Origin of the sequence: Micromonospora endolithica, assembly GCF_003626595.1 — a bacterium.
GTDB classification, from domain to species: Bacteria; Actinomycetota; Actinomycetes; order Mycobacteriales; family Micromonosporaceae; genus Micromonospora; species Micromonospora endolithica.
The window spans coordinates 288,358-403,700 of sequence record NZ_RBAK01000006.1; the positions used below are offsets into that span (position 1 = coordinate 288,358).

Annotated in this window: 91 protein-coding genes, 1 pseudogene and 1 riboswitch (2 of these 93 only partly in view); of the genes and pseudogenes, 36 read left to right on the forward strand and 56 right to left on the reverse strand. The window is 72.8% G+C overall.

From position 1 onward, the window contains the following. Positions 1-3,266 carry the 3' portion of a hypothetical protein gene (locus D7223_RS17580; protein ID WP_120729477.1) on the forward strand. 367 nt of this gene lie to the left of the window's left edge, so only the last 3,266 of its 3,633 coding nucleotides appear in the window; its start codon lies beyond the left edge, outside the window; it ends in the stop codon at positions 3,264-3,266. 162 nt (positions 3,267-3,428) lie between these two features. On the opposite strand, the gene D7223_RS17585 is transcribed toward D7223_RS17580, so the two are convergent. After that, entirely contained in the window at positions 3,429-6,860 is a 3,432-nt protein-coding gene (locus D7223_RS17585) for a 3-keto-alpha-glucoside-1,2-lyase-like domain-containing protein (protein WP_120729478.1), read from the reverse strand. Positions 6,861-7,154: 294 nt separating this feature from the next. Between D7223_RS17585 and D7223_RS17590 the strand changes: the two genes are divergently transcribed. After that, positions 7,155-7,373, forward strand: coding sequence for a hypothetical protein (locus D7223_RS17590; protein ID WP_120729597.1), 219 nt, complete (start codon positions 7,155-7,157; stop codon positions 7,371-7,373). A gap of 69 nt (positions 7,374-7,442) precedes the next feature. On the opposite strand, the gene D7223_RS17595 is transcribed toward D7223_RS17590, so the two are convergent. Then, on the reverse strand, positions 7,443-8,327 hold the full coding sequence (locus tag D7223_RS17595; protein ID WP_120729479.1) for an ABC transporter substrate-binding protein: 885 nt from the start codon (positions 8,325-8,327) through the stop codon (positions 7,443-7,445). Positions 8,328-8,442: 115 nt separating this feature from the next. Between D7223_RS17595 and D7223_RS17600 the strand changes: the two genes are divergently transcribed. Further along, positions 8,443-8,949, forward strand: a complete 507-nt coding sequence (locus D7223_RS17600; protein ID WP_120729598.1) for a mycothiol transferase — start codon at positions 8,443-8,445, stop codon at positions 8,947-8,949. Positions 8,950-8,967: 18 nt separating this feature from the next. On the opposite strand, the gene D7223_RS17605 is transcribed toward D7223_RS17600, so the two are convergent. Both D7223_RS17605 and D7223_RS17610 read right to left on the reverse strand, forming a co-directional pair. Further along, positions 8,968-10,014 (reverse strand): NAD(P)-dependent alcohol dehydrogenase, encoded by a 1,047-nt coding sequence (locus D7223_RS17605; RefSeq protein WP_120729480.1) that lies wholly within the window; start codon positions 10,012-10,014, stop codon positions 8,968-8,970. An 83-nt stretch (positions 10,015-10,097) separates the two neighbouring features. Continuing rightward, a complete protein-coding gene (locus tag D7223_RS17610) occupies positions 10,098-11,072 on the reverse strand; it encodes a glycoside hydrolase family 88 protein (RefSeq protein ID WP_120729481.1) in 975 nt (324 codons plus the stop codon). Positions 11,073-11,164: 92 nt separating this feature from the next. Between D7223_RS17610 and D7223_RS17615 the strand changes: the two genes are divergently transcribed. Together D7223_RS17615 and D7223_RS17620 are read left to right on the forward strand one after the other, a co-directional pair. After that, positions 11,165-11,542: an SCP2 sterol-binding domain-containing protein gene (locus D7223_RS17615; protein WP_120729482.1), complete on the forward strand. Its 378-nt coding sequence runs from the start codon at positions 11,165-11,167 to the stop codon at positions 11,540-11,542. Further along, positions 11,539-13,605: an amylo-alpha-1,6-glucosidase gene (locus tag D7223_RS17620; RefSeq protein WP_120729483.1), complete on the forward strand. Its 2,067-nt coding sequence runs from the start codon at positions 11,539-11,541 to the stop codon at positions 13,603-13,605. The genes D7223_RS17615 and D7223_RS17620 overlap by 4 nt, the downstream gene beginning before the upstream one ends. 79 nt (positions 13,606-13,684) lie before the next feature. Here D7223_RS17620 and D7223_RS17625 read toward each other — a convergent pair. The 4 genes and pseudogenes from D7223_RS17625 to D7223_RS17640 all read right to left on the reverse strand — a co-directional run. Next, positions 13,685-14,230: pseudogene (locus D7223_RS17625) on the reverse strand (Pr6Pr family membrane protein); the annotation flags it as partial. Between the two features lie 57 nt (positions 14,231-14,287). After that, positions 14,288-14,746, reverse strand: a complete 459-nt coding sequence (locus D7223_RS17630) for a DUF427 domain-containing protein (protein WP_120729599.1) — start codon at positions 14,744-14,746, stop codon at positions 14,288-14,290. Between the two features lie 62 nt (positions 14,747-14,808). Continuing rightward, complete coding sequence (locus D7223_RS17635; protein ID WP_147252551.1) at positions 14,809-15,627, reverse strand: hypothetical protein; 819 nt, start codon at positions 15,625-15,627, stop codon at positions 14,809-14,811. 127 nt (positions 15,628-15,754) lie between these two features. Beyond that, positions 15,755-16,261 (reverse strand): DinB family protein, encoded by a 507-nt coding sequence (locus D7223_RS17640; protein WP_120729485.1) that lies wholly within the window; start codon positions 16,259-16,261, stop codon positions 15,755-15,757. Between the two features lie 109 nt (positions 16,262-16,370). On the opposite strand from D7223_RS17640, the gene D7223_RS17645 reads away from it, so the two are divergent. Continuing rightward, positions 16,371-17,285 carry a DUF72 domain-containing protein gene (locus D7223_RS17645; RefSeq protein WP_120729600.1) on the forward strand — a complete coding sequence of 305 codons (915 nt, stop codon included), beginning with the start codon at positions 16,371-16,373 and terminating at the stop codon, positions 17,283-17,285. Positions 17,286-17,361: 76 nt separating this feature from the next. Here the strand turns inward: D7223_RS17645 and D7223_RS17650 are convergent, their stop codons facing one another. The 4 genes from D7223_RS17650 to D7223_RS17665 all read right to left on the reverse strand — a co-directional run bounded on the left by D7223_RS17650 (position 17,362) and on the right by D7223_RS17665 (position 21,381). Then, the gene (locus D7223_RS17650; RefSeq protein ID WP_120729486.1) at positions 17,362-18,159 is read right to left on the reverse strand and encodes an SGNH/GDSL hydrolase family protein; all 798 of its coding nucleotides are present in this window, start codon (positions 18,157-18,159) and stop codon (positions 17,362-17,364) included. Between the two features lie 271 nt (positions 18,160-18,430). Beyond that, on the reverse strand, positions 18,431-19,066 hold the full coding sequence (locus tag D7223_RS17655; RefSeq protein WP_120729487.1) for a hypothetical protein: 636 nt from the start codon (positions 19,064-19,066) through the stop codon (positions 18,431-18,433). A 141-nt stretch (positions 19,067-19,207) separates the two neighbouring features. Further along, the gene (locus D7223_RS17660; RefSeq protein WP_120729601.1) at positions 19,208-20,050 is read right to left on the reverse strand and encodes an alpha/beta hydrolase family protein; all 843 of its coding nucleotides are present in this window, start codon (positions 20,048-20,050) and stop codon (positions 19,208-19,210) included. A gap of 101 nt (positions 20,051-20,151) precedes the next feature. Beyond that, positions 20,152-21,381 (reverse strand): glycosyltransferase, encoded by a 1,230-nt coding sequence (locus D7223_RS17665; RefSeq protein WP_120729488.1) that lies wholly within the window; start codon positions 21,379-21,381, stop codon positions 20,152-20,154. A gap of 285 nt (positions 21,382-21,666) precedes the next feature. Here D7223_RS17665 and D7223_RS17670 point away from each other — a divergent pair, with 285 nt between their 5' ends. Continuing rightward, positions 21,667-22,278 (forward strand): class I SAM-dependent methyltransferase, encoded by a 612-nt coding sequence (locus D7223_RS17670; RefSeq protein WP_238162097.1) that lies wholly within the window; start codon positions 21,667-21,669, stop codon positions 22,276-22,278. Positions 22,279-22,416: 138 nt separating this feature from the next. Here D7223_RS17670 and D7223_RS17675 read toward each other — a convergent pair whose 3' ends face one another. Both D7223_RS17675 and D7223_RS17680 read right to left on the reverse strand, forming a co-directional pair. Next, complete coding sequence (locus tag D7223_RS17675) at positions 22,417-23,676, reverse strand: SGNH/GDSL hydrolase family protein (protein WP_120729490.1); 1,260 nt, start codon at positions 23,674-23,676, stop codon at positions 22,417-22,419. A 180-nt stretch (positions 23,677-23,856) separates the two neighbouring features. After that, complete coding sequence (locus D7223_RS17680) at positions 23,857-24,477, reverse strand: TetR/AcrR family transcriptional regulator (protein ID WP_120729491.1); 621 nt, start codon at positions 24,475-24,477, stop codon at positions 23,857-23,859. A gap of 101 nt (positions 24,478-24,578) precedes the next feature. Between D7223_RS17680 and D7223_RS17685 the strand changes: the two genes are divergently transcribed. After that, positions 24,579-25,520 carry an ATP-binding cassette domain-containing protein gene (locus tag D7223_RS17685; protein ID WP_186832414.1) on the forward strand — a complete coding sequence of 314 codons (942 nt, stop codon included), beginning with the start codon at positions 24,579-24,581 and terminating at the stop codon, positions 25,518-25,520. After that, a complete protein-coding gene (locus D7223_RS17690) occupies positions 25,501-26,238 on the forward strand; it encodes an ABC transporter permease (protein WP_120729493.1) in 738 nt (245 codons plus the stop codon). Before D7223_RS17685 ends, D7223_RS17690 begins: the two co-directional genes overlap by 20 nt. 31 nt (positions 26,239-26,269) lie before the next feature. Here the strand turns inward: D7223_RS17690 and D7223_RS17695 are convergent, their stop codons facing one another. Further along, positions 26,270-26,923, reverse strand: a complete 654-nt coding sequence (locus D7223_RS17695) for a class I SAM-dependent methyltransferase (RefSeq protein WP_120729494.1) — start codon at positions 26,921-26,923, stop codon at positions 26,270-26,272. A gap of 138 nt (positions 26,924-27,061) precedes the next feature. Between D7223_RS17695 and D7223_RS17700 the strand changes: the two genes are divergently transcribed. The 3 genes from D7223_RS17700 to D7223_RS17710 all read left to right on the forward strand — a co-directional run bounded on the left by D7223_RS17700 (position 27,062) and on the right by D7223_RS17710 (position 32,467). Next, on the forward strand, positions 27,062-29,245 hold the full coding sequence (locus tag D7223_RS17700) for a DNA gyrase/topoisomerase IV subunit B (protein ID WP_238162098.1): 2,184 nt from the start codon (positions 27,062-27,064) through the stop codon (positions 29,243-29,245). Positions 29,246-29,277: 32 nt separating this feature from the next. Beyond that, complete coding sequence (locus tag D7223_RS17705) at positions 29,278-31,761, forward strand: DNA gyrase/topoisomerase IV subunit A (RefSeq protein WP_120729496.1); 2,484 nt, start codon at positions 29,278-29,280, stop codon at positions 31,759-31,761. Positions 31,762-31,948: 187 nt separating this feature from the next. After that, the gene (locus D7223_RS17710) at positions 31,949-32,467 is read left to right on the forward strand and encodes a TrmH family RNA methyltransferase (protein WP_120729497.1); all 519 of its coding nucleotides are present in this window, start codon (positions 31,949-31,951) and stop codon (positions 32,465-32,467) included. Positions 32,468-32,648: 181 nt separating this feature from the next. Here D7223_RS17710 and D7223_RS17715 read toward each other — a convergent pair whose 3' ends face one another. Both D7223_RS17715 and D7223_RS17720 read right to left on the reverse strand, forming a co-directional pair. Beyond that, the gene (locus D7223_RS17715) at positions 32,649-33,287 is read right to left on the reverse strand and encodes an alpha-ketoglutarate-dependent dioxygenase AlkB (RefSeq protein ID WP_120729602.1); all 639 of its coding nucleotides are present in this window, start codon (positions 33,285-33,287) and stop codon (positions 32,649-32,651) included. Between the two features lie 40 nt (positions 33,288-33,327). Then, positions 33,328-34,653 carry a polysaccharide pyruvyl transferase family protein gene (locus tag D7223_RS17720; protein ID WP_120729498.1) on the reverse strand — a complete coding sequence of 442 codons (1,326 nt, stop codon included), beginning with the start codon at positions 34,651-34,653 and terminating at the stop codon, positions 33,328-33,330. Positions 34,654-34,832: 179 nt separating this feature from the next. On the opposite strand from D7223_RS17720, the gene D7223_RS17725 reads away from it, so the two are divergent. From D7223_RS17725 to D7223_RS17735, 3 genes are all read left to right on the forward strand, one after another. Next, complete coding sequence (locus D7223_RS17725) at positions 34,833-36,032, forward strand: acyltransferase family protein (protein WP_120729499.1); 1,200 nt, start codon at positions 34,833-34,835, stop codon at positions 36,030-36,032. A gap of 391 nt (positions 36,033-36,423) precedes the next feature. After that, positions 36,424-36,565, forward strand: a riboswitch (cyclic di-AMP (ydaO/yuaA leader). Positions 36,566-36,773: 208 nt separating this feature from the next. After that, the gene (locus tag D7223_RS17730; RefSeq protein ID WP_120729603.1) at positions 36,774-37,607 is read left to right on the forward strand and encodes a C39 family peptidase; all 834 of its coding nucleotides are present in this window, start codon (positions 36,774-36,776) and stop codon (positions 37,605-37,607) included. Positions 37,608-37,702: 95 nt separating this feature from the next. Beyond that, a complete protein-coding gene (locus tag D7223_RS17735; protein ID WP_120729500.1) occupies positions 37,703-38,455 on the forward strand; it encodes an alpha/beta fold hydrolase in 753 nt (250 codons plus the stop codon). 7 nt (positions 38,456-38,462) lie between these two features. On the opposite strand, the gene D7223_RS17740 is transcribed toward D7223_RS17735, so the two are convergent. The 4 genes from D7223_RS17740 to D7223_RS17755 form a co-directional block, all read right to left on the reverse strand. After that, a complete protein-coding gene (locus tag D7223_RS17740) occupies positions 38,463-40,169 on the reverse strand; it encodes a CDP-glycerol glycerophosphotransferase family protein (protein ID WP_120729501.1) in 1,707 nt (568 codons plus the stop codon). Between the two features lie 22 nt (positions 40,170-40,191). Beyond that, complete coding sequence (locus tag D7223_RS17745) at positions 40,192-41,661, reverse strand: bifunctional cytidylyltransferase/SDR family oxidoreductase (RefSeq protein WP_120729502.1); 1,470 nt, start codon at positions 41,659-41,661, stop codon at positions 40,192-40,194. 148 nt (positions 41,662-41,809) lie between these two features. Then, positions 41,810-42,610, reverse strand: coding sequence for an ABC transporter ATP-binding protein (locus D7223_RS17750; RefSeq protein ID WP_120729503.1), 801 nt, complete (start codon positions 42,608-42,610; stop codon positions 41,810-41,812). Beyond that, positions 42,603-43,505 (reverse strand): ABC transporter permease, encoded by a 903-nt coding sequence (locus D7223_RS17755; protein ID WP_120729504.1) that lies wholly within the window; start codon positions 43,503-43,505, stop codon positions 42,603-42,605. Before D7223_RS17755 ends, D7223_RS17750 begins: the two co-directional genes overlap by 8 nt. A gap of 165 nt (positions 43,506-43,670) precedes the next feature. Between D7223_RS17755 and D7223_RS17760 the strand changes: the two genes are divergently transcribed. The 4 genes from D7223_RS17760 to galE all read left to right on the forward strand — a co-directional run bounded on the left by D7223_RS17760 (position 43,671) and on the right by galE (position 47,618). Then, positions 43,671-44,303: a TetR/AcrR family transcriptional regulator gene (locus tag D7223_RS17760; RefSeq protein WP_120729505.1), complete on the forward strand. Its 633-nt coding sequence runs from the start codon at positions 43,671-43,673 to the stop codon at positions 44,301-44,303. A 149-nt stretch (positions 44,304-44,452) separates the two neighbouring features. After that, positions 44,453-45,562: a DegT/DnrJ/EryC1/StrS family aminotransferase gene (locus tag D7223_RS17765; protein WP_120729506.1), complete on the forward strand. Its 1,110-nt coding sequence runs from the start codon at positions 44,453-44,455 to the stop codon at positions 45,560-45,562. Continuing rightward, positions 45,559-46,569, forward strand: coding sequence for a Gfo/Idh/MocA family protein (locus tag D7223_RS17770; protein ID WP_120729507.1), 1,011 nt, complete (start codon positions 45,559-45,561; stop codon positions 46,567-46,569). Before D7223_RS17765 ends, D7223_RS17770 begins: the two co-directional genes overlap by 4 nt. Positions 46,570-46,574: 5 nt before the next feature. After that, a complete protein-coding gene (gene galE, locus D7223_RS17775) occupies positions 46,575-47,618 on the forward strand; it encodes a UDP-glucose 4-epimerase GalE (RefSeq protein ID WP_120729508.1) in 1,044 nt (347 codons plus the stop codon). Positions 47,619-47,688: 70 nt separating this feature from the next. Here galE and D7223_RS17780 read toward each other — a convergent pair whose 3' ends face one another. The 3 genes from D7223_RS17780 to wecB are packed head-to-tail and all read right to left on the reverse strand — an operon-like array spanning position 47,689 to position 52,402. Beyond that, positions 47,689-49,824 (reverse strand): glycosyltransferase, encoded by a 2,136-nt coding sequence (locus D7223_RS17780; RefSeq protein WP_120729509.1) that lies wholly within the window; start codon positions 49,822-49,824, stop codon positions 47,689-47,691. Further along, entirely contained in the window at positions 49,821-51,278 is a 1,458-nt protein-coding gene (locus tag D7223_RS17785; protein WP_120729510.1) for a glycosyltransferase, read from the reverse strand. Before D7223_RS17785 ends, D7223_RS17780 begins: the two co-directional genes overlap by 4 nt. Before the next feature lie 41 nt (positions 51,279-51,319). Further along, positions 51,320-52,402 carry a non-hydrolyzing UDP-N-acetylglucosamine 2-epimerase gene (gene wecB, locus D7223_RS17790; protein ID WP_120729511.1) on the reverse strand — a complete coding sequence of 361 codons (1,083 nt, stop codon included), beginning with the start codon at positions 52,400-52,402 and terminating at the stop codon, positions 51,320-51,322. A gap of 238 nt (positions 52,403-52,640) precedes the next feature. Here wecB and D7223_RS17795 point away from each other — a divergent pair, with 238 nt between their 5' ends. Continuing rightward, a complete protein-coding gene (locus D7223_RS17795; RefSeq protein ID WP_158610905.1) occupies positions 52,641-54,497 on the forward strand; it encodes a DUF6311 domain-containing protein in 1,857 nt (618 codons plus the stop codon). Positions 54,498-54,531: 34 nt separating this feature from the next. On the opposite strand, the gene D7223_RS32830 is transcribed toward D7223_RS17795, so the two are convergent. Continuing rightward, entirely contained in the window at positions 54,532-55,731 is a 1,200-nt protein-coding gene (locus D7223_RS32830) for a hypothetical protein (protein WP_158610906.1), read from the reverse strand. A 311-nt stretch (positions 55,732-56,042) separates the two neighbouring features. Between D7223_RS32830 and D7223_RS17805 the strand changes: the two genes are divergently transcribed. From D7223_RS17805 to D7223_RS17815, 3 genes are all read left to right on the forward strand, one after another. Beyond that, positions 56,043-57,611, forward strand: a complete 1,569-nt coding sequence (locus D7223_RS17805) for a glycosyltransferase family 2 protein (RefSeq protein ID WP_120729513.1) — start codon at positions 56,043-56,045, stop codon at positions 57,609-57,611. A gap of 4 nt (positions 57,612-57,615) precedes the next feature. Further along, positions 57,616-58,899 (forward strand): nucleotide sugar dehydrogenase, encoded by a 1,284-nt coding sequence (locus D7223_RS17810; RefSeq protein ID WP_120729514.1) that lies wholly within the window; start codon positions 57,616-57,618, stop codon positions 58,897-58,899. Positions 58,900-59,104: 205 nt separating this feature from the next. Continuing rightward, a complete protein-coding gene (locus D7223_RS17815) occupies positions 59,105-60,853 on the forward strand; it encodes a CDP-glycerol glycerophosphotransferase family protein (protein WP_120729515.1) in 1,749 nt (582 codons plus the stop codon). 74 nt (positions 60,854-60,927) lie between these two features. Here the strand turns inward: D7223_RS17815 and D7223_RS17820 are convergent, their stop codons facing one another. From D7223_RS17820 to D7223_RS17830, 3 genes are all read right to left on the reverse strand, one after another. Beyond that, a complete protein-coding gene (locus D7223_RS17820; RefSeq protein WP_120729516.1) occupies positions 60,928-61,467 on the reverse strand; it encodes an acyltransferase in 540 nt (179 codons plus the stop codon). Between the two features lie 119 nt (positions 61,468-61,586). Continuing rightward, positions 61,587-62,837 (reverse strand): glycosyltransferase family 39 protein, encoded by a 1,251-nt coding sequence (locus D7223_RS17825; protein WP_120729517.1) that lies wholly within the window; start codon positions 62,835-62,837, stop codon positions 61,587-61,589. An 82-nt stretch (positions 62,838-62,919) separates the two neighbouring features. After that, positions 62,920-63,258 (reverse strand): DUF952 domain-containing protein, encoded by a 339-nt coding sequence (locus D7223_RS17830; protein ID WP_120729518.1) that lies wholly within the window; start codon positions 63,256-63,258, stop codon positions 62,920-62,922. An 89-nt stretch (positions 63,259-63,347) separates the two neighbouring features. Here D7223_RS17830 and D7223_RS17835 point away from each other — a divergent pair, with 89 nt between their 5' ends. Together D7223_RS17835 and D7223_RS17840 are read left to right on the forward strand one after the other, a co-directional pair. Next, the gene (locus tag D7223_RS17835; protein WP_120729519.1) at positions 63,348-64,004 is read left to right on the forward strand and encodes a response regulator transcription factor; all 657 of its coding nucleotides are present in this window, start codon (positions 63,348-63,350) and stop codon (positions 64,002-64,004) included. Between the two features lie 7 nt (positions 64,005-64,011). Next, complete coding sequence (locus D7223_RS17840) at positions 64,012-65,472, forward strand: sensor histidine kinase (RefSeq protein ID WP_120729520.1); 1,461 nt, start codon at positions 64,012-64,014, stop codon at positions 65,470-65,472. Between the two features lie 55 nt (positions 65,473-65,527). Here the strand turns inward: D7223_RS17840 and D7223_RS17845 are convergent, their stop codons facing one another. From D7223_RS17845 to D7223_RS17860, 4 genes are all read right to left on the reverse strand, one after another. Then, positions 65,528-66,490 (reverse strand): TAXI family TRAP transporter solute-binding subunit, encoded by a 963-nt coding sequence (locus D7223_RS17845; protein ID WP_420330320.1) that lies wholly within the window; start codon positions 66,488-66,490, stop codon positions 65,528-65,530. Positions 66,491-66,556: 66 nt separating this feature from the next. Further along, positions 66,557-67,231, reverse strand: coding sequence for a hypothetical protein (locus tag D7223_RS17850; RefSeq protein ID WP_120729522.1), 675 nt, complete (start codon positions 67,229-67,231; stop codon positions 66,557-66,559). 100 nt (positions 67,232-67,331) lie between these two features. Next, entirely contained in the window at positions 67,332-68,126 is a 795-nt protein-coding gene (yaaA, locus tag D7223_RS17855; RefSeq protein ID WP_120729523.1) for a peroxide stress protein YaaA, read from the reverse strand. A gap of 46 nt (positions 68,127-68,172) precedes the next feature. Then, positions 68,173-69,792, reverse strand: a complete 1,620-nt coding sequence (locus D7223_RS17860) for a hypothetical protein (RefSeq protein ID WP_120729524.1) — start codon at positions 69,790-69,792, stop codon at positions 68,173-68,175. Between the two features lie 158 nt (positions 69,793-69,950). On the opposite strand from D7223_RS17860, the gene D7223_RS17865 reads away from it, so the two are divergent. From D7223_RS17865 to D7223_RS17890, 6 genes are all read left to right on the forward strand, one after another. Continuing rightward, positions 69,951-70,991 (forward strand): App1 family protein, encoded by a 1,041-nt coding sequence (locus D7223_RS17865; protein WP_120729525.1) that lies wholly within the window; start codon positions 69,951-69,953, stop codon positions 70,989-70,991. Positions 70,992-71,172: 181 nt separating this feature from the next. Then, positions 71,173-73,197, forward strand: coding sequence for a family 10 glycosylhydrolase (locus D7223_RS17870; protein WP_186832237.1), 2,025 nt, complete (start codon positions 71,173-71,175; stop codon positions 73,195-73,197). A 59-nt stretch (positions 73,198-73,256) separates the two neighbouring features. Beyond that, positions 73,257-73,937: a TetR/AcrR family transcriptional regulator gene (locus D7223_RS17875; RefSeq protein WP_222622262.1), complete on the forward strand. Its 681-nt coding sequence runs from the start codon at positions 73,257-73,259 to the stop codon at positions 73,935-73,937. Positions 73,938-73,960: 23 nt separating this feature from the next. After that, the gene (locus D7223_RS17880; protein ID WP_120729527.1) at positions 73,961-74,851 is read left to right on the forward strand and encodes an alpha/beta fold hydrolase; all 891 of its coding nucleotides are present in this window, start codon (positions 73,961-73,963) and stop codon (positions 74,849-74,851) included. 97 nt (positions 74,852-74,948) lie between these two features. Then, complete coding sequence (locus D7223_RS17885) at positions 74,949-75,194, forward strand: FitA-like ribbon-helix-helix domain-containing protein (RefSeq protein ID WP_120729528.1); 246 nt, start codon at positions 74,949-74,951, stop codon at positions 75,192-75,194. Further along, positions 75,191-75,616: a type II toxin-antitoxin system VapC family toxin gene (locus tag D7223_RS17890; RefSeq protein ID WP_120729529.1), complete on the forward strand. Its 426-nt coding sequence runs from the start codon at positions 75,191-75,193 to the stop codon at positions 75,614-75,616. The genes D7223_RS17885 and D7223_RS17890 overlap by 4 nt, the downstream gene beginning before the upstream one ends. Positions 75,617-75,638: 22 nt before the next feature. On the opposite strand, the gene glgB is transcribed toward D7223_RS17890, so the two are convergent. The 3 genes from glgB to D7223_RS17910 all read right to left on the reverse strand — a co-directional run bounded on the left by glgB (position 75,639) and on the right by D7223_RS17910 (position 80,511). After that, complete coding sequence (glgB, locus tag D7223_RS17895; RefSeq protein WP_120729530.1) at positions 75,639-77,741, reverse strand: 1,4-alpha-glucan branching protein GlgB; 2,103 nt, start codon at positions 77,739-77,741, stop codon at positions 75,639-75,641. Continuing rightward, positions 77,729-79,822, reverse strand: a complete 2,094-nt coding sequence (locus D7223_RS17900) for an alpha-1,4-glucan--maltose-1-phosphate maltosyltransferase (RefSeq protein ID WP_120729531.1) — start codon at positions 79,820-79,822, stop codon at positions 77,729-77,731. The genes glgB and D7223_RS17900 overlap by 13 nt, the downstream gene beginning before the upstream one ends. Positions 79,823-80,310: 488 nt before the next feature. Continuing rightward, positions 80,311-80,511, reverse strand: coding sequence for a winged helix-turn-helix domain-containing protein (locus D7223_RS17910; protein ID WP_120729532.1), 201 nt, complete (start codon positions 80,509-80,511; stop codon positions 80,311-80,313). A gap of 14 nt (positions 80,512-80,525) precedes the next feature. On the opposite strand from D7223_RS17910, the gene D7223_RS17915 reads away from it, so the two are divergent. Beyond that, positions 80,526-80,738 carry a hypothetical protein gene (locus D7223_RS17915; protein WP_120729533.1) on the forward strand — a complete coding sequence of 71 codons (213 nt, stop codon included), beginning with the start codon at positions 80,526-80,528 and terminating at the stop codon, positions 80,736-80,738. A 45-nt stretch (positions 80,739-80,783) separates the two neighbouring features. Here D7223_RS17915 and glgA read toward each other — a convergent pair whose 3' ends face one another. Then, positions 80,784-81,983 (reverse strand): glycogen synthase, encoded by a 1,200-nt coding sequence (glgA, locus tag D7223_RS17920; RefSeq protein WP_120729534.1) that lies wholly within the window; start codon positions 81,981-81,983, stop codon positions 80,784-80,786. Positions 81,984-82,078: 95 nt separating this feature from the next. Here glgA and glgC point away from each other — a divergent pair, with 95 nt between their 5' ends. Together glgC and pgm are read left to right on the forward strand one after the other, a co-directional pair. Further along, entirely contained in the window at positions 82,079-83,311 is a 1,233-nt protein-coding gene (gene glgC, locus D7223_RS17925; protein ID WP_120729535.1) for a glucose-1-phosphate adenylyltransferase, read from the forward strand. Continuing rightward, on the forward strand, positions 83,308-84,954 hold the full coding sequence (gene pgm / locus D7223_RS17930; protein ID WP_120729536.1) for a phosphoglucomutase (alpha-D-glucose-1,6-bisphosphate-dependent): 1,647 nt from the start codon (positions 83,308-83,310) through the stop codon (positions 84,952-84,954). The genes glgC and pgm overlap by 4 nt, the downstream gene beginning before the upstream one ends. A 644-nt stretch (positions 84,955-85,598) precedes the next feature. Here the strand turns inward: pgm and D7223_RS17935 are convergent. The 11 genes from D7223_RS17935 to D7223_RS17985 all read right to left on the reverse strand — a co-directional run bounded on the left by D7223_RS17935 (position 85,599) and on the right by D7223_RS17985 (position 102,036). Beyond that, positions 85,599-86,522, reverse strand: a complete 924-nt coding sequence (locus D7223_RS17935; protein ID WP_120729537.1) for an NAD(+)/NADH kinase — start codon at positions 86,520-86,522, stop codon at positions 85,599-85,601. Between the two features lie 93 nt (positions 86,523-86,615). Then, positions 86,616-89,723, reverse strand: coding sequence for a M14 family metallopeptidase (locus tag D7223_RS17940; RefSeq protein WP_120729538.1), 3,108 nt, complete (start codon positions 89,721-89,723; stop codon positions 86,616-86,618). A gap of 58 nt (positions 89,724-89,781) precedes the next feature. Continuing rightward, positions 89,782-91,074, reverse strand: coding sequence for a glycosyltransferase family 4 protein (locus D7223_RS17945; RefSeq protein ID WP_120729539.1), 1,293 nt, complete (start codon positions 91,072-91,074; stop codon positions 89,782-89,784). Next, the gene (locus tag D7223_RS17950; RefSeq protein WP_120729540.1) at positions 91,067-91,981 is read right to left on the reverse strand and encodes a D-glucuronyl C5-epimerase family protein; all 915 of its coding nucleotides are present in this window, start codon (positions 91,979-91,981) and stop codon (positions 91,067-91,069) included. The genes D7223_RS17945 and D7223_RS17950 overlap by 8 nt, the downstream gene beginning before the upstream one ends. Beyond that, the gene (locus D7223_RS17955; RefSeq protein ID WP_120729541.1) at positions 91,978-93,177 is read right to left on the reverse strand and encodes a glycosyltransferase family 4 protein; all 1,200 of its coding nucleotides are present in this window, start codon (positions 93,175-93,177) and stop codon (positions 91,978-91,980) included. The genes D7223_RS17950 and D7223_RS17955 overlap by 4 nt, the downstream gene beginning before the upstream one ends. Then, positions 93,174-95,996 (reverse strand): O-antigen ligase family protein, encoded by a 2,823-nt coding sequence (locus D7223_RS17960; protein ID WP_120729542.1) that lies wholly within the window; start codon positions 95,994-95,996, stop codon positions 93,174-93,176. The genes D7223_RS17955 and D7223_RS17960 overlap by 4 nt, the downstream gene beginning before the upstream one ends. Continuing rightward, on the reverse strand, positions 95,993-96,634 hold the full coding sequence (locus tag D7223_RS17965; protein WP_120729543.1) for a NeuD/PglB/VioB family sugar acetyltransferase: 642 nt from the start codon (positions 96,632-96,634) through the stop codon (positions 95,993-95,995). Before D7223_RS17965 ends, D7223_RS17960 begins: the two co-directional genes overlap by 4 nt. 173 nt (positions 96,635-96,807) lie before the next feature. Beyond that, positions 96,808-97,491 (reverse strand): sugar transferase, encoded by a 684-nt coding sequence (locus D7223_RS17970; protein WP_272948711.1) that lies wholly within the window; start codon positions 97,489-97,491, stop codon positions 96,808-96,810. A 98-nt stretch (positions 97,492-97,589) separates the two neighbouring features. Continuing rightward, positions 97,590-99,458, reverse strand: coding sequence for a nucleoside-diphosphate sugar epimerase/dehydratase (locus tag D7223_RS17975; protein ID WP_120729544.1), 1,869 nt, complete (start codon positions 99,456-99,458; stop codon positions 97,590-97,592). Positions 99,459-99,575: 117 nt separating this feature from the next. Continuing rightward, positions 99,576-100,769 carry a glycosyltransferase family 4 protein gene (locus tag D7223_RS17980; protein WP_120729545.1) on the reverse strand — a complete coding sequence of 398 codons (1,194 nt, stop codon included), beginning with the start codon at positions 100,767-100,769 and terminating at the stop codon, positions 99,576-99,578. 58 nt (positions 100,770-100,827) lie between these two features. After that, positions 100,828-102,036 (reverse strand): DegT/DnrJ/EryC1/StrS family aminotransferase, encoded by a 1,209-nt coding sequence (locus tag D7223_RS17985; protein WP_238162099.1) that lies wholly within the window; start codon positions 102,034-102,036, stop codon positions 100,828-100,830. A gap of 277 nt (positions 102,037-102,313) precedes the next feature. On the opposite strand from D7223_RS17985, the gene D7223_RS17990 reads away from it, so the two are divergent. Beyond that, complete coding sequence (locus D7223_RS17990) at positions 102,314-102,640, forward strand: hypothetical protein (protein WP_120729547.1); 327 nt, start codon at positions 102,314-102,316, stop codon at positions 102,638-102,640. A 22-nt stretch (positions 102,641-102,662) separates the two neighbouring features. On the opposite strand, the gene D7223_RS17995 is transcribed toward D7223_RS17990, so the two are convergent. Both D7223_RS17995 and D7223_RS18000 read right to left on the reverse strand, forming a co-directional pair. Next, complete coding sequence (locus D7223_RS17995; RefSeq protein ID WP_120729548.1) at positions 102,663-103,091, reverse strand: hypothetical protein; 429 nt, start codon at positions 103,089-103,091, stop codon at positions 102,663-102,665. Positions 103,092-103,266: 175 nt separating this feature from the next. Then, entirely contained in the window at positions 103,267-105,702 is a 2,436-nt protein-coding gene (locus D7223_RS18000; protein ID WP_120729549.1) for a Tex family protein, read from the reverse strand. A gap of 63 nt (positions 105,703-105,765) precedes the next feature. Here D7223_RS18000 and D7223_RS18005 point away from each other — a divergent pair, with 63 nt between their 5' ends. Beyond that, positions 105,766-107,277: a deoxyguanosinetriphosphate triphosphohydrolase family protein gene (locus D7223_RS18005; protein WP_120729606.1), complete on the forward strand. Its 1,512-nt coding sequence runs from the start codon at positions 105,766-105,768 to the stop codon at positions 107,275-107,277. Positions 107,278-107,295: 18 nt separating this feature from the next. Here D7223_RS18005 and D7223_RS18010 read toward each other — a convergent pair whose 3' ends face one another. The 7 genes from D7223_RS18010 to D7223_RS18040 all read right to left on the reverse strand — a co-directional run. Beyond that, positions 107,296-108,441, reverse strand: coding sequence for an MBL fold metallo-hydrolase (locus D7223_RS18010; protein WP_120729550.1), 1,146 nt, complete (start codon positions 108,439-108,441; stop codon positions 107,296-107,298). A 99-nt stretch (positions 108,442-108,540) separates the two neighbouring features. Further along, positions 108,541-109,554 (reverse strand): serine hydrolase, encoded by a 1,014-nt coding sequence (locus D7223_RS18015; protein ID WP_120729551.1) that lies wholly within the window; start codon positions 109,552-109,554, stop codon positions 108,541-108,543. A gap of 85 nt (positions 109,555-109,639) precedes the next feature. Then, a complete protein-coding gene (locus D7223_RS18020) occupies positions 109,640-110,584 on the reverse strand; it encodes an SDR family NAD(P)-dependent oxidoreductase (RefSeq protein WP_120729552.1) in 945 nt (314 codons plus the stop codon). Then, positions 110,581-111,765, reverse strand: coding sequence for a zinc-dependent alcohol dehydrogenase (locus tag D7223_RS18025; protein ID WP_120729553.1), 1,185 nt, complete (start codon positions 111,763-111,765; stop codon positions 110,581-110,583). The genes D7223_RS18020 and D7223_RS18025 overlap by 4 nt, the downstream gene beginning before the upstream one ends. A gap of 378 nt (positions 111,766-112,143) precedes the next feature. Further along, positions 112,144-112,908, reverse strand: coding sequence for a succinate dehydrogenase/fumarate reductase iron-sulfur subunit (locus D7223_RS18030; RefSeq protein ID WP_120729554.1), 765 nt, complete (start codon positions 112,906-112,908; stop codon positions 112,144-112,146). Beyond that, entirely contained in the window at positions 112,905-114,842 is a 1,938-nt protein-coding gene (locus tag D7223_RS18035) for a fumarate reductase/succinate dehydrogenase flavoprotein subunit (RefSeq protein WP_120729555.1), read from the reverse strand. The genes D7223_RS18030 and D7223_RS18035 overlap by 4 nt, the downstream gene beginning before the upstream one ends. 2 nt (positions 114,843-114,844) lie before the next feature. Beyond that, a protein-coding gene (locus D7223_RS18040; protein WP_420330321.1) for a succinate dehydrogenase cytochrome b subunit crosses the window boundary here: on the reverse strand, positions 114,845-115,343 show its 3' portion. Its footprint extends 191 nt past the window's final position; only the last 499 of its 690 coding nucleotides appear in the window; the start codon falls outside the window, past its right edge; its stop codon occupies positions 114,845-114,847.

A 115,343-nucleotide genomic window follows, 5' to 3' on the forward strand; every position in this document is an offset into this window, starting at 1 on the left:
AGCTGCGCAAGTACCTGCCGGTCAGCTACCGCCGGTCGTTCCCGTTCGTCCGGCCGCGCACCTCCCTCGCGGTCACCGACGACAGCTACCACTGCATGATGAGCTGCCCGCCCGAGCCGGTGCCCCCGGCGCCACCGATGGTGATCGGCTGGGGTGAGGCGATCGCCTTCGCGCTGCGCCGGCCCCGGCTGGCCGAGGCGCTCGGGCTGGTCGTCGCGCTCGACGTGCCGGTGGACCCGGGGCGACTGGCGGACGGCGGCTGGCTCTGGGTCGACCTCGCCCCGCACGGCGACTACGCCGCGCAGGCCGCCGCCGACCCGGCCTTCCTGCGCTCCTTCGCCACCCGGGTGCCGCGGCTGCCGGTCGACGCCGACCCGCCGCTGTTCACCCCGGTGCTCTTCCCGGTCTCCGCCGACGCCACCGGAGCCGGGGCGCTGGGCAACTACGACAAGGTGTTCGCCGAGGCGCTGCGCTTCGACGACGGCTTCGCCAAGATCGTGCACGCCCGGCAGCCGGTCAGCGCCGACCTGCTGGACGAGACCGGCGACGGCGCGCCGGTCGCCCGCGACGAGGGCGTCCAACTCGGCTGGGACGACGAGGACATCCTGGAGGGCCAGAACCGGGCCCTGGGCGCCCCGCCGGACGGCGAGGACCCGGTCCTCGCCCCGCGGGGCATCCTCGGCTACCGCGTCGACGTCCGGGAGTCCGGCGCCGGTGGCTGGACCTCGCTGTCCCTGGTGGACGCGCCGCTGACCGTCGGGGTGGACCTCGGCGAGGCCCGCGAGGAACGGTGGAGCGAGGTCGTGCCCGCCGAGCACAGCGGTCAGCTCTGGCTGCCCGCCTGGTACCTGCGCTGGCGCGGCGGGTCACTGGTCGTGGACACCGTCGACGACCAGCGGCTGATGGACGTCCCGGTGGGACAGGCCGACACCGCCGTACCCGTCGGCGCCGACGCGGTCGAGCTGCGCTACGGCCGGTCGTACGAGTTCCGCGTCCGGCTCGCCGACGCCACCGGCGGCGGCCCCGCCGTCGACACCGAACCCGCCCGCGAGGGGGAGGCCCCGACCAGCACCCTGCTGCTGCGCCGGCACCGGCCCCCGGCGATGCTGCCGCTGGAGCAGGTCGTCCCGGCGGCGGACGGCAGCGTACCGGCGGTCACCGTGCGCCGCCCGCCGCTCGGCTACCCGGAGGCGGTCTTCGCCGCCGGCGCGCCCGCCCGCGCCGACCTGCTCGCCCAGATCGCCGCCAACGACGCGAACCCCGGCGCCGAGACCGCCCCGGCGGTTCCCGACCCGGACACCACGCTCGTGCACGTCCGGGTGCTGCTGCGCACACCGGTCTTCGACCCGGCCGGCGACGAGAGCGGCTTCGTCGAGTGGTACGCCACCACCCGGCCGTTCCCGGCCGATCCGGCCGCCCCGCTCGCCCTGGACCTGGACTGGATCGACGCGGCCGACCCCGCCGACGTCGACGTCACCGGCCAGCTCGGCGACGAGGGGGAGGTCACCGGCGCGCTGCCGGTGCTCACCGCCCGCGACGTACGCCTGGAACTGCGCGCCCTCGGCGCGGACGACCCGACGTACTTCGCCGGCGACGCGGCCCGGCGCGGCCCGGCGCGGATCGTCGACCTGCACGCGGTGGCGACCGCCGCGGCCGAGACCGACCCGCTGCGCCCGCTGCCGGCGGCCGACGAGCTGCGGTCGGTGTTCCTGCGCCCCGACCCGGCCGGTACGCCGGTGGTGGCGCACGCCCTCGCCGCCCAGAACGCGCCGACCCCGGCCCTGCTCGGCCGGCTCGCCGGCGCGCTGGACCTGGTGGCCGACGGTCCGATGCTGCTCGGACCACCCGGGCAACGGTTCTCCTTCGGCTGCGCCGGCCTCACCCACCACCTCGCGCCGGACCTGTCCAGCGTGGAGTTCGCCGACCCGGCCGAGCTGGCCGGGCAGTGGATCAACGCGGTGCGGGTGGTGCTGGACCGGGACTGGACCTGGCGCGGCGCCGGCTCACCCACCCTGTCGGTGCGCCGCACGGTCACCATGCCGGACGCTCCCGGCGCGCCGGACGTCACCGTGTCGGTCGGCACGGTCGAGCTGATGGACAGCGTCAACGTGCAGGCCACCCGGGGGCAGGTCGACCGGTCGGCGACCCGGCTGGTGTTCCTCGACGCGCTGCCGGTGCCGCTCGGCCCGGACGGCTTCCCGTACGAGCTGGCGGTCCGCTACGACCTCACCCTCACCCTGGAGGGCGGCGGCACGGTCGAGCGGGCCGTGCAGACCCGGCTGCCGGTGGTCACCCCGCCCGCCCAGCTGCCGAAGGTGGTCGCGGCGGGTGTCGCGCTCACGCCGTACGCCACCGACGCCGAGTACGCGGCCACCGCGCCCCGGATCCGGCGGCTGTGGCTGGAGTTCGCCGAGCCGCCGGCCGACCCGCGGGACGTCTACTTCGTCCGGCCGCTGACCGTCACGCCGGACCCGATGCTGCTGCCCGGCACCGAGCCGGTGGCCGACCCGGCGACCGTGCCGGGCGTGCCGCTGGACCCGGAGCCGATCCGCGTGATCACCCCCGGCCAGGTGCAGGACCTCGCCGGGCTGGCCGCCATGCAGCGCCTGGAACCGGCGGCCGACAGCGACCGGCACTTCCTGGTGCCGCTGCCACCGAACACCGACCCGAACTCGCCGGAACTGTTCTCCTTCTACACCTACGAGATCCGCGTCGGGCACGACCGGGGCCCGGACGCCGACCCGCTCTGGTGCACCGCCCAGGGCCGGTTCGGCGAGGCGCTGACGCTGGAGGGGGTCGCCCACCCCGCCCCCGAGCTGCCCTGCTCGGTGCTCGCCGAGCCGGACGGCGCGGTCCGGATCCGCTCGGCGTACGCGGTGCCGTACGCCGGGCTGCGCCGGGTCCTGCCGAACCCACCGAACACCGGCCTGTGGGCGGTGCTCTACGCGCGGGTGGTGCAGGCCGACGGCAGTACCCGCCGCAACGTCCAGCTCGACCTGCGGCGGCTGCGCCCGCTGCGGCGACGGCACGACGACGGCACCCCGCTCGCCGTCGAGGGCGAGATCCGCTGGACCGGCGACGACGTACGCGCGGCCCTCGCCGCCGCCGGCCTGCCGGCCAGGGCCCCGATCAGCGCCCTGGCCGTGGAGGTGCTCCCGGAGCCGAACGGCGGCTTCACCGACCCCCTCGGCGGCGACCTGGGCCAGGTCCGCATCCTGCGCACCAGCCCGCTGTCCCCGGTAGACCGCAACTGCTGCGGCACCTGAGATGAAAGGAAGGGCCCCCGCTTAACGCCTGGTGTATAGGAAGGGCCCCCTCCTAACACGACGGCGCGGGGCGCGCGGCGCGGGGCGGGTGCGGCGTGGGGCGGGCGCGACGCGGGCCGCCCGCCCCCGGGGAGGGGACGGGCGGCCCGGGTGGCGGGGCGGTCAGGAGAGGGGTTCGATCCAGATGTTGCGGTAGCGGACGTTGGCGCCGGGGTCGCCGTGGTCCTGGAGGCGGATCGGGCCGCCCGAGGCGGACTCCGCGGCGCCGCCGCCGGTCGGTCCGCTGATCTCCACGTCGTTGTGGACGAGGGTGCCGTTCCACCGCACGGTCACCCGCGCGTTGGCGGTCTTGTTGCCGGAGCCGTCGAAGCGGGCGGCCCGGAACGTGATGTCGTACGTCTGCCAGGTCTCCGGCGCGGTCGCCGCGTTGCTGGACGCCGCCGTACGGCTGTAGATCGACCCGGCCTCGGTGTTGTCCAGGGACGTGTCCCCGTACGAGTCGAGGACCTGGAGTTCGTACCGGTCCTGGAGGTAGACGCCGCTGTTGCCGCGCTGCTGTCCGGTGACCGTGGACGGGTAGGTCGGCTGCCACCACTCGACGTGCAGGTTGAAGTCGCCGAAGCTCTGCTTGGTCCGGATGTCGCCGCCGAGGACCTCCGCCGACCCGTTCGCCAGCGGCCAGGTGGCGGCACCGCCCCCGGTGGTCTGCCACGCGTTCAGGTCGTCGCCGTCGAAGAGCTGGATCCGGTTGGTTCCGCTCCCGCCGTTGACCACCCAGTGCTGGTGGGCGGCTCCGGCGTACGTCCAGATCTGGATCTGGGTGCGGTCGGCGGTGGCGCCCCCGGCGGCCTCCAGCACCTTGCCGGACTGGGGGTTGAGGATCGAACCGTTGGCCTGCGGACGCCACACCTGCGATCCGGTGCCGTTGCAGGTCCACAGTTGGACCTTGGTGCCGTTGGCGGTGCCGGCGTTGTCCACGTCCAGGCACTTGCCGAGTGCCTGGAACGTCTCGCCGACCCGGGTCCACTTCTGGGCGTTGGTGCCGTTGCACCCGTAGAGCTGGATCTTGGTGCCGTCGGCGGTGCCCGAGTTGTCGACGTCCAGGCACTTGCCGCCCACACCGGTGATGGTGCCCGAGCCGCCTCCGGACGAGCCGTAGACCTCGAACTCGTAGATCCGGGCCGCCGGGTCGGTGGTGCTGGTCGGCGCGGTGATGTTCAGCCGGACGTAGCGCGCCGTCACCGTGCTGACGTCGTGCGTGGTGGTGCTGGCGGTGTTGCCGGTGACCGTCGCCCGGGTGGTCCAGGTCGACCCGTCCGGGCTGGTGGCGATGGTGAAGTCCCTGGTGTTCCAGGCGGTGTTCTCACCACCGGCCCCGGCGTGCTTCACCACGAACTTGTTGACGCTCTGGCTGGACCCCAGGTCGACCTGGAGGTACCTGTTGGTGCCCTTCGAGCACCACTTGTCGGTGTTGCCGCCGGAGACGCTGCCGTTGACCGCCTTGGCCGGGCCCTCTTCGGTGGCGCAGGAGCTGTCCGCGGTGGCGGTCTTGTTCAGCGCCAGGTTGGTCCCGGTGGTCGGCGGCGGGGTGCTGCCCGGGATGGCGTTGAGGGTGTACCACGCCTCGGTGCTCCACAGTGACGCACCGGTGGACGAGGTGAACGGTCGCGGCGACCGGACGTGGACCACGTGGCCCGCCTTGCGGCCGGGCACGGTCAGGCTGACCTTCTTCCGGTCCGCCGACAGGGTGGCGGCGCTGACGGTCAGCGTCTCCTGGTCGATCTTCGGCCCGCCGTAGCCGGACGTCGGCTGGTAGCGCCACTGCTTGATCTTGTAACGGGCGGCCAGGTCCGCGGCGGTCTCGGTGGACACCGGCTGGGTGTACTCCAGCTCGAAGCCGGTGGCGGTGGCGCGCATGGCGAGGATGTCGAAGGTGCTGGTGCCGTTCGGGGTGAGCTTCTGCAACCCGTACGCCAGCTTGCCGCTCTGGCCCCAGTTGCCCCCGGCGCCGAGCCCGCCGACGTAGACCGCGCCGTCCGGGCCGACGTGCACCTCGGAGATGCCGGCCTCCAGGCCCTGGGTCATCCGGAACAGCGCGCCCTGGTACTCGCCGTTGACCTTCTCCAGGAACGCCCGTTGCAGGCCGCCGTAGGTGACGTCACCGATGAGCAGCTGCCCCGCGTAGGTGCCGCTGGGCACCGTCACCAGCCCGCTGGGGGAGTTGGCGATCTCGTTCTGCGGCATCCACAGCACCGGCGGGGTGACCGGCTTGTTGTCGAAGGGGCCGTCCGGGTTCATGTAGTGGTTGAAGAACCGGTCCTGCTTGATGTGCACCAGCTTCGACGAGGGCAGCCAGCCGCCCTGGTTGTCGGTGACGAAGACGCCGTTCTCCGGTCCCCAGCCGATGCCGTGCGGGGTGCGCAGGCCACCGGCCACGTAGGACACCGCGCCGGTGTCCTTGTGCACGCGGATCGAGGTGCCCCGGTTCGGCGCGGGCTGCGGGTCGGTGGTGTTGCCGCCGTAGTTGATGGAGACCGAGAGGTTCAGCAGGAAGTACGGCGCCTGGTAGAGCAGGCCGAAGGCGAACTCGTGGAAGTTGCCCCCGTACGGCCAGGTGGCCACGGTCTGGTACTGGTCGGCCACCTCGTCGCCGTTGGTGTCCACGAGTCGGGTCAGCCTCTGCTTCTCCGACACGTAGACGACCCCGTCGACGACCTTGAGGCCCATCGGCTCCTTGAGGTTGTCGCCGATCTTCTTGGTGGTCACGCTGCCCGGCCCGGTCGCGCCGGCGGTGTTGCTCAGGATGTGCACCTCGCCGTCCTGGGAGGTGCCGGACTGGTCGCTGCCGCCCCAGGTGGAGATCACCATCCGCCCGTCGGCGAGCCAGTCCATCCCGGTGACCTTCGGCTGGAAGCCGCTGGGCCGCAGGTTGGTCAGCGTGTAGCTGGGATGTACGGAGGTCAGCGGCAGCCCGTCGCCGGGGGAGTCGAGGACGCCCTCGCACTCCTTCTTGCCCGGCGCGGTCACCCGGACCACGCCCGCGTCGGTGCTCAGGGCCGAGTTGGGCACCAGGACGAAGGACGAGGAGCCGGGGGTCTTCCACTCCAGCGTGATCTGCTGCCCGCCGGTGCGCTCGAAGTGGTCGATCCGGAACGGGTGCGCCCCGGCGGTGAGGTTGACCGTGCCCTCCTTGGGCGGGTCGGCGCCGTGCAGGCCGTCGTGGTTGACGACCACCGTGTTGTCGACGGTGAGCTTCGAGCCGTCGTCGCTGGTGAGCCGGAAGGTGTACGAGCCGGCTGCGGTGACGTTGATGTTGCCGAGCACCTGCGTCACGAAGTAGTCGTTGAAGCCGAAGTCCGCGGCGGTGGAGAAGTTGATCGTGGACATCAGCTTGTCGACGTTCGGGGTCTGCCCCGGCTTGAGGGTGCAGATCTCGTCCAGCGGCACCTGCACGTCGTAGACCCGCAGGGTGACGCCCGGCTCCTGGGCGGGCGCCGCGGTGGCCGGAGCGGCCCAGAGGCCGGTGGCGGTGAGGGCGAGTGCGAGCGCACCCAGGACAGGACTGCGGAATCGGCGCAGCAGCCGTGTGCCCATCGTTCCTCCTCGGGAGGGGTAGGAGTGATCGACGGCCGACCGCGCGCGGGAGCTGCGGTGAGGTGGCGGTCGCCGTCGACCGGGCTCCGGGGCGGGCGATCGACGCCGACGATGCGACCCACCTGGAACACCGGGGTGATGGTCCGAGACATTAAACGTCTTCGATCAGAGAGTCCATGGCTTTTGCATGATCGTGTCAAACTTTCGCTCAATCAGGCGAAAGTCCGGTCGGATGGGCGAGGACGGCTCAAGTGCCAGTTCCGTTTGGCCCGGCCGGTGCTATACGGTCGGCAGGTGATCGTCGAAAAACACTGGTGGAACGGGGACCCGACTGCCCGCGGGCGCCGCGACGTGTACATCCGCCGGGCCGGGGAGCGCTGGGAGGTCCTGGCGCAGATCGGTGGCGCGCAGGGCCGCTCGAAGTTGCAGGAATGTCCCAGCCGCAGCTCAGCGGTCATCCTTGCCAGCGCCTGGCGCGGCAGCGGTTCGTCCTGGCGCGAGATTCCCAGCTGAGCCGGCGCTGAGTCACGGCTGAGTAACGACTCGGTCGCCGTCGAGTGACGGCTCAGTCAGGGGTTCGGCTCAGGCGACCCGGGCCGCCGTGCCCGGCGCCGGTGCCGACACCGCCGGGGGGTGCAGCACCCTGGCGATGGCCTCGACCCCGTCGACCAGTCGTGGCCCGGCCCGGACGATCAGCCTGTCGGCGTCCAACGCCCACACCGGTGTGCCGGGGAACTCGGCCGCCACCGCCCGCGCCTGCCCGACCGCACCGTCGAGGCGGAAGCCACACGGCGTCACCAGCACGACGTCCGGTGCGGCGGCGCGCAGCTCGGCGTACGTGGTGGGCACCGACCGGGCACCCGGCCGGGCCGCCACCGGCTGTCCGCCGGCGGCCGTGACCAGGTCCGGGATCCAGTGCCCGGCGCTGAACGGCGGATCCACCCACTCCACCACCGCGACCCGGGGACGCGGCCGGCCGGCCACCGCCGTGGCCACCGCCGCGAGCCGCGCCCGCAGCGCGTCCACCAGGGCCTCGGCCCGATCCGGTACGCGGGCCCGCGCGCCCACCGTCAGGATCGTGTCCAGGACCTCGGGCAGGGTGTACGGGTCCAGCGACAGCACGTCGGCGCGGGCGCCCAGGTGGTCGAGGGCCTCGGCGACCCGACCGGCGGGCAGCGCGCAGACCCGGCACAGGTCCTGCGTGATGATCAGGTCCGGGTCGAGGCCGGCCAGCGCGTCGGCGTGCAGGGTGTAGAGGTCCTCCCCGGCGGCGACCCGGGCGCGGACGTACCCGTCGATCTCGGCGGGGCTCATCCCCCGGGTGTCCCGCCCGCCGACCACCACGGTCAGGTCGGCCCGGTCAGCGGCCGGCACCTCGCACTCGAAGGTCACCCCGACCAGTTCCGGGCCCAGCCCCAGGGCGTAGACGATCTCGGTCGCGGACGGCAGCAGGGACACCAGGCGCATGCGCCCATCCTGCCCGCACCGCCGGACCGGCCGCCGTCCCGGGTTCCCGCGAGGTTTCCCGGCCGGCTCCGGCGGTACCTGTCAGGAGACTGTCCCGCCTCTGGAGGTGACCCCGGTGAACGTGAGTGACGTGCTGACCGAGACGTACGGCCGGCTGCCCGACCTGGTCCGCGCGGCCGTCGACGGGCTCTCCCCGGAGCAGTTGTGCCGACCGCCGGCACCGGGCGCCAACCCTGTGGCGTGGCTGGTGTGGCACCTCACCCGGGTCCAGGACCACCACGTCGCCGACCTGCTCGGCACCGACCAGATCTGGGAGTCCGGCGACTGGGCCGGCCGTTTCGGGCTGCGCCCCGACCCGGACGACACCGGCTACGGGCACACCCCGGAGCAGGTCGCGGCGGTCCGACCGGAGAACGCGGCGGCGCTGGTCGACTACCACGAGGCGGTCGGCGCGCGTACCCGGGAATTCCTCGCCGGCCTGACCCCGGCGGACCTGGACCGGATCGTGGACGAGGACTGGGACCCGCCGGTGACCCTCGGCGTCCGGCTGGTCAGCGTCGCCGACGACGACCTCCAGCACGTGGGGCAGGCCGCCTACGCGCGCGGCCTGATCGGTGGGTGAGGCCGGCCCGGTCGCGGGTCACGGCACGATGACCGCGCGGCCCTCCAGCGTCCCGTCCTGCATCTTCCGGTACGCGGTCAGCGCGTCCTGGAGCGGGAACGTGGTCGTCTTCGGCCGCACCAGCCCCCGGGCGCCCAGTTCCAGCACCTCGATCAGCTCGGGACGGCTGCCCCAGTAGGTGGTCTGGATGCTCACCTCGTAGGGCACGGAGAAGAAACTGACCGGCAGCGTGCCGCCGCCGATGCCGACGATGGTCAGGTCGCCGACGGTGCGGGCGGCGGCCACGCCGAGCGTCAGGGTCGGGTCGGCGCCCACGAAGTCCAGCACGACATCGGCGCCCCGGCCGCCGGTGGCCCGCCGGATCTCCTCGGCGGTGTCCGGCCCGGAGAGCATCGTCAGGTCGGCGCCGCACTCCGCGCCCAGGGCCAGCGCCTGCTCCCGGGTGTCCACGGCGATCACCCGCGCGGCGGTGGTGGCCTTGAGGATCTGCACGCCGACGTGGCCGAGGCCGCCGACACCGATGACGACGGCGGTGCTGGTGGGGCCGAGCTTCGGCCAGGACCGGCGGATCGCGTGGTACGGGGTGAGCCCGGCGTCGGTCAGCGGTGCCGCCTGGACCGGGTCGAGGCCCTCGGGCAGCGGGACGACGTGCCGGTCGTCGGGCACCAGCAGGTACTCGGCCATGCCGCCGTCCAGGCCGAGGCCGCCGCCCCCGCCGGGCACCGGCGCGGCGGCCGGGTTCTCGCAGTACGGGTCGACGCCGACCCGGCAGCGGGCACAGGTCCCGCAGCCCCACGGCCCGTACACCGCGACCGGTTGGCCCACCTCCAGCCCGGTCACCCCGTCGCCCAGCTGGTGCACCCAGCCCGCGTTCTCGTGGCCGAGGGTGAACGGCGGGTTCCACGGCACCGCGCCGGCCTCGAAGTCGTGCATCAGGTGCAGATCGGAGTGACAGGCGCCGGCGCCGCCGATCCGCACCACCACCTGGCCGGGGCCGGCGGTCGGCTCGTCGACCTGTACCAGCTCGGGTTCGGACTTCCAGCCGGGCAACCGCAGGGCGCGCATGACCTCTCCCGTCCGTCGTGTTCCGGGTCCGCCGGTGTGCCTCCCCGCCCAGCGGCGGCACAAACGGCCTTCCCGGCGACTCTTCACGACCGGCGGCCGTCCCCGCTGCCGTCCAGCCGGCGCAGGGCGGCGTGGGCGAGCAGGTGGAACGCCTGCGCCTCCGCGGAGGTGCCGGGCCCGGTGAAGTCCGGCGAACCGCTGACGCCGGTGACCAGCCCGTACCGGTCCACCCGTCGGTCCGCGGCACCGACCAGTTCCCGGCCCACCTCGGTGTAGGAGGGTGGCAGCCAGCCGTCGGCGACCCCGGTCAGCGCCGCGTACGCGAGCATCTGCGCGACGTTCGCCTCGCGGAACGAGCCCGGGTCGTCCAGCACGTCCGGGAAGAGCCCGTCGTCGCCCCGATGGACCAGGACGGCGTCGAGCACCGCGCGGGCGTGCCCGGCCAGTTCGTCGCGCGTCCCCGGCGGCCAGGCCGGGGCGAGGTGCAACCCCCGGGCGATGCCGGTGACCACCCAGCCGTTGCCGGTGGCCCACGGCCGGGGGTGCGTGAGCCGGCCGGCGTCGGCGTCCCAGCGGGCCCCGTACAGCCCGGTGTTCTCGTCGTACAGCCGGCGGCGGTGGCCGACGACCTGGGCGACGGCCAGGTCGACGTGCCCGGTCAGCGCGAGCAGCGGCACCACCATGTGCACCGTGTCGGCCCAGACCTGCCGGCTGCCCAGCACGTGGTACAGCGTCCCGTCGTCGGCCCGGGGCGCCCGGTCGACCAACCAGCCCAGCTGGGCATCCAGCGCGGCGGCGTAGCGCGGTTCGCCGGTGACGGCTGCGGCGTGCCGCACCGCCTCGCCGCAGGCGGCGCCGTTGACCGCGCCGTCCTCGCCGACGTCCCCCAGCCGACCGTCGGCGTGCTGCCGGGTCACCGCCGCGTGGGCGAGCAGCACGACCAGCTCGTCCCGGCCCAGGTCGAGCAGCGCCTGCGCCGCGACGCCCTGCTCCCAGGACTGCCGCTGGGTGGCCAGCAGCGCGGTCAACACCCGTTCGGTCCGGTCGTCCGGCCCCACCGTCGCCTCCTCGCCCGGGAAGGTTCACCCGGCGGGGGTGAGCCGGCCTCACCCCCGCCGCTGCGAGCCTGCCAGATACGAGGGAGGCCTTGATGAGCAGCACCGTGGACGAGCACCTGCGGCGGCTCGGTTCCGGCCGCCGGTCCGACCTGCCCGAGACCACGGCCGGCACCGTGCGACTCGACGCCCGGGACGGGGCGCAAACCGAACACTGGTACCTGACCATCGCCGACCAGCACATCCAGGTCAGCCGATCGGTGGACGACGCCGACCTGGTGGTCCGCGCCGAACGGCAGGTCTTCGACCGGATCGCCGGCGGACAGCTGCACCTGGCGGCGGCGCTGCTACGCAACGAGCTGACGGTACGCGGCGACATGCGGCTGCTGATGATGCTGCGGCGCGTCTTCCCCGGGCCGCCCGACGCGCGACATCCCCGGCAGGCCGCCGCCGCGCGGGGCGGCCGGCCGTGAGGCAGGAACGGGTGGCCGTGATCGCGGGCAACACCTTCGCGATCGGCGACGCGCAGGGCGACATGGAAGCGGACCCCGGCGAACCCTTCGGTCTGTTCTCCTTCGACACCCGGTTCCTGTCCCGGTGGGTGCTCACCGTCGACGGTGAACGGCTGGGAACGCTGTCCCGGGACGACCTCACCCACTTCGAGACCCGCTTCGTGCTGGTGCCGGGCACCGCCAGCCACTACGTCGACGCCGACGTGTCGGTGATCCGGCACCGGTCCGTCGAGGACGCGTTCAGCGAGCAGCTCATCGTGCTCAACCACGCCGCCGAACCGGCCGACCTGACCGTCCGGATCGGGATCGGCGTCGACTTCGCCGACACCTCGGAGATCGCCCAGCCGCGCCCCCGGTCCGTCGTGGTCAACCCGGACCCGGCCCGGGGCGTGCTCCGGCTGCGGTACGAGCGGGAACGGTTCGTCCGGGAGACGACGGTGGCGAGCAGCGCGCCGGTCGAGGTGGACGACACGGGGATGACCTTCCGGATCCGGGTGGAGCCGAACGGGCAGTGGCGCACCGACCTGCGGGTGACCATGACGATCGGCGGCGAGGGCGGGCGCGACCTGCGGGAGAGCCTGCAGTCGCACCGGCACCAGGTCCGCCGGGAGATGCGCGAGGACCTGCGGGACTGGCGGGAGGCCGCCCCCCGGCTGATCGCCGAGCGCCCCGCCGTGACGGAGCTGTACGAGCGCTGCCTAGCCGACCTGGCCGCGCTGCGGTACGTACCGCTGGCCTACACCGGGCGGATCCCGGTGGCCGGCCTGCCCTGGGCGATGGCGCTCTACGGACGGGACAGCCTGCTCACCTGTCTGCAGACCCTGCCGTTCACCCCCGAGTTGGCCCCGCGCACGTTGCGCATGCTCGCCCTGCTCCAGGGCGGGCAACTCGACGACGAGCACGAGGAGGAACCGGGCAAGATCCTGGCCGAGCTGCGCTACGGGGAGGCCGCCGCGTTCGGCGAGAAGCCGACCGCCCTCTACTACGGCGCGGCGGACACCACCCCGCTGTTCGTCGTGCTCCTGGACGAGTACGAGCGGTGGTCCGGGGACACGGTGCTGGTCCGCCAGCTGCGCCACCCGGCCCGGATGGCGCTGGACTGGATCGACGAGTACGCGAACCTCACCGGCGACGGATACCTGCGCTACCAGCGCCGCAACGACCGGCACGGCACGGCCAACCAGTGCTGGAAGGACTCCACCGGGGCGATCGTCGACCGGCACGGCCGCGAGCCCGGGTTCCCCCGGGCCACCTGTGAACTCCAGGGCTACGCCTACGACGCGAAGCGGCGCGGCGCCCGCCTGGCCCGCGAGGTCTGGGGCGATCCGGCGTACGCCGACCGCCTGGAACGCGAGGCGGCGGCACTGAAGAGCCGCTTCGACGCCGACTTCTGGTTGCCGGACCGGGGTTACTACGCGCTGGCGCTCGGGCCGGACGGCGAGCCGGTGGACGCCCTCACCTCGAACATCGGCCACCTGATGTGGAGCGGCATCGTCCCCGACCACCGGGCCGGCGCGCTCGCCGACCACCTCGCCGGACCGGACCTGTTCTCCGGGTGGGGCGTGCGCACGTACGCCGCCGGGCAGCGTCCGTACAACCCGGTCGGCTCACACCTGGGTGCGGTCTGGCCGTCGGACAACGCGCTGGCGGTGGCCGGCCTGCGCCGGTACGGCTGCGACCCGCAGGCCGCCCGGATCGCGGACGGGATGCTCGCCATGGCGTGCACCCTCGGCGGGCCGGTGCCCGAGGTGATCGCCGGTTACCCCCGCGCGCAGACCGCCTACCCCGTCCAGCTGCCGGTCGCCGGCCGGCCGCAGTCGTGGTCGTCCGGGGCGCTGCTGATGCTGCTCGGCAGCCTGCTCGGTCTCGCGCCGTGCGGGGAGAACCTGCTGGTCAACCCGGCGCTGCCGGAAGGTTTCGGTCGGGTCGAGCTGCTCGACGTGCCGGGTCGCTGGGGGCACGCCGACGCGTACGGCCGGGACCGGGCCACCGACGGCCGGTCTCGGCGGAGCCCGCTGCGCTGACCCGCCGGGCCAGACCGCTGTCCACCCCGACGAACACCAGGCCGAGCAGCCAGAACGCCACCGCGAAGAACACCGCGCTGATCCCGACGCCCTGGTAACCCAGCTCGCCGGCGTCGAGGAACGGGTACGGGTAGCGCCGCACCACCAGCCCCCGCAGCAGCGCGAAACCGAGGTAGCCGAGCGGGAAGGCCAGCCACCACATCGCGTACCGGGGACGCAACCGGCCCCGCCGGTCGAACAGCGCCCAGTCCGCCACCGCCAGCAGCGGTACCACCGTGTGCAGGAACTGGTTGCCCAGCGCCTCGCCGAGCGCGCGGTCCGGTTGCGGCATCGCGAACGGGCTCGCCGGGTTGGCCAGCACCAGGTGGTAGACCACACCGGTGATGGTGATGTAGAGGGTGACCGCGCCCTTGAGCGCCGACGGCGGCTCGGGGCGGTCCCGCCAGGCCAGCCAGCCGGCGTACGCGGCGAAGAGCCCGACGGCGACGTTGCTCTGGATGGTGAAGTAGGGCAGCAGCCCGGTGACCGTGGCCGGTCCGAGCGCGGTGAGCACGATCCCGGCCACCACGCTGAGGACGATCGTCAGGCGGAACCCGACCGCCGCTCGTCGACGCAGCAGACTCATCGGGGCAAGCTACCAGCCGGGACCGGCGGGATCACCGGGCCCGGGTGCCGGCCGCGGTCACCAGCCCCGGGTCCCCGGACCGCCCTTGAACGGGCCGACGACGTCACTGGTGATCCAGCCGCCGTAGAAGTCCCCGGGCTGCACCTCGACCCGTTCCCCGTCCACCCGGCACTCGTCCACCCGGCCCGGGTAGAACGCCAGGGCGCCGGCGAGCGCCGCGTACGCCCCGGTCGGCCGCTCGTACGACCAGGCGGCCTCGCGGACCCGGACGTCACCCGTCACCAGGTCCCAGTAGCTGGCCTCGCCTTTCCACTCGCAGAACGTCCGGCCGGGGGCCGGCTCGAGTGCCGCCCGCAGGTCGGCGCGCGGGACGTAGTAGACCGGCGGGTGGGAGGTCTCCAGGACCCGCCAGCAGCGGTCGCTGTCCGCCACGGTCGTCCCGGCGTGCCGCACCGTGATCCGTCGGGTGGTGCGTTCCAGCCGGGGCGGGCGGGGATAGTCCCAGACGGATTCCACCACCCCACGCTACCCCCGGCCGGTGCGGTCGGCCTCCGGCCCGGCCGGATCGTCGCCCGGCGTCAGATCCGTCCCACCACCGCATCGCCGCCGGGCGGCTCGTCCGGGTCGGCGGTCCGGCGGGCGGTGCCGGGTGCGGACGGGACGCTGCGCGGCGTGGCCGGACGCCCGGTGTGCGACGGGAGGCCGGTCGGCACCCCGGGACGGTGTGTCGACCCGGTGCCGGACCGGTCGGCGGGAGGATCGGTGGCACGGTCGCCGGGCCGGGCGGTGGACGCGTCCGGCCCGGCCGAGGCGGTCAGCACCCGGTCGCAGTAACCGGGCACCCGTTCCCGGCCGCCGGCGGCGCCGACCAGGTCACCGAAGACCGGGTTGTCCAGCGGGCGGCCGGGATCGCCCCCGGCGTCCGCCCGGTACGCCCGGCACAGCCCGGCCAGCGAGGCCGCCCGGGTCGGCCGGTCGCCCGGCGCCGGAGTGCCGGACCCGGTGTCCGGATCGGCGGTGGGGGAGGCACCGGGCGCGCCCGGATCGGTGGCCGACGGCGCGGTGGTGGGTGCCGGAGGGCGCAGCGGGTGCGGCAGGTCGCCTCCGGCGGCGGCGAACGCCACCCCGCCGGAGGCCGCGACGAGCACGCCGGCCCACGCGGCCCGGACGGTGGCGCGGCCCCGCCGGCGGCGCGCGGGCAGGGCGAGCGGGGAACCCGAGCGCGCCCGGCGGTATGCCTGGAGCGCGGCGTTCTCGCCGGCCAGCTCCTCGTCCCGAGGAGCGGCCCGGATCGCCGACAGGAGCACCACGAGGGACCGTGGTCCGTCCGGGTGATCGTCGATCGGACTGCCGAGCAGCCGCTCGGCGGTCTCCTGGTCCATCCGGTGTGCGCTCATCTCGTGTCGATCAGCGCCACCGGGGCAGCGGACGTCACATCGGCCCGCCCGCCGGCTGGCCCGCGCCGGACGTCACCTCCGGCCGGTCGCCCGACCCGCCCGCCGTCGCCGGGCCCGGTCGGGCGACTCAGCCCATCGTCTTCGCCCCGTCGATGCTCTCCCGGAGGATGTCGGCGTGCCCGGCGTGCTGCGCCGTCTCGGCGATCATGTGCAGCACCACCCGGCGGACCGTCCAGCTCGTGCCGGGCTCGAACCAGGGCGCCTCGGGCAGCGGGTGCGCGGTGTCCAGGTCGAGCGTGCCGAGCAGCGCGTCGGTGTCCGAGGCGACCCGGTCGAAATCGGCCAGCAGGCCGGCGAGGGTCTCGCCCTCGGCCATCCGGAACTGGCCGGTCCAGTCGATCGGCTCGGCGTTCATCGCCTCGGCGCCGCCGACGGCGAAGCGCGCCCACCGCTTCTCGACGTTCGTCACGTGCTTGATCAGGCCGCCGAGGCACAGCTCGCTGGCCGTGCTGCGGGTCGCCGCCTGCGCGTCGGTGAGCCCGTCGGTGGTCTGCCGGAGGAACGCGCGGTGCTTGCGCAACGTCTGCAGCAGGTCGGCGCGCTCACCGGTCGTCACCGAATCAGAAACGGTCATCGGAGGTCCCTCTCACCCGTCATCGAGAACCCCCTGAGGATAGGAAGACCCCCCGACAGTTCCGGTGCACGAGTTGCCGAATGTCCGGTTCGGCGGTCCACTGAACCACATGGGTGTGATTAAGGTGGGCACGTCCTCCTGGGCCGACCAGATGCTGCTGCGCTCCGGGTGGTACCCGCGCTCGGCCGGCACCCCGGCCGCCCGGCTCGACTGGTACGCGCGGCACTTCCCGATGGTCGAGGTGGACACCTCCTACTACGCGGTGCCGCTGCCGGAGACGACGCAGGGCTGGGTCGACGCCACCCCGGAGGGCTTCACCTTCGACGTGAAGGCGTTCCGCCTCTTCACCGGCCATCCGACCCCGGTAGCCGCCCTGCCGCGGGACCTGCGGCCGGCCGGCGGACCGGAGCGCATCCGCCGCCGGGAGCTGCCCGCGCCCGCGTACGACGAGCTGTGGGCCCGGTTCCGCGCGGCGCTGGAGCCGCTCGCGGCGGCCGACCGGCTCGGCGCCGTGCTCCTGCAGTTCCCGCCGTGGCTCACCCGCTCCGAGGCCGCCCGGCGGCGCATCGCGGAGCTGGCCGGACGCTGCCGGCCGTGGCGGGTGGCGGTGGAGCTGCGGCACGGGTCCTGGTTCGACGGCTCGGCGGCGCTGGAGACCCTGGCCTTCCTGCGCGACCACGACCTGTCCCACGTCGGCGTGGACATGCCGCAGGGGCATCCCTCGTCGGTGCCGCCGATCATGGTGCCCACCGCCGGCCTGACCGTGGTCCGCTTCCACGGGCACAGCACCGCCTGGGAGACCGGTGACAAGCAGGAGAAGTTCCGCTACGCCTACGGCGAGCAGGAGCTGCGCCGCTGGGCGGAGCTGCTCTCCGACCTGGCCGGGCAGAGCGACGAGTTGCACGTGCTGTTCAACAACTGCTGCGGCGACCAGGCCCAGCGCGACGCCGAGAGCCTGGCCCGCCTGCTCGACGTGCGACCGGTGGGGGAGCGCGGGCCGGCGCCGGCCCGCGCCACGTCCTGACGCCGGTCCGCGGCGCGCCGACGCCGGCGGTCCGCCGGGTGGGCGGGTCCGCCGGCGTCGGGCCACCGGAGCGGGATCAGCCGGTGGTGGCGTTCAGCGCCGGCAGGTAGCCGGCGGAGTGGCCGCTGGCGTTCGGGTGGTACGACTCGACGATCGGCCAGGTGGTCCCGTTGATCCACGGGCTGGCGGCGCAGACGCCGTGCCCGGCGAACCGGCCGCGTACGTCGACGTAGGTGAAGCCGGCGGCGCCGGCCCGGGCGGAGATGACGTTCGACATGGTGTCCGAGCCGCCGTTGAGCAGTCCGCGCTTGTACGCGCTGATGCTGCCGAAGCCGCAGCTGCCCAGCTCGAACAGGCGCGGGTAGCCGAGCACCACCACCCGGGCGTTGGGTGCCCGGTTGCGGATGGCCGCGTACGTCTCGTTCAGCCGGCCGGGGAGCGTGTTCGTGATGTAGGACGTCGCGGTGTTCACCGCGCTCGCGCAGCTGCTGTCGCTGCCCAGCCGGCAGGTGGTCACCACGTCGGCGAAGCCGGCGTCGTTGCCGCCGACGGAGATGGTCACCAGGTCGGTGCCGGAGTTCAGCGCGCCGAGCTGGCCGCTGAGCACCTCCCGGGTGGTGGCGCCGGAGCAGGCGACGAACTGGAAGGTGGCCACGGTGTGGGTGTTGGCCCACAGCCGCGGGTACGCCTGGGGCCCGCGCCGGCAGGAGCCGCTGGTCCCGTCGTAGTTGTTGGTGCCGACGCCCGAGGAGTACGAGTCGCCGAGGGCGGCGTAGTCGGTGCCGGCGGCGGCGGCCGGGGTGGCGGTGAGGGTGGTCGCGAGCAGGACGCCGGCGGCCAGGCTGCCGAGGGTGGGGAACAGCCGTAGACGCATTCAGGACCTCCGATGGGGTGGGAGGTCCTTGTCGTAACATGTTCTCTACCGACCGGTAACAATGTCCGACCGGGTTTCGACGTCGGGTGCGAAAGTGGGTACCCGGGGGTTGCCGAACGACCATCGCATCGACAAAGGTGGATGTGTATGTCCGGTCGCTGGTCGTCGGCACACGACGAACGACCGCGAGCGCCCCGAAGGGCACTCGCGGTCGTGATCGGTCGGTCCGCCGGTCCGGGCCGGCAGAGTTATCAGGCGGGTCAGTCCCGGCTCAGCGGCTGGACGAGGCCATCTTCCGGCCGACGGCGCCCAGGGCCGCCATCTTGCCCATCTTCCGCGTCCCCCGCGCCGAGCCCATCGAGCCGCCGCGGGCGAGCATCCCCCGGAAGACCTGCCCCGGCTTCTGCTGCTCACCCATGTACGCGGTGACCACGATCAGCGCGCCGGTCAGCGCCGGGATCGCCCACTGGAGCATCCTCATCTGCCGTTGGCAGGACGCCACGTTCGACGGCGTCTGGTGGTTCGGCTCGGTGATCCCCTCGACCGGCGGGTTGCCGGCCTTCTCCAGTCGCATGCCGAGCAGGCGACTGTAGCCGGTGACCGCCAGCGCGCCGACCGTCAGCGCGGTCTTCAACGTACTGGTCCTCGCCACCCCCGCCTGGGAGAGCACCCGGGGGCTCTCGGTCACCAGCTCCCCGACGGCCCCCGCCAGGTGGGCGCCGATGGCCGCCGCGTTGACCGGGGTCCACCGGGCCCAGCCCGCCGAGGCGACCGGCAGGCGCTGAGTCGAGTCGTTGATCTGTGCCGCCGCGCCGTTGACGCCGAAAGCCCCCATCAGCGAGCCTCCGAACCAGGCCGCCAGGCCCAGATCGTGCATCGAGCGCAGTGCGGTGTGCCGTTCGGACATCTGATCCCCTTCCACCGTGTCGGGCGGTGCGGCTTACCCACCGCCCGACCGGCTAATCCCGGCCCGCACCAGGCGATACGCCGCGTCCTCCCCGGATCCGCCCAGGCTCGGCCGGACCCGCACCGGCCCGACGCGGGGCGCTCACCGCCCGACGGCGAAGCGGGCCACCCGGCGCGCCAGCGGCGCGCCGGCGCGTACCCAGGTGAAGTGGTCCATCCGGGCGCCGGACTGCGCCTCGGTGTAGTGCTCGCGCGCGACGGGCGCCGCGACCAGCTTCGCGCAGAGGTGGTCGAGGGTCGCGTGCGGCGTGTACTGGTCGTGGTCCACGCTGACCGCGAGGACCGGGGTGCGGATCCGGCGTACCGCGGCCTCGGTGTCCACCCCGTCCAGGCGCGGGAAACGGCCGGTGCGCGCGGTGTGCGCCCAGTCCCGGATCACCCCGCGCGCCTGCCGGCCGCCGAAACCCCAGCCGGGCCAGACCCCGAGCAGCCGGGACACCGCCGCGATCCCCTGGGTGTACGGCAGGACCCCGTACCCGCGCAGGCCGGGGTAGCGGCGCCACCAGGGCAGGCCGACCGCGACCAGGGCCAGGCCGTCCACGTCGTGTCCCTCCCGCAGCGCCAGGTGCAGCACCGACGCCTGGCCGCCGAGGGAGTGCCCGAGCAGGATCGTCCGGCGCCCGTCGCGCAACGGCTTCAGCGCGGCGAGCACCGCGCCGATGTCGTCGACGAGTTCGGCGTAGCCGTACCGGCAGCCCCGGCTCGGGGTCGGCGTGCTCTCCCCGGTGCCCCGCAGGTCGGCCACGGCCACGGCCAGGCCGGCGTCGCGCAGCGCGGCGGCGAACGGCCGGTAGTAGCGCGCCCGGACCCCCATCGCCGGCACGATCAGCACCACCGGGGCGTCGGGCACGCCGTCCGGCTCCGGGTACACCTGGAGGCCGATCCGGGCCCCGTCGACCTCGACGAACTCCTGCCGGTAATCCACCGTCGCGTTCACCGACCCAGGCTACGACCCGTACCTACCGGCGGGTAACCAGCGGTGACCGCCGTCACCCGGCGGAGCGTGCGGGCTCTGCCCGCCGTCGGTCAGGCCACCGCCGGGACCGGCCGGGCGGCGGTGCCGATCGCGGCGTAGACGGCACCCAACTGCTCGGCGCACCGCTTCCAGGAGTACCGGATGCGGATCCGGTCCAGCGCGGCGGTCGCGTACGCGAACCGGCGCACCCGGTCGGCGAGCAGCCGGCGGACGGCGGCACCGAGGGCCCGCGGGTCGCGCGGCGGCACCAGGTCCCCGGTCAGCCCGTGCACCACCGAGTCGCCGACGCCACCGACGTCGGTGCCGACCACCGGTACGCCGCACGCCATCGCCTCCAGCGCCCGCGCGCCGGACGGGTCGTACCAGCCGGCGCTGACCAGCAGGTCCGCCGAGCGGTACCAGGCGCCCAACTGCCGGCGGGGAACCGCACCGACGAGCTTCACCCGGTCGGCGACCCCGCACGACTCGGCCAGGGCGGTCAACCGGCGGGCGAATCCGTCCGCGGGCAGCAGGTCGGCCGGTGGGCCGCCGACCACCACGCACTCGGCCTCCGGTACGCCGGGCAACGCCCGCACCACGTCCTGCAGGCCGGTGCGCTCCACCATCGGGCCGACGGTGATGATCCGGGGTCGGGCCTTCTCGCGCGGGACCACCGGCCCGTCCGGGCGGAACAGCTCCTGGTCGACCCCGGAGGGGACCAGCGCCATCCGGGACCGGGGCACACCCAGCCGCAGCAGTTCGCCGACCTCGTCCTGGCACTGCACCACCACCCGGTCGACCGCCCGGCCCAACGCCCGCTCGTACCCGATCCGTCCCGGCGGACCGGCGTCCCGGGCGCCCTGGTGGCGCTTCCCGAAGCTGCCCAACCCGTGGTAGGTCAGCACCACCGGCACCCCGGTCCGCCGCCCCGCGTGCACGGTGGCCAGGCCACTCAGCCAGAAGTGCGCGTGCGCCACGTCCGGCGTCCAGCCGCCGGTGTGCCACTGACCGGCCAGCCAGCGGCCGAACTCGCCCATGTACGGCAGCAGCTCGTCCCTCGGCACCCGCACCGCCGGGCCGGCCGGCACGTGGCACACCTGGTAACCGTCGGCGGCGACGACGTCCGGCAGGGCGGTGGAGTCGCGGCGGGTGTAGACCCGCACGTCGTGTCCCTCGCCGGCCAGCGCCGCCGCCAGGTCCGCCACATGGGTGTGCTGCTCGCCCAGGTGCTGCTCGCCGATGCGCGGCTCGCCGAGGACGACGAGTGGACTGGCGTGCTCCGAGATCATCGCGATGCGCATGCTTCCTCCTCGATCAGCCGGTCCTGGTCGGCGAGGAACCGGTCGAGCCCGGATCCGGCGGCGACGCCGGGACCCGCTTGACGAGGTCCCTACCCTCGACCTGCCCGCCTAACCGGCGGAGCGCCGACTTCTCCGACGGCCGATTCGGTCCCTTGTGGAGCCTCGGTGACCACCGGGTCACCGCTGGTCACCGGCCGGTGACGGTGGGCCGTCCCGAGTAGGCTGCGGGTGTCGTGCACCCGAGTGTGGAGGGGCCGGATGACGCGGTCGAAGGTTTCCCGTCCGATGTTCGCGCGGATGTACCCGGGCGCCACCGACGCGATGGACCGGGCCGGCGTGGCCGCGTACCGGCGTCGGCTGGTCGCCGGCCTGACCGGCGAGGTGGTGGAGGTGGGCGCGGGCAACGGCCGCGTGTTCACGCACTATCCGCCGACGGTGACCCACGTGCTGGCCGTGGAACCGGAACCGCGACTGCGGGCGGCGGCTTCGTCGGCGGCGGCCGGGGCCCCGGTCCCGGTCACCGTGACCGACGGTCTCGCCGAGGCGCTTCCGGTGGCCGACGGCGGGGCCGACGCCGTGGTGTTCTCCCTGGTGCTCTGCTCGGTAACGGACCAGGCCGCCGCGCTGCGCGAGGCCCGTCGGGTGCTGCGGCCGGGTGGTCAGGTGCGCTTCTTCGAGCACGTACGCGCGCAGACGCCCGGCCTGCGCCGGGCGCAACGGGTGGTCGACGCGACCCTGTGGCCGCTGGTCTGCGGCGGCTGTCACACCGGCCGGGACACAGTGGCCGCGATCCGTGCCGCCGGCTTCACGATCACCGACCTGGACCGCTTCCCCTTCCCGGCCACCGCGATCCCGCTCCCCGCCACCCCCCACATCCTCGGCACCGCCCACCCCTGACCCTGCCCCCTGACCCTGCCCCCCTTACCGCCCCCTGCTCCCCGCGATCTTGCACTTTCGGTCGCCGTGACGTCGCTTTCGCGGCTTTCGCCCCGACACAAAGTGCAAGATCGCGGGGGTGGGGGTGGGGGGTGGGGGCTAGGAGATGGTGATGGTGCCGGTGGGGGTGCGGGTGCAGGTGACGTCGCGGGCGGCGGTGGTGGCGGCGCCGGCCAGGCACTGGCCGAGGACCTGGTGGCCGGCGGCGTTCGGGTGCCACGACTCCTGGCAGGTCTGGAAGTACGTCGCGCAGGTGTTCGCGATCTTCTGGATGGCGATCTTGTCCTTGCCGGAGAGGCTGGTCACCACGGTGCCGTTGGGCGGGCTGTCCTGGAGGCGGATCGGCGTGGCCAGGGTGCCGGTCGGGCTGGTCGCCGACTCGCAGAGCCGGGCACCGTCGAAGGCGCGCTGCACGTTGAGGTAGACCAGGTCGGCGCCGGGGAACTCGGCGGCGAGGGTGTCCCGGCCGGACTTCACGATGCTGCCCAGGCCCTGCGAGAAGCGGTGCCCGGGCAGCAGGCTGGCCCGGTGGATCGGGCAGCCGCCGGCGTACCGTTCGGCGCCGAGGTCACGGAACTTGTCCCGGGTGTCGTCCCGGCCGTCCTCGGTGTGGAACTTCGGGTCCAGGTCGAACGGCAGCGGGTTGGTGTAGTCCTGGAAGACGACCCGGTGCTGACCGTCGGCGTCGATCTCGCGCAGCGTGGTGAGGATCTGCCGTACCGCGGCGGTGGTCTCCGCGGTCGCGGCGCTGATCTGCGCGGCGGTGGCCAGGTCGGCGTCGGAGCAGGGCTGCTGCGGCACCGGCCCGTTCAGGTAGGCCCAGAACTCCCACCAGCCGGTCCACGCGTCGGCGATGAACCGGTTGGCGCACTTCTCCGCGACGCTGCCGAAGGTGAACGAGCTGTTGTTCGAGCCGAGCCCGATCAGCACCAGATCGATGTCGTGGCTCTGGCCGACGGCGCGGAGCTGGGCGAGTTGCGCGGCGACCTGACGACCGTTGGCCCGCGCCGAGGAGGCGGCGGCGATGTCGTGCGGCTGGCCGCCGGAGCAGGCCAGGTTGAACCGGTCCTGGATGCCCGGCAGGCTCGCCCGGTGCAGGGACGCGTTGGCCGACCGGTGGCAGAAGAACGCGTTGTTGTTCGGCGCGGTCCAGCCCGGGAAGCCCTGCGCGACGCCGTTGACGTCGACCACCGGGGCGTACGCGCCGGCGCCCTCACCGCTGATGAAGCTGTCGCCGAGCGCCACCGCGGCGGTGGGTGGCGCCGCCGTCGCCGGCCCGGACAGGCCGACGGCGGTGGTGAGCGCGGCGGTGGCCACGGCGAGCACCGCCGCCGCGGCGGTACGACGGAATCTGGACATGACGTCCCCCAACTGTCCATCGAAACGTGAAAGATCCTCCGAGAGCGCGATCAGATCACTTTCGCGTGACGGACGTCAATGGCCCGTAACAGGTTCGTTCGGTGATTGCCGCACCGGAACGCCGCCCGCGTCGCCAGCGGGCGACGGGGCGTACCGGAAGGGCTTCGGGGTGTGGCGACGTCAGTCGGTGCGCGGGGTGTCGCCGCCGACGGTGCCCGACCGGCCGAGGATCGCCGCGAGACCGCGGGCGTAGAGGTCACCGGGAACGCCTTCGGGGTCGATCAGGTGTTGGAAGGCGATGCCGATGTCGAGCGCGGTCATCAGGGTCGCGAGCTGCTCGACCGGAATCGGCGGGTCGCTGCCGGACCGGTCGGTGATTTCGCGGGCGTTGCCGTCGCGGACGGTGCGTAGCCAGTGCGCCATGTCCGCACGGGCCGCCGGGGTCCGCATGCCGTAGAGCCAGAACTCGACGAGCGCCATGGCGAACCGGCGCGTCTCCGGCTGGGCGAGCGCCAGTTCGTAGGTGTCGCCCAGGTGGGAGAGCCAGCCGACGGTGGAGGTTGCGGGGTTCGTGTCGGCGGCCCGGGCGTCGGTCCTGCGGCGTTCGAGGATGGCCCTCAGCAGGCCGGTCTTGCCGTCGAAGTTGGCGTAGATGGCGCCCTTGGTCAGTCCCGCCTCGGCGGCCACCTCGTCCAGCGAGGTCTGATGGATCCCCCGTTCGGCGAACAGGCTCTCGGCCGCGTCGAGCAGGCGCTGGCGGGTCCGCTGCTGTTGCTGTGCCCGGGTCAGTCGCTCACCCATGCCGTGATCCTTCCACACCCGGCCCGACCTCTTGACATACCAGGCGGTATCCAGATACTAAACGGTATGCGAAACTCGACGGGCCGCGGGAGGGCGTGATGCTGCTCCGGGTCGACAACCTGACCAAGATCTACGGGCGTGGGGCGCGCGCCAACGACGACCTCTCGCTCCAGGTGGGCGAGGGTGAGGTTCTCGGTCTGCTCGGGCACAACGGGGCCGGGAAGACCACCCTGCTCAACCAGGTCGCCGGCCTGGCCCGGCCGACGAGCGGCACGATCGTCCTCGACGGCCGCGACCCCGTCGCCGACCCGGCGTACGCCCGCCGCGTGTGCGCCCTCCAACTCCAGGCCCAGGCGCCGCTGACCGGCGTCACGCCCAGACAGGCCATCGACATGCTCGGCCGCATCCGGGGCGGCCGGCGCCAACGGGTACGCGAACGCACCGGGCAGTTGCTGGCCGCCCTCGACATCACCGAGTGGGCGGACACGCCGGGCGAGAAACTCTCCGGCGGCGTCCGCCGGCTCACCGCCTTCTGCATGGCGGTGGTGGAGCCCGGTCGCCTGGTCATGCTCGACGAACCCACCAACGACGTCGATCCGGTGCGCCGCCGGCTGATCTGGCAGCAGGTCCGTCAGCTCGCCGCCGACGGCTGCGCGGTCGTCGTGGTCACCCACAACGTCACCGAGGCCGAGCGCAGCGTCGACCGGGTCGTGGTGCTCGACCACGGCCGGGTCGCCACCACCGGCACGCCGGTCGAGCTGCGCCGCCGGGCCTCCGGCGACCTCCGGCTGGAACTGACGCTGACCCCCGGTGTCGCCGCACCGGAGCCACCCTCCTGGGCGACCCGCACCACCGTGCGCGGCCAGCACATGGTCATCTCCGTCGCCTCGGCCGGGGCGCCGCAGGCGATCGCGTGGGCGCAGCACCTGCACGCCAGCGAGTCAGTCGCCCAGTTCGTGCTCAACCCGATCAGCCTGGAAGAGATCTACGTCGGCCTGACCGGCACCTCCGAGGAGGACCACGATGCGGCACTGGCTGCGTAGCTACCTACTGCTCCTGCGCTGGCACACGATCCGGCTCAGATACCTGCTCCCGCTCATGCTCGTCATCCAGACGCTGCTGGCGGTCGGCATCGTGGTGGGCTTCTCGTTCCTGCTGCCCACCATCGACGACGCGACCGCGCTCTACCTGGCCACCGGTGCGCCCACCCTCGGTCTGATCACCGTCGGCATGGTGCTCGCCCCACAGATGGTGGCCCAGGCCAAGACCGAGGGGACCTTCGACTACCACCGGACGCTTCCGGTGCCCCGCTCGGCGCTCCTGGCCGCGGACGTCACCACCTGGTTCGCGACCTCGCTGCCCGGCCTGGCCCTGGCGCTGTTCACCGCCACGCTCCGCTTCGACCTCGACCTCGACGTCAGCCCGCTCGTCGTACCGGCGATCCTGCTCGTCGCGCTGACCGCCACCGCCATCGGCTACGCCATCTCCTACGCGGTCCCGCCGGCCGTGGCCAACCTGGCCGCACAGGTGATCGTCTTCGTCGCGCTGATGTTCTCCCCGATCAACTTTCCCGCCGACCGGCTGCCCGGCTGGCTCCAGGCGGTGCACCAGGTACTGCCCTTCCAGCACATGGCCGAGGCCATCCGCGGCACCCTGGTCGCCGGTGCCGCCGGGTTGGACGCCGTCCCCTTCGCCGTCCTCGCCGTCTGGTGCGCCCTCGGCCTCACCGTCACCCTGCGGGTGATGACCCGGCGAAGCTGATCGCTCCGGGCACCCCGACGGGCGGGCCGGCTCAGCCGGCGTGACGGAACTCGGCGCGCCAGCGGCGTACGCCCTCGGCGTCCTGAAAGCCCTCGACCCGGACCGGCCGGAGCCCGCCGGCGGCGAACGCGTCGACCTCGGCGCGGGTCAGCGGCCACGGCGGGCCCGCCGGGACCCCGCCCTCGTCCCGGCCGACGGCGATCACCAGCAGCGTGCCGCCCGGCGCGACCAACCCGCCCACGGCGGCGATCGCGGCTGGGCGCAGATCCGGCGGCAACGCCTGGACGGTCATGCTCTCCACCACCAGGTCGAAGGCGTGCCGCCACCCGGCCGGCAGGTCGAACAGGTCGGCGGCCCGGTAGTCGACCGCCGAGCCGGGGTGCCGCTGCCGGGCGGCGGCCACGGCGGTGGGGGAGACGTCGAATGCGGTCGTGGCGAAGCCCAGGCCGACGACGTGCTCGGCGTCCCGGCCGTAGCCGCAGCCGACCACCACCGCCCGCCGGCCGGCTCCGGTGACCCGGTGGCCCTCGGTCCAGTCCACCAGCAGGCCGTGCGGCGCGGTGCGCTCCCAGGGCACCACCGCGGCGCCGCGCGCCGCCTCCGCGTAGAGCCGGTCGAACCAGCCGGTCGGGTCTCCGGCGGCCAGCGACTCCGCCGCGAGCCGGTCGGCGTCCGCCTCGCTCATGCCTGCCCCCTCGCCTGTGGATCGTGCCCCGGGCGGGGCACGCGACCCGGTCACGGTAGCGGTCACCACCGACGGCCTCGGCCGGTCACCCGGGGCTCCGGCCGGGAATCGGTTCGGGCCGTCGTCGGTTGCGCTGGGATGCGGCGGGTCGAACGGGCGTTCACGGCGTTGTCGGGGCGTGCGGCTAGGCTCGCTGCGGCGTGCCCCGCCGGCCACACCCGCCGGTGCGGGGCAGCGCACCGCCGAGACCGGGGAGCCGACCAGTTGACCGCAGAGCCTGAGACCCTTTACGGGGCCGACGACCTCACGCACCTCGAGGGGCTGGACGCCGTCCGCAAGCGGCCCGGCATGTACATCGGCTCCACCGACAGCCGTGGCGTGGGTCACCTCGTCAACGAGATCCTCGACAACTCCACCGACGAGGGTGTCGCCGGTCACGCCGCGACGATCACGGTGACGTTGCACGCCGACGGCTCCGTCCAGGTCGACGACGACGGTCGGGGCATCCCCACCGACGTGCACGCCAAGTCCGGCATCTCCGGCGTCGAGCTGGTGCTCACCCGGCTGCACGCCGGTGGCAAGTTCGGCGGCTCGGGCTATAAGACCTCCGGGGGCCTGCACGGCGTCGGCGCCTCCGCGGTCAACGCGCTCTCCCGGCGGTTCGACGTCACGGTCCGCCGGGCGGGCAAGGTCCACGCCATGTCGTTCCGGCACGGCGTCCCGGGGATCTTCGACGGCGACGGCCCCGAGGCTCCCTTCACCGCCGGCCCGGGCCTCCAGATCGTCGGCGCGATGAAGCGCGGCCAGCGCACCGGCACCTCGATCCGCTACTGGCACGACACCCGCTACTTCGAGACCGGCGCGACGCTCGACGTCGACGCCGTCCGGATGAAGCTGCGCAACACCGCCTTCCTGGTGCCCGGGGTGGACTACCGGCTGCGCGACGAGACCGTCGAGGAGCCCACCGAGGAGCGGTTCCACTACCCGAACGGCCTCACCGACATGGTGGAGTTCCTCGCGCCGGCCGGCGACCGGCCGGTCTCCGGCACCCTGCTGGTCACCGGCGAGGGCACCTACCGGGAGAACGCCGCCGACGCCAACGGCGTCATGCAGTCCAACGTGCAGCGCCGCGCCGAGGTCGAGGTGGCCTTCCGGTGGGGCACCGGCTACGAGCGCACCGTCGAGTGCTTCACCAACACCATCCGCAACGCCCACGGCGGCACGCACCGCAAGGGCTTCGAGCGGGCCCTGGCGCGCACCCTCGCCGACGCCGTCCGCAACACCCGCGGCCTGCTCAAGGCCAAGGAGGACGCGCCCACGCTGGACGACGTGCTGGAGGGCATGACCGCCGTGGTGCACGTGCGGATCCCGGAGCCGCAGTTCACCTCGCAGACCAAGGACGAGCTGTCCACCGCCGGCATCACCAAGGTGATCCAGTCGCAGGTGGAGCAGCACGTCAAGGCGTGGCTGGAGGACCGGCGCACCAAGGCCGAGGCCCGCACGGTGCTGCAGAAGATCGTCGACGCGGCCCGGGTCCGGTTGACCCAGAAGCAGCAGAAGGACGCCGCCCGCCGCAAGACCGCCCTGGAGGGCGCGGCGATGCCGGCCAAGCTGGTCGACTGCCGGGCGGCGGGCATCGAACGCAGCGAGCTGTTCATCGTGGAGGGCGACAGCGCCCTCGGCACCGGCCGACTTGCCCGGTCCTCGGAATACCAGGCGTTGCTGCCGATCCGCGGCAAGATCCTCAACGTGCAGAAGGCCAACCTCCAGCAGGTGCTGGACAACGCCGAGTGCGCCGCGATCGTGCAGGTGCTCGGCGCCGGTTCCGGCCGCACCTTCGACCTGGCGTCGATGCGGTACGGGCGGGTGCTCATCATGGCCGACGCCGACGTGGACGGGGCGCACATCCGGACCCTGCTGATCACGCTCTTCGCCCGTTACATGCGACCGTTGATCGAGGCCGGCCGGCTGTTCGCGGCCATGCCGCCCCTACACAAGATCACCACCAAGGGGCGCAACCCGCAGACGACCTACACCTACACCCAGGCCGAGATGGAGGCGACGGTCCGCAAGCTGGAGAAGGCCGGCAAGCAGATCGTCACCCCGATCCCGCGCTTCAAGGGGCTCGGCGAGATGGACGCCGACGAGCTGTGGGACACCACGATGAATCCGGCCACCCGGGCGGTCCGCCGGATCACCCTCGACGACGTCGACGCCGCCGAGCGGATCCTCGACCTGCTGATGGGGGAGAAGGTCGAGCCGCGCCGCAACTGGCTGATCGACTCCGCCGACCGGGTCGACCGGGAGGCGATCGACGCATGACGACCGCTGTCGTTCGAGGGGAAAGCTGAGCCATGGCACGCCGCAAGGAAACGAAGGTCGACCTCTCCGCGTTCGACCAGGCCGGCGCGCGGGTCTTCGACAACCCACTGGTCACCGAGGTCTCCGACTCCTACCTGGAGTACGCGTTCTCGGTCATCCACTCCCGCGCCCTGCCCGACGCCCGGGACGGCCTCAAGCCGGTGCACCGGCGCATCCTGTGGTCGATGCACGAACAGGGCCACCGCCCCGACCGGGGGCACGTGAAGTCCGCCCGCATCGTCGGGGATGTGATGGGCAAGTACCACCCGCACGGCGACACCGCGATCTACGACGCGATGGTGCGGCTGGCCCAGGACTTCTCCCTCAACGCGCCCCTCATCGACGGGCATGGAAATTTTGGGTCCCCAGACGATGGACCGGCCGCCGCGCGTTATACCGAGGCTCGGATGTCCCGCGAGGCGATGCTGCTCGTCGGCGAGCTGGGCGAGGACACCGTCGACGTCGAGCCCAACTACGACGGCTCGCTGACCCAGCCTGTCGTGCTGCCCGCCGCCTTCCCGAACCTGCTGGTCAACGGCGCGTCCGGGATCGCGGTCGGGATGGCCACCAACATGATCCCGCACAACCTGGGCGAGGTCGTCTCCGCCGCCCGCTGGCTGATCAACCACCCGGACGCCACGCTGGACCGGCTGATGGAGTTCGTGCCCGGCCCGGACCTGCCCACCGGTGGGCTGCTGCTCGGCCTCGACGAGGTGCGGCGGGCCTACGAGACCGGGCGCGGCGTGGTACGGATGCGCGGCCAGGTGGAGATCGGGCCGCTGGAGGGCAGCCGGGGCCGGCAGGCGATCACCGTCGTCGAACTGCCGTACGGCGTCGGCGCGGAGAAGGTCATCGCGGCGATCACCAACGAGGTCACCAAGACCAAGCGCCTCACCGGCATCGCCGACGTCAAGGACCTCACCGACCGGGAGAACGGCACCCGCCTGGTCATCGAGTGCAAGGTCGGCGTCAACCCGCAGGCGCTGCTCGCCGACCTCTACCGGCTCACCCCGCTGGAGCAGTCCTTCGGCGTGAACAACCTGGTGCTGGTCGACGGCCAGCCGCGCACCCTCGGGTTGAAGGACCTGCTGGAGGTCTTCCTCGCCCACCGCTACGAGGTGGTGACCCGGCGCAGCGCCTACCGCCGGCGCAGGCGCGAGGAGCGCCTGCACCTGGTCGACGGTCTGCTGATCGCGCTGCTGGACATCGACCGGGTGGTCAAGCTGATCCGGGCCAGCGAGGACGCGCAGGCCGCCAAGGACGGCCTGATGCAGAAGTTCTCGCTCTCCGAGATCCAGGCCACCTACATCCTGGACACGCCGCTGCGCCGGCTCACCAAGTACGACCGGATCGAGCTGGAGGCCGAGCAGGAGAAGCTGCGCGGTGAGATCGCCGAACTGTCCACGATCCTGGACGACGAGAAGGTGCTCCGGAAGGTCGTCTCCGACGAGTTGGCGGCGGTGGTGAAGCAGTTCGGCGCACCGCGCCGCACCACCCTGGTCGACGGCGACCTCAAGCAGGTCCTGGCCGCCTCCGCGCCGGCCGGCCCGCTGGAGGTCGCCGACGACCCGTGCCAGGTGATCCTCTCCGCGACCGGGCTGGTCGCCCGGACCGCGGCCGAGTCGGAGGAGACCGCCGAGGGGCGCCGCCGGCAGGGTCGGGTCAAGCACGACGCGGTACGCGCCGTCGCGCACTCCACCGCCCGGGGTCGGGTGCTGCTGGTGACCAGTGCCGGCCGGGCGTTCAAGGTCGACGTGCTGCCGCTGCCGGTGCTGCCCGAGCAGGCCGGCACGGTGTCGCTGCGCGGTGGCATGTCCGCCGCCGAACTGGTGCCGCTGGAGCCGGGCGAGACGGTGGTCGGTCTGGCGCCGCTCGGCGCGGGCGGCGAGGGCTCGCCGGGCCTGGCGCTGGGCACCCGGCAGGGCGTGGTCAAGGTGTGCGCCCCGGACTGGCCGGTACGCTCCGACGAGTTCGAGGTGATCGGCCTGCGCGAGGGTGACGAGGTGGTCGGGGCGACCTGGCTGACCGACGGCGCCGAGTCGCTCACCTTCGTCACCTCCGAGGCGTCCCTGCTCCGCTTCCCGGCCGGCGTCGTCCGCCCCCAGGGGCTGCGTGGCGGGGGCATGGCCGGGGTCAACCTGCCGGGCGACGCGCGGGTGGTGTTCTTCGGCGCGGTCCGCACCGACGACCCGACCCACGGTGAGCCGATGGTGGTCACCTCGACCGGCGCGACGGTGAAGGTGACGCCGTTCGCGGCGTACCCGGCGAAGGGGAGGGCGACCGGCGGCGTCCGCGCGCAGCGGTTCCTCAAGGGCGAGACCGACGTGGTCGCCGCCTGGGTCGGTCCGCGACCGGTCGGCGCGACGGGGAACGGCGACCCGGTGGAGCTGCCGGCGGCGGACCCGCGCCGGGACGGCTCCGGCTTCGCCGTCATGCTCGGCCCCACCGTGATCGGCCACCAGATCGACCGACCCTGACCCGTCCGGGGCTCCGCCCGGACGGTCAGGGTGCTGCGGAACCGGGGCCCCCGGCCTGTCTGTCCGGGGGCCGAGGGGCCGCCTACAATCGGGTGCGTTCCCGCTCTGTCGCCGTCGATGGCCCGTGTGCGCCGCGAAGCACACCCCCGATGTCCCTTTCAGACCACGGCGGAGTCGCCGTAGCGGCGTGAGCGCCGCCATCCGGGTGCGGCCGCGCCGCGAGGTGCGTGCCGCCCGCCGACCCCGCCCGCACCGCTGCTGGAATCACCTGGTCGCGGCCCCGCTGTGGCCGCTGCACGGCGCCAACCTCGGTACGCTGCTGCGCACCTGCGACGCCGTCGGCGCCTGCCTCGCGGTGCCGCCGTTCCGCTGGGTCGACGAGGCGGTGGCTCGGGGCAACACCCTTCGTCGTCCCGGTTGCGTGCACCGGATCGGTGACCCGTTGCGCTGGCTCGCCGTCGAACGCTCGGCCGGCGCCCGCGTACTCGGTGTCGAACTGGCCGACGAGGCGATCCGGCTCGGGGACCTGCCCGCCGCCCGGGGCCGGACGGTGGTCGTGCTGGGTCACGAGCAGACCGGCATCCCACCCGAGGCCCTCGACTGCCTGGACGCGGCGGTGGAGATCCCCATGGTCGGCGCGGGCCACAGCCTGAACGTGGCCGTCGCGGGTTCACTCGTGCTGTACAAACTGGCCGGTCTCCTCTGAAACGCCTCGCTGCGACACAGGCGCGCGCGGCGCGCACGGGGCACGGGGCGCACGGCAAGATCGCGCACGAACAGGGATGTAGGGGCATCGCCGGGCGCGTGAGGCCACTACATCCATGATTTAGCGCGATCTTGACCCGGTCTGGGCGGGCACGGCCTGGGACGGCGCGAGGGTGGGCGGGTCAGGCCACGCCGGCGGGGCGGAACTGGACGCTGACCCGGGGACCGACCGGGCGGGCGGTCTTCGGGATCGCGTGTTCCCAGGTGCGCTGGCAGGAGCCACCCATCACCACCAGGTCACCGTGCCCGAGCGGGAAGCGCAGGCTCGGTGCGCCGCCACCACGGGGGCGCAGCAGCAGCGGCCGGGGCGAGCCGAACGAGACGATGGCCACCATCGTGTCGATGTGCGCGGAGCGGCCCTGGGTGTCGCCGTGCCAGGCCACGCTGTCCCGGCCGTCCCGGTAGAGGCACATGCCGGCGGTGACGAAGGGCTCGCCCAGCTCCGCCGCGTAGTGCCGGGTGAGCACGTCGCGCGCGGCGGTGAGCACCGGGTGGGGCAGTGCCCGCTGCGGGCCGTACCAGCAGAGCAGGCGGGGGACGTCGACGTCGGCGTCGTACATCCGGCGGCGCTCGGCGCGCCACGGCACCTCGTGCACCAGAGTGTCGAGCACTCCGCCGGAGCCGGTCACCCAGCCGGGCAGGTGGTCGACCCAGGCGCCCCGGCCGAGTTCGCGGCGACGCAGCCGGCCGGCGAGCGGGCCGAGGGTCGGGCCCTGCTCGGCGAAGTCGAGCATGGAGGGCTGGTAGGCGACGTCGGACACGTGGCCCATCCTACCCGAGAGTCGAACAGGCGTACGACGATCAGCGCCGCAGCAACCGGCGGGCCGGCCCGCGGACCGCCTGCTTGACCCGCTCGCGCAACTGCTGACCGCGCAGCGACTCGATGGTCTCCCGCAGCGAGGCGTTCTCGTCGCGCAGCCGCTGGATGCGGGCCAGCAGTTCGGCCGGCGCGGTGCTGGTGGCCGGCCGGACCACCGGCGGGTAGGTGGTCTCGCGGACCCGCTGGTCGAAGAGGGTGGCGCTCTGACCGTCGGCGAACGAGTGGCCGAGGTCGTGCTTGGCCAGGAACGTGGTGACCGCCGCGAAACGCGCCTTGTGCCCCTCGTTGAGTGCCGTGTAGTCGGCCTCGGCGTAGAGCTGCGCGGCGTCGATGTCGGCCGGCACGTCCCGCATGATCCGGTGCGGGATGTCGAAGTAGCGGGCCAGCTCCAGGGTGCGCGAGTCGTGCGCGAAGAGGTAACCGGGAGTGCCGGAGATCAACGCGGTGATGGTGCCGTGGATCCGGGTGCCGAAGGCGAAGTCGAACCCGGACAGGTACTCCATCCAGGGCCACGGGTCGACGAACATCCGCACCTTGTCCTCGACGAAGAGCGGGTGCGAGGTGTGCACCGGGATGTCGTTGCTGCGTCCCCGCAGTTCGGGGGCGTCGCCGTAGAGCAGGGTGCCCAGGGTCTTCAGATCCTGCGGGAGGTAACGCAGGTTGGGGTAGCGCGCGTGGTGGTGCCGGATGATCCCGGCCATCGAGGAGACGTACGGCGAGATGTTCAGCGCGACCCGGTCCTCGGTCGACAGCGCCGGCTTGGCCTTCTCGACCCGCAGGCTGTCGCCGTGCAGGAACATCGACGGACAGCCGATCTGCTCGACCGCGGAGAAGCCGAGCGTACGCAGGTAGCTCTCGGTCACCTCGCCGCGTACGCCGATGGTGTGCGAACGGTCGAGCACCGCGCGGCAGAAGGCGGCGACCGGCTCGTCGATCGGCCGCAGGTATTCCCGGTCGCCGTCGACGTTGGTCTGCACGCCGACGCCGAACACCACCACCGGGATCTTCAGCCGCTCGATCAACCTGGTCATCGGGACCAGCCGGTTCACGAAGCTGCGCCGGAAGGCGTTGGCCAGCGGGATGACGAAGACGTCGTACTTCTCGTTGATCTCGTCGGCCTCGCGCGGGTCGGCCCGGAACAGCGACGGGGTGATCTCCGCGGTCGACGTCGCGAGCAGTTTGTGCGCGGCATGGCTGAAGACCAGGTTGCCGTTGTTGTCGCCGATCCAGTTCCGCGCGAAGGTGTCCTCCGGGCTGAGGACGTCGAACGGGCCCTTGCGGGCCCGCAGCAGAATCCGCTGGTGCATCCGGGGTGCTCACCTTCCGTTCCGGGCACGGCGCGCCCGGCGGGAACCGCGGCGACCGTCGCGCTTCCCTATTGTGCAGGGACGGAAATCCTATGCCACCGGCCGGATCATCCCGAAGTCCGCACACCGGGCGCCGTCGCCCCGGCCGGCGTCCCGCCCCACCGGGTAGGGTGCCCGGCGTGACCAGCGCACCGGCCAGCACCCCCGCCACCCGGCTGCCGTCGCTCACCGGGCTGCGCTGGGTCGCCGCCCTGCTGGTCTTCGCCTTCCACGTCGGCACCATGCGGATCGTCGCCGAGCCCGCGGTCAAGACCGTGCTGGACAAGGCGTTCGCGCTCGGCCTCTCCGGGGTGGAGTTCTTCTTCATCCTCAGTGGGTTCGTGCTGGTCTGGTCGTACCGCGACGGCGAACCACGGCGCTCCTTCCTGCGCCGGCGGGTGGCCAAGATCTATCCGAACCACCTGGTGACCTTCCTGGTGGCGCTCGCCGTCGCGTTCTGGTTCGCCGACCCGGTGGCCCCGTGGGCCGCGGTCGGAAACCTCTTCCTGGTGCAGGCCTGGATCCCGCTCGACGGCTACTTCTACAGCGTCAACAACGTGAGCTGGTCGCTCTCCTGCGAACTGGCCTTCTATCTCTGTCTGCCGCTGGTGCTGCCGTGGCTGCGCCGGGCCCGCGCCGGTGCCCTGTGGGCGGTGGTGGTCGCGGTGCCGCTGCTCATCGTGGCTCTCTGGCCCGCCCAACTCCTGGTTCCCGAGGAGAACCGCTGGTGGTTCACCCAGGTCTTCCCGGTCGTCCGCTCCTTCGAGTTCTGGCTGGGTGTGGCCGCGGCCGAGTTGCTGCGTCGGGGCCGCTGGCGGGGACCGAACCTGACGGTGGCCAGCGTGCTGTTCGTCGTCACCTGGGTGGTGGCCGCGCTGTGGATCCGCGCCGAACTCTGGGCGGCCCTGCTCGCGGTGGCCTATCTCCTGGTCATCACGGCGGCGGCGGACGCCGACGTGCGGGGCCGGCGCACACCGTGGCGGTCCCGCCCGATGGTCTGGCTCGGCGAGGTCTCCTTCGCCTTCTACCTGGTCCACGTGCTGGTGATGACGACCGTGCTGCGGCTGACCGGGTACTGGGGCACCGGGCTGGACGGGTGGCGGGGACCGCTCGTGGTGCTCGGTTTCCTGCTGCTCACCCTGCTGCTCGCCGCGGCCCTGCACCGCTGGGTGGAGCTGCCGATGATGCGCCGGCTCGGCCCCTCGGGTCGGACCCGGCCGCCCGCACCGACCGCGCCCGCCTCGCCGGCGTCCGTCGTGCCTGAGGACTCCGCGCCGGCCCGGGTTCCCACCCCGCGCGACGGGCACGTCGAGTACGCCGGGCGGCGCGACCCCGGTTGACCCGCGCTGCCCCTGGCCCGTCGGCGGCGGCCCTACTCGGCAGCGGCCGGGCCAGCGCAGCCGGGACCGGGCGGGGGTGGGGATCAACCGGAGTCGGCCGAATCGTTATCCGGAAATTGGTGAGCCCGGTCACCCGGCTCGTGGAAACGGTCATCGTGGGTCAGTCGGGCCGATCGACGTCGGCAACTCCGGGAGGGCCGTCGCCATCTGTCCGCTTTTCGCCGCACGGTGCCGCCGGAACCGTGTGTCCCATTCAATAACGTCAGTGACCTGATGCTCCGATATTCTCCACCGCATAGGGGGTTTAGGCAGGTGAGAGTGCTTGGCGTGATCGGTACCCACCGGTAGTGTCGGCGCGTCCGGAGCGGTTTCCGATCGCACATGGCGACGCCGCGCCGACCCGCTTAATCGTGTATCCACGAACCGGGGACCCACAGCAACACCGGGGTGAATCCGCGGGCCACGGCCCGCGGTAGGGCGTACTTCCCGCCCGAATCCGTCAGCTAACCCGGTCAGCGGTCACGGAAGGAGTGTCATTCCTCGTGCCCACCCCCCGCTCGTCCCCCCACCTCCACGGCATGGCGGTGCCGGCGCTCGCCTGACGGCGACGGATTCCGGCAACCGTCCCGACCGCCCGGCCCCCGGGCGTTCCCTTCCCGCGGCAACCCGACCCGCCCGCGCGCGTGAACTCCTCCGCGCGTCGGGTGGCTGGCTGCTGCCCACGCCCCCGTGGAGGACATCGTGAAGCACCACCTGAAGCGTCAGCTGCGGCGCCTCGTGACCCAACGCCCGTACCAGATCGTCGCCGGAGCGACCGCGGCGCTCGTGCTGGCCGGCGGCACCGGTGCCGCCCTCGCCACCGGCGACGCCCCGGCCCCGGTGGCGGGCGCCGCCCCGGTGGCCGAGCTGGACTCCCGGATCGACGAGGCCGCCACCACGGGCGAGGTGCGGGTCGCCGACCCGTCTCCGTCCCCGTCCGCCTCGCCGAGCGGGTCACCGTCGGCGGCGAAGCCCGCCGCCAAGGCCACCACCGACCCGGACACCAGCCGTCCGGCCAAGCCGAAGCCGCCGTCGACAAAGGTGCTCGACTACGACTACCAGGCGCAGACCACCTTCTACTACTGCGGCCCCGCCGCGGTGCGTAACGCGCTCGACGCCGCCGGCGTCACGCGCAGCCAGGACGAGTTGGCCGTCGCGCTCGGCACCACCGAGATGGGTACGAACTCGGCCCTGGACACCACCCGGGTGCTCAACCAGCAGGTCAAGGGCAACCCGTACCGGACCCGGACCATTCCCGGCGCGGCCAGTCCGGCTCAGCTGGACCAGCTCCGGGCCGACGTGGTCCGGGTGATCAACGACAACCGCGCGATCGTGGCGAACGTCGTCGGCACCGCCACCGACACCAACGGCGGCTGGCACTCGTTCCCGGGCGGCCACTACGTCGCCGTGGTCGGCTACAAGAACGACGGCCGGACCGTGCGGATCGCCGACTCGGCCGACCCGTCGCTGCCCGGGTACTGGATCAGCACCATCGACCTGGCGAACTGGATGGTCACCCGCGGCTACTCCGCCTGACCGTACCGCCGCCGTCGGGCACCGGCTCCGTCGAGCCGGTGCCCGACGGTGTCCACCCTCGCGCATCGTGTCCGTCCGGTGGCACACTGCGCCGTATGGGCGACGCGACGGGTACCCGCCATCTGCTGCTGCTGCACGGCATGGGCGCCACCGGTGAGGTGTGGCTGCCCTGGGCGCCGCTGCTGGAGCGCCACTGGGCGGGGCGTTGGTTCGCCCCCGACCTGGCCGGGCACGGCTGGTCGCCGCCGCTGCCCGCGTACACCTTCCAGGAGCTGGCCGGACGGGTGGTCGAAGGGCTCGGCCCGGTGGCCCGGCGGTTCGGCCCCCGCGACCGGCTCGTGCTGCTCGGACACTCGCTCGGGGGAGTCGTCGCGCTGGCCCTGGCCGCGCCGTCGTGGCGCCTGCCGGTCGACGCGGTGGTCGGGCTGGGTGTCAAGGCAGTCTGGTCCCCGGCCGACCTGGACAAGGCCCGCGAGCTGGCCGCCCGCCCGGTGACCTGGTTCGCTACCCGGGACGAGGCGGCCCGCCGCTACCTGCGGGTCTCCGGCCTGACCGGGCTGTTCGCCCCGGACCATCCGGTGGTCGACGCGGGACTGCGCCGTGAGGACGACCGCTGGCGGCTGGCCATGGACCCGGCGGCGTTCGCGGTGGGGGAGCCGAGGCTGCCCGCGCTGCTCGCCGCCACCGACGTCCCGGTGCTGCTGGCCCGCGGGGAGCGGGACCCGATGGTGAGCGACGCGCAACTCAAGGAGCTGGACGTCCCGGTCGCCACCCTGCCAGGGCTGGGCCACCAGGCGCACGTGGAGGACCCGGCGGCGGTGCTCGCCCTGCTCGACCCGTACCTCTGACCGGGGTCTACACGGAGGGGGACAGCGGCGAGCCGTGCGGCACGCCGGCCCGCGGGTCCGGCGCGGTCCAGTCCGCGCCGAGCTGCCGGCGGGCGGCGTCCAGGAACACCTCGGCGTACGACTCGGCCGGGAAGTCACCCAGGTAGCGGGTCCGGGTGGCCCAGCGGGCCGCCGCCTTCGGGTCGGTGTCCAGCAGCGCGGTCAGCACGTCGTCCAGGTCGGACATGTCGCGGCGCAGCACGTAGCCCGAGGCGGCCAGCGGGAACCGCTCGACGAACTGCGTCCCGTCCACGCCCATGTCGGTGACCGCGTACGGCTTGCCGGAATAGAGCCAGTCGGAGATCACCCCGGACACGTCCGAGATCAACGCGTCGGCGCGGTTGACGCACTCGGTGAGGGTCAGCTCGCGGCCGGCCGCCGCACCCCACAGGTGCTCCCGGCCGGTCTTGGCCCGGTCGGCGGCGAGCAGCTCGGTGAGGCGGGCCAACTGCCGGGCCGACGTCGGGTTCTGCGAGGTGTACGGGTGCGCCCGCAGGATCACCGTCGCCCCCCGGTCCAGCAGCCGGCGGATCACCGTCTCGGCAACCGGCAGTGAGCAGTAGTCGGCGTCGGCGTGGTGCCCGGTCCAGGTGGGGGTGTAGAGCACGGTCGGGTGGGCCGGGCCGGGCGTCGGCTCCCGGCGCACCTCGATCGCCTCCACCTGGGGGCGGCCGACCACGACGAACTTCTCGGCCGGGATCTCCACGCCGGCCCGGGCGTACCGCTCGATCGCGGCCTGCCCGGCGACGAAGATCTTGTCGAAGATGGCCGAGACCGGGTTGGCGCTGGGCGCCTTGTCACTGTCGCCGTGGTGCAGCTGCACGTGGGTGAGCTGCGTGAAACGGACGCAGTGGCTGTTCTTCGCGCCGTGGTTGACGTAGAAGGCCGCCCGCAGGCTCGGCACCAGCGCCTCGTCCATGGTCTTCAGCGTGGGGCAGTAGACCACCGGCGCCCGGGTCGCGGCGGCCACGGTGGGCAGGAACTCCGGTTCGCGCAGCAGCACCAGGAACGGCCGACCGATCCGCTCCAGGTAGGGCAGCCACATGGTGACCTGGTACTCGGAGCCGGGCGGGGCGGAGAAGTAGAGCAGGAACTCGGGCTGGTGCCGGCGCAGCGCCCGGCCCACCGGACCGCCGCCGGCCGACGGCCGGAACCGGCGCCGGGCCAGGTCGAGGCCGACCGCGACGCAGCCCGCCCCGACCAGCAGCGTGGCCACCAGAGCCACCCAGGCCGGCAGGACCAGGCCGGCGGCCAGCGCCACCAGCGCGAGCAGCGCCAGCACCACGTCACCGAGCCGGGAGGTGACCAGCGGGACCCAGGACCGGACCGGCAGGTTGGCCGCCTGGATCTCCAGGGCGCCGGCGTCGCGCAGCGGCCCGCCCAGCAGCACCAGTCCCAGCAGCACCAGCGCGGTGGCGGCCAGCGCCGGGTCGAAGCCGCCGTCCAGACGGCGGGCGTAGCCGACCAGGATGCCGGCGGCGACCAGCACCGATTCGGCGAGGCCGTCGGCGGTCGGTCGGACCCGGCGCTCCCAGGCGGCGGCGGCGAGCGCCGCGACCGCGATCACCAGGCCCCAACCGGTCGCCCCGGTGAGCGCCAGGAGGAGGAAGGCCAACACCGCCAGCCCGGCGGCCAGCACCCGGGCGAGCAGCTTCCGGATCAGGTCCCCACGCATCTGGTTCGTCCCGTCCCGCGGCTCAGGCGTCGACGCCGGTGGGCAGTTGCTCCGCCGGGTGCGCGCCGGGCGTCCGGCGTACGTCGATCACCTGGCCGGTCAGCTCGGAGATCAGCACGTCCAGGGAGGCCTGGGCGACCGCCTCGGAGGAGAGCAGCGTGTGCTCGGGCTCCTCGCCGAACGCCTTGGTGCGCATCGGGGTCGCGGTGCGTTCCGGGTTGACGCAGTTGACCCGTACGCCGAACTCGGCCCACTCGTCGGAGAGCGCCTGGGTCAGGTTGACCAGCGCCGCCTTGGTCGCCGAGTAGAGCGCGTAGCGGGCCCGGCCCCGGGTGTACGAGCTGGAGGTGTAGAGCAGTAGCTGGCCCTTGGTCTGCTGGAGGTAGGGCAGCGACTGCCGGGCGATGGTGACCGGGCCGACGAAGTTGACGTGCAGGAGGCGCTCCATCGTCTCCTCGTCCATCTCCGCGAGGGCGCCCCGCTCCAGGATCCCGGCGGTCACCACCACGTGGTCGATCCGGCCGGTCGCCTCGAAGGCGGTCTTCAGCGCCGCGGAGACGTCCTCGGGCCGCTCGACGTGGGTGCCCGTGGTGGAGCGGCTGAACGGGAAGACCTGGGCGCCGTAGCGGCGGGCCAGCTCGGTGAGGTCGTTGCCGATGCCGTAGCTGCCGCCGAACACCACGATGGTCCGGCCGGTCAGCTCCTCGGTGTAGCTGCGCAGGTCGGTGACCTTGGGCACCTGGGCGGCGGCGAGCTGGAAGAGCTTGTCCGCCAGGTGCACGTCGACCGGGTGGGTGACCTTGATGTTCTCGTCGGAGCCGTCGATCACCTTGATCGGGGTGCCGGGCAGGTAGCGCAGCACGACCCCGCAGTCGTCGGTGGCGGCGAAGTCCGGGTCGCCCGCGGCCCGCCGGTACGCCTCCCGAATGGTGCCGGAGCGGAACGCCTGTGGCGTCTGCCCACGGCGCAGCGACGCGCGGACCGGGATGTCGGTGATGCAGTCGTCCCGGTCGACCTGGATGATCGTGTCGGCGGACGGAATGGCCACGTCCACCGCCGAGTAGGTCCAGAGCGCGTTCACGCACTCCCGCACGATCCGGCCGCTGACCAGCGGTCGCACCGCGTCGTGGAAGAGGATGTTCACGTCACCCTCGCCGACCGCGTCCAGCGCGATCCGGGTGGTGTCGTTGCGGGTCTCGCCGCCCTCGATCACCTTGCCGACCTTGCGGAACCTCGCGTCGGCGACGATCCGCTCGGCGTCGGCCACGTGGCCGGGGGCCATCAGCACGATGATCTCGTCGATCTCCGGCGCGGCCTCGAACACCGCCAGGGTGTGCTCCAGGATCGGCTTCCCGGCGATCTTCAGCAGCTGCTTCGGGATGCCCAGCCCGAGTCGCGTGCCCGTCCCGCCGGCCAGGATCACGGCCACCGTCCGCGAGGGGCGCCAGGGTGCCGGGGCGGCGTCCGGAGCGGTGGTGTGGTCCTGCGTCATTGCCGTTCCTCACTTCTGGGGTGGGTGGGGGGTTTACGCGTCGGTGACCGGATGGGGATGGCGGGCCGGCACCGAGGAGAACCTTAACGCGGAAGACGGGGCGCACCGACCCGGGCGAACCCGGACCGAAGCGCCCCGTCGTCGCGGGCTACTTGTGGCTCTCGTACGCCGCGCAGACCTCGGCGGTGGGGCCGTCCATCTTGAGTACGCCGCCCTCCAGCCAGATGGTCCGCTCGCAGGTGTCCCGGATCGAGGTCAGCGAGTGGCTCACCAGGAACACCGTGCCGGCGCTGGCCCGCAGTTCCCGCACCCGCTGCTCGCTGCGCGCGCGGAACTTGTGGTCACCGGTGGCGAGGGCCTCGTCGATGAGCAGCACGTCGTGCTTCTTGGCGGCGGCGATGGCGAAGCGCAGCCGGGCGCCCATCCCGGAGGAGTAGGTGCGCATCGGCAGCGAGGCGAAGTCACCGCGCTCGTTGATGCCGGAGAACTCGATGATCTCCGGCGCCAGCCGCTTCACCTCCTCCGGCTGCATGCCCATGGCCAGGCAGCCGAGCACCACGTTGCGCTCACCGGAGAGGTCGTTGAGCAGCGCCGCGTTCACGCCGAGCAGGGACGGCTGGCCCTTGGTGTAGACGGTGCCCCGGGCCGGCGGGAGCAGCCCGGCGACGGCCCGCAGCAGGGTCGACTTGCCGGAGCCGTTGCTGCCGATCAGGCCGATCGCCTCGCCCTGGTACGCGGTGAAGCTCACGCCCTTCACCGCGTGCACCTCGCGGACGTTCGGCGCGTTGGTCCGGGACGCGATCCGCTTGAGGGCCGCCACCGGCGAGTGGCCCCCGGTGGCGCCCTTGTGGATCCGGTAGATCACGTGCACGTCGTCGACCACGACGGTGGGGATCCGTCCGGAGTCCACCACGGCGGCGTTGCCCGCCGGCTGGGTCTGCTCAGCCACGGCCGTACTCCTTTTCTCCGCGCCAGAAGTAGACGAACCCGCCGAGGCCCATCAGGACCGCCCAGCCGGCGGCGAGCAGCCAGAGCCGGGTGGGGGAGCCGAGCACGTGCTCCTGGTGGGAGTCCAGCAGCGCGTACCGGGCCAGCTCGATGTAGACCAGCGGCGGGTTGCACTCGAGCAGGGTGGCGGCCCAGTTCGGCAGGTGATCCCGGAACAGTGCGACCGGGTAGAGCACGCCGGAGGCGTACAGCCAGGTCCGCATCACGAACGGCATGATCTGCTTGAGGTCGGTGACCTTGGAGCCGACGCGGGCCATCACCATGGTCAGCCCGACGTTGAAGATCGTCTGGAGCAGCATCATCGGCACGATCAGCAGCCAGCGCAAGGTCAGCGGCTCGCCGGTGAACAGCACGATGGCCGCGAGCACCACCAACGACATGAGTAGCTGCTGGAGCTGGATCAGCGTGACGGTGATCGGCAGCGCGGCGCGGGGGAACTGCAGGGCGCGGATCAGGCCCAGGTTGCTGGTGATCGCGCTGGTGCCGTTCGACACCGCGCTCTGGGTGAACATGAAGATGAACACGCCGGTGCAGAGGTACGCGATGAAGTTCGGCACGTTGCGGTCCTGGGACAGGATCACCCCGAAGATCAGGTAGTAGACCGCCGCGTTGGTCAGCGGGGTCAGCACCTGCCAGAGCTGGCCGAGCTGGGTGTTGCTGAACGACGAGGCGACCTTCGCCCGCGAGTACGCGGTCATGAAGTGTCGGTACGCCCACAGCCGGCGGGCGTACTCCCCCAGGGGCGGGCGTTCCCCGGCGACCCGAAGCCCGTAGCGCTTCGCGAGCTGGGCCCGGGTCAGCCCGGATTCGGGGTCGGCCACCGCGGTGTTGGCCATGGTCAGGCGCTCCGATCTTTCGTGCCGATGGGGAGCAGTGGAAGGGTGTCGCGGCAATGAGATCAGCGCGGCCGGCGCGCAGGGGGGCCGGCTCGCTGCTGCGTGGAAAGTAATCCAAAATACGTCGGGACGCAACTGTAGCGTCGTTGCGCTACATTGTCCCACGTGACAACCGAGAAGAGGCGTGTGCCGGCCGGTGCCGCGGTGCTGCGTGGGGAGATCACCACCGCCATCCGCGCCGCCGTCATGCAGGAGCTGGCCGAGGTCGGTTACGGGCGCCTCTCGGTCGAGGCGGTGGCCCGCCGTGCCGGCGTCAGCAAGACCGCGATCTACCGCCGCTGGCGCTCGAAACTCGACCTGGTGCTGGACCTGGTCTCCGCCGCCGCGGGACGCAACCTGCCGCTGCTGGACACCGGGAGCCTGCTCGGCGACCTGGAGATCCTGCTCCACGTGATGGCCCGTGCGCTGCGTCACCGGCTGGCCTCGCAGATCATCCCGGACCTGCTGGCGGAGGCGGCCCGCAACCCGCAGATCGCGGAGAAGCTCCAGGCCGCGCTGGACGACTACCAGCAGGCCGTCGGCCGGATCCTGATCGGGCGGGCGGTCGAACGCGGGGAACTGTCCCCGGACACCGACCGGCGCGCCGCGGTCGACCTGATCGTCGGTCCGGTCTACTGGCGGATGGCCATCTCGCGGGCGACGCTGGAGCCGGCGGAGGTGCCCCGGATGGCCTCCGCGATCGCCGCGGCCCTCCGGGTAGCATGCGGGGGACCTGCCCGCGCCGAGGTGGAAGTCTGACCCCCGGTCCCGCGGTCGGCGGCCCACCCGCCATCATGAACAGCAGGGCACAACTGGCCGGACAACGGCCGCCAAACGGTTAATTTCCCCCACATACCGCTACGATGCCCACGTCCCACAGCGAGCCACCCGCGACAGGAGGAAGCCCCATGGTCGGGCCGCATCCAGAGTTCATTCCCCCGGCACGCCCGATCATCGGTGAGGCCGAGATCGAGGCGGCGGTTCGGGTGCTGCGGAGCGGCCGGGTCGTTCAGGGCCCCGAGGTCGCCGCGTTCGAGCAGGAGTTCGGCGACCTCGTCGCCGGGCGGCACTGCGTCGCCGTCAACTCCGGCACCTCCGCGCTCCAGCTCACTCTGATGGCGCTCGGCTTCGGCCCGGGTGACGAGGTCGTCGTACCCTCCTTCTCCTTCGCCGCCAGCGCGAACGCCGTCCGGCTGGTCGGTGCCGAGCCGGTCTTCGTCGACATCGAGCCCGGCAGCTTCTGTCTCGACCCGGAGGCGGTCGCCGCCGCGATCACCCCACGCACCGTCGCCGTCATGCCGGTGCACCTCTACGGTCACCCCGCCGCGATGGACAGGATCATGGCCATCGCGCAGCGGCACGGCCTCGCCGTGGTGGAGGACGCCGCCCAGGCACACGGGGCCGCCCTGGGTGGGACGCCGGTCGGTGCCTTCGGCACCGCCGGCTGCTTCAGCTTCTATCCCACCAAGAACATGCACGCCCTGGAGGGCGGCATGATCAGCACCGGTGACGCCGAGCTGGCGCGCACCCTGCGGCTGCTGCGCAACCAGGGCATGGAGCAGCGGTACGCCAACGAGATCGTCGGCGCCAACATGCGGATGACGGACGTGGCCGCCGCGATCGGCCGGGTGCAGCTCACCCAGCTGGCCGAGTGGACCGAGCAGCGCCGGGCCAACGCCAAGGTGCTCGACTCGAAGATCACCGCGATGGTCACCCCGCCGGTCGCGGACGACGCGCGACACGTCTACCACCAGTACACCGTCCGGGTGCGGGGCAACCGGGACGCCGCCATGGCCCGCCTCACCGAGCTGGGCATCGGCAACGCGGTCTACTACCCGACCCCGATCCACCGACTCAAGCCCTACCTCGACTCCGACGGCAAGCCGGGCCCGTGGGACCTGCCGGAGACCGAGCGGGCCGCGGCCGAGGTCGTCTCGCTGCCGGTGCACCCGTCGCTGAGCCCGTCGGACCTGGAACGGATCGCCGACGGCGCGAACCTGGCCGGGGGTGCGCGATGAGCCAGAGCCGCAACCTGCGCGCCGGCCTGATCGGCCTGGGCGCGATGGGCCGCAACCACGGCCGCGTGCTGTCCGGTCTGGACGGCGTCGAACTGGTCGGCGTGGTCGACCCGGCCGGCGACGCCACCGGCACCCTCCGCGCCCCGGTCGTCCCCGAACTGGCCGACCTGCTGGCCATGGGCATCGACTACGCGGTCGTCGCCTGCCCGACCGCCCTGCACGAGCGGATCGGCCTGGAGCTGGCCGCCAACGGTGTCTGCGCGCTGATCGAGAAGCCGCTCGCCCAGTCCGTCGAGGCCGCCACCCGACTGGTGGAGGCGTTCGAGGCCGCCGGCCTGGTCGCCGGCGTCGGGCACATCGAGCGCTACAACCCCGCGCTGCAGAGCCTGCGTACCCGGCTGGAGGCCGGCGAGCTGGGCGAGGTCTTCCAGGTCGTCACCCGCCGGCAGGGGCCGTTCCCGCACCGGATCGCCGACGTCGGCGTGGTGATGGACCTGGCCACCCACGACATCGATCTGACCGCCTGGGTGACCGGTCAGGACTACACCTCGGTGTCGGCGCACACGGTCTCCCGCAGCGGCCGGCTGCACGAGGACATGGTCGCCGTGGTGGGACAGCTCGCCGACGGCACGATGGTCAACCACCTGGTGAACTGGCTGAGCCCGCTCAAGGAGCGGTCCACCGTGGTCACCGGCGACAAGGGCTGCTTCGTCGCCGACACGCTCACCGCCGACCTCACCTTCTATGCCAACGCCGCCATCGACACCGAGTGGGAGGCGCTGCGCGCGTTCCGCGGGGTGGCCGAGGGCGACATGGTCCGGTACGCGATCCCGAAGCGGGAACCGCTGCTGGTCGAGCACGAGCGCTTCCGGGACGCGGTCGAGGGCAAGGAGAGCGACATCGTCACCCTCCGCCAGGGTCTGCGGACCGTGGAGGTCGCCGGCGCGGTGCTCCGGTCCGCGACCGAGGGCACCACCGTGTCCGTCACGCCGGCGCTGCGGAGCTGACTCCGGTGAAGGTTCTGATCGCCGGTGGCGCGGGTTTCATCGGCAGCACCATCGCCTCGGCCTGCCTGGACGCCGGCATCACCCCGGTCATCCTGGACAATCTCAGCACCGGGCGGGCCGAGTTCGTCGACGACCGGATCTTCTACCAGGGCGACATCGCCGACCGGGCGCTGCTCGACCGGGTTTTCGCCGAACACCCCGACATCGAGGCCGCCGTGCACTGCGCCGCCCTGATCGTGGTGCCGGAGTCGGTGCAGCACCCGTTGCGCTACTACCGGGAGAACGTCGGCAAGACCGTCGAGTTCCTGGACGCGCTGGTCGCCAACGGGTGCGAGCGGTTCCTGTTCAGCTCCTCCGCGGCGATCTACCAGCCCGGCGAGGACTTCGCGGTGGACGAGTCGTCACCGGTCGCGGCCACCAGCCCGTACGGGGAGAGCAAGGCGATGGTCGAGCGGGTGCTGGAGGACAGCGCCCGGGCGTACCCGCTGCGGGTCGTGTCGCTGCGCTACTTCAACCCCGTCGGGGCGGATCCGAAGATGCGGACCGGCCTGCAACTGGCCCGCCCCTCGCACGTACTCGGAAAGATGATCGAGGCGGCCCGGACCGGCGCCACCTTCCAGCTCACCGGCACCGACTGGCCCACCCGGGACGGCTCGGGCATCCGCGACTACGTGCACGTGTGGGACCTGGCGCAGGCTCACGTCGAGACGCTGCGCCGTTTCGACACCGTGCTCGACGGCGACCGCCGGTACGAGGTGATCAACCTGGGCACCGGCAACGGCACCACGGTCCGGGAACTGCTGGACGCGTTCCACTCGGTGCTCGGCCGGCCGATCACCACCGAGGTGTCGCCCCGCCGTCCGGGCGACGCCGCGGGCACCTACACGCGCAGCGACCGGGCCCGGCGGCTGCTCGGCTGGGAACCGAGCCTCTCGCTCGCCGAGGGCATCCAGCACTCGTTGCAGTGGGCGGAGCGGCGGGACAGCGTCCTGGGCCCCGCCGAGGACGGCGAACCGACGCCGGTGGGCGGGGTGCTCAGCGCACGCTGAGCTTCCCCGCACCCGCACCCGCAGCGAAGGGGCCCCACCGTCCGGTGGGGCCCCTTCGCGGTGTCTCGGGTCAGGACCGCGGGTCGTCCAGCAGCAGCCGGTCGAAGTCGTGCCGCACCACCGACCAGTCCCACTCCCGCAGCGCGTACGCCGACGCCTCCTGGCCGGCCGCGCGCCAGGACTCGTCGGTGGCGGTGGTCCGCAGGATCAGTTCCACCGCCTCCTGCGGGCTGCCGATCACCCAGCCCTCCGGATAGAGGGTGCGGGCGCTGTTCGGCCGGCCGGCGAAGAACGGCCAGTCCCGCACCACCGGCACGGCACCGCTGGCGGCGCCCTCCATGAGGCCGCAGTGGCAGCCCTCACGTACCGACGAGCTGATGATGACCCCGATGTCGGTGAGCATCTTCGGCACATCGTCGGTGGGTCCGAGCCGTCGTACCGCGCCGCTGGCCTCCAACTCGCGCACGTCCCGGTTGAACGCCTCCAGGTACTCGCGGCTGGCCACGCTGACGTTCGGGTTCATGTCGCCGCCCACCAGCAGCATCCGGTACCGGTCGTCGCGCTCACGCAGCAACCGCAGCACCTCGACCGCCCAGCGCGGGTCCTTGGCCACCTGGCTGATGCCGACCATACCGAGCTGGAACCGGGCTTCCGCCGGCTTGTCGATCTGGAAGCCACGCAGGTCCATGGCGTTGTCCATGACGTGCAGCCGGGGCGCGTCCGGACCGCGCAGGTAGGGCACCAGGGTGGTGGCCAGATCCCGGATGTGGTCGGCCACGAAGACGAGGTCGTCGATCCGGGAGAAGTCCACCATGTACGGCCAGCGGGACAGCGTCTCATAGCTGTGCAGCCGGACGATGACCCGGGTGGTGCCGGGGTCGACCAGGGTGAACAGCGCGGCCGGCGCCACGCACCAGTCCACGAAGACGGTGTCCGCCCAGTCCAGGTACGGCCGCAGCCGCTCCTCGGCCTTGTCCCCGTAGGGCGTCGAGTCGGCCGACAGCCGGTGCTCCAGCATCGGCTTCGCCGCCCAGGTCACGCTCTTCAGCGCGGCGTTCGCCGCCAGGTCCACGAAGCGGACCTCCACCTGCGGATGGGCGTCGTAGTAGGACCGGATCAGCTTCAGGAAGTTGTCGTTCGCGCTGGTCGCGATCAGCAGCCGCAGCGGCCGGTCGGTCGGCGGCGGGGCCGCCGGCTGGCGGCGACCGCGCGGAGTGGCCACCGTCGTCGCGGCCAGGGAGCGGCGGAACGGGGCGACGAAGCCCTCCGGGTCCTCGGCCAGCGGCGAGGTGAGCTGGTCGATGTGCAGCACCCGGTCGAACGCCAGCGTCATGGCCCGGTTCAGCAGGTCCGCCGCGCCGCCGTTCTGGTCCGCCCGGTGCCGCTGGTCGGCGACGTCCAGCAGGGCCTTGACCGCGCTGTCCAGGTCGCGGGGCGGCATGCCGGCCTTCAGCTCGCGGCTGGCCGCCTCGCCCATCATCCGGGCCCGAGCGGCCGGCTTACGCAGCTTGCTCGCGGTGGCGGTGAGGATCAGCGCCTCGCCGTCGGGCCGGTCGGCCCAGGCCATGCCCTTGGCCGCCTGCTGGGCGACCTTGGTGCGCAACGAGTCGGGCACCTTCGGAGTCTTCACCGCGGTCAGCCAGAGCTGGGTACCGGCCCGGCTGCGCATGATCGGGCGGGCCGTGACGGCGTTGACCGCCGCCCGAGGTGCCGCGTTGATCAGTCGGTTGACGCTCTGCTTCAACCCGCTGGACGACGGGAGGCCGTTGGCCAGTCGCTGCAGCGCCCCGGCGGCCGGCCGGTCCTTGCGCTCGGTCAGCGCCTGCACCGCGGCCTGGATGCCGTAGCGGGCATCGGCCGTCCGGTTGCGCTGGGCGAACCGCCACACCGTGTAGATCGCGTGCGCGTCGAGGGCGACCAGCACGTCGGCCGTGCGGGCCTGCTCCCGGGCCCACGGCTCCCGACGGATCCGGCTCCACACCCGCTCGCCGGGCACCTGACGGGCGGCCGTACGGGTCGGCGTGTCCTTGGCGATGTTCAGCGGCAGCGCGCACAGGCCGTCGAGTTGGAGGTCCTCCGCCAGCTCGTCCGGGTCGACCGCGCCGACCAGGTGCACCCGCGCCCCGGTCTCGCGCAGCCGCCGCACAGCGGTGCTCAGGATCCCCGGCTGCGGGGCCACGCCCGCCACCAGCAACACGTCGCTCATGCGCGCACCCCAGCGGATCGCTCGATCTCGTCCATCGTCGAAGGTTCGCTCGACGGGTGCACGACGGCACCGTTGACCGGCAGGTCCCGTGGCGCGGCGAGAGCGTGCGCCGCCAGCTGCTCGACCGCGTGTCGCATCAGGGTCTCCCGGGTGAACGGGTCGGCGTGGCGCCGCACCCCGGCGCGCTGCTCGTCGGTCGCCTCGACGACCATCCGGGCGGCGGCCCGGAAGCTGTCCACCAGCCGCAGCTCGTCCAGCCCGAACGCGCCCGTCCAGAGCGGGTGCCCGTCGAGCACCCGGGAGGCGTCGTGGTCGACCTCGTGCACCGAGACGATCGGCAGGCCGGTGGCCATGTACTCGTACACCTTGCCGGAGGTGACGTAGCGGCCGCCGATCAGGATCAGCACCAGGGCGTCCCAGCCGCCGTAGGTCTGGCCGACCTCCGCCTTGCGCACCGGACCGCCGAACGACACGCCGTCGGCCGCCGCCTCCCGGATCAGCTCGGTAAGACCGTTGGCCTCACGGTTCGCGCCGGCGCCGATGTGCCCCCGGATCTCGAACCGGGCGTTGCGCAGCAACGGCTCCTGCTTTCGCGCCTCGCGCCACGCGTCGAGCACCACCCCGAGCTGGTGGGTGGTGTAGTTGACGGTGCCCAGGTAGCCGAAGGTCAGGCCGGCCTCCGGGTCGGGGGTGTGCGGCCGGACCATCGGCACGCTGTCCTTGTCGTAGCCGTTGCGGACCACGTGCACGCGGTTCGCGACGTGCGGGTAGCGGGTCCGGTAGTGGTCCGCGATCGGGTCGTTGACCACCCAGAGCGACTGGCAGTGGTCGAGGATCTGCCGCTCCCAGACACCGGCCTCCGAGTCGGGGGTGAACGCCTGGCCGCCGTTGACCACGTCGATGGACCAGCCGTCGCGGTAGTCCACCGCGTACGGCACGCCGTGGGTCTCCCACAGCTTCCACGCCGCCGCCAGGTTGACGTAGGGCGTGCAGCTGGCCAGCAGCAGGTCCGCCGGGTGCTCGCGGTGGATGTCGAGCACGGCCTGCTCCAGCGTGCCACGCCAGCTGCCGAAGACCGGCTCCGGGAAGATCCTCTTCTCCCGCTTACGCAGGTTGGTCAGCCACTTGGCCGGACGCAGCGCGCGCTCCTCGCTGAACTTCCGGATGTCGGTCTCCAGGTCCTCCCGGGCCAGCGGCAGCTCCACCACCTTGATCTCCGGGTCGACCTGCTCCAGGAGGCTGTAGTCGAGGCCCGAGTCGCGCTCCCAGGAGGCGGGCGGGATGGTCACCACCGTGACGTCCCAGTCGAGCCGACGGAACTGGTTGGCGGTCTCCCGCATCCGGTACGCGCAGCTCTTCGCCGCCGGCGGGAAGCCGATGGCCAGGTAGATGAGGTGGGGGCGCCGGCTGCGGCCGGCCGCGGCGGAGTTCGACACGTCGAGGGATTGTGTCATGGTCGGGTGAACACCCCGGGTCTCTCTGTCGGCAGGCAGGTTTACTTCGTGGCGAGGGTCTCGACGACCCGCTGGGCGGCCTGGCCGTCGCCGTACGGCGTGCCCTGGGCGGCCGTGGGCGCCGGCCTGGTCGCGATGTCGACCCACTCGGCGCGGGAGTGGACGGACGGGTCCGGCACCAGGCGGTTCCAGTCGTCCACCAACGTCTCGACCCATTCGGTCTCCGGCCGCAGGGTGGTGCACGGCCGGGCGAGCAGGTACGCCTCCTTCTGCAGGCCACCGGAGTCGGTTACCACACCGGTCGAGCCGAGGACCGCCGCGACCATGCCGGCGTACGGCAGCGGACGACCGACGTGCACCGCTCCGCGGTTCAGCTTCAGCCCGTGTTCCTCGGCCTTGGCCACCAACCGGGGGTGCGCCAGCAGCGCCACCGGCACCGGCAGGTCCGCCAGGCCGTCGAGCAGGGTGCTGAGCCGCTCCCGCGAGTCGGTGTTCTCGGCGCGGTGCAGGGTGGCCAGCAGGTAGGGCTCGTCCGGCCGGATGCCGTCCGGCAGCGTCGGCGCGGGGTGGGTGCCGGCCAGTACGGCGTCCCGGACGCCCAGGCACACGTCGACCATCACGTCGCCGACCAGCGTGGAACGGGCGCCCAGGCCCTCGGCGGCAAGGTGTCGCATGGCCTCCTGGCTGGGAGCGAGAAGCAGGTCGGCCGCGTGATCGGTGAGGATCCGGTTGTGCTCCTCCGGCATCATCCGGTTGAACGAGCGCAGCCCGGCCTCGAGGTGGGCGACCGGCAGGTGCAGCTTCACGGCGGAGACGGCGCCGGCGAGGGTCGAGTTCGTGTCGCCGTAGACCAGCACCCAGTCCGGCTGCTCGGCCAGGAACACCGGGTCCAGCGCGGCCAGCGCCTTGCCCGTCTGGACGCCGTGCGACCCGGACCCGATCCCCAGGTGGATGTCGGGGTCCGGGATGCCCAGGCCGGAGAAGAAGACGTCCGACAGGTCGGCGTCGTAGTGCTGGCCCGTGTGCACGATCAGGTGCTCGTGCTCGGTGGCGGCGAACGCGGCGGCGATGGGGGCGAGCTTGATCAGCTGAGGGCGTGCCCCGACGACGCTGATGACCTTCACCTGACTGGCTCCTCGTGTGATCTCGTGAAAGGCGAGCCGCGCGTCGGCAGCGTCCGTCCCTTGAGTCAGACGAATTCTGCCTCAGCCGGACGGGACCGCCAAATTCCCGCACCGGGCGAGGTGAGGCATCTTCCCGATGTGATGGTGCCCGTTGCCTTTGCGTCGTTCGCACCCTGGGTGCCGATCGTCCGGTGTGTCGCGCCGTCCACCAACGGGCAAATCCGTAGGATTCGCCACTGTGACGAGGGCACATCCCCTCGGCCAGGTCCCGGCCAGCCCTCCGGAGACACCGGTGGACAGCGCTCCACCCGCGCCGGCTGACGCCGCGCCGGCGCCGGCCGACCGCGGACCCGGTCGCGGACGCCGGCTTCCCGCCGGTCGCCTCGCCGACCTGCTGGTCGGGCTGGCCTACCTGCTGGGCGCGTTCTGGGTCACCGGCCGGGGCTGGCTGAACGTGCACGGCCGGCTGCTCGGCAGTCGCCCGGACGACCAGGGGTTCAACGAGTGGATGCTGGCGCACGCCGCCCACGCGGTGACCCACCTGGAGAATCCGTTCGTCACCACGCTCCAGAACGCCCCCGAGGGCGTGAACCTGATGTCGAACGTCGGGCTGCAACTGCCGGGCATCCTGCTGACGCCGGTCACCCTGCTGGGCGGAGCGCCGCTGTCGTACCTGGTGTTGATCACCCTGAACCTGGCCGGTACCGCCTTCGCCTGGTACTGGGTGCTCTCCCGGCACCTCGTCCGGTCCCACCCGGCGGCCGTCGTCGGTGGCCTGTTCTGCGCCTTCGCGCCAGCCATGATCACCCACAGCAACGGCCACCCGCACATCACCGCGCAGTGGTTGGTGCCGTTCCTGGTGTGGCGCGTCGTCCGGCTCACCCGCGCCGGGGCTTCGGTCCGGGAGGGCCTGATCCTCGGCGCGTTGGTCGCCGCCCAGTTCTTCATCTCCGTGGAGGTGCTCTTCCTGGTCGCCCTGGGCGTCCTGATGGCCACCGTGGCCCATCTCGTGCTGCGCCCGCGGGAGACGCTGCGGCTCGCCCCCCGCGCCCTGGCGGCGCTGGGGGTGGCCGGCGGCCTGGTGCTGCTGGTCACCGCGTACCCGCTGTGGATGCAGTTCGCCGGGCCGCAGCACCGGATCGGGCACCCGGGCGACCCCGACGTGTACACGCTGCGGCTGAAGTCGTTCGTCGCGTACGCCACCGAGTCGATCGGCGGCGGGCCGGACAGCGCCCGCGGACTGGCACCGAACACCACCGAGCAGGCCAGCTTCTACGGCTGGCCGGTGGTGCTGCTGGTGGCCGCCGTGATCGTCGCGCTCCGCCGCGAACTGGGCGTCCGGGTGCTCGCCGTGGTGGCGCTGGTATCCGGCGTGCTCGCCCTCGGCTCGACGCTCAGCTGGGGGCCGGAGAAGACCGACATCCCGGCCCCGTTCGTCCTGCTGCACGGCCTGCCGATCGTGGACGCCATGGTCATCGCCCGGTTCGCGCTGATCACCACGGTCGCCGTCGGCCTGCTGCTCGCCCTGGCGGTGGCCCGCGTCGACGGTCTCGCGGCGCGGGCGCCGCAGGTGGCCGCGCCGCTGCGGCTGCTGACGGCGGCGGCGCTGGTGGCGGCCCTGGTGCCGATGCTGCCCACCCCGCTGCCGGCGAAGGGACGGGTGCCGGTGCCCCAGTTCGTCACCTCCGGCGAGTGGCGCCAGCACGTGGCGGAGGGACGCACCCTGGTGCCGGTACCGGTGCACAACATGACCTCGATCAACTGGGGTTCCGCCGCGCTGGCCGAGTTCGCCGTCCCGCAGGGCTACTTCCTGGGACCGACCTCGCCGACCGACGACACCGGCCGCTGGGGCACCGAGCCGCGGCCCACCGCGCGGCTGCTCACCGCGGTGGGCGCCGGTACCCGCCCGCCCACCGTCGACGCCGTCGAGCGGGAGCAGGCGGTCACCGACGTGCGCTGGTGGAAGGCGGACGCGGTGGTACTGCCGAAACACGCCCACGAGGCCGAGCTGAAGGCGTTCCTGGAGGCCTGCTTCGGCCCGGGCCGGCGGGTGCGGGACGTGTGGGTGTGGGACGTCCGACCGCTGACCCGATGACCCGCTGACCCGGTCCACCGGGAGTGGGCCGGGGTCAGGGGGAGTAGGCCCAGACCAGCAGGAGGTAACCGCCGAAGTAGGCGGTGAAGGCGGTCGCCCCCACCAGGATGACCGCCAACCGGGCGGTGCTGAGGGCCGCGAGACCCCGGGCGACCGGCAGGAGCAGCGCGAACGCCGGCAACAGGAACCGGGCCTTGGAGTTGAAGTAGCCGGACGCGCCGATGGTGGTCACCAGCATCATCGCGCTGTAGGCCAGCAGTGGCCAGGGCTGTCGGTCGACGATGCTGAGCGCCAGCAGGACCAGGCTGCCCGCCAGGACGGCGACGATCAGGTACCACTGGAGTTCGACCGGCTGGTCCAGCGTCGTGCCGACGGACTCCAGGGTGCCGGCCCCGCCGTCGAAGGTCGACCGCCAGCCCTCGGTCTGGATCTGCAACCAGCCGTCCACCCGGCCGGTCCGCCAGCCGACCCAGCCGACGAAGCCGAGCCACCCCAGCGGCGCCAGGAGTATCGCCACCGCCGGTCGCCAGCCACCGTGCCGCCGCGCCAGCGCGATCAACGCCGCCAGCATCACCACCGGGATGAGCGAGGTGGCGGTCGGCCGGGTCGCGCCGGCGAGCAGGCAGAGGGTGCCGGCGGTGAGCCACCGCCCGGTCAGCACCGCGTACAGCGACCAGGCCGCCAGCGCGGTGAAGAGCGACTCGGTGTACGCCATCGACTCGACGATCGCGTGCGGCACCAGCCCCCACGCCACGGCCAGCAGGATCCCGGTCCGCCGGCCGTACAGGTGGTTGCCGATCGCGAACAGACCCCAGGCGGCGGCCAGTGACGCGAGCCAGGCCAGCGCGATCGCGGTGCCGCGGTAGTGGAGCGGGGAGAGTGGCTCGGTGAGGCGGACCAGCAGGGGGTAGAGCGGGAAGAAAGCCATGTCGCTCTGCAGGGTCTCCGCGCGGTCGTACCCGTGCTCGGCGATGCCCAGGTACCAGCCGGCGTCGGCCCGGAGGCCGATCAGCCGGCCGAACCGGGCGTCCCGCGCGTCTGCCCAGATGGCCACGGTGACCAGTCCGACCACGCGTACCGCGACGTAGCCCGCCAGCGCCGGCCAGACGGCCCACAGCGCCCGCCGAAGCCGGGTCGGCAGCCGGGTGTCGGCGACCACCTCGGGTGTGCCGGGCCCAGCGTCCTCGTGGCCGTCGCGTCCGCGGTCGGCGATCCCGCCCGTCTCGCATGCCATCCCGGCCACCATGTTCCCCCCGGGCAGGTGTGTGGACCCGGGCGAGGTTAGCAAGGGGGGCCGGCCCGACGGTGTCGACGCGGCCGGTGCTTCCCGGCCACCGTCGGCACGCCGCCGTGCCCGCTCGGTGCCGCTCTGTGGCCACCTGCGTGCCGTACACTACCGGAGGTTCCGCCCGGGGCCCGTGGCCGTGCGCGGCGGACGGCCGGTCGGAGGTGGCTTTCAGACCGTCGGCGATAGCCGGCGAGCGCGCCCGTGGCCAACGGCGGATCCCCCGCCCGCAGCGAACACGGCGATGGGGGAAGGACCAGATGAGCACGCCCGACGTCAGCGTCATCGTGGCCGTCTACAACACCATGCCATACCTCACCACCTGCCTGGATTCGCTCGTCGGGCAGACGATCGGGCGGGACCGGCTGGAGGTCGTCGCGGTCGACGACGGCTCCACCGACGGCAGCGGCGCGGAGCTGGACCGGTACGCCGCCCGTTTCCCGGACACGGTCCGGGTGCTGCACCAGGCCAACTCGGGCGGCCCGGCCGCGCCGAGCAACCTCGCCCTGGACCACGCCCGAGGCCGATACGTCTTCTTCATCGGCTCCGACGACCACCTCGGCCCGGAGGCGCTGGAGCGCCTGGTGGACGCCGCCGACCGGTGGGACTCCGACGTGGTGCTCGGGCGGATGGTCGGCACCAACAAGCGCTACGTGCACCAGGCGGCCTACGCGGTCACCGAGGAACGGCTGGACCTCTTCGGCGGGGCGTTGGCGTGGTCGCTGTCGAACACCAAGCTGTTCCGTCGGGAGCTGGTCGAGCGTTACGGCCTGCGCTTCCGCACCGACATGCCGATGGGTAGCGACCAGCCGTTCACGCTGGAGGCATGCTTCCGGGCCAAGAAGATCTCGGTCCTCGGCGACTACGACTACTACTACGCGGTCAAGCGGGAGAACGCGCAGAACATCACCTACGCCAGCCGCTTCGAGGAGCGGCTGCGCTGCGCCGAGGAGCTGGTCGGCTTCGTGGCCGGGCTGATCGAGCCGGGCCCGCGCCGGGACGCCGTGCTGCTGCGTCATTTCAGCTGGGAGGTGGCCAAGCTGCTCCGGGCGGAGTTCCTGGGTCTCGACGAGGACGTCCAGCAGAACGTCCACGACCGGATCCGCAAGCTTGCCGAGGCGTACCTGACCGAGGGCGTCCTGGCCCGGATGGCGCCCGACCTGCGGCTGCGTCTCGCCGTCGCGCGCGACGGCGACCTGACGCGCCTCCGCGAGCTGATCGGGCAGCAGGCCGACCGGACGCTGCCCGAGGTCACCATCTCCGACGGCCGCTGGTACGCCCACCACGTAGGTTTCCGCGACCCGGCGTTCGGCTATCCGGACGACTGGTACGACATCACGGACCAGGCCGCCAGAACGCTGGCCAAGCTGACCGTGAGCAGGTTGGCCTGGGGTCGCGACGGCACCGGGGCCCGCGCCCTGGTGGTCACCGCGCGCAGCCGCTGGGCGGAGCTGTCCGAGCTGACCGCCGAGGCGGTCCGGGTCAGTGTCGGCGATCTGGTGGGTGTGACGTCGGTGGCGCCCGACGGCACCGGTACCGTCGTGCGGACGGACTTCGCGATGGACCGGCTGCTCGCGGTCGTCGCGGCGGACGGGGAGCGTCGGGTGGTCCGCGCCGAGGTGAGCACCCCGGGTGGCACCGGGTCGGCGCCGGTTCGTGCCGACCGGGGCGTCGTGGGTCCCCGGCGGCTGGCCCGGCACGGCGTCCGGCTGTACCTCGTCACGCCCACCACCAACCACAAGGGCCAGGTGATCGTCGCGATCACGCCGCTGACGCCCCGTCGGTTCCTTGCCCGCCTGCGCCGAATCAGGCTCTCTGGAGGAAAGTAGTTTCATGAACATCTGCGTCGTAGCGCTCGGGAAGATCGGCCTGCCGCTCGCCGTGCAGTTCGCCTCGAAGGGGCACCGGGTGATCGGTGCCGACGTCTCGGAGCGGGTGGTGCGCCTGGTCAACGACGGGGCGGTGCCGTTCCCGGGCGAGACCGACCTGGACGTCAAGCTGAAGGAGGCGGTCGCCGCCGGGCTGCTCTCGGCCACCACTGACACCACCGCGGCGGTCGCCGAGTCCGACGCGGTCGTCGTGGTCGTCCCGCTCTTCGTCGACGCCGACGGGGTGCCGGACTTCGGCTGGATGGACGACGCCACCCGCGCCGTCGCCGCCGGCCTGCGGCCCGGCACGCTGGTCAGCTACGAGACCACCCTGCCGGTCGGCACCACCCGCGGACGCTGGGCGCCGATGCTCCAGGAGGGCTCCGGGCTCGTCGCGGGCAGCGACTTCCACCTGGTGTTCAGCCCCGAGCGGGTGCTCACCGGCCGGGTCTTCGCCGACCTGCGCCGCTACCCCAAGCTGGTCGGCGGCATCGACGAGGCGTCGGCCGCGCACGGCGTCCGCTTCTACGAGGCCGTGCTCGACTTCGACGAGCGGCCCGACCTGAGCAAGCCCAACGGCGTCTGGGACCTGGGCTCGGCCGAGGCCTCGGAGATGGCGAAGCTGGCCGAGACCACCTACCGGGACGTCAACATCGGCCTGGCGAACCAGTTCGCGCGCTTCGCCGACACCGTGGGCATCGACGTCACCAAGGTCATCGAGGCGTGCAACACCCAGCCGTACAGCCACATCCACTCCCCGGGCATCGCGGTCGGCGGGCACTGCATCCCGATCTACCCGCGGATGTACCTCTGGAACGACCCGGCGGCCACCGTCGTCCGGTCCGCCCGGGAGGCCAACGCGGCGATGCCGGACTACGCGGTCGACCTGCTCGCCGCCGCGTACGGTGACCTGACCGGCGTGGGTGTCCTGGTGCTCGGCGCCGCCTACCGGGGCGGGGTGAAGGAGACCGCCTTCTCCGGTGTCTTCCCCACCGTCGAGGCGCTGCGCCAGCGGGGTGCCACGCCGTACGTCTCCGACCCGATGTACACCAACGAGGAGCTGGTCGCACACGGCCTGCCGGGTTACGACGGCGAGCCGCTCGGCGCCGCGGTGGTCCAGGCCGACCACGCCGAGTACCGTAGCCTCAGCCCGGCCGACCTGCCCGGCGTGACGGTGCTGGTCGACGGCCGTCGGGTCACCGACCCGGCCCGCTGGACCGGGGTCCGTCGCGTGGTCATCGGCGGCTGACCCGTTCGTCGCCCACGGGCCCCGGCCGTTCCGACGGCCGGGGTCCGTCGCGTCGCGCGCCCCGGCCGGCACGGTCGGTGAGCACCGTCATCGGTCGTTCACCCGTCGGACACCCCGGCAATACCGGCGTTACCTACCCCGTTTAAGGTCGCAGCTGCCCGGTATCGGACCCCTCGACACCGGTGGGCAGACAGGGAGCGTGCCGTTGTTCAGCAGAGTACGGAGCCAGCAGGGTCTCGCCGCCGTCGGACTGACCCTGCTCGGCTACGGGGTCATGATCCTGTCCGGCGTGCTCGGCCTGGTGATCCCGTACGCGGTCGCCGCGGTGGTGGTCATCGCCGGTGAGCTGACCCTCGCCGGCCGGTACGCCCAGACCGCCGAGCTGCTCGGCAAGGCGGGCCTCGGGCGGGTCTTCCGGCGGCTGGTCCGCGACCTGTCGGTGGCGCTGCTGGTGGTGAGCACGGTCCGTCCCGGCGTGGCCGGCACCGTGGCGGTGCTGCTGCTGCCCGCCGCGCTCTGGGTCGTGGCCGTCGGCACCACCGCGCTGACCAGGGTGGTCGACGGGCGGGCCGCCACCCCGGCGTTCACCCGCAACATCGACCTGGGCGCGATGCGTCGGGCGCCGGTGCCGCCGCGGTGGGCGCGGCACCTGGCCGGCCTGCGGCTGCCGATCCTCAACGTGCTGCTGGTGCCGGCCGCCGTGCTGGCCGCGGTGGTCGACCGGGTCGCCCCGGTGGTGGTCACCGGGCTGGTCACCCTCGCCGCCGGGCTGGTCACCGCCGGGGTGCTCGCGCTGACCTGGCTGCGGGGGCGCGGCAGCACCCCCGGCGCGGTACGCGCGGTGCACGACTGGCTGTCCCGGGAGCGGCCCGAGGTGGCGCTCTATTTCGCCGGTCCGGCCAAGGACGTCTACCAGGCCAACATGTGGCTCGCGCCGGTCGAGGCGGCCGGCCGCCCGGCGGTGGTGCTGCTGCGCGCCGAGGAGGCGTTCCACGAGCTGGCTGACACCCGGCTGCCGGTGATCTGCGTACCGGCCGGGGTGGACTTCATGAACCTCGACCTCGGGTCGATCCGGGTCGCCCTGTACGCGGCCAACGTCGGGGCGAACATCCACATGCTGCGCGAGGCGGGCGTGAAGCACGTCTTCGTCGGCCACGGCGACAGCGACAAGCAGGCAAGCGTCAACCCGTACAGCAAGGTCTACGACGAGGTCTGGGTGGCCGGCCCGGCCGGCCGGGAGCGGTACGCCCGCGCCGACGTGGGCGTGCTGGACCGCGACATCGTGGAGATCGGCCGGCCGCAGCTCGCCGGGCTGCACACCTTCGGCTCGCGCGCCGCCGACCAGGTCTTCACCGTGCTCTACGCCCCCACCTGGGAGGGCTGGCTGGACGACGACCCGTACCACACGTCGCTGGTGCTGATGGGGGAGCGGATCGTGTCGGGGCTGCTCGCCGCGGGCAACCTGCGACTGGTCTACAAGCCGCACCCGCTGACCGGCACCCGGTCGAAGCAGGCGCGCGCGGCGCACGAGCGGATCGTCGCCCGGATCCGGGCCGCCGGCGGCCAGACCGACCCGACCTCGCTGGACGGCACCGCGCATCTGGTGGTCACCGGCCGCACCCCGGCCCTGTTCGACTGCTTCAACGTCACCGACCTGCTGGTCAGCGACGTCTCCAGCGTGGTCTCCGACTTCGTGCAGAGCGAACGGCCGTACGTGGTGGCCAACCCCGCGGGCCTGTCGGAGGACGAGTTCCGCCGGACCTTCCCCACCGCGCGGGCGGCGTACCTGCTGGCGGCGGACTGCGGCGAGCTGCCGAAGATCCTCGCCGTCACCCGGGCCGGGGACGACCCGATGACCGAGGCGCGACGGGAGCTGAAGGAGTACCTGCTCGGCCCGTCCGGGTCGAACCCGATGGACCGCTTCCGGGACGAGATCGACCGCCTCTGCGGCTGACCCGCGTACCCGGCGACGGGGGCGACGACCGGACCGGTCGTCGCCCCCGTTCGTGTTTTCCGCCCGCCGTGTGCTCAGGCCCGCGACGGCGGGTTGTCGACGTCCCGGGACACGATCTCGCCCTTCTCGTCCACCCAACCCTTCGGCCGGGCCGGGTTTCCGGCGACCAGCTGGTAGGGCGCGACGTCCCGGGTCACCACCGAGCCGGCGGCGATCATCGCGTACTCGCCCACCTCGATGCCGCAGATCAGGGTGGCGTTGGCGCCGATCGAGGCGCCCCGGCGGACCATCGTCGGGGTGATGGTCCAGTCCGGGTTCTGGGCCCGGGGGCGGAAGTCGTTGGTGAAGACCGCGCACGGGCCGACGAAGACCTCGTCCTCGATGGTCACGCCCTGGTAGACGGAGACGTTGTTCTGGATTTTCACCAGGTCCCCCACCGTCACACCGGCGTCCACGTAGACGTTGCGCCCGATGACGCAGCCCGCGCCCACCCGGGCGGTGGACCGAATGTGAGCCAGGTGCCAGACCTTCGTGCCGTTCCCGACTTGGGCGCCGGACTCCACGTCGGCGCTGGGGTGGACGAAGACCGTCGGCCGGTCGTTGGTGTCAGCCATGTCTGTCTGCTCGCATCGTCTCGGGGCGCGGCGTCGCGCCGGGTGAAGGCCGGTCCGAAAGCCCTGGGCCGTGGCCCGGCGTAGCATAACCAGCCGCCGATCGCGCGCCGCCGCGGCGGCTACGGCGAGGCCGTCCAGATCAGGCTGAGATAGGTGCCGTACCAGGCGGAAATCAGTGCGAGCAGCCCGAGGACGAGGATCCGGGTACGCGGCCGCGCCTTGCCCAGCGCGAGGGCCACCGGCAGCAGCAGCGTGAAGGCGGGCACCAGGTAGCGGCCCTTGGCCCAGTAGTACTCCTCGGTACCCACGGTCAGGATGAGGAACGTCAGGGAGTAGACCACCACGGGCAGCGGGTAACGGTCGAGGACGAGCAGCACGACCAGTACGGCGGCGATCGCCATCAGCAGCGTCGACGTGTAGAACGACAGCGGCACCGCCTCGGTCAGCACCTGTCGGAAGGTGGCGAAGGTGTCCACGCCGCCGTCGAACCCGATCTTCCAGGTGGTGCTCTGCATGTGAAAGTAGGCGTCGACGCGTCCCAGCCGCTGGCCGATCCATGCCAGATAGCCGAGGTAGCCCAGGGGAGCGAGCAGCCCCGCGACCCACGGTCGCCAGCCGTCCTGCCGGCGTGCCACCGCGACGAGCGCGGCGACGCCGACCGCGGCGATCAGCGCGCTCGCCGTCGGGCGGCTGAAGCCGGCGACCAGGCAGAGCACCCCGGCCGTGAGCCATCTCCGGCGCAGCAGTGCGTACAGGGTCCACGCCACCAGCGCGGTGAACAGGGTCTCGGTGTACGCCATGTTCTGCACCACCGCGTGGGGCAGCACTGCCCAGAGCACGACCAGGAGCAGGCCGACGCGCCGGGAGGCGAGCTGGACGCCGACGGCGTAGATGCCCCACGCGGCGGCGATACCGGCGACCCACGACACGACCAGGGCGGCGACCGGGATGGAGAACGGGGTGACGGCGGCGACCCCCGCCGTGAGGCCAGGGTAGAGCGGGAAGAACGGCAGGTTCGGCAACCGTGACTTGCCGTCCGGGCCGACGTTGTCCAGGCTCTGGTCGTACCCCTGATCGGCGATCTGCGCATACCACGTGGAGTCGTAGCGGCTGTGCAGCAGCCACCAGAAGTCGGCGCCCGCCCGATGGGAGAAGATCCACAGGACGATCAGCCCGGCCGCCCGCAACAGGACGTACGCGAGGAGCGCCGGTGCCGCGGCCGGCAACCGTCGGCGGCTGCCCGCATCCGTCGGCGGCCCGTCGGCCGTTGCCGCGGCTTGGGACGACCAGCCTGCTGCCGGGTCGCGCGGGTGTGCGGCGGAGGCCGGTTCGGCGAGGGGCTTCGTGGAGGTGGCGGGGTCGGCGGACACGAGGCGTGACCCTACCCGACCGGCGGAACCGTCGGGACCCGCCGCGGGACGGAGCGAGGTCGTCGGGCATGGCGACCGTCCGTCAGGTCAGCAGCGCCGCGATCGCGTCGGCGGCAGGCACGTCGGCCGGTAACGCCCGCGCGTCGACGACGGCCGACACGGGCAGCGGGCCGTACAGGTGCGGGAAGAGCTGGTCGTGGCGGGACGGTTCCCAGCGCAGCTCCGAACCCAGCCGCTGCTCGTCGACCGTCAGCAGCGTCAGCCCGGTCACGCCGGTGAAGACCCGTCGGGCCGTCTCGACCACCTGGTCGGGACCGGACAGGTGGATGAACCCGTCCTGATGGTCCATGGCGGTGCCGGTGAAGTGGCCGGCGGCCCGCGCGTCCTCCCACTCGGTCGTCGCCAGCAGCTTGTAGATCATTCCGGCAGGATAGCGAGGCCGGCCCTCCCGTCGCGGGCGGACATCTGCCACCATGCCCAGGTCGGCTGGGCGAGGAACGGAGGCACCGGGTGCGCATCCTGCTGGTCGAGGACGACCGCCGGGTCGCCGCGGCCCTGTCCTCCGCGCTGACCCGGCGCGGGTACGAGGTGGAGCACGCGGCCACCGTCGCCGCCGCCCTGTCCGCCGCGCCCTGCGACCTGGTGCTGCTGGACCTGACCCTGCCCGACGGGGACGGCACCGACCTGTGCCGGGAGTTGCGCCGGCGCAGCACCCAGCTCGGCATCATCGCGGTGACCGCCCGGGGCGAGGAGCGGGACCGGGTGCTCGGCCTGCGGCTCGGCGCGGACGACTACGTGGTGAAGCCCTTCTCGATGGTGGAGCTGCAGGCCCGGATCGAGGCGGTGCTGCGGCGCGCCGCGCACACCGTGCCGCAGCGGCACGTGATCGAGGTCGGCCCGGTCCGCATCGACGTCTCCGCCCGGGCGGTGACGGTGGACGGCCGCGCCGTGGCGTTGACCCGCAAGGAGTTCGACGTCCTGCTCTCGCTGGCCCGGCAGCCCGGGGTGGCGGTGCCGCGGGACCGGATCCTGCTCGACGCGTGGGGCACCACCTGGGCCGACCGGCACACCGTCGAGGTGCACGTCGGCTCGCTGCGGGGCAAGCTCGGCGATCCCCGCCTGGTGGAGACCGTCCGCGGCGTCGGCTACCGGTTGCGCGGCGAATGAGGTCACGGTGCGACGTCGGCTGGTGATCAGCTATCTGCTGCTGATGGTGCTCGTCCTCATCGCGTTGGAGACGCCGCTGGCGGCGACCCTGGCCAGCCGGGAGACCGACCGGGTGCGGGCCGACCGGCTCGCCGACGCCACCCGGTTCGCCTCGCTCGCCGAGCCGGCGCTGCGCGGCGGCGCCGCCGGTCCGCTCGACAACGAGCTGGACAGCTACGACGAGCTGTACGGCATCGGCGCGGCGGTGGTCGACCGGGACCGCCGTACGGTGGTCTCCTCGGCGAGCTGGCGGACGGCCCCGGGCACCCGGGAGGCGCTGGACGTGGCGCTGTCCGGGCAGCAGGTCAGCGGCCCGCCGTCGGTGTGGCCGTGGGTGGACGGGCCGATCGTGGTGGCGGTGCCGATCAACGACGGCGGCGAGGTGCTCGGTGCGGTCGTCACCGCCACCCCGGCCGGCCCGGTCCGGCGTACCGTCACCGCCTGGTGGCTGCTGCTGGCCGGCATCGGCCTGCTCGCGGTGCTGGCCTGCGTGCTGACCGCGTTCGGCCTGGCCGGGTGGGTGCTGCGACCGGTCACCGAGCTGGACACGGTCACCCACGAGATCGCCGAGGGCGACGGCAGCGCCCGGGTGCAGCACCGGCTGGGCCCGCCGGAGCTGCGCCGCCTGGCGGCGAGCTTCAACCACATGGCCGACGCGGTCTCCGACGTGATGGACCGGCAGCGGGCCTTCGTCGCGCACGCCAGCCACCAGTTGCGCAATCCGCTGACCGCGCTGCGGCTGCGGGTGGAGGAGCTGGGACCGAGCCTCACCGACCCGGACGGCCGCGCCGAGCACCGGCTGGCGCTGGAGGAGACCGACCGGCTCGCCCTGGTGCTCGACGCGCTGCTCACCCTGGCCCGTGCAGAGCGGCGGGAGAACCAGCGGGTGACCGTCGACGCGGCGGCCGTCGCCGCCAGCCGGGTCGCCGCCTGGCAGCCGCTCGCCCGGCACCGGTCGGTCACCCTGCGCCTGGCCACGGTCGACTCCCCGGCGTACGCGGCGACCGTGCCCACCGCGATCGACCAGGCACTCGACGCGCTGATCGACAACGCGGTGAAGTTCAGCGGCGCGGGGGGAGAGGTGACCGTCCGGGTCCGCCGGGACGACGGCGGGACCGCCCTGGAGGTACGCGACACCGGCCCCGGCATGACGGCGAGCCAGCTGGGGCAGGCCACCGAGCGGTTCTGGCGGGCACCGGAGGTGCAGAACGTCGACGGCGCCGGGCTGGGCCTGACCATCGTCGCGGTGCTGGTGGACGCCTCTGGCGGTCGGCTCACCATGTGCCCGAACGAGCCGCGCGGCCTGGTCGCCGGTCTCTGGTTCCCCGCCCCCGCCGCCGTGCCTGCCGCCGCCCGCGACACGCCCGCCGCGCCCGCCGCCGCCCCCGACGCCGCGCCGCGCACCACGCCCGCGTCCACGCCGCGCTGAGGCGTTAGGAAGGGACCCTTCCTCTACACCAGGCGTTAAGCGGGGGCCCTTCCTTTCACGGTTTGGCGGCGCGGTACCAGGCGGCGGCGCCCGGGTGCAGGGGCAGCGGCGCGGTGGCGATGGCCGAGCGGGGGCTCATCCGTCCCGCCGCCGGGTGTGCCGCGCCCAGTTCCGCCCGGCGCTCCATCAGCAACCGGGTCACCTCCCGGATCAGCGTCTCCGGCAGGTCGGCGCGGACGACGAGGAAGTTCGGGTTCGCCACCGTGGTGACCGGGTCCACGCCGTAGACCGAGCGGGGGATGTCCCGGGACACGTAGACCTCCGGGTTGCGCTCGCGCAGCGGTTCGGTCCAGTCGCCCAGGTCGACGATGCGTACCGGCAGGTCCCGGGCCAGTTCCTCGACCGCCCGCACCGGCAGGCCGCCGGAGAAGAAGAACGCGTCGACCCGGCCCTCGCGCAGCGCGGCGACCGAGTCGTCCAGGCCGAGGTGTTCCCGGTGGGCCCGCTTCTCGTCGAGCCGGGCCGCGTCCAGCAGCCGGGTGGCGGTGATCTCGGTGCCGGAGCCGGGCGCGCCCACCGACACCCGCCGGCCGGCCAGGTCGGCCACCGTCCGCACCGGCCCGCCGGCGGTGGTGACCAGGTGCAGCAGGTCGTCGTAGACGCGGGCCACCGCGACGACCGCCGGATCGGTGGCCCCGGCCGGCGGCAGCACGTCGGCCTGGGTGAAACCCAGCTCGGCGGCACCGGAGCCGACCAGCCGGACGTTCTCCGCCGACGCGGCGGTCACCACGACGCTGGCCTCGACGTTCGGCAGCTCCCGGTTGAGGATGGCGGCCAGCGACCGCCCGAACGCGTGGTAGACGGCGGTCGGGCTGCCGGTGGCGATCCGGATCCGTACCGGCTCCTCGTCGGTCTCCCGGCAGCCGGCGGCGCCGGGCAGGACCGCGACCAGCAGCAACGCCAGCAGGGCGGTCGACGCGGCCGGCGGTCGGTTGCGGGCGGACCAGGTACGGCTCACCCGGTGCACTCTGCGCCGACCGGGCCGCCCCGCGCAACCCGGATCCCCCGCCCCGGACGGCGCCGGTCAGGATCCGGCCGCCTCCCGGGGCGGACCGAGCGCGGCGGCGTCCAGGATCTGCTCCCGGTCCCGGCCGTGTGCGACGCTGACCACGAAGCAGCCGGTGCCCGGTCGCAGCAGCGCCGGGACGTCCAGCAGGGCCGCCCCGCGGACCAGCACGGCGGCCAGTTCCCGGTCGGTGAGTCGGATCCCGAGGATGTGCCGCCGGACGTGCCGGCCGCCACCGAGCAGGGCGGCCCGCCACGCCGCCGCGGCGAGCCGGGGCCGCCACACCCGCCGCGGGGTGGACGCGCCGGGCGTCGGCCCGCCCAGCAACTCGCGGCGGCCCTGCCGCCAGCCGGCCTCCACCACCTGCGCGTACGCGGCGCGGTGCGCCGCCGGCACGGAGAGCCGGTGCAGCTCGTAGCGACGGCGTAGACCGCCCACGGCGACCTCGTGCCGGACCGGTACGCCCAACCGGTCGAGCAGTTGCCGCATCCGCTGCGCGGCCTCCTCCCGGTTGAACTCGACCGTCACCGGCGGGTGGAGTGGGGCGGGCCGCCGAGGGTTCCCGCCGGTCGGGGGCGTCATGCAGCGCAGCAGGCAGGCGACCTCGAAGGCGTCGGCCAGGGTCAGCCAGTCCAGCGGGGGCGGGGGCGACGGCGGCCGGGGCCGGTCGAGCAGGGTCGGTTCGGGGGACACCTCGGGCTCCTCGTCGGCGTCGGGGTGTCCCTACCGTGACGGTTGCGCGGTGCGGGCGGAACCGATCCGGCCGAGCCTTGAGGAAATCTTGCGTCTGCCGTTACAGCTCGGACACGATCACGTCGACCTGGCGGGGCCGGCCGGCCGGTGTCGCGGTCTCCTCGACCCGGTACGTGAGGTCGCGCAGCGCGGCCACCAGAGCGTCGGCGGTACGCGGGCGGGCGCCGGCGAGCAGCAGCTCCCGGACCAGCCGGCCCTTGGTCGCCTTGTTGAAGTGGCTGACCACCGTCCGCACCGGCGTGCCGTCGACGTCCCGCTCGTGCAGCACCCGGACGATCACCGTGCGGGCGGCCACCGCACCGCGCGGTGTCCAGGTGGCGGCGTACGCGCCGGAGCGCAGGTCCAGCACCGGCCGGTCCCCGGCGGCGGCGGTCAGCGCCGGGTCCAGCGCGGCACGCCACCAGGCGGACAGCGCGCCCACCCCGGGCAGCCGCGCGGAGATCGGGCAGCGGTAGGGCGGGATCCGGTCGGCGAGGCGTACCGCGCCCCAGAGGCCGGAGCTGATCAGCACCGACCGGCGGGCCGCCCGCAGCGCCGGGGCGGGCAGTGAGGCGAGGTCCAGCGCCTCGTACAGGACCCCGGTGTAGAGGCGCTCGGCCGGCGCCGTCGCCGCCCGCAGCAGGCGTGCGTTGCGCCGCAGCTCGTCGCGCTGACCGGGGCCGAGGCCGAGCGCGGCCAGCGCGACGGCCTCGTCGGCGGTGCTGGCGTCGACAAGCGCGGACAGCACCCGCTCACGCGCTCCGGCCAGCTCCGGCAGGCTCAGCCGGGCCAGATCCATCCGCCGGCCGGTGCCGGTGTCGGCCTTGCCCTCGGAGGGCGGCAGCAGGATGAGCATCGGTGGACTCCTCGGTCGGCGGCTGCCGCCAGCGTACGATCCGGTCCTACCGCCACGGCCGCACCGGCTGCTCCGGGTGGTACACGCGATACCCGTCGACCTCGATCACCAGCGCCGCGTCGGCCCGGTCGCCGAGCAGCCGGCGCAGCCGCCGCTCCAGCGTCGACCCGGACTCCACCACGTAACCCGGCCGGGCAGCCGCCGACACCTGCCGCCAGTACGCCGGGTAGCGGTTCTGGCCCGGGGTGAACCACTCGTCGAGCACCCCGCACACCACGTCCTCACCGGTGTTGAAGATCAACCGGTTGCAGGTCCAGTAGTCCCCGTACACCTCCCGGGGCCCGTCCGCGCGGACCGCGTCGGCCAGTTGCCGGGCCGCCCGCTCCTCGGTCCGGCCCGCCCGCGCGCCGGTGGTGGCGAACAGCACGGTGACCACCAGCGCGGTGGCCGCCAGCGCGGCCAGCCCGGCGGTGGCGACCGCGCCGGCCAGCCGGCCGGCCACCCCGACCGTGCCCCGCCAGCAGGCCACCGCCGCCAGCCACACCGGCCACAGCACCGCCGGCAGGGAGAGCTGGAGCACCGACAGGTAGCGCGCGTTGCTCAGCGGGTCGGTGGCGGCCAGCGGGCTGCGGGCGTACGACAGCAGGGTCGCCGCCGCGCCGAGGACCAGCGCGAGGTGCACGACCGGGCCGACCCGCCGGGCCCGTCCCGGTCCGGCGGCCCGGCGGTACGCGAGCACCGCGACCACCGCGGCGATCCCCAGCAGCACCGGGTAGAGCAGCCCGGACCAGCGGGTCCACGTCGTGCACCCGTCGACCGGGCACAGCCCGTGCGCCAGCGGTACGCCCTCCAGCAGCGCGCCGCGCAGCCGCTCCGACCAGGGTGGCGTCGGCCCGGCCCGGGTGCTGATCTCCCGGAACACCGACAGCGAGTCCTCACCGGGCGGGGCGACCAGGTTGTCCCAGGCCATCGGGGCGACGCCGACGGCGAAGCCCGCCACCAGCAGCGGTCCCGCCCAGCCCAGCAGCTCCCGCCGCGCCACCCACAGCAGCACCAGCCCGGCCGCCCCCAGGTAGGGCAGGATCAGCCAGTCCGACCACACCGCCACCCCGGCGAGCAGTCCGAACGCCCCGACGGCCAGCCGCCGGTGGCGGATCGTGCCGCCGGCCAGCCCCACCGCCACCAGCAGCATCAGCAGCACCGCGACCTTGACCTCCGGCCGCCCGCCGACCACGGTGATCTGGTCGCGGACCACCCGCTCGCCGCCGAGCGCCAACAGGCCGACGACGAATGTGGCGAACCACGGCGAGCCGATCCGCCGGGTGAGCCGGTGGATCAGCCAGAGGAACAGCGCGTACAACACCAGCAGCGGCAGCCGCAGCACCGGCCAGCTGGGCCCGACCGCCGCGACCAGCGGCGCGGCCAGGTACGACTCCAGCACACCCATGTAGCGCTGCCCGTAGAGGAAGACCGGGAACTCCCGGCCCTGCGCGATGTGCAGCGCGGCCAGCCCGAACGTCGCCTCGTCGCTGTTCGACACCGGCGTGGTGCGCAGGGTCAGGACCAGCCGGTACGCGACCCCGGCCACCCCCAGCAGCAGCGCGACGAGCGCCGGCCGGTCGAGCCGGGGACGCCACCGCCCCCCGTGCTGAGCAGATCGCGACACGACCAGCGCCCCCGTCGTCGTCCCGACCGGAGTGTTTCACGCGCCGGCGGGGGACCGGGCCGGTTCGCCGTGAACGCGGTGCTGCCGGCGTGCCTGCGGTGGCCCGGTGAGATCGCCTCACGTGGCCGAGGCGGCGGGCTTGTGGCAGGGTTGCACCCGTGCCACCCACTCCCGCCGGCCAGCTGGCCGTACCCACCCTGCACCGGGCCGCGCGGATCGAGGACGCCGTGCACCACCTCGTGGAGCGCCGGCTGCGGCGGACCGGGTGGCGGATGAACGTGGTCGCCTACACCGGCTACGGCGCGCCCGGCTGGGTACGCGTCATGTGCCGGGTGCTGCTGGGACGACCGGACACCCGGGAGCACGGCCGGCTGGAGAAGGTCCGGGGCTGGCGCAGCTTCACGACCCTGCCCGCCAAACACGTCAAGGTCACCATCACCGCCGGCGGGGTGACCCACGAGACGCAGGCCGACCGCAGCGGCTTCGTCGACGTCACCGTGAAGGCCGACATGGTGCCCGGCTGGGGTGCGGTGACCATCGGTGTGCCGGACGCGGAGCCGGTCGAGGCGCCGGTGCGGATCCTCGACCCGGAGGTGCGCTTCGGCGTCCTCTCCGACATCGACGACACGGTGATGGTCACCGCACTGCCCCGGCCGCTGCTCGCCGCCTGGAACACCTTCGTGCTGGACGAGCACGCCCGCAACGCGGTCCCCGGCATGGCGGTGCTGTACGAGCGGCTGGTCACCGCCCACCCCGGCGCCCCGGTGTTCTACCTGTCCACCGGTGCGTGGAACGTCGCCCCGACGCTCACCCGGTTCCTGTCCCGCCACCTCTACCCGGCCGGCCCGCTGCTGCTGACCGACTGGGGACCCACCCACGACCGCTGGTTCCGCAGCGGCCGGGAGCACAAGCGCATCACCCTGGCCCGCCTGGCCAAGGAGTTCCCCGAGGTCAAGTGGCTGCTGGTCGGCGACGACGGGCAGCACGACCAGGAGATCTACCGGGAGTTCGCCGCCGCCCACCCGGAGAACGTGGCCGGCGTGGCGATCCGCCGGCTGTCGCCCACCCAGGCGGTGCTCGCCGGTAGCCTGCCCGCGCCCGCCGGCAGCTCGTCAGCCGGGCCGGTGGGGCAGAAGTGGCTCTCCGCTCCGGACGGCGCCGGCCTGTGGAAGCTGTTGCGCGACGCCGGCCTGGTCTGACGCCGGCTCCCGGCGCGTTCCGGGGCGCCGACCGTGCGTTCCCGACATGATCGGCTCGCCTTCATTGATATCGGGCTGTCCAGGCGAGGTTGTCCGCCCGACTTCAATGATCCCGGCCGGCCGGGTGGCCGGCCGGTGAAGGATACTTGCGCATCTCATCGATAGACCTGAACATATCTTCATGCGCAGAGACCTTGGTCGATTCCTTCCCGGTGTGACGCTGACGGCGGCGCTCGTGCTCGGCCTGGCCGTGGTGACCTCCCGGCCCGCCGAACCGGACACCGTGCCGACCGCCGTGCCGGTGGCCGCCGAGGCGGCCTGCGCGACCGACCCGGCCACCCCGAAGCGGCAGCTCCGCGGCATGTGGATCGCCAGTGTGGCCAACATCGACTGGCCCAGCCGCACCGGGCTCACCCCGGCCGCCCAGCAGGCCGAGTACCGGGGCTGGCTCGACCTGGCCCAGCAGCGCCGGATGAACGCCGTGGTGGTGCAGATCCGCCCCGCCGCCGATGCCTTCTGGCCGTCGACCTACGAGCCGTGGTCGCAGTGGCTCACCGGTACCCAGGGCGGCAACCCCGGCTACGACCCGCTGGCCTTCATGGTCGCCGAGGCGCACGCCCGGAACCTGGAGTTCCACGCCTGGTTCAACCCCTACCGGGTGGCCAACCACACCGATCTCAGCAAACTCGCGGCGAGCCACCCGGCCCGCACGAACCCGGGCTGGACGGTGAGCTACGGGGGTCAGCTCTACTACAACCCCGGCATCCCGGCCGTCCGCGCGTTCGTGCAGGACGCGATGATGGACGCGGTCGCGCGGTACGACATCGACGCGGTGCACTGGGACGACTACTTCTACCCGTACCCGGTCAGCGGGGTGGCCTTCCCCGACCAGGCCGCCTACGCCCAGTACGGAAGCGGCTTCAGCAGCATCGCCGACTGGCGACGCCACAACGTCAACCTGCTGGTGCAGGAGATGGGCGCGAAGATCCGGGCGGCGAAGCCGTGGGTGAAGCTCGGCATCAGCCCGTTCGGCATCTGGCGCAACGCCGGCACCGACCCGCTCGGCTCGCGCACCACCGGCCTCCAGTCGTACGACGCGATCTACGCCGACACCCGGCGCTGGGTGCGCCAGGGCTGGGTCGACTACATCGCGCCGCAGGTCTACTGGCAGATCGGCCACCCCGCCGCCGACTACGCGGAGTTGGTCCGCTGGTGGTCCGAGACGGTGACCGGCACGGACGTGCACCTGCTGATCGGGCAGGCCACCTACCGCGCCGGCGCGTCCGGGCAGGACGCGGCCTGGCAGGACCCGGCCGAACTGACCGACCACCTGACGCTCAACCGCAGTCACCCGCAGGTCGTCGGCGACCTCCACTTCAGCGCCAAGGACGTCCGCGCGGACCGGATCGGGGCGGTCAGCCGGGTGGCGACCGACCACTACCGCCGGCCCGCGCTGGCCCCGGCCGGCACCGGCGGTGCGGCGCCGGCCGCACCGAGCCTCACCTCGGCGGTACGCGGCACCGGCGGCGTGACGCTGACCTGGCAGCGCGGCAGCACCGGCAGCACGGCCGGGTACGCGGTCTACCGGCTGCCCGGCGACGGCACGGTCGACCCCTGCGCCCTGGCCGACGCCCGCCACCTGCTCGGTACGGTCCGCGCCTCGGGCGGCAGCGGGACGTTCACCGACGCCACCGCCGCCGCCGGTGCGACCTACCGCTACCTGGTGACCGCCCTGGACCGGCGGCACCACGAGAGCCCGGCGAGCAACGTGCGGCTGGTCACCGGCGGCGGTGCCACGTTCAGCGTGGTCGTGGACAACGCCACCGCCGGGGGCTTCACCGCCGCCGGCACCTGGGGCACGTCGTCCTACCTCCCGGCCCGGTACGGCGCCAACTACCGGTTCGCCCTGCCGCAGGCGGTGAGCGATCCGGCCTGGTTCAGCGCGACCCTGCCCGCCGCCGGTGCGTACCGGGTCGAGGTCTGGTACCCGGCCGACCCCGGCTACAACAGCGCCGCGCCGCACCTGGTGGCCACCGCGAACGGCACCGTGACGGCCACCGTCGACCAGCGGGTCGGCGGTGGGCAGTGGCGGGTGCTGGGCACCTACGACCTCGCCGCCGGGACGCGCCAGGTCGTCGGGGTCAGCCGCTGGACCAGCACCCCGGGGTACGTCGTCGCCGACGCCGTCCGGATCACCCGAGTCTGAGCGGGAGTACGGCAGCTTCTGGTTGGCGGATGCAGCGGCTCCCTGATACGGTACGGAACGTGTCGTATCTAAACCGGTCCGGTGGCTCGGAAGCCGCCGCAGGCCCTCGCGGCGGACGCCCCCGCGACGAGCGGCGGGAGCACGACATCCTCGCGGTCGTCGGTGCGCTGCTCGCGGAGTCGGGTTACGAGGGAGTCACCTTCGAGGAGGTCGCCCGGCGCGCGGGCGCGTCCAAAGCCACCCTCTACCGGCGCTGGAAGTCCAAGCGGGAGATGGTGATCGCCGCGATCAAGGCGGGCCCGGCGTACCGGGAGGGACCGGACGAGATCGACACGGGCAGTCTCAGGGGTGACCTGTTGGCCCTGTGCCAGCGGCTCGACCGGTCCATGCGCTCCGCCGACGGCCAGACGGCGATGCTCCTGCTCCAGGCTGGTCTGGAGGACCCCGACCTGTGTGCGGAGATCGAGCGGTCGGTGGGGCCGACCGGTGCGCGACTACCCGCGAGCGTGATCGAGGCAGCCGTCCGCAGGGGAGAACTGCCCGAAGGCGTCGATACCTTCCCCTACGAGGAGGTCGCCGGCGCGGTGCTCCTGCTCCGTCGGCTCAACGGGCTGCGGGCCGACGACCACTACTTCGAGGCGCTGGTCGACGCCGTGCTGATTCCCGCCCTGCGCGCCTCGACGACCACCGGCCGAACGCTGCCGGCCGGCATCTTCTCCGGACACCCCGCAACCCACTGATCCCGAAACGACAAAGGAACACCATGAAGCCGTTGACCATCGAAGGATTTCACTACCAGACGCTCCCCGGAGAGAAGGGCGTCGACATCAACGTCGCGGTTGCCGGCGACGGCCCCGCGGTGGTGCTGCTGCACGGGTTTCCCCAGACGCACTACATGTGGCACCGCGTCGCACCGGACCTCGCCGAGCGACACACCGTGATCGTGCCCGACCTGCGGGGCTACGGCGCGAGCGGCAAACCCGCCGCCGACGGTCCCGACACCTACTCGAAGCGGGTCATGGCCCAGGATGTGCTGGCCGTGGCGCGGGAGTTGGGACACGAGCGGTTCGGGCTCGTCGGGCACGACCGTGGCGCCCTCGTCGGGGTCCGGGCCGGCCTGGACCACCCGCGGGCCGTGACCTACCTCGGCATCCTCGACGTGCTCCCCACCCTCGACACGTGGGCGGTCCTGCAGGGGGTGCACGCGAAGGTGGCCTGGCATCTCTACCTGATGGCACAGCCGGCCGGCCTGCCGGAGAAGATGATCGCCGCGGTGGCCCCGGAGTTCTTCGGCTCGTTCCTCGACGCCTGGGACACCGACGGTACGACCTTCACCCCCGAGGTGCGCCAGCACTACATCGACAGCTCGGTCGACGCCGTCGACTCCATCGTCGCCGACTACCGCGCCACCGCCGGCATCGACCTGGAGATGGACCAGGCCGACCGGGACGCGGGCCGGCGGCTGACCATGCCGGTTGGGGTCATCTCCCAGGACTGGGGCTCCCAGCTCGGGTTCGACGCGGCGTCGCTCTGGGGCGCCTGGGCTCCCGACCTGACCTACCAGCCGACCCAGGCCGGCCACTTCATGGCCGAGGAGAAGCCCGCGGAGATCGCCCGTTTCATCACGGACCTCGCCGCCCGCAGCGACGCCTGACCTCGACCACCCGGAGTCGGTCAACCCGCCGGAGGCCCCTCGACCGACATCGTGCTAGCATTGCTAGCACGATGTCGGTCGCCAAAAGGAGAAGGGGATGGCAGCTCTCAGCATCCGTGACCTGGACGACACGGTGAAGGAGAAGCTCCGCGTCCGCGCCGCCCGGCACGGCCGATCGATGGAGGCCGAGATCCGGGCCATCCTGACCTCGGCCGTCAGCGACGAGGCACCTCGGGCGGATCTCTTCCACGCGCTTGTCGATCGCTTCACCTGGCTCGGGGGAGTGGACCTCGAGCCGCCGGCCCGCGCCACCCCGCCCCGTGCGGCGGAGCTGTTCGAATGATCGTCCTCGACACCAACGTCGTGTCCGAACTCATGCGCGGCGAGCCGGCCCCCGTCGTCATCGATTGGCTGCACCGCAACTCGCACGACGGCCTCTACACGACGACGATCACCGTCGCCGAGATCCGCTACGGCATCGCCCGGCTGCCCGCCGGTCGCCGTCGGGAGTCCCTGCGGCAGGCCGCCAACGAGATCTTCGCGGCCTTTCCCCGTCAGGTTCTCCCCTTCGACCTTGCCGCCGCCGACGCCTACGCGGACATCGTCGCCGGCCGTGACGGCACTGGCAATGCGATCGACGGGTTCGACGCCCAGATCGCCGCGATCTGCCGTTCCCAGGCCGCCACCCTCGCCACCCGCAACATCAAGGACTTCACCGACACGGGCATCGCGATAGTCGATCCATGGCAGGCGACGAGCGACTAGCGATCGCCTGGGCGACCGCGGATCAGGACGGGCGGAGCCAGAGGACGCCCAGCGGGGGCACCCGCAGTGCCACCGACGCCGGCAACCCGTGCCAGGGCACGTCCTGGGCGTGAACCTGGCCCATGTTGCCCACCCCGGACCCGCCGTAGTGGTGGGCGTCGGTGTTGAGCACCTCGGTCCACGCGCCCCCGGCCGGCAGGCCGATGCGGTAGTCCTCCAGCGGTGACGCGGAGAAGTTCGCCACGCAGACCAGGGTCGCGCCGTCCGGAGCGATCCGGACGAAGCTGACCGCGTTGTTGGCCACGTCGTCGCCGGCGATCCAGCGGAACCCGGCCGGCTCGGTGTCCTGCGACCACAGCGCCGGGGTGTCCCGGTAGACGGCGTTCAGGTCACCGACCAGGCGCTGCACGCCGGCCCGCGCCGGGTCGTGCAGCAGGTACCAGTCGAGGCCGCGCTCCTCGCTCCACTCCCGGTCGTCGGCCAGCTCGCAGCCCATGAAGAGCAACTGCTTGCCCGGGTGCGCCCACATGTACGCCAGCAGCGCGCGCACGTTGGCCAGCCGCTGCCAGGTGTCGCCGGGCATCTTCGCCGCCAGCGAGCCCTTGCCGTGCACCACCTCGTCGTGGCTGATCGGCAGCACGTAGTTCTCGCTCCAGGCGTACGCCAGGGAGAAGGTGAGCTGGTGGTGGTGGTGCTGCCGGTAGATCGGGTCCTTCGAGGTGTAGAGCAGGGTGTCGTGCATCCAGCCCATGTTCCACTTGAACCCGAAGCCCAGGCCGCCGCCGTCGGTGGAGCGGGTGACCCCGGGCCAGGCGGTGGACTCCTCGGCGATCATCACCACGCCCGGGTGGTGCCGGTAGACCGTCGCGTTCGTCTCCTGCATGAACGCCAGGGCCTCCAGGTTCTCCCGGCCGCCGTACTGGTTGGGGGCCCACTGGCCCTCCTGGCGGGAGTAGTCCAGGTAGAGCATCGAGGCGACCGCGTCCACCCGCAGCCCGTCGACGTGGAACTCCTCGCACCAGTACAGGGCGTTGGCGACCAGGAAGTTGCGCACCTCCCGGCGACCGAAGTCGAAGACGTACGTGCCCCAGTCGGGGTGCTCGCCGCGCCGCGGGTCGGGGTGCTCGTAGAGCGGCGTGCCGTCGAAGCGCGCCAGGGCCCACTCGTCCTTGGGGAAGTGCGCGGGCACCCAGTCGAGGATGACGCCGATCCCGGCGGCGTGCAGCCGGTCCACCAGGAAACGGAAGTCGTCCGGGTCGCCGAACCGGGACGTCGGCGCGTAGTAGCCGGTGACCTGGTAGCCCCAGGAGCCGCCGAATGGGTGCTCCATCACCGGCAGGAACTCCACGTGCGTGAAGCCCAACCCGACGACGTACTCGGTCAACTGCTCGGCCAGCTCCCGGTAGCCCAGGCCGGGCCGCCAGGAGCCGAGGTGCACCTCGTACACGCTCATCGGCTCCTGGTGCGGGCGGCGCTGCGCGCGTCGCTCCAGCCAGGCCGCGTCGTTCCACTCGTACGTCGAGTGGTGCACCACCGACGCGGTGGCCGGCGGCACCTCCGCGTACGCCGCGAGGGGGTCGGCCTTGTCCCGCCACTGCCCGTCGGCGCCGAGGACCCGGTACTTGTAGCGGGCCCCGACCCGCGCGCCGGGCACGAAGATCTCCCACACGCCGCTGGAGCCCAGCGAGCGCATCGGCCAGCCGTCGTCCGGGTACCAGCCGGTGAAGTCACCGACCACCCGCACACCCCGGGCGTTCGGCGCCCACACGGTGAACGCGACGCCCTCGTCGAAGACCCGCGCGCCCAGGGCGTCCCAGAGCCGCTCGTGCCGGCCCTCGCCGATCAGGTGCAGGTCCAGCTCGCCGAGGGTGGGCGGGTAGCGGTACGGGTCGTCGTGGACCTGCCCGTCCACCTCGATCCGGTAGTCGAGCACCACGCCCGCGACGGTCGCCTCGAACACGCCGACGTCGTGCACCCGCTTCATCGGGTGCCGCTCGCCGGCCACCACGACCGCCACGTCCTGCGCGCCCCGGCGCAGGGTGCGGATGGTGCTGCGCCCGTCGGCCGGGTGGGACCCGAGCACCGCGTGCGGGTCGTGGCTGCGGCCGGCGATCAGCTCGTCCATCGTGGGTCGTCCTTCGTGGGAGCGGTCGGCGCGGTGCCGCCGGACAGGTCGTCGGGTACGTCCTCGACGGTCAGCTCCGCCGGTGGCGTGGCGGTGGGCACGTCGGGAACGTGGTGGACCGGGCGGCGCACGGTCAGCACGTGCGCCGGTTGAAGATACGGGTCGAGCCGCACCGCGTTGCGCTGCCCCCAGTCGTAGCTGGTGCCGGTCAGCTCGTCGTGCACGGAGAACCGCTCGTGCCAGTCGAACCCCAGCGCCGGCATGTCCAGCGTGGTGTTGCCCCACTGGACGGTCCGCGAGTCGAACGAGCAGACCACGATCACCGTGTTGCCGGTCGCCGGGTCGTGCTTGGACCAGCACAGCAGCGCGGGGTTGTCGATGTCGTGGAAGACCAGGTTGCGCAGCCGGCGCAGCGCCGGGTTGTCCCGGCGGATCCTGTTGAGGGTGGCGATGAACGGGGCCAGCGAGCGGCCGTGCGCCTGCGCGCCGGCCCAGTCCCGGGGACGCAGCTCGTACTTCTCGTTGTCCAGGTATTCCTCGGCGCCGGGCCGGGCCACGTGCTCGAACAGCTCGAAGCCGGCGTACATGCCCCAGGAGGGGGAGAGCAGCGCGGCCAGCACCGCCCGGATCTTGAACATCGGCGGGCCGCCGTGCTGCAACGACTCGTGCAGGATGTCCGGCGTGTTCGGCCAGAAGTTCGGCCGCATGTAGTCCGCCGCCGCGACCAGTTCCTCGCAGTACTCCCGCATCTCGGCCGCCGTCGTGCGCCAGGTGAAATAGGTGTACGACTGGGTGAAGCCGACCTTGCCCAGCCCGTGCATCATCGCCGGGCGGGTGAACGCCTCGGCCAGGAACAGCACGTCCGGGTCCACCTTCTTGACCTCGGCGATCAGCCACTCCCAGAACTGCACCGGCTTGGTGTGCGGGTTGTCCACCCGGAAGATCTTCACGCCCTCGCCGACCCAGTGCAGGACCACCCGCAGCACCTCGGCGCGGATGCCCTCCGGGTCGTTGTCGAAGTTCAGCGGGTAGATGTCCTGGTACTTCTTCGGCGGGTTCTCCGCGTACGCGATGCTGCCGTCGGCCCGGGTGGTGAACCACTCCGGGTGCGCGGTCACCCACGGGTGGTCCGGCGCGCACTGCAACGCCAGGTCCAGGGCCACCTCCAGGCCCTGCTCGGCGGCGGCGGCGACGAAGTCGCGGAAGTCCTCCGGCGTACCCAGGTCGGGGTGGATGGTGTCGTGCCCGCCCTCGGCGGCGCCGATCGCCCACGGCGAGCCCACGTCGTCCGGCCCGGGGGTCAGCGAGTTGTTCGGGCCCTTGCGGTTGACCCGGCCGATCGGGTGGATCGGCGGCAGGTAGAGCACGTCGAAGCCCATCGCCGCGACGCCGGGCAGCCGCTGCGCGGCGGTGGCGAACGTGCCGGAGCGGGCCGGCGCGTCGACCGTGGCTCCCATCGCGCCCTCGGAGCGGGGGAAGAACTCGTACCAGGCGGAGAAGAGGGCCCGCTCGCGGTCCACCCAGATCCGGTACTCGTCGCCGGTGGTGACCAGCTCCCGCACCGGGTGGTCCCAGAGCAGGTCGGCCAGGTCCAGCGCCGGCCCGACCCGCCGGGGCAGCTCCCCGGTCTCGTCGCGCAGGGCCGCGACGGCGGCGTCGACCCGCCTGCGGTCCGCCGCCGGCACCAGGTCGCGCGCGGCGGTCAGCACGCGTACGCCCTCGGCCAGGTCGTTGGCCAGCTCCGCCGGGCCCTGGCCGGCGGCGATCTTCTTGGTCACCGCGTTCTGCCAGGTCAGGTACGGGTCGGAGAACGCCTCGACGGTGAACGTCCACTCGCCGACCGCGTCGGGTGTGATGGTGGCCAGCCACCGGTCCTGACCGGGCTCACCGGGGCGCATCCGGGTGAACGGGCGGGCCCGCCCGTCCGGGCCGAGCCAGACCACGTTGCAGCCCAGCGCGTCGTGCCCCTCCCGGTAGGCGCGCGCCGACACCGGTACCAGCTCACCGACCACCGCCTTCGCCGGGTGGCGACCGCAGGAGACGGCGGGGGAGACGTCTTCGATGGGGAACCGACCAGTCACCGATTCAACCTACTGCGCGAGATCCTTTCGTGCTCGGCCAAGCGCCGTCGTCGGTGCGTCCCGGGCTGTGGAGCCCCGTGTTGCGGGGCCTCGTGTTGCGGGGCCCGTGCTGGGCCCCGTGGTCAACTCGGGTTCATTGAAGTCGGGCGGACAACCGGGTCCGGACACCCCGACTTCAGTGACCACGAGTCGATCGAGGCGGAAGTCGTCGCCCGCGGCCCGCCGACGGCGAGTCGGATGAGGAAGGGACCGGGCGTGGGAGGGCCGGGCGTGGGAGGGCCGGGCGTGGGAGGAAGCGGGTGGGGGAGGGGGCCGGGCGTGGGAGGGCCGGGCCGGGGAGGAAGCCGGGCGTGGGAGGGAGCCGGGTGGGGGAGGGCTTCGGGCGAGGGAGGAGTCTGGCGGGGTCGAGGAGACGGCGGGGCCTCGCACTTTCGGGGAAACTGCTGCCTCCCCGTGCGCGGACCCCGCAACTTCCCCGAAGTTGCCGACTACGCGGGCGGCTCCGCCGCCATGAACGACCCCTTGCCCTGGCGGGTGACGATCCAGCCCCGCTCCTCCAGGATTCGCAGTGCATACCGCACCGGCCAGGCACTCGACTGGTACTGCACGCGCATCTCGGCGATGGACGGCAACTTGTCATTGGGCTTCAGGGTGCCAGCGCGGACGGAGGCTGCGACATCTTCGATGATCTGCTCGTAAAGCGGTGCCGCCCGAGCACCGGGCGGCGCACCTGCTCGACATGGCCCGTGCGTACGCCCTCACCGGCGACCTGAAGCGGGCGGGCCGGGCGCTGCTGGACGCCGAACGCACCGCGCCCGGCGAGGTGCACGACCGGCCGGCGGTACGCGACCTGGTGGCCATGGTGGCCCGCTCGCCCGCCGCGCCCGGCGCCCTGGCCCGCCTCGCCGGTTGTTAAGAAGGGGCCCTTCCTCTACCGGAGGCGTTAATAGGGGGCCCTTCCTTACCGCAGGGAGCGGTACAGCTCGGCGGTCTGTTCGGCGATGGCGTCCCAGGAGAAGTGTTCGACCGCCCGGCGCCGGCCGGCCTTGCCGAACGCGGCGGTCCGCGCCGGGTCGGCCAGCAGCTCGTTCAACGCCGCCGCCAGGTCTGCCTCGAACCGGGCCGGGTCCAGCGGGGTGCCGGAGCCGTCGGCGGCCTGCTCGATCGGCACCAGCAACCCGGTCTCGCCGGCGGCGACGACCTCCGGGATGCCGCCGGTGGCGGTGGCGACCACCGCGGTCTCGCAGGCCATCGCCTCCAGGTTGACGATGCCCATCGGCTCGTAGACCGAGGGGCAGACGAAGACCGTGGCGTGGGTGAGCACCTGGATCACCTCGGGCTTGGGCAGCATCTCGGCCACCCAGATCACCCCGGAGCGGTTGGCCCGCAGCTCGGCCACCAGGCCCTCCACCTCGGCGGCGATCTCCGGCGTGTCCGGGGCCCCGGCGAGCAGCACCAGTTGCGTGTCGGCGGGCAGTTCCCGGGCGGCGCGCAGCAGGTGCGGCAGGCCCTTCTGCCGGGTGACCCGCCCGACGTACACCACGCTGGGCCGGGACCCGTCGATCCCCAGCCGGTCGAGCACGTCGGTGCTGTGGTCCGGGGCGTACTGCGCGGTGTCGATGCCGTTGTAGACCACCCGCACCCGGTCCGGGTGCACCCCCGGGTAGGCGGTCAGCACGTCCCGGCGCATCCCCGCGCTGACCGCGATGATCGCGTCGGCCGCCTCGAACGCCGTCCGCTCGCACCACGAGGAGAGCGCGTAACCGCCGCCGAGCTGCTCGGCCTTCCACGGACGCAGCGGCTCCAGGCTGTGCGCGGTCACCACGTGCGGCACCCCGTGCAGCAGCTTCGCGGTGTGCCCGGCGAAATTCGCGTACCAGGTGTGGCTGTGCACCACGTCGGCACCGGCACAACCCGCGGCCATCTCCAGGTCCACGCCCATCGTGCGCAGCGCGGCGTTCGCGCCGGTCAGGCCGGCCGGCTCGGCGTACGCGGTGACGCCCGCCTCGGAGCGCGGCGCGCCGAAGCAGTGCACCCGTACGTCGGCGAGCCGGCGCAGCTCCCGCGCCAGGTACTCGACGTGCACCCCGGCGCCGCCGTACACCTCCGGCGGGTACTCCCGGGTGAGCAGATCGACACGCAGCCCTCCGAGATCGCTCATGACCGGCACCCTAGTGCAGACGGCGGAGTCGCACCGGGTGCGGAACTGTGCCCGTCCGAGTGGTGAAGTCGCGATGGTATGGATAGCGTCTGGTCATGGCTGCCAAGGTGCTCGCGATCGTCCTGGCGGGTGGGGAGGGCAAGCGCCTGATGCCACTCACCACGGACCGGGCCAAGCCGGCCGTCCCCTTCGGCGGGATGTACCGCATGGTCGACTTCGTCCTCTCCAACCTCGCCAACGCCGGCTATCTCAAGATCGTCGTGCTGACCCAGTACAAGTCCCACTCGCTCGACCGGCACATCACCAAGACCTGGCGGATGTCGACCCTGTTGGGCAACTACGTCACCCCGGTGCCGGCGCAACAGCGCCGGGGCCCCTGGTGGTTCGCCGGCTCCGCCGACGCGATCTACCAGAGCTTCAACCTGATCAACGACGAGCAGCCGGACTACGTGATCGTCTTCGGCGCCGACCACATCTACCGGATGGACCCCCGGCAGATGGTCGAGGACCACATCGCCTCCGGTGCGTCGGTGACCGTGGCCGGCATCCGCCAGCCGCTGTCCTCGGCCGACCAGTTCGGGGTGATCGAGGTCGGCGAGGACGGCCGGCGGATCCGGGCGTTCCGCGAGAAGCCGACCGACGCGGTCGGCCTGCCCGACGCGCCGGACCAGATCTACGCCTCGATGGGCAACTACGTCTTCAGCACCCGGGCGCTCTGCGAGGCGGTCGAGCGGGACGCGGAGGACAAGACCAGCAAGCACGACATGGGCGGCAGCATCATCCCGATGATGGTGGAGCGGGGCGAGGCCAACGTCTACGACTTCCGCGACAACGAGGTGCCGGGCAGCACCGACCGGGACCGGGGCTACTGGCGGGACGTGGGAACGCTGGACTCGTTCTACGACGCGCACATGGACCTGATCAACGTGCACCCGGTGTTCAACCTCTACAACTTCGAGTGGCCGATCTACACCGACCAACCGCCGTACCCGCCGGCGAAGTTCGTCCACCAGTGGGGCGAGCGGGTCGGCCGGGCGCACGCCTCGATGATCTCGCCCGGCGCGGTGATCTCCGGCTCGCTGGTGGAGAACTCGGTGGTGTCGCCGAAGGTCAAGGTCCACTCCTGGGCGCACGTCGACGGCTCGGTGCTGATGGAGGGCGTGGAGATCGGCCGGCACGCGGTGGTCCGCCGCGCCATCCTGGACAAGAACGTGATCGTGCCGGAGGGCGCCGAGATCGGTGTCGACCTGGAGAAGGACCGGCAGCGCTACACCGTCTCCGACAACGGCATCGTGGTCATCGGCAAGGGTCAGAAGGTGGAACCGTGAGCAGTCACCCCCGCGCGGGCCAGCCCGCCCAGCCGTCCGACCTGGTCGACGTGCCGATGCTGGTCACCACCTACTACGCCGAGCACCCCGACCCGGACGACCCGGCGCAGCAGGTCTCCTTCGGCACTTCCGGGCACCGGGGGTCGAGCCTGCGGCGCGCGTTCAACTCCGACCACATCCTGGCGATCACCCAGGCGCTCTGTGACTACCGCCGGGAGCAGGGCCTGGACGGCCCGCTCTTCGTCGGCCGGGACACCCACGCCCTGTCCGCCCCGGCGACGGTGGACGCCCTGGAGGTGCTCGCCGCCAACGAGGTGACCGTGCTGCTGGACAGCCGGGACGGCTACACCCCGACCCCGGCCGTGTCGCACGCGATCCTCACCCACAACCGGGGCCGCACCGCCGGGCTCGCCGACGGGATCGTCATCACCCCGTCGCACAACCCGCCGGACGACGGCGGCTTCAAGTACAACCCCACCCACGGCGGGCCCGCCGACAGCGACGTGACGCGCTGGATCCAGGACCGCGCGAACGCGATCCTGGCCGCCGGGCTCAAGGAGGTCAGGCGCATCCCGTACGCGCGGGCCCGCGCCGCCGACACCACCGGCTCGTACGACTTCCTCGCCCACTACGTCGACGACCTCCCGGCGGTGCTGGACCTGGACGCGGTCCGCGACGCCGGGGTACGCATCGGCGCCGACCCGCTCGGCGGCGCGAGCGTCGCCTACTGGGGTGAGATCGCCGAGCGGCACCGCCTGGACCTGACCGTGCTCAACCCGACGGTCGACCCCACCTGGCGGTTCATGACCCTGGACGGCGACGGCAAGATCCGGATGGACTGCTCCTCGCCCAACGCGATGGCCTCCCTGATCGCCGCCCGCGCCGACTACCAGGTCTCCACCGGCAACGACGCCGACGCCGACCGGCACGGCATCGTCACCCCCGACGCCGGCCTGATGAACCCCAACCACTACCTGGCGGTGGCGATCGCCCACCTGTTCCGCACCCGCACCGACTGGGGCCCGGCCGCCGCCGTCGGCAAGACCCTCGTCTCGTCGTCGATGATCGACCGGGTGGCCGCCGACCTGGGCCGGCCGCTCCTGGAGGTGCCGGTCGGGTTCAAGTGGTTCGTGCCGGGCCTGCTCGACGGCGCGGTCGGCTTCGGCGGTGAGGAGAGCGCGGGCGCCTCGTTCCTGCGCCGCGACGGGGGCACCTGGACCACGGACAAGGACGGGCTGCTGCTCTGCCTGCTCGCCGCCGAGATCATCGGCAGCACCGGCCGGACTCCCAGCGAGCACTGGGCCGAGCTGGCCGAACGCTTCGGCGCTCCCTCGTACGCCCGCATCGACGCGCCGGCCACCCGCGAGCAGAAGGCGGTGCTCGGCAAGCTCTCGCCCGAGCAGGTCACCGCGACCGAGCTGGCCGGCGAGCCGATCACCGCGACGCTCACCACCGCGCCGGGCAACGACGCGCCGATCGGTGGCCTGAAGGTGACCACCGAGTCGGGTTGGTTCGCCGCCCGCCCGTCCGGCACCGAGGACGTCTACAAGATCTACGCCGAGTCGTTCCAGGGGCCGGAGCACCTGGCCCGGATCCAGTCCGAGGCGAAGGAGCTGGTCTCCGAGGTTCTGGGCCGGGCCTGACCACGCCCGGTCAGGCCGTTCGCGGGCCGGCATCCCGGACCGGGGTGGATCGCCCGCTGCTGGGCGGCTCGCCCGACACCCCGCGCGGGGTGTCGGGCTTGCGCCCGGGCCGCGCCGGTGGTGCTGCGGGGCGCCGGGCTGCGTCGAGCCGCGCCGGTGGTGTCGCGGGGTGTCGGGCCGCGTCCGGGCCTCGGGGGTGGTGTCGCGGGGTGTCGGGTTGCGTCGGGCCCGCGCCGGTGGTGCTGCGGGGTGTCGGGTTGCGTCCGGGCCTCTGCGGTGGCGTCGCGGGGGTGCCGGACCGCGACCGGGCCCCGACGGCGGGTGCCGCGACGCGGGCGCTTTCGAGCTGAGTCATTCGTGTCATCGGGGCGGGCGCAGGCCGGCGCGGTGGCCTTGCTGCGGCGGGCCCGACTCGGGCCCGCCGCACCGCGCGGCGGCGTGAGTCACCCACGACATCAGCTCGAAAGGGGCCGGCGCGGGTCATGTCCCCCCTGCCGCAGGGTCAGCGGGGCGGGCGCAGGCCGGGCGTGGCGGCCCCGACGCGTTGCAAGGTCGGGCCCGCCGCAGCGCGCGGCGGCGTGAGCCACCCACGACATCAGCTCGAAAGGGACCGGCGCGGGTCATGTTTTCTCCCTGCCGCGGGGTCAGCGGGGTGGGGGTAGCTCGCGGCGGTTGAGCTGTTCGCGCAGGTTCTCGGGCAGCAGCTCACGCAGTTGCTCGGGCAGCAACGGCAGGTCCAGCAGGCTCAGCTTGAGCTGGTTGCGTTCCTGGTAGCGGCGGGGGTCGAGGCGTACCACCAGGCCGGCGTCCCGGCGGTAGCGCACCTGCACCGCGCCGGAGGTGGCGGCCTCGCGGAAGATCTGGCCGTCCATCTCGACGGCGACCGGCGCGGACCCCGGGGTCAGCTCGAGCCGGATGGTCTCATCTCCGGAGAGCACCACCGCCCGGGAGATGCCGGCCATCGGCGCGGACGGGGTGACCACCACCGCGTCGCTGGCGGGGGACACCAGCGGGCCGCCGGCGGCGTAGCTGTACGCGGTCGACCCGGTCGGGGTGCTCACCACCAGGGCGTCGCAGCGGTAGTAGCCGTACCTCTGCCCGTCGACCGCGAGGGTGGCGGTCACGAAGCCGGCACCGGGCTGGCGGACCAGCGCGATGTCGTTGAACGCCACCAGGTCGTCGCCGCACACGTCGCAGGCGAGGCAGCTGTGCCGCTCCACGGTGAAGTCCTTGGCGGTCAGCCGATCCAGCGCGGCGGGTAGTTCCGGCGGCTCGACCTCCACCAGGAAGCCGAGCCGGCCCAGGTGCACGCCGAGCACGGGTTTCGGATCGCGTACGGCCGAGCGCAGGGCGCCGAGCATGGTGCCGTCGCCGCCGATGCTGATCAGCGCGTCGCAGGCGACCGGCACCTGGTCGACGGGCAGCGGTTCGACGCTGGCCGGCACCCGGTGCCGGTCCTCGGCGCGGACGGCGAGGCAGATTCCCTGCCGGGCCGCCCAGCGTTCGATGATCCCGACCACCTCGGTGACGTCGCGGGTCGGGTGCAGCACCAGCCCGAGCCGCCCCATGGCTACAGCTCACCACACCCGGGCCGCCCCCGGTGGGCGGAACGGCAGGTGCGCCGGCGGTCCCGCGGGACCGCCGGCGCACCCGGGCGTACGTCAGGGGCGTCGTTGACCGGTCAGGTGGGCCAGCGACCGGGCGACCAGGTCGTCCCGGGCCGCCGGGGCCAGCCCTTCCAGGCCGAAGCCGAGATAGACGGTGTCCGCGGTGACCACCGCGGCGCCCTCCTCGAACGCCTGCTGGCTGCGCGACCAGTCGGTCGCGTTGCCCGCCGAGCCGGCCGGCGGGCCGGCCACCGTCCAGCCACCCAGATCGGCCGTCTCGAACGAGGTCTCCGTGACGGTCGCGCCGTCGACGATCACCCTGGCGTCGTCCAGGAAGACCCCCAGACCCTGGGTGCCCCAGTCCGAGACGTACGAGATCGACACCTCGACCTGCTTGCCGGCGTACGCCGAAAGGTCGATCTCGAACTCCTGCCACCCGTTGGACGCCCCGGTCGCGGCGTGCCACTCACCGGTGGTGCCGGTGGGCGAGCAGTCCTCGCCGACGTAGCGACCCAGGAACGGGTGCAGCGTCTCCACCCACCCGGACGCGCAGCTCTCCCCGGTCTCCCGGCCGGTGTGCCCGTTGGCGTCCGGCAGGGTGGTCCAGGAGTCGCTGCCCACCTCGTGCGCCTCGACGATCAGGAAGTCCCAGTTCGGCTCGATGTCGTACGAGGCGGCGAAGCGCAGTTGCCCGCTGGTGGCCCCGGTCAGGTCCACGGTGCGGGTGAGCCGCTTGTACGACTCGTCGGCCTGCCCGCTCCACAGGTACCAGTCACCGGTGCGCGGGTCGAACGGCGCCGAACCCGGGCGTACCCAGTCCACCGGCGCGGAGCTGGCGAACTGCGGGAACTGGTCGCGGGGCAGGAAGCTCGACGTGGTCAGGAACGACGCGGTGTGGTCCTGGTTCTGCGCCGAGCCGGGCGCGTTCAGCGTGCCCTCGAAGCCGGTGAACGCTCCGTCCGAGCCCTTGACCGGGTACGGACCGTCCTCGCCGGTGCCGCCGTCGCTGACGTACGTGTACGCCCCCAGCCAGTACTGCTGGAAGTCGTTCAGCAGCGGCAGGCAGGTCGCGTCGTCGGCGTCGGTGCACTCCGCCGGTCCGTTCGGCTGGTACGCGTACGCGCCGTTGGCGGCCTGCGCGAAGAGCGCGTACTTGCCGCTGACCAGCAGCTTGCCGCCCTCGTTGAGGTAGTCGCGGACGGCCAGTTCGGTCTCCAGCGCCGACCGGGCGACGGTGCCGGGCACCTGGCCCTGCGCGCGCGGGATCACGTCGTCGCCGGTCTCCCACACCACCGCGTCGTAGTGCGACAACACCCCCAGCGGGTGCGGGGCCTTCCGACCCATCGCGTCCATGTCGTACACGTCGCTGGTCCGTCCGGCGGCGGTCAGCGCGGCGGTCATCTCGTCGGCGTATTTCGCCGTGGTGACGTCCTGGGCCGGGCTGAGGCCGGTGACGTCCTCGGCGGCGAGCACCAGTACGTCGGCGCCGATGTCGTCGTGCACCCGGTAGGTGAAGTGGTCACTGGCCACCACGCCCCGACCGGGCTTCTTCCCGGTGAACCAGACCTCGACCCGGTCGCCCGGTCGCGCCCCGGTCACCTTCCCGCGCAGCTCGGCGTAGTAGTCGTCGTGGGTGTCGCCGTACCGCTCGCCGCCCTGCCACTCGGTGACCTTGACCGTCTTCGGCCGTCCACCGTTGACCGTCCAGTGCATCCGGACGTTCTTCAGCGCTCGCCGGGTGACCGCGGCGACCTGCTGGTCGCGCCCGTACGACGTGTCGAACGCGTCGACCACGAAGTCGGGGGTGCTGCGGCCGACCACCGAGACCGGGTCGTCCGGGTCGTGCGCGGACTTCGCCACCGCGAGCGCGAACGGCAGGTTCTTCGCGACCTCGGCCGCGATCAGCTCCTCGTCGTCGGGGAAGATGAACCCGCTGACGCAGTCCTCGGGCAGCCACTCGTCGTCCGGATCGGACGCCGACGCCGCCTGGCAGGTCGACATCTCCGGGGTGAAGCCGAGAGTGCCGTAGCGGATCGTGGCGTGCGTGTCCGTGTCGCCGTTGGTGGTGTACAGCTCGGCGGAGATGTCCGGGTCGTAGCCGGGCACCGCCGGGTTGGCGTCGTCACCGACCATCGCCTCGTAGATCACGTCGTCCGGGGTCGGGGTGGCCACCTGCCAGCCGACGCCGTAGAGGATCAGCTGCGCCGCCGAGTGGTAGTTGACCAGGAACTCGAAGCCGACCCGCTTGAAGAGCTGGTCCAGTGCCTTCGTCTCCGGCTCCGAGTTCGGCCCCGGCCCGCGGTAGGTGTCGCTGTTCGGGTCCGGCGAGGAGCCCTCGTTGTCGTACCCCCACTTGTAGGCGAAGTTGCGGTTGAGGTCGACGCCGTCGGCGGTGGTGATCTGTCCGTCGCCGTCGTTGTCCCGCAGGTTCTTGCGCCACAACCGGTTGCCCGGGGTGAAGGTGTGGTCGTAGCCGTCCGGGTTGGCCACCGGCAGGAACCACAGCTCGGTGGTGTCCACCAGGCGAGTGATCTCCCGATCCTTGCCGTAGTTGTCGAGCATGTGGTGCAGCAGCCGCCGGGTCATCTCCGGGGTGATCCACTCACGGGCGTGCTGGGTGCTGGCGTAGAGCACCGCCGGCCGCTTGCCGTCGCGGACCTTCTTCGCGTCCTTGGTGACCTTGATCGCGAGGATCGGCTTGCCCTGGTGGGTCCGGCCGATCGTCTGCACCTTGGTCAGCTTCGGGAAACGCGCCGCGGTGGCGGTGATCTCGTCGCGGATGCCGCCGGGCTCGCTGTACGAGCGGAACGACGACCAGCCGGCCGCGGACTGCTCGCGCAGGGCCTGCGAGGCGGCTTTGCCGTCGACCTTCTTGACGTCGAGCTTGACGCCCTGGCTCGCCAACCGTTGTGCCTGGCGGGTGCTGAGCACCGTCTCGATCCGGGTGTTGCCGGTCTGGTCGACCTCCTGGTGGTCGTGGCCGAGGTCGACGCCGGCCGCGCGCAGCTTCTCCCGCTGCTCGGCGTCGACAGTGCCGACGTACACCTCCAGCCCGTCACGGCCGGCCGGGTCGGACGGCGGCCGTGCGCTCGCCGGTGTGGTCAGCGTCAACGCGCCGACCAGAGTGAACACGCCGGCGATAGCCAGCCGTGTGCGCCTCATCGCGCCTCCTGGTGTGGAAGGACCTGTGCCGCGAGCCTGTCGGGGGCGGTGAGAGATGTCAATGCCTGCTGTCTCGGTGTCCTTGCTTTCCGTACGCACGGCGTCCGGAACCGTCGGATCGGTCGGTGGCCGGCGTGGGATCCGACGACTCGGAATCCCGACGGCGCGGACCGGGCGGGCCCGACACCCGCCGGTACAGCTCGCGCATGACCTCCACCTGACGTGACCACAGCTCCGAAGTCTCGATGAAGTGCCGATTGTGGAGCTGCTCGGCGGGCGGCAACGGTGCGGCGGCCCGGAACATCCCGGGTAGGTGGTCGGCGACCGGCTCGGTCACCAGCTCCGCGACGAGCCCGTCCGCGAGTAGTTCGTGGTACGCCGGAAGGTCCGCCAGGAGCAGGCGACAGCCGGCGAGAGCCGCCTCCAGCACCGCGGAACTGCGCTGGTCCCACCTCGGTATCGAGACGGCGAGGTCGGAGGCGCGCATCAACCGGAACACGTCCGCCGGCGGCAGGGTCCTTTCGACGAGGGTGAGCCGCTCGGGCAGTTCCCGGCCCACCGTCCTCACCCGCTCCAGGCAGTCGGCGCGCGCCCCGGCTGCGGCACCGTCCGCCGGCTCGTGCCCGGCCAGCACGATCAGGTGCAGATCAGGACAGTCCGGCGCGACGGTCCGGAAGGCGCGGACGATGTCGTCCGTGCGGTACACCTGGCCGGCGCCCCGCATCGAGATGATCACTCTGCCGTCCACGGGTACGCCCAGCTCGGCGCGGACAGCCCTCCGATCGATGGTGTCCCGCAGGCAGAGGAAGTCGTCGTCCACCCCCCACGAGACCGTCGTGGCGCGGTGCGCCGGAATCCGGTACCGGTCGGTCACCTCGCGGGTGACCGACCGCGAGGTCGGCACGACCAGGTCGGCGCGGCGGAGTACCGCTGAGGCGACCCAGCCGCGCAGCCGCGAACGAGCGGCGAAGCGGAGGTCGCTGCCCCACGGAGTGACGACCCGGACGGCATGTCGTGGAAGCGCGAGGGACAACAGCCCCGCGCGGCCCACCGAGTGCACATGCACGACGTCGGGCCGGACCCGCCGGATCTCGCGGCGCAGCCAACGGGCCGTGGACAGCATCCGCAGAACCCGACCGGCGCGGGACGTCCGGCCGGCCCGGGCGCCCACGACCGGCTCCGGGGTCCGGATCTCGACGTGCGCGAGCGGCTCCGCCGGCAGCCAGCTGGTCACCACGACCCGATGGCCGCGCGCGGCGAGTGCGCTCGCCCACCGACGGACGTGCACCGACTGGGCCGCGCCGAGCAGGACCAGCATGTCGGTGTCCGACCGTTCCGCCCGCTCAGTCACGGTGGTGCCGCCAGATGCCGGTCGCCTTGACCAGTCGGGCCCGCAGCCGGTGTCGAGGGTCCCGTAACTGCCGCTGCCAACGGAGGGACATCCTGGTGAAGGCCGACAGTCCGGTCAGTTGCCCGGCTGCCGCGAGCAGGGACACGTGCAGCGCGTGGTAGTTCACCGAGGCCGGCCAGGGCCACAGCAGGTCGTAGCGGGACCAGTAGCCGAGATCGAACCGGTCCAGCTCGTCGGCGAGCCGTTCCTGGGCGGCGGCGTGCGCGTCGCCGCCGCGACGATGCTGGTGCTCGATCAGGCCGAACAGTGCGAACACCGCACCGTTCAGGATGTGGTTTCCGGCCTCGGTCGGACACTCCTCCAGGAAAGGCCGGCCGGAGGCGTCGTAGTGCGAGCAACCGCCTTCGCGCACCGGCCGTAGCAGCAGGTCGACCGCGCCGTCCGCGGCGTCCAGGTAGGACTGCTCACCCGTCAGGTCGTACGCCCGCAGCAGGACCGACGCGGCCATGCCCTGGGCCATACCGGAGTACCAGCCGGGTTCGACGCCGTACCGCGAAGCCCGCACCGGGTAGCGCCAGCCACCCTCGGCATCCTGGTGCGCGCGCAGCCACACCGCCTGCGTCAGCAGCGGCCCGTTCGCCTGTTGCCCGACGTTCCGCGCAGGGATCACCCGGTTGTGGCGGCCGAGGGCGTAGAGGCACATGGAGACCGGGTTGGGATACCAGCCGCCGCCGGGCCGGGCCGCCATGACGACTCCGGTGCCATCGAGACGGGTGCCGTGGGGCAGCTGGTCCCAGAAGAGGGGGTAGGGGCCGCGGCCGTCGGGCCGGGCCTCCGGCGCGATCGGGTACTCGCGGACCTGGAGATCACGCAGGCCGCTCGCGACCAGCGTACGCAGGCCGCTCACCAGCGCGTCCCCGACCGCTTCGCGAGCGCGTCACGGTAGACGCTCTCCACCTCCTCGACCGTGCGGGCGATGTCGAACCGGGCGAGGCACCGTGTTCGGCCCAGCCTGCCCATCTCGGTGCGGCGACGGGGATCGGACAGCAGGTCGGCCACCGCGTCCGCGAGCGCCTGTGGATCTCCCGGTGGGACGAGCAACCCCGTCTCCCCGTGCTGAACGGTGTCGGGCAGGCCACCGACGTTGCTCGCCACCGCTGCCTTCTCCATCAACAGGGCCTCCACCATCGCGTAGCACGCCGACTCCTCCAGCGACGGGTTCACCAGTACGTCCATGCCCGCGAGTACCTGCTGGATGTCGGAGCGGTGACCGGTGAAGTGGACCCGGTGGTCGACACCGAGTCGGTGCGTGCGCTCCTCCAACGACCGTCGGTACCCGCCGTCGCCGGCGAGTTGGTCGCCCACCACGAAGACGTGCGCGTCCGGGACCCGGCGCAGCAGCTCCGGAACCGCGTCGATGAGGACTTCGTGTCCCTTCACCCCCACGTCGCGGAACGCGCGGATCCGGCTGGGGTACATGTGGGCCACCATCCCCACCGTCGGCGTGCCCGCCGCCAGGCCGAACTCGGCGCGGAAGGGCTCGCCCGACGTGGTGGGGTCAAGACGGTGCACGTCGCAGCCGTAGTAGCTGACCGTGACCGACCGCGCCCCGAATCCCCGGTAGCGGTCGGCGAACGCCCGGCAACTGGCGATCAGCACGTCGGCGCGGGAGAGGGTAGCCAGGTCGATGCGTCGGAGTACCGGACTGTGCAGGTGGTTGATCCCGGTGACCTGGTTGACGTGGAGGGGACGTCCAGCGAGCAGGCTGGCCAGGCGACAGGCGACGTTCGCCTTGAGCAGGTGCGCGTGCACCACGTCGGGGCGGAACCGTCGGATGAGCCGCACCAGCCGCAGCTCCGCGGCGGCGACCCGGGGGAGCTTGTGCGGGTGCCAGCCGGCGAGAGGCACGATCTCGGTCGGGATCCGCGCCGCCCGGAGCCGGGTGGTCAGCGGGCCCTCGCTCGGAACCACCGCCTGCACCTCGTGCCCCCGCTGTCGCAGCCCGGTCACCTGGTCGAGGAACCAGTCACCACCGGTGGGTGTGGTGGTCACCTGGAGGATGCGCAGTGGCCGACCGTCGGGGGTCCGCTCGGATGTCGTCATGGTGATCTCCGGGTAGCGGTGCTGATCAGCAGCACGAACGGGATGAGGACCGCGGGGGCCAGCAGCGGCTCGCCGGTCAGCGCGGTGACGCCGACACCGACGATGGCGAGCAGCGCCGCTTCGGCCGTCCAGTGGGCTTGGGCCCGGTAACCGCGCCAGACGGACCGGACGACGATCGCCAGCAGCACGCCGGCCAGCAGCGCACCGATGAGCCCGACCTCGGCGAGGACCATCAGGTACTGGTTGTGCGGATGCGCCAGAAGGCCCCAGTCGACGCCTCCGTAGTCGTGGGCGTTGGTCTTCGTCGGTACGAAGTACTCCGGCAGGTGGGTGTTGAAGTTCAGGTAGCCGACGCCCAGGACCGGATGGTCGACGGCCATCCGTAGCGCCGCCGACCAGAGGTCGAGCCGGACCGAGGAGGACAGGTCCAGCGTCTCGCCGCTCGTCGTGTCGCTGATCCGCTCGGTGATGGTCGCCGGTAGGAGCGCGCTGGTCAGCCCGACCGTCATCGCGACGCCGGCCATGCAGCCGGCCCACACGACGCTGCGCACCGGTCGGCGCAGTGCGAAGAAGAGCAGTACCGCCAGCGCCCCGAGATAGGCGGACCTACTGTAGGAAAAGCCGATGGACGCGATCACGACCGCCGTCGCGGTGACCGTCAGGGCGCGTACCGGCCCTCGTCCGCCGCCTGCCAGCCGGGCGAGCAGCACGGCGAGGGCGACCACCAGCAGGGCCCCCCACACGTTGTGGTTCACCGTGGAGGCTTCGCCCGCTCCCGGGCCGTCGCGAAGGGCGGCCAGGACGTGTACGACGCTGACGCCGGCTGCGGCGTACGCGAACGCGACGGCCATCCGCCCACCGGCGGCTCCCGTGGGAGTGACCAGCGGAAGAACCGTCAGTGGCACGGCGACCACCGCCACCACCGCCACCGCTCGCGTCACGCTGTTGCCGGAATTGACCACGCTGGCACTGATCAGCAACCACATCACCAACGCCGCGGCGAGCAGTGTCGCGGTACGGCCCCGGGGTTGGACGCTCCGTCGCAGCACGGTCCCCGTCAGGCAGCACACCGCGAGCAGGACCATCGAGGGCATGACGGGCAGTGTCAGGCCCGGGACCTGGCTGACCGGCCCCAGCAGGGCCAGTCCGTAGAGCCCCGCGCCCGGTACGGCCGTCGCCACGGCGGTGACCACGACGGCCAGAACGAGTTGCGGGGCGGAAATCGGAAGTCCCGCCGCCGTGGGAACCGCGACCCCGGCGAGGACGCCGCCTGCCACGGCCGCGACGGCGAGGAGCAACCAGCCGGCGGGATCATGCCCCGGATGCGGAGATCGCGGGCGGTGTACCCGAACAGGAGGAGGTTCCGCCCTGTCCGGCGTGCGACGGCCGGTAGCGGCGTCGGTGGTCGTTGCTGTCGTCATGGTGGAGACCCCCGTGGGTTCGAGCCGAACCGTTGTCGCCGGTGACCGTCGGCCCGGTCGCAGGCGTAGGAACACCGTCGCGATGACGACCGCGTACACGCAGAACCCGGCGGAAGCGGCGATGCCGGCGCCGACCTCGCCCCACTCCGGCACCAGGACCAGCATGGTGCCGAGACCGGCGACCGAGGCCGCGACGGCCGCCACGAGGGTTCCGGCGGGGCGGTCGGTCGCCGTCAGGTAGCTCTGCGCGACCCGTGCCGCTGCGAAGACCACGAGCCCCGGCAGCAGGGCCCAGAGCACGGGCACGGCCGGTGCGAAGCTCTCGCCGTACAGGGCCGGGACCAGGTAGCTGCCGGCCCCGGCCAGGGCGACGGCGACCAGCACCGTGACGGCGGAGGACCGTACGGCCAACCGGGCCACCTGGTGCCAGTCGGCGTGTCCGTTGGCCACCGTGGGCACCAGGATCAGGCTCAACGCGATCGGCACGATCAGCAGGGTCTCGGCGAGGGCGAGAGCCACGGAGTACACGCCGACGGCGGTCGCACCGACCAGCACCTGGATCACCGGAACCTGCAGGCGCACCATGCCGAAGTGCGCCAGGTTGGGCGCGAAGCCGCGCCGCGCCGACGACCAGTACTCCCGCCGCGCCGCGGGAGCGGGCGGCTCCAGGCCCCGGCCGCCCGTGAGCTGCCGCATCAGGACCGCGACCCCCGTGAGCTGTCCGCCGAGGTAGGCACCCAGCACGGTCGCCGGAGTCGCCCGGTCCAGCGCGACCAGAGCGGCAAGACCACCGAGATAGATCAGGACCGACCCGATGGTCGTGAGGTTGTACGTCGAGGCCCGACCCCGGCCGATCTCCGCCGCGCCGAGCAGCGTGGCGAGCAGGACGATCGGGCAGAGTGCGAGGGCCAGCAGGAAGGTGGCCTGGTCGAGCCCCAGGCGCAGCGGGGCGCCGCCCAGGTGTCCCGCCAGTGCCCACAGCGCGGCGGCACCTGCGCCGGCCGGGAGCGCGTAGCGGACGCTGGTCCGGGCCGCGTACCGGTGCATCTGCGGCGACCGGCCGGCCAACCGGAGGTTCGCGGTGTCGAGACCGACCGCGAACATCGTGCCGAACACCGCCGACGACGCTATCGCCACGGCGAGCAGGCCTCGGCCGTGTGGTCCCAGGGCCCGGGCGGCGAGCACACCGGCCACGAGGCTGACCAGCAGCGTCCCCACCCGGGTGCCGGCGGTGCCGGCCGTCGCGGAGACCAGTGACCTGTTGGACGTCCTCCGGTGCCGGTGCGCGCCCGCCTGGCCGGCCGGTCCTGGCGCGCTCGGATCCTGCCCCAGATCGGGACCTGCGGCCGGGGCCGTCCGGGTGGGGCGGGCGAGAGCGTCGACGTGGGCGGCGTTCACCTGGCGGGCACTCCCTTGACCACCACGCCGGGGGGCACGTCGTGTACCACGCACGCGCTCGCCCCCACCGTGGCACCGGCGCCGACCTGCCGCCCCTGCAGCACCGAGGCGCAGGTACCCACGAGAGCCGCCGTCTCCAGCCGACAGTCGCCGGAGACCGCCGCGAGCGGGTTGACCGACACGAAGTCGCCGACCACGGTGTCGTGGCCGACGGTGCAGTTCTGGTTGAGGTGTACGTGCCGACCGAGCGTGACGTTCGTGGTCACCCGGGCACCGGCGAAGACGACCAGTCCCTCGCCGTGCACCACGTCGGGGCCGACCGTCGCGTCGGGGTGGACGGCGCTGAACGCCGGTAGGCCGTGCGCGTCGATCCGCCGGCCGAGCTCCTGACGGACGATCGGGTGGCCCACGCCGATCAGCACGTGGGTGTCCACCGGCGCGGCGCGGAGCCAGTCGACGCGGCCGAGGTACGGCACGTCCGCGCGCTGGAGCAGCTTCAGGTTGCGCTCGGAGGGCCGGTCGTCGACGAAGCCACGTACCCGTGCTGCTCCACGACCGGCGTCGGTCATCGCCTGGACGATGGTCAGCACCTCACGTCCGTGGCCACCGCAGCCCACGATCACGACGTCGACCGTCATGCCGGAATTCCCTTCGGGTGGAGCCGTGGTGACCGGCCCTCGACGACGGCGCCCGGCCGCGGGGCACAGCGGTTCACCCGCCGGTGGACGTGTCTGGTCATCGATGGCTTTCTCCGGTCCGTAGGGAACGCGTGTTCCGGTACAGAAGTGGACGTGGGACGTGCGGGTGGCCGTCAGCGGGAGAGGTCCGCCACCTGCCGGGACGGTCCGGCCGTTCCGTGGAACTCGTGGGCCGTCGGGGTTCCGGGGGCGGCGATCCCGCGGCGGGCGACGACGGTGCGGGCGGTCGCCAGGAGGATTCGCAGGTCCAGGCGAAGACTGCGGTTGTCGACGTACCAGGTGTCGTAGGAGAACCTCTCCTCCCAGTCAAGAGCGTTCCGGCCGTTCACCTGGGCCAGGCCGGTGATCCCAGGCCGCACCTCGTGGCGCCGGGCCTGCTCCGGGGTGTAACGACCGAGGTAGCCGAGCAGTAGCGGGCGGGGACCCACCAGGCTCATCTCGCCCCGGATCACGTTCCACAATGAGGGCAGCTCGTCCAGGCTGGTGGAGCGCAGCCAGAGGCCGAACCGGGTCAACCGGTGGCGGTCGCCGGCCGGACCGCTGGCGGATTCCTCGGTGTGCATGGTCCGGAACTTGATCATCACGAAGGGTCGTCCGTGGCGCCCGGGCCGTGCCTGGCGGAACAGTACCGGCCGGCCAAGTCGGAGGGCGACCAGCACCGCGACCACTGCCGCCACCGGCGCCAGCAGGATTGCCAGCAGGGACGCGGCGACCAGGTCGAAGATTCGTTTCCGCCGTTCGTACCGGACGAGGCCACGGTGGCGTCGTGGACCCCGGAGCACAGTGGACGATGTCACCGCCGCTACCTTTCGATGCTGGTTCTGTTCGGTCGGGAGTCGCCGGGCGGACCTTCCGGTCCGTCCCGGCGACGGTGTGACCGGGGTGTCGCCGACATCTACCGTGTCGAGACGGCCTCCGCCTCGCGGCCTGCCGGCAGGCCGGCGGTCTGGCCGCAGAGCCAGGCCAGCCGTTCGATGATCTTGTCCGGGTCGTCGTACGGGTCGAGAGCGGCGGTCTCGATCGGGTCCAGCGCGGGGACCGCCACGTGCGAGATCAGCGGGTGCAGAGGCCGGCTGTCGACCTCGTCGCGTCCGAGCAGGTCCTCGTGCAGCTTCTCGCCGGGTCGCAGTCCGGTGTAGATGATCCGTGCCGGGCCGGGCGACTGGGCGGCGAGTTGGCGGGCGAGGTCGTCGATGCGGACCGGCTCTCCCATGTCGAGCACCAGCGCCTCGCCGTCGCGGCCGATCGCGGCGGCCTGCAGGACGAGGTGGACGGCCTCCTGGACGGTCATCAGGTACCGCGTGACGTCCGGGTGGGTGACGGTGATCGGCAGGCCGGCGTCGATCTGGGCACGGAACGCGGTGACGACCGAACCCCGGCTGCTCAGCACGTTGCCGAACCGGACACTCAGGAAGGTTCCCGGGTAGGACTGTGCGGCGTGCGCGGTCAGACGTTCGGTGATGCGCTTGGAGTAGCCGAGCACACTCACCGGGTCCGCGGCCTTGTCGGTGGAGATGTTGACGAACTTGGCGACGTCGCGGCACGCGTCGAGGACGGACTGGGTGCCCCAGATGTTGGTCTTGATCGCCTCGCCGGGATGCCGCTGGAGCAGCGGCAGGTGCTTGAGCGCGGCGGCGTGGAAGATGACGTCGGGCCGGCGCTCCCGGATGATCCGTCGTAGGCCCTCGTCATCGCGAAGGTCGGCGAGGATCAGGTCCGGCCCGTCCAGCAGCGCCCGGCCGTTCAGCGAGAGTTGCAGCGCGTGCAGTGCGGACTCGTCCCGGTCGAGCATCATCAGCTCACCCGGATCCGCGCGCATGATCTGCCGGCACAGCTCGGAGCCGATCGACCCGCCCGCGCCGGTGACCAGCACCCGCTGACCGGTGAGCCCGCCGTCGGTCGCCAGATCGGCGACGACGTGCCGCCGGCCCAGCAGGTCGGCGATGTCCGGACTGCGCACATCGGTAACGGCGATGCGGTGGTCGACCAGTTCGCGCATCGGTGGCAGCACCTTGAACTCCGCGCCCGTGGGAATGGTCAACTCGCGGATCTGACGGATCTGCTCCGCGTCGGCGTTGGCCACCGAGAAGATCACCGCCCGCGCCTCGGTCCGCCGGACGGCGGCGGCGATGTCGTATCGGTTGCCCAGCATGCGTACGCCCATGATCTGCAGGTCGTGCTTCCTCGGGTCGTCGTCGAGGAGCCCCACGGGCAGGTAGCGGCCCCGCGGGTCGCTGAGCATCGCCCGCAGCAACGACTGTCCCGCCTCGCCGAGCCCGAAGAGCAGAACCGGGGTGGCGGTCCGTGCGTCGGGCCGCAGCGTCCGGTCGTGGCGGTGTCGCTGCACCCAGCGCGCCGTCAGCATCCACAGCAATGCGATGGCTGCCCCGACCACCGGCGTGCTGGCCGGGACGAACCGGGACGGGAGGGCGAGGTCCACGAGCGTGCCCGCGAGAGCGGCGCAGCCGGCGGTGACGGCCAGTGCCCGCGCCTCCTCGATGCTGCCCGTCGGGTACCGGCCCCACCGGTTCCGGCGCACCCAGCAGAGGGCCTGGTGCGCGACTGCCAGGGCGAGGCCGACTCCGACCGCTCGGGCGATGCGGTCGGGGGTGAGTGCGAACTCGTACCGGGTCCACGCGGCGGCTGTCACGCCGAGGATCCACGCTGCGGCGTCAGCCGCGACGAGGTTGACGGAGGCACGTCCGGGGCGGCGCTGCTCGGCCGGGGTGGCTGACTGGACGGGCGTGGCTGCGCTGAGCGACATCCAAGACTCCTTGTACTGGGGTTGTCGAGGTGACCGAGGCCGGCTCTCTAACCAGTTCTAATCGCTCAAACTGCTCCAAAGGGCATGTTTCACGTAATTCGGATAGACTGTCCGTTGTTACCGGACGATCCCGTCGAACAGGCGCTGCAACCTCTCGGCCATGACCGTCCGGGAGCGGTGGTCCTGGATGTACCGCCGGCCGCGCTGCCCCATCGCGACGAGCTTCGCCTCGTCGAGGTCCGTGAGCGCCCGCAGGCCGGCGACGAGGTGGGCGGTGTCGACGGTCACGCCGGCGTCGGCCGCACGGAGAACGTCCTCCGGTTCGCCCGGGCAGTTGTTGACCACCGGTAGTCCTGCGGCGAGGTAGTCGTAGAGCTTGTTCGGACTCGCGCCCAGGTCGTAGACCGGGCTGTGCGCGAGCACGTGGATCCCGATGTCGGCGTCGCCGAGGATGCCCTGCAACTCCCGCTTCGGGACCCGGTCCAGGAAGTGGACGTTTCCCAGCCCCTCGGCCGCCGCACGCGACATCAGGCGCGGCTTGTCCAGCCCGTCACCGATGAACACGAAGGTGTGCTCCGGTACCTGCGCTGCGGCGTCCAGGAGCCGGTCGAGTCCGTTGATCGGTCCGTGGGACCCGGCGAACACGAGGAGCTTGCCCTGGACCGCGATCCGTTGCCGCAGTGGCCGGTACAGGTCGGGGCGAAGGGCGAAGTCCTCGGGCTCCGCGCTGTTGCTCACCCACTCCAGCTTCTCCGCCGGCACGCCGGCAGCAGCGAAGTAGTCACGCCACCCGCGGGCGACGATGACGATCCGGTCCGCTCGCCGGTACAGCCATAGTTCGAGCATTCGCAGCAGCCGGTACGTGAGGGAGCCCCGGCGCAGATATCCCGTACTCACCATGGCCTCCGGCCACAGGTCCCGGATCTCCAGGACGAACCGGGCACGGTGTCGCCTGGCCAGCAACCAGCCGGCCACCGGCGCGAGGATGTGCGGGGAGGACGCGTAGACGACGTCGGGACGCGGCTGGCGTCGGACGGCGCGGAGTGCGTTCCGGCAGTAGGTGAGCCAACTCAGCACCCGCCGGTGGTCGTTTCCCGTGTAGTCGGTCACCGGCACGGTGACGAAGTGCGCGTCGTCGACGGCCAGTTCGGTGTGGCTGAAGTGGTCCCAGGCCGCGGACACGATCAACCAGTCCCAGTCGCGGAGCCGGCTGAACAGCTCGACGTGGCGGGTGCCGCCGGCGTGCGACAGCGGTTTGGCGTAGTGGTTCAGGACGACCACCCGCCGCGGGGGAGTGCGCGAGGCACCCATGACAGACCTCCGGGTCCGAGGGAGCGAGGAACGGGAAGACGGAACGCGCGGGGGTTGGTCAGAGGGCCGGGACTGCCGCCGAGGCGGGCTCGGGGTCGTGCCGCCGTCCGGGCTCCGGAACCTCGAGGCGGGTCGAGGGGCGGTGGCGGAGGAAGTCGCGAATCCGGCCGCACACCCGGTCCACCTGGTCCGCGGTCATCGCCGAGCCGCTCGGCAGGGTCAGGCCGTTCTCGAAGAGCGTCTGCGCGGCACCGGTCAGCACGGCGCGGGCACCCGCGAAGACGGGTTGCAGGTGCATCGGCTTCCATACCGGCCGGGTCTCGATGTCCGCCGCGGCGAGATGAGCACCGAGGTCCGCGGCGTGCCAGCCGGCCTGCCCGGCGTCGACGACCACCGTTGTCAGCCAGCAGTTGGCGCCGCCGTCCTCGGCTGCGAGCAGGCGCACGCCCGGGACGTTGGCGAAGAGCTCCGCGTATCGGGACCGGTGCGCCCGCCGGCGCTCGATCATCGAGTCCAGCCGCCGCAACTGGGCCCGGCCGACCGCGGCGAGCAGGTTGCTGAGCCGGTAGTTGTAGCCGATGTCCGTGTGCTCGTAGTGTGCGACCGGCTGTCGCGCCTGAGTGGCCAGATAGCGGGCGTGGGCGATCAGGTCCCCGTCGTCGGAGAGCAGCATCCCGCCCCCCGACGTGGTCAGGATCTTGTTGCCGTTGAAGGAGAACGCGCTGGCCTGGCCGAAGGTGCCTGCCGGCCGTGCTCCACGGGTCGCACCGAGCGCCTCCGCGGCATCCTCGACGACCGGCACTCCGGCCTGCTCGCAGATCGGCAGCAGGGCGTCGTAGTCGACGCAGCTTCCGAACATGTCCACCGGGACCACGGCCGCTACCTGCCGGCCCTCGATGTCGTGCCGGCGTAGGAGATCGGCCACCAACGGCACGTCGAGATTCCCTGTCCCCGCCTCGCAGTCGACGAAGACGGGCTCGGCACCGGTGTAGACCACGGCGTTGGCGGTGGCCGCGAAGGTCAGCGTCGGAACGACCACCCGGTCGCCGGGGCCGATTCCGAGGGCGAGCAACGACAGGTGCAGCGCCGCCGTGCCGGAGTTGGTCGCCAGCCCGTACGCCCGGTCGACGCGGGCGGCCGTCTCCTGCTCGAAGGCGTCCACCTCGGGCCCGAGCGGCGCGATCCAGCCAGACCGGACCGCGGCGATCACGAAGGACTCCTCCAGCGGCCCGACGTCGGGTGGGGAGAGATGGATCCGCGCGGTCACCGCGTCGCCCACCGGAGTCGGGGGCGGCCCTCGCCGCGGCGTGGCCCCAACACCCGAACGGGACGAAGACTCATCAAAAGATCTCCCTGGTTCAAACGGCCCACACGTCGTTTTAAGTCCTTTCAATTGCCATAACGTCTGATGGGCTGTTTTGGACATCCCCTGAGCCGAGGAGTTCGTCGGACGCGGTGGCCGACCTGCTCGCCGACGACCCGGGAGTGGCCCACCTGGTGGTCGTGCCCGGCGCGGCCCGCCAGCCCGGGGACGACCTGATCCTGTGCGACGTGGTCCTCGAGACGCCAACCGTCTGCTGGGTCAGCTCCAGGACCTCGGGGGTGAGGCGCGGCGGGATCTCCGCGGACGACGTCGAGCTGACCTCTCGTCGGCCGCCCGGAAGGCCGCCCACGACGCCCCGGGGCACGGCGAGGACGCGGCGGCCCGGGACGAGATCGCCGCCGAGACCGGTGAGCAGACCGTGCTGTCCGGCAGCTACCTGGTGCTTATCTCCGTGACCACCGTGCCGGCCGCCGCGACCGTCGCGGTCGCCGTCGCGTACGGGGTGTGGCACGAGGCCGCCGGCTCGGGCGTACGTGACCCGACGTGACCCGGCCGCGCGCTGACCGGCGTCAGGAACCGCCGCCGTCGAGCCGCCGGGCGAGCAGGACCTCCAACGGGATCGACTCGCCGTCGCGTCCGCCCGCGCCGACGACCAGCGGCGGTGGGCTGGGCTGCGGGTCGGCCCCGAACAGTCGGGCTCGCAGGCCACCGGGCACGGTGAGCAGGTGGAACCGGCCGTCGGTGTCGACGGCACGGCTCCGCACCCGGTCCACGTACCAACCGCGCAGCGCGGTCCGGTACCGGCTCCGCCCGTCGTAGGAGCGGGCGGTCAGCCGGGTGGTCGGCAGCCCGCGCCGGACCGCCTCCGCGACGAACCGGGCCACCAGCTCCGCCGCCTCGGCCTGCTCGGCGGCCCGGCGTCGTTCGTCGGCCGCCGCGTGCGCCGACACCGCGCGCCGTTGCCGCTCCCGCCAGTCCGGGCCGTCGTCGGATGCCACGACCCCGACGGTACGCGACGACCGCGCCCGCCGGTGGCGCGGCGAGTGGCCCCTTCCGGCGGGTGGCGTGGTCACCGAGGCTGTCGAGCTGAATCGTTCGCGACATCACTCGGCGCGATGCGTCAGCGACATCAGCTCGACAGCGCCCGGCCCCCGTACCGGCGTCGGTCCTTCCTCAGGCCAGGCCGGCGCGGCGTAGCGCCTCGGCCATGGCGTCGTTGGCCGGTGCCGGCCCGCCGCCACCGCGCCCCTGCCGTTGCTGCTGCCCCTGTCCCTGCCGCTGCGGCGCGCCACTGCGGCCGTCGCGGCCGCCACCGCCCTGCCCGGCACGATTACGGTCACGGTCACGGTCACCGGCACCCGGTGCGGCGCTGCCCGGCCCGCCGCGACGGCCGCCGCCCTGCGCCCCGCCGCGCCCGGCGTCCGCGTCGTCCTCCAGGCGCAGGGTCAGCGAGATCCGCTTGCGGGGTACGTCCACGTCGAGCACCTTGACCCGCACCACGTCACCGGACTTCACCACCTCGCGGGGGTCCTTGACGAAGGTCCGGGACATCGCCGACACGTGCACCAGCCCGTCCTGGTGCACCCCGACGTCGACGAAGGCGCCGAACGCCGCCACGTTGGTGACCACGCCCTCCAGGACCATGCCGGGGGTGAGGTCGCCGATCTTCTCCACCCCGTCGGCGAACGTCGCGGTACGGAACTCCGGGCGCGGGTCCCGGCCCGGCTTCTCCAGCTCGGCGAGGATATCGGTGACGGTGGGCAGGCCGAACGTGTCGTCGACGAAGTCGGCGGCGCGCAGCCCGCGCAGGATCGCCGACTTTCCGATGACCGCGCGCAGGTCCTGGCCGGTGCTGGCGAGGATCCGCCGCACCACCGGGTACGCCTCGGGGTGCACGCTGGAGGAGTCCAGCGGGTCGTCGCCGCCGGGAATGCGCAGGAAGCCGGCGCACTGCTCGAACGCCTTCGGGCCGAGCCGGGCCACCTTCTTCAGCTGCGTGCGGCTGCGGAACGGCCCGTTGGCGTCCCGGTGCAGCACGATGTTCTCGGCCAGGCCGGCGCCGATGCCGGAGACCCGGGTGAGCAGCGGCGCGGAGGCGGTGTTCACGTCCACGCCGACCGCGTTGACGCAGTCCTCGACCACCGCGTCCAGCGAGCGGGACAGCTTCACCTCGGACAGGTCGTGCTGGTACTGCCCGACGCCGATGGAGCGGGGGTCGATCTTCACCAGCTCGGCCAGGGGGTCCTGGAGACGCCGGGCGATGGAGACCGCGCCGCGCAGCGAGACGTCCAGGCCGGGCAGTTCCTGGGACGCGTACGCGGAGGCGGAGTAGACCGACGCGCCGGCCTCGGACACCACGACCTTGGTCAGCGGCAGCTCCGGGTGCCGTCTGATCAGGTCGCCGGCGAGCTTGTCGGTCTCCCGGCTGGCGGTGCCGTTGCCGATCGCGATCAGCTCGACGCCGTGCGCGCCGGCCAGCTTCGCCAGGGTGTCGATCGAGGCGTCCCACTGCCGGCGCGGCTCGTGCGGATAGATGGTGTCGGTGGCCACCACCTTGCCGGTGGCGTCGACCACGGCCACCTTCACGCCGGTACGCAGGCCCGGATCCAGCCCCATCGTCGGCCGGGCGCCGGCCGGGGCGGCCAGCAGCAGGTCCCGCAGGTTGGTGGCGAAGACCCGGACGGCCTCCTCCTCGGCGGCCTGCCACAGCCGCATCCGCAGGTCCGCGCCGAGGTGGATGAGGATCCGGGTACGCCAGGCCCAGCGCACCGTGTCGGCCAGCCAGCGGTCCGCGGGCCGCCCGCGGTCGGTGACGCCGAACCGGCCGGCGACGACGGCCTCGTAACGGCTCGGCCCGGTCGGCACCGCGTCGGCCTCGCCGGCCTCCTCGGGCTCCATGGTCAGGTCGAGCACGCCCTCCTTCTCCCCCCGGAACATGGCCAGGATGCGGTGCGAGGGCAGCTTCGGGTACGGCTCGGCGAAGTCGAAGTAGTCGGCGAACTTGGCCCCGGCGGTCTCCTGTCCCTCCCGTACCCGGGACACCAGCCGGCCCCGCGACCACATCTGCTCGCGCAGCGTGCCGATCAGGTCGGCGTCCTCGGCGAACCGCTCGACGAGGATGGCGCGGGCGCCGTCCAGCGCGGCGGCGGCGTCCGCGACGCCCTTCTCGGCGTCGACGAACCCGGCGGCGGCCGTCCTCGGGTCCTGCGTCGGGTCGGCCAGCAGCGACTCCGCCAGCGGCTCCAGGCCGGCCTCGCGGGCGATCTGCGCCCGGGTGCGCCGCTTGGGCTTGTACGGCAGGTAGATGTCCTCCAGGCGGGACTTCGAGTCGGCGGCCATGATCTGCGCTTCCAGCGCCTCGTCGAGCTTGCCCTGACCGCGGATCGACTCCAGCACCGCGGCTCGCCGCTCGTCCAGCTCGCGCAGGTAGCGCAGCCGCTCCTCCAGGGTGCGCAGCTGGGTGTCGTCGAGCAGGCCGGTGGCCTCCTTGCGGTACCGCGCGATGAACGGCACGGTGGCGCCGCCGTCGAGCAGGTCCACGGCCGCGCGTACCTGGCGCTCGGCGACGCCGAGCTCCTCGGCGATCCGCTGATGAACAGAGAGGGTCACGATGTCGATCCGCCTTCGGGGAGTGGTTTCCGCACTGCATTCTGCCGCGCTAGCGTGGCGATCATGGAACCACCTGCGGACCCCCGGGCGCGGCGGCTGTTCGGCGGCAGCGCCCGCGCCCTCGGTGACCTTGCCGTGAGTCCGTTCCGGGCCGACCGGGACCGGATCGTCGGCTCGCCGTTCTTCGCCCGGCTGAACGGGGTCACCCAGGTGGTCAGCCCGGGCGGCTCCGGCCTGCTGGTGCACAACCGGCTCACCCACAGCCTCAAGGTCGCCCAGGTGGCCCGCGCCATCGCCGAGCGGCTCACCGCCGATCCGGCGCACCGCGACCTGCTGGCGAAGCTGGGCGGCTGCGACCCGGACGTGGTGGAGGCCGCCGCGCTCGCCCACGACCTCGGGCACCCGCCGTTCGGGCACCTCGGCGAGCGGGTGCTGGACCGGCTGGCCCGGCACCGGCTGGGTCTCGCCGACGGTTTCGAGGGCAACGCGCAGTCGTACCGGATCGTCACCTCCACCGAGATCCGGGGCGCCGCGACCACCGGGCTGGACCTGACCGCGGCGGTCCGGGCGGCCCTGCTGAAGTACCCGTGGACCCGGCTGGACCACCCGGACCCGCACCCCCGCCTGCTGGACCCGGCGCCGCGCGGCGCCACCCCGCCGCCGGACGAGCCGGACAGCGGGTCGCTCAAGTTCGGGGCGTACCGCACCGAGGTGGACGACCTGCGGCAGGCCCGGGAGCCGTTCGTCGGGCGGATCGCCGACTGGCAGCAGACCGTCGAGGCGTCGGTGATGGACACCGCCGACGACGTCGCGTACGCCATCCACGACGTGGAGGACTTCTACCGCGTCGGGGTGCTCCAGCAGGGCGCGGTGGCCGCCGAGCTGACCGCGTGGCAGCGGGAGAGCGGGCACTTCCGGGCGATCACCGGACCGGCGCTGGCCGGTGCCGCCCGGCGGCCCGGAGCGGCGATCGAGCGGCTGCGCCGGCAACTGCACCGCAAGGACGGCTGGATCGCCGACGACGACGCGTTCGCCGCCGCCGTCGAGCACGTCCGCGAGGAGCTGGTGGAGGGGCTGCTCGCGCTGCCGTTCGACGGCTCGATCGAGGCCGAGCAGTACGTGGCCCGTTTCTCCGCGCGCTGGACCACCCGGTTCGTCGACGCGATCGCCGTGGTCGAGGATCCCGGGGTCCGGTCCGGGCACGTGCTGCTCGCCCCGTTGCAGTGGCACGAGGTGCAGGTGTTGAAGTTCGTGCACCACCGGTTCGTGCTGGCCCGGCCGGACCTGGCCCTGCACCAGCGGGGGCAGGCGCAGTTGCTGGGCACCCTGGTCGAGTCGCTGTGGGAGTGGCTGCTCGACCCGACCGAGGAGTCCCGGCTGCCCCGACGCCTGCACGACCTGGTCGAGCTGGCCGAGGCGGAGCTGCACCCGCGTACGCCCGATCGGGTCGCCAAGGCCCGTGGCCGGGCGATCATCGACTTCGTCGCGCAGCTCACCGACGGTCAGGCGGTGGCGATGCTGGACGCGTTGTCGGGCCGCTCCGGCGCACTGTGGACCGACGCGTTCGTGCTGTAGGGCGTTTGCGTCCAGGCGTCAGGCGACGCCCTGCCACCAGCCGTCCACCGCCGGCGGGTCGTCCACCACCACCCGCTCGCCGGGCCGGGGCACCGCCAGCCGCACGTCCCGGGCCTTCGCCTCGGCCCAGATCCGGTCCACCGGCTCCGACCAGTCGTGCAGGGCCAGGTTGAACGTCGCCCAGTGCACCGGGATCAGCAGCCCACCGCGCAGGTCCAGGTGGGCGGACACCGCCTCCTCGGGGAACATGTGGATGCTCGGCCAGGCCCGGTCGTACGCGCCGATCTGCACCAGCGTCGCGTCGAACGGGCCGTGCTCGGCGCCGATGTCGGCGTACCCGGCGAAGTAGCCGGAGTCACCGGTGTAGAAGACCTTCCGGTGCGTGCCGGCGATCACCCACGAGCTCCAGAGCGTGCCGTCGCGGCGCAGGCCCCGACCGGAGAAGTGCTGCGCCGGGGTGGCGATCAGGGTGAGACCGTCGACCTCGTGCCGCTCCGACCAGTCCAGCTCGATGATCCGGTCGGCCGGTACGCCCCACCGGTCCAGGTGCGCGCCCACGCCCAGCGGCACCACGAACGGCGCGGACTGCCGGGCGGTCAGTTCCCGGACGGTGGGCAGGTCGAGGTGGTCGTAGTGGTCGTGGGAGATCAGGATCGCGGTCAGCGGGGGCAGTTCGTCGAGGCGTACCGGCGGTTCGTGCAGCCGCCTCGGCCCGACCAGCGCCGACGGGGAGCACCGCTGGCTCCACACCGGGTCGACCAGCACGGCGTGCCCCTCGATCTCGACCAGTGCGGAGGCGTGCCCGTACCAGACGATGTTCAGCTCGTGGTGCGGGTCGGCGGCCACCGGTGGGGCCGGCGGGCGGACCAGCGGCACCGGGGCGGTGGGCCGGCGCTTCTGCTTGCCGAAGATCAGCTCGCGGACCAGGTTCCGGTCCGGGGCGCCGGCCATCGAGCGGCTGCTGGCCGGGTTGCGGAAGGTGCCGTCCCGGAACTGCGGGGAGCGCGCGGCCCGCTCGGCCCGCCCCCCGGCGAGCCGGCCGCCGAGGGCCAGCGGCACGTCCCGCGCCACCCAGGCCAGTCCGGCGAGCGCGGCCAGGCCGGCCGCCCCACGCATCCGCCGCCCGAGCGACCGTTCCAGGTCCGCGCTTTCCGGTGCCGTCATCGTCGTCCCTCCGCCCGAGTCCCGACGTACACGGTAGCTCCCGGCGTTAAGAAGGGGCCCCTCCTCTACCGGAGGCGTTAGGAAGGGGCCCTTCCTTACTCAGCCGCCGTTGCTGGGACGGTGCGGGGCGGCGCGGTGGGTCACGCCCACGCCGGTGAGGCGGTCGACGGCCGCCAGGAGACGCGGGCCGAGCCGGGCCCGGGCCGCCACCGCCGGGTGGGTCGCCCCGAAGTCGTCCGCGCCGGCCTGGCCGTCGGCGAAGAGGGCGTACGTCAGCACGGGCGCCCCGGCCGCGTCGAACACCACGCCGGCCTCGTGCCGGGCGTCGGCGTACCAGCCGGCCTTGGTGGCGATCCGCGCCCGCTGCGCCGACGACATCTCTCGCCGGATCCCGTCGGTGTACGCGATGGGGGAGCGCAGCAGCTTCAGCACGTACCCGGTGGACGCCGGGGACAGCAGCGTCCCGCCGACCAGCGCCCGCAGCAGGTCGTGGGTCTCCCGGGGGGTGCTGGTGCCGAGGAAGAACCGGTTCGGGTTGGCCACCGGCTGCACCTGCGTGTTCACGAAGCCCTTGTCCCGCAGGATCTGGTTGATCTCGGCGGCCGGGCAGACCAGGCCGCAGAGCCGGACGGCGGTGTCGTCGCTGACCGTCAGCAGGGCGGCCAGCGCGTGGCCGAGCGTCACCGCGCTGGGGTACGCGCCGTCCAGGCTGAAGATGCCGTCGCCGCCGGGCACCACGATCGCGGCGGTCACCTCGACCTGCTGGTCGAGGGTGAGCAGTCCCCGGTCGACCTTGTCCAGCACCGCCGCGGCGACCGCGATCTTGTTGACGCTGTACGCCTCGATCCGCCGGTCGGCCTCGTCGGCCACCGCGACCACCGGCGCGCCGGCCGGGTCGGCGACGCTGACGTACGCCTGCCAGTTCCCGCCGGCCCGGGTGGTCTCCCGCTGGTAGGCGGCGGCGACCCGGCGGGCGGCCCGGGCCGGGGTGGTCGGGGCCGGCTCGGCGTTCCCGGGTGCGGCGGAGGCGGCGCCGGACGTGCCGAGCACCGTGCCGGCCGTGGCCACGGTGCCCAGTCCCAGTGCGGTCCTGCGGTTCAACCGGATGGTCAATCGTCTCTCCCGTCGTGGTGGGCCGGAGCGCTTCCCGGCCCACCACCCTAGGCGAAATGATCGACGCCGGTGATCCCGCACGTGCTCACCGCAGCCGTCGCCGTACCGCGCCGCCGATCGACGCGGGCAACTCGCCGACGCCGCGGGCCAGTTGCGCGAGGTCGGGCAGCCAACCGCCGCGTACCGACTCGCCTGCCGGGTTCGGGGTGAACACGGTCCCCTCGTGCGGCGCCACCGGCCGGTTGGTCAGCCCGGCGATGCGCATCAGCGGGACGACCAGGACGTCGTAGACACCGGGCAGCAGGGTGAACCCGAACCGCATCACGAGGTTGACCCGCCCCACCGACACCTCCCGCCGGGGCCGGTCCGCGCAGTCCACGATGGCCCGGGCGACCCGCTCCGGCGAGGTGATCGGCAGCGGCGGGCGGCCGATCCGGCCCAGGTAGTTGGCCGCCTGCTGGTAGACCGGCGTGTCCACACTGCCCGGGGTGACGATGCAGACGTTCACCCCGGGCGTCTCCCGGGCCTCCTGCTGCAACGCCCGGGCGAGCCCCTGCAGGCCCCACTTGCTGGCCACGTACCCACTCATGAACGGCGCGGTGATGTGCCCCAGCACCGATCCGGTGAGGATCAGCGTCCCGCCGCCGGTGGCCCGGAAGTGCCGCAACGCCACCCGGGCCGCTCCCGCGGCGGCGAGCAGGTCGGTGCGGACCACCTGCTCGAACACTCTTTCCGGGGTCTCCTCGAAGCGCCCGTACGCCATCACCGCCGCGGTGTGCACCCACACGTCGACGCCGCCGAAGCGGGTGACCGCCGCGTCGGTCAGGGCCTCCAGGGCACCGTCGGCGGTGACGTCCGTCGGGACGGCCAGCACCTCCGCGCCGATCTTCTCGCACTCGCCGCGTACCTCGGCCAGGGTGGTCCGAGAGCGGGCCGCGAGGACCAGACGGTCCCCGCGCCCCGCGAACTCCCGGGCCGCCGCCCGGCCGATCCCGCTGGTCGCGCCGGTGACGACCACGGTACGACTCACGGCGCGAGCACGACCTTGATGCACCCGTCCTGCTTCTTCTGGAACATCTCGTACGCGTCCGGCGCCTGCGCCAACGGCACCCGGTGGGTCCGCAGGTCCTCCACGCCCAGCGGGTCGTCGTCGCCGGAGAGCAGCGGGATGATCTCGTCGGTCCACCGGCGGACGTGGCACTGGCCCATCCGCAGCTGGACGCCCCGGTCGAACATCTCCATCAGCGGCATCGGGTCGACCTCGCCGCCGTACACGCCGGAGATTGAGACCGTGCCACCACGCCGCACCGCCTTCAGCGCGGCCTTGAGCACGACCAGCCGGTCCACACCGACCTTGTCGATCATCGTCTGGGCGAGCTTGTCCGGCAGCAGGCCGGCGGCGGTTTGGGCGAGTTTGCCGCTGGTGGAGCCGTGCGCCTCCATGCCGACGGCGTCGATCACCGCGTCCGGGCCCCGGCCGTCGACCAGGTCGATCAGCGCGCTCGACACGTCGTCGATCTTGCTGACGTCGAGCACCTCGATGCCGTGCCGCCGGGCCATCTCCAGCCGCTCCGGCACCAGGTCGAGGCCGATCACCCGGTCGGCGCCGAGGTGCCGGCCGATCCGGGCGCTGAACTGACCCACCGGCCCCAGCCCGAACACGGCCAGGGTGCCGCCGGGCGGGGTGTCCGCGTACTTCACCGCCTGCCACGCGGTCGGCAGGATGTCCGACAGGTAGAGCCACCGCTCGTCGGGCCCGACGTCGGGCACCTTGATCGGGCCGAACTGGGCGTGCGGCACCCGCAGATACTCCGCCTGCCCACCGGGCACCGAACCGTAGAGCGAGGTGTAGCCGAACAGCGAGGCACCCTTGCCCTCGGCGGTGACCTGCGTCGTCTCGCACTGCGCGTACAGCTGGCGTTCGCACATCCAGCACGAGCCGCAGGAGATGTTGAACGGGACGACCACCCGGTCACCCGGCTTCAGTCGGGTGACCCCCGACCCCACCTCCTCGACGATGCCCATCGGCTCGTGGCCGAGCACGTCGCCCGGCTTCAGGTACGGCCCGAGCACCTCGTACAGGTGCAGGTCCGAACCGCAGATCGCGGTGGAGGTGATCCGGACGATCGCGTCGGTCGGCTCCTCGATCCGGGGGTCGGGCACCTCCTCGACCCGTACGTCCCGCTTGCCCTGCCAGGTCAGTGCCTTCATGCCGGATTCCCCCTCGTCTTCGCCTTCCCGAGGAGTGCTACCCGTACACCGGCACTTGAATCGACCTCCACGCGCTTCTGACGGGCACGCTCCGACAGCCGACGGACATGGTCCACTCGGCTTCACTGAAATCGGTCCGTCGGAGGGGGTCGGACGCCCCGACTTCACCGATCCCGAGTGGATCATGCACGGTGGCCCGGTCCGGTCGGCCCTGAGGCGTCCGTGATGTCGTGGATGACTCAGCTCGACAGCGTGTGGACCCCCATCGGTTGCCCCGGCGCGGTGCGACGATGCCGCCGCACCCGGTGGGATGCGGCGGCATCGTCGTCATGGCGTCGGAGGCCGAGCCGAGGCCCGGGCGGGGGCCAGAGCCGGGACTCAGGAACCCGGGGTGTTGCTCCCGCCCTTGCGGGTGGCGGCGAGGTAGTCGCGGTTGAGCCGGCCGATGGTGTTCAGCGGGATGCCCTTCGGGCAGACGACCGTGCACTCGCCGGCGTTGGTGCAGCCGCCGAAGCCCGCCTCGTCGTGGGCGTCGACCATGCCGATGACCCGGGTGTACCGCTCGGGCTGGCCCTGCGGCAGCAGCGACAGCTGGGTGACCTTGGCGGCGGTGAACAGCATGCCGGAGCCGTTGGGGCAGGCCGCCACGCAGGCGCCGCAGCCGATGCAGGCCGCCGACTCGAAAGCGGCGTCCGCGTTGGCCTTGGCCACCGGGGTGGAGTGGGCCTCCGGGGCGCTGCCGGTGGGCGCGGTGACGTACCCGCCGGCGGCGATGATCCGGTCGAAGGCGTCCCGGTCGACGACCAGGTCCTTGATGACCGGGAAGGCGCGGGCCCGCCAGGGCTCGATGTCGATCGTGTCGCCGTCGGAGAACTGCCGCATGTGCAGCTGGCAGGCGGTGGTGCCGCGCTGCGGCCCGTGCGCGTTGCCGTTGATCATGAGGCCGCACATGCCGCAGATGCCCTCGCGGCAGTCGTGGTCGAACGCCACCGGTTCCTCACCGGCGAGGATCAGCCGCTCGTTGAGCACGTCGAGCATCTCCAGGAACGACATGTCCGGGGAGACGTCGTCGACCTTGTAGGTCACCATCCGACCCTTGTCCTGAGGGCCGGACTGGCGCCAGATGCGCAGGGTCAGGTTCACTTGTAGCTCCGCTGCGTGGGGTGGACGTACTCGAACTTCAGGTCTTCCTTGTGCAGCACCGCGGGCTCGCCGGTGGCGGTGAACTCCCAGGCCGCGACGTAGGCGAACCGGTCGTCGTCGCGCTGCGCCTCGCCGTCGGCGGTCTGGTGCTCGGCCCGGAAGTGGCCGCCGCAGGACTCCTCGCGGTGCAGGGCGTCGATGCACATCAGCTCGGCCAGCTCGAAGAAGTCGGCCACCCGGCCGGCCTTCTCCAGCGACTGGTTGAGGCCCTCGCCGTCGCCCGGCACCCGGACCCGCTGCCAGAACTGCTCGCGCAGCGCCCGGATCTCGTCGATCGCCTTGCGCAGCCCGGCCTCGGAGCGCTCCATGCCGCAGTGCTCCCACATGATCTGGCCCAGCTCGCGGTGGAACGAGTCGACGGTCCGGTCGCCGTCGACCGCCAGCAGCCGCTGGATCCGGTCCTCGACGTCGCGTCGCGCCTCCACCACCGCCGGGTGGCTGGCCTGCACCGGCTCGAACGGCCCGGCGGCCAGGTAGTTGGCGATCGTGGTGGGCAGCACGAAGTACCCGTCGGCGAGGCCCTGCATCAGCGCCGAGGCGCCGAGCCGGTTCGCGCCGTGGTCGGAGAAGTTGGCCTCACCGATCACGAACAGGCCGGGGATGGTCGACTGGAGGTCGTAGTCGACCCACAGGCCGCCCATCGTGTAGTGCACGGCGGGGTAGATCCGCATCGGGACCTCGTACGGGTCCTCGCCGGTGATCCGCTCGTACATCTCGAAGAGGTTGCCGTACTTGGCCTCGATGGCCTGGCGGCCGAGGCGGTCGATGGCGTCGGCGAAGTCCAGGTAGACGCCGAGCTTGCTCGGGCCCACGCCGCGGCCCTCGTCGCACACGTTCTTGGCGGCCCGGGAGGCGATGTCGCGGGGCACCAGGTTGCCGAACGACGGGTAGATCCGCTCCAGGTAGTAGTCCCGCTCGTCCTCCGGGATGTCCCGGGGCGCGCGGTCGTCGCCCTTGGCCTTGGGCACCCACACCCGGCCGTCGTTGCGCAGCGACTCGCTCATCAGGGTCAGCTTCGACTGGTGGTCGCCGGAGACCGGGATGCAGGTCGGGTGGATCTGCGTGTAGCAGGGGTTGGCGAAGTACGCGCCCTTGCGGTGCGCCCGCCAGGTGGCGGTGACGTTGCAGCCCTTGGCGTTGGTGGAGAGGTAGAAGACGTTGCCGTAGCCGCCGGAGGCCAGCACGACGGCGTCCGCGAACTCGGTGGTGATCTCGCCGGTGACCATGTCCCGCACGACGATGCCGCGGGCCTTGCCGTCGACCACGATCAGCTCCAGCATCTCGTGCCGGGCGTTCATCTCGACGTTGCCCAGGCCGATCTGCCGCTCCAGCGCCTGGTACGCGCCGAGCAGCAGCTGCTGGCCCGTCTGGCCCCGGGCGTAGAAGGTGCGCTGCACCTGTGCGCCGCCGAAGGAGCGGGTGTCCAGCAGGCCGCCGTACTCGCGGGCGAACGGCACGCCCTGGGCGACGCACTGGTCGATGATGTTGACCGACACCTCGGCCAGCCGGTGCACGTTCGACTCGCGGGAGCGGAAGTCACCGCCCTTGACGGTGTCGTAGAACAGCCGGTGCACCGAGTCGCCGTCGTTGCGGTAGTTCTTGGCGGCGTTGATGCCGCCCTGCGCGGCGATGGAGTGCGCCCGGCGGGGGCTGTCCTGGTAGCAGTAGGACTTGACCCGGTAGCCCTGCTCGGCGAGCGTCGCGGCGGCCGAGCCGCCGGCCAGACCGGTGCCGACCACGATCACCGTCATCTTGCGGCGGTTGGCCGGGTTGACCAGCTTGGCCTCGAAGCGCCGGGTCTCCCAGCGCTTCTCGACCGGGCCCTCGGGTGCCTTCGTGTCGGCGACCGGGTCGCCCTCGGTGAAGAGATCCATGGTCAGGACACCAATCCGGTGAGTACGGCGAACGGGACCACCAGGTAGCCGGCGCAGAGCGCGACGGCGAAGACCAGCGCCACGGCCCGGGCCCGGCGCTCGCCGCGCGGGGTCTGCTGGCCGAGGCTGCGCAGCGCGCTGAACACGCCGTGCCGCAGGTGGAAGCCGATGGTGACGATCGCCAGGGTGTAGAAGAGCGTGACGTACCAGCGCTCGGGCGCGAAGTCGGCGACGACGTTGGCGTACGGGCGGGTGGGGTCGCCGACCGGGTTCAGCGTGCCGGTGGTCAGGTCCAGGATGTGGTAGATCACGAAGAGCAGGATGATCACCCCACCCCAGCGCATCGTGCGGGCCGCGTAGCTGCCCTGCACCTTGCTGCGGTGGGCGTACCGGACCGGGCGGGCGGCGCGGGCGCGGACGGCGAGCGTGGTGGCGGCCCAGATGTGCGCGACCACGGCCACCACGAGCCCGATCCGCAGGATCCACAGGGCCCACACACCG

Bases quoted from the DNA above. Each gene is read 5' to 3' on its own strand.
- D7223_RS17585 (WP_120729478.1), bottom strand. From the start codon at position 6,860: ATGGGCACACGGCTGCTGCGCCGATTCCGCAGTCCTGTCCTGGGTGCG.
- D7223_RS17595 (WP_120729479.1), bottom strand. From the start codon at position 8,327: ATGCGCCTGGTGTCCCTGCTGCCGTCCGCGACCGAGATCGTCTACGCC.
- D7223_RS17605 (WP_120729480.1), bottom strand. From the start codon at position 10,014: ATGCGCGCCCTGCGGTTGCCCGGCTGGAAGTCCGAACCCGAGCTGGTA.
- D7223_RS17615 (WP_120729482.1), top strand. From the start codon at position 11,165: ATGAGCAGCACCGTGGACGAGCACCTGCGGCGGCTCGGTTCCGGCCGC.
- D7223_RS17635 (WP_147252551.1), bottom strand. From the start codon at position 15,627: ATGAGCGCACACCGGATGGACCAGGAGACCGCCGAGCGGCTGCTCGGC.
- D7223_RS17640 (WP_120729485.1), bottom strand. From the start codon at position 16,261: ATGACCGTTTCTGATTCGGTGACGACCGGTGAGCGCGCCGACCTGCTG.
- D7223_RS17645 (WP_120729600.1), top strand. From the start codon at position 16,371: ATGGGTGTGATTAAGGTGGGCACGTCCTCCTGGGCCGACCAGATGCTG.
- D7223_RS17650 (WP_120729486.1), bottom strand. From the start codon at position 18,159: ATGCGTCTACGGCTGTTCCCCACCCTCGGCAGCCTGGCCGCCGGCGTC.
- D7223_RS17655 (WP_120729487.1), bottom strand. From the start codon at position 19,066: ATGTCCGAACGGCACACCGCACTGCGCTCGATGCACGATCTGGGCCTG.
- D7223_RS17665 (WP_120729488.1), bottom strand. From the start codon at position 21,381: ATGCGCATCGCGATGATCTCGGAGCACGCCAGTCCACTCGTCGTCCTC.
- D7223_RS17670 (WP_238162097.1), top strand. From the start codon at position 21,667: ATGTTCGCGCGGATGTACCCGGGCGCCACCGACGCGATGGACCGGGCC.
- D7223_RS17675 (WP_120729490.1), bottom strand. From the start codon at position 23,676: ATGTCCAGATTCCGTCGTACCGCCGCGGCGGCGGTGCTCGCCGTGGCC.
- D7223_RS17680 (WP_120729491.1), bottom strand. From the start codon at position 24,477: ATGGGTGAGCGACTGACCCGGGCACAGCAACAGCAGCGGACCCGCCAG.
- D7223_RS17690 (WP_120729493.1), top strand. From the start codon at position 25,501: ATGCGGCACTGGCTGCGTAGCTACCTACTGCTCCTGCGCTGGCACACG.
- D7223_RS17695 (WP_120729494.1), bottom strand. From the start codon at position 26,923: ATGAGCGAGGCGGACGCCGACCGGCTCGCGGCGGAGTCGCTGGCCGCC.
- D7223_RS17700 (WP_238162098.1), top strand. From the start codon at position 27,062: ATGCGGCGGGTCGAACGGGCGTTCACGGCGTTGTCGGGGCGTGCGGCT.
- D7223_RS17705 (WP_120729496.1), top strand. From the start codon at position 29,278: ATGGCACGCCGCAAGGAAACGAAGGTCGACCTCTCCGCGTTCGACCAG.
- D7223_RS17720 (WP_120729498.1), bottom strand. From the start codon at position 34,653: ATGCACCAGCGGATTCTGCTGCGGGCCCGCAAGGGCCCGTTCGACGTC.
- D7223_RS17735 (WP_120729500.1), top strand. From the start codon at position 37,703: ATGGGCGACGCGACGGGTACCCGCCATCTGCTGCTGCTGCACGGCATG.
- D7223_RS17740 (WP_120729501.1), bottom strand. From the start codon at position 40,169: ATGCGTGGGGACCTGATCCGGAAGCTGCTCGCCCGGGTGCTGGCCGCC.
- D7223_RS17745 (WP_120729502.1), bottom strand. From the start codon at position 41,661: ATGACGCAGGACCACACCACCGCTCCGGACGCCGCCCCGGCACCCTGG.
- D7223_RS17755 (WP_120729504.1), bottom strand. From the start codon at position 43,505: ATGGCCAACACCGCGGTGGCCGACCCCGAATCCGGGCTGACCCGGGCC.
- D7223_RS17765 (WP_120729506.1), top strand. From the start codon at position 44,453: ATGGTCGGGCCGCATCCAGAGTTCATTCCCCCGGCACGCCCGATCATC.
- D7223_RS17770 (WP_120729507.1), top strand. From the start codon at position 45,559: ATGAGCCAGAGCCGCAACCTGCGCGCCGGCCTGATCGGCCTGGGCGCG.
- D7223_RS17780 (WP_120729509.1), bottom strand. From the start codon at position 49,824: ATGAGCGACGTGTTGCTGGTGGCGGGCGTGGCCCCGCAGCCGGGGATC.
- D7223_RS17785 (WP_120729510.1), bottom strand. From the start codon at position 51,278: ATGACACAATCCCTCGACGTGTCGAACTCCGCCGCGGCCGGCCGCAGC.
- D7223_RS32830 (WP_158610906.1), bottom strand. From the start codon at position 55,731: ATGGCATGCGAGACGGGCGGGATCGCCGACCGCGGACGCGACGGCCAC.
- D7223_RS17805 (WP_120729513.1), top strand. From the start codon at position 56,043: ATGAGCACGCCCGACGTCAGCGTCATCGTGGCCGTCTACAACACCATG.
- D7223_RS17810 (WP_120729514.1), top strand. From the start codon at position 57,616: ATGAACATCTGCGTCGTAGCGCTCGGGAAGATCGGCCTGCCGCTCGCC.
- D7223_RS17820 (WP_120729516.1), bottom strand. From the start codon at position 61,467: ATGGCTGACACCAACGACCGGCCGACGGTCTTCGTCCACCCCAGCGCC.
- D7223_RS17830 (WP_120729518.1), bottom strand. From the start codon at position 63,258: ATGATCTACAAGCTGCTGGCGACGACCGAGTGGGAGGACGCGCGGGCC.
- yaaA (WP_120729523.1), bottom strand. From the start codon at position 68,126: ATGCTCATCCTGCTGCCGCCCTCCGAGGGCAAGGCCGACACCGGCACC.
- D7223_RS17870 (WP_186832237.1), top strand. From the start codon at position 71,173: ATGCGCAGAGACCTTGGTCGATTCCTTCCCGGTGTGACGCTGACGGCG.
- D7223_RS17880 (WP_120729527.1), top strand. From the start codon at position 73,961: ATGAAGCCGTTGACCATCGAAGGATTTCACTACCAGACGCTCCCCGGA.
- D7223_RS17885 (WP_120729528.1), top strand. From the start codon at position 74,949: ATGGCAGCTCTCAGCATCCGTGACCTGGACGACACGGTGAAGGAGAAG.
- D7223_RS17890 (WP_120729529.1), top strand. From the start codon at position 75,191: ATGATCGTCCTCGACACCAACGTCGTGTCCGAACTCATGCGCGGCGAG.
- glgB (WP_120729530.1), bottom strand. From the start codon at position 77,741: ATGGACGAGCTGATCGCCGGCCGCAGCCACGACCCGCACGCGGTGCTC.
- glgA (WP_120729534.1), bottom strand. From the start codon at position 81,983: ATGAGCGATCTCGGAGGGCTGCGTGTCGATCTGCTCACCCGGGAGTAC.
- glgC (WP_120729535.1), top strand. From the start codon at position 82,079: ATGGCTGCCAAGGTGCTCGCGATCGTCCTGGCGGGTGGGGAGGGCAAG.
- D7223_RS17935 (WP_120729537.1), bottom strand. From the start codon at position 86,522: ATGGGGCGGCTCGGGCTGGTGCTGCACCCGACCCGCGACGTCACCGAG.
- D7223_RS17940 (WP_120729538.1), bottom strand. From the start codon at position 89,723: ATGAGGCGCACACGGCTGGCTATCGCCGGCGTGTTCACTCTGGTCGGC.
- D7223_RS17955 (WP_120729541.1), bottom strand. From the start codon at position 93,177: ATGACGACATCCGAGCGGACCCCCGACGGTCGGCCACTGCGCATCCTC.
- D7223_RS17965 (WP_120729543.1), bottom strand. From the start codon at position 96,634: ATGACGGTCGACGTCGTGATCGTGGGCTGCGGTGGCCACGGACGTGAG.
- D7223_RS17975 (WP_120729544.1), bottom strand. From the start codon at position 99,458: ATGTCGCTCAGCGCAGCCACGCCCGTCCAGTCAGCCACCCCGGCCGAG.
- D7223_RS17980 (WP_120729545.1), bottom strand. From the start codon at position 100,769: ATGGGTGCCTCGCGCACTCCCCCGCGGCGGGTGGTCGTCCTGAACCAC.
- D7223_RS18005 (WP_120729606.1), top strand. From the start codon at position 105,766: ATGGAACCACCTGCGGACCCCCGGGCGCGGCGGCTGTTCGGCGGCAGC.
- D7223_RS18010 (WP_120729550.1), bottom strand. From the start codon at position 108,441: ATGACGGCACCGGAAAGCGCGGACCTGGAACGGTCGCTCGGGCGGCGG.
- D7223_RS18025 (WP_120729553.1), bottom strand. From the start codon at position 111,765: ATGAAGGCACTGACCTGGCAGGGCAAGCGGGACGTACGGGTCGAGGAG.
- D7223_RS18035 (WP_120729555.1), bottom strand. From the start codon at position 114,842: ATGGATCTCTTCACCGAGGGCGACCCGGTCGCCGACACGAAGGCACCC.